This window comes from Pseudomonas sp. Irchel s3a18, assembly GCF_900187535.1.
In the GTDB taxonomy this organism is placed as follows: domain Bacteria; phylum Pseudomonadota; class Gammaproteobacteria; order Pseudomonadales; family Pseudomonadaceae; genus Aquipseudomonas.
The window spans coordinates 173,014-278,357 of sequence record NZ_FYDV01000006.1 but is presented as its reverse complement, the minus strand read 5'-3'; the positions used below and the strand labels follow the sequence as shown (position 1 = coordinate 278,357).

Annotated in this window: 104 protein-coding genes and 1 pseudogene (1 of these 105 running past the window's edge); 56 read left to right on the top strand and 49 right to left on the bottom strand. The window is 59.9% G+C overall.

All coding sequences use genetic code 11. From position 1 onward, the window contains the following. A partial coding sequence (locus CKW29_RS11735; protein ID WP_141234429.1) for an integrase core domain-containing protein occupies positions 1-413 on the top strand: 413 nt, incomplete at its 5' end. 60 nt (positions 414-473) lie between these two features. On the opposite strand, the gene CKW29_RS11730 is transcribed toward CKW29_RS11735, so the two are convergent. Further along, on the bottom strand, positions 474-2,264 hold the full coding sequence (locus tag CKW29_RS11730) for an acyl-CoA dehydrogenase C-terminal domain-containing protein (protein WP_095148526.1): 1,791 nt from the start codon (positions 2,262-2,264) through the stop codon (positions 474-476). Positions 2,265-2,404: 140 nt separating this feature from the next. Then, entirely contained in the window at positions 2,405-3,424 is a 1,020-nt protein-coding gene (locus tag CKW29_RS11725; RefSeq protein WP_095077742.1) for a Glu/Leu/Phe/Val dehydrogenase dimerization domain-containing protein, read from the bottom strand. A 184-nt stretch (positions 3,425-3,608) separates the two neighbouring features. Here CKW29_RS11725 and CKW29_RS11720 point away from each other — a divergent pair, with 184 nt between their 5' ends. After that, positions 3,609-4,412 carry a SirB1 family protein gene (locus CKW29_RS11720; RefSeq protein WP_095144946.1) on the top strand — a complete coding sequence of 268 codons (804 nt, stop codon included), beginning with the start codon at positions 3,609-3,611 and terminating at the stop codon, positions 4,410-4,412. 41 nt (positions 4,413-4,453) lie between these two features. On the opposite strand, the gene CKW29_RS11715 is transcribed toward CKW29_RS11720, so the two are convergent. The 4 genes from CKW29_RS11715 to hmgA all read right to left on the bottom strand — a co-directional run bounded on the left by CKW29_RS11715 (position 4,454) and on the right by hmgA (position 9,245). Then, on the bottom strand, positions 4,454-5,815 hold the full coding sequence (locus tag CKW29_RS11715; protein WP_095148525.1) for an aromatic acid/H+ symport family MFS transporter: 1,362 nt from the start codon (positions 5,813-5,815) through the stop codon (positions 4,454-4,456). 166 nt (positions 5,816-5,981) lie between these two features. Then, positions 5,982-6,620, bottom strand: coding sequence for a maleylacetoacetate isomerase (maiA, locus tag CKW29_RS11710; RefSeq protein ID WP_095148524.1), 639 nt, complete (start codon positions 6,618-6,620; stop codon positions 5,982-5,984). A gap of 12 nt (positions 6,621-6,632) precedes the next feature. Further along, a complete protein-coding gene (fahA, locus tag CKW29_RS11705) occupies positions 6,633-7,937 on the bottom strand; it encodes a fumarylacetoacetase (protein WP_095148523.1) in 1,305 nt (434 codons plus the stop codon). A gap of 3 nt (positions 7,938-7,940) precedes the next feature. Then, positions 7,941-9,245 carry a homogentisate 1,2-dioxygenase gene (hmgA, locus tag CKW29_RS11700; protein WP_095144950.1) on the bottom strand — a complete coding sequence of 435 codons (1,305 nt, stop codon included), beginning with the start codon at positions 9,243-9,245 and terminating at the stop codon, positions 7,941-7,943. A 162-nt stretch (positions 9,246-9,407) separates the two neighbouring features. Here hmgA and CKW29_RS11695 point away from each other — a divergent pair, with 162 nt between their 5' ends. From CKW29_RS11695 to CKW29_RS11670, 6 genes and pseudogenes are all read left to right on the top strand, one after another. Continuing rightward, positions 9,408-10,214: an IclR family transcriptional regulator gene (locus CKW29_RS11695; RefSeq protein ID WP_095148522.1), complete on the top strand. Its 807-nt coding sequence runs from the start codon at positions 9,408-9,410 to the stop codon at positions 10,212-10,214. Positions 10,215-10,848: 634 nt separating this feature from the next. Beyond that, positions 10,849-11,613: an N-acetylmuramoyl-L-alanine amidase gene (locus CKW29_RS11690; RefSeq protein WP_095148521.1), complete on the top strand. Its 765-nt coding sequence runs from the start codon at positions 10,849-10,851 to the stop codon at positions 11,611-11,613. Positions 11,614-11,957: 344 nt separating this feature from the next. Next, a complete protein-coding gene (locus CKW29_RS11685; RefSeq protein ID WP_256584878.1) occupies positions 11,958-14,012 on the top strand; it encodes an S-type pyocin domain-containing protein in 2,055 nt (684 codons plus the stop codon). 2 nt (positions 14,013-14,014) lie between these two features. Further along, positions 14,015-14,278: a bacteriocin immunity protein gene (locus tag CKW29_RS11680; protein ID WP_095144954.1), complete on the top strand. Its 264-nt coding sequence runs from the start codon at positions 14,015-14,017 to the stop codon at positions 14,276-14,278. Then, positions 14,233-14,691 (top strand): HNH endonuclease signature motif containing protein, encoded by a 459-nt coding sequence (locus tag CKW29_RS11675; protein ID WP_371850793.1) that lies wholly within the window; start codon positions 14,233-14,235, stop codon positions 14,689-14,691. The genes CKW29_RS11680 and CKW29_RS11675 overlap by 46 nt, the downstream gene beginning before the upstream one ends. Beyond that, a pseudogene (locus CKW29_RS11670) lies at positions 14,688-14,927 on the top strand (bacteriocin immunity protein); the annotation flags it as partial. The gene CKW29_RS11675 and the pseudogene CKW29_RS11670, both read left to right, overlap by 4 nt. 75 nt (positions 14,928-15,002) lie before the next feature. Here CKW29_RS11670 and CKW29_RS11665 read toward each other — a convergent pair. The 4 genes from CKW29_RS11665 to CKW29_RS11650 all read right to left on the bottom strand — a co-directional run bounded on the left by CKW29_RS11665 (position 15,003) and on the right by CKW29_RS11650 (position 18,412). Then, positions 15,003-15,914 carry an SDR family oxidoreductase gene (locus CKW29_RS11665; protein ID WP_095144957.1) on the bottom strand — a complete coding sequence of 304 codons (912 nt, stop codon included), beginning with the start codon at positions 15,912-15,914 and terminating at the stop codon, positions 15,003-15,005. Between the two features lie 139 nt (positions 15,915-16,053). After that, positions 16,054-16,956 carry an alpha/beta fold hydrolase gene (locus tag CKW29_RS11660; RefSeq protein WP_095144958.1) on the bottom strand — a complete coding sequence of 301 codons (903 nt, stop codon included), beginning with the start codon at positions 16,954-16,956 and terminating at the stop codon, positions 16,054-16,056. Beyond that, the gene (locus CKW29_RS11655) at positions 16,957-17,739 is read right to left on the bottom strand and encodes a class II aldolase/adducin family protein (protein WP_095144959.1); all 783 of its coding nucleotides are present in this window, start codon (positions 17,737-17,739) and stop codon (positions 16,957-16,959) included. Between the two features lie 217 nt (positions 17,740-17,956). Then, complete coding sequence (locus CKW29_RS11650; RefSeq protein ID WP_095144960.1) at positions 17,957-18,412, bottom strand: flavodoxin; 456 nt, start codon at positions 18,410-18,412, stop codon at positions 17,957-17,959. Positions 18,413-18,563: 151 nt separating this feature from the next. On the opposite strand from CKW29_RS11650, the gene CKW29_RS11645 reads away from it, so the two are divergent. After that, positions 18,564-19,028: a PAS domain-containing protein gene (locus CKW29_RS11645; protein ID WP_095148519.1), complete on the top strand. Its 465-nt coding sequence runs from the start codon at positions 18,564-18,566 to the stop codon at positions 19,026-19,028. Positions 19,029-19,091: 63 nt separating this feature from the next. Then, positions 19,092-19,697, top strand: a complete 606-nt coding sequence (locus tag CKW29_RS11640) for a hypothetical protein (protein ID WP_095148518.1) — start codon at positions 19,092-19,094, stop codon at positions 19,695-19,697. Positions 19,698-19,700: 3 nt separating this feature from the next. On the opposite strand, the gene CKW29_RS11635 is transcribed toward CKW29_RS11640, so the two are convergent. Further along, complete coding sequence (locus CKW29_RS11635; protein ID WP_095144963.1) at positions 19,701-20,657, bottom strand: MerR family transcriptional regulator; 957 nt, start codon at positions 20,655-20,657, stop codon at positions 19,701-19,703. 211 nt (positions 20,658-20,868) lie between these two features. Here CKW29_RS11635 and CKW29_RS11630 point away from each other — a divergent pair, with 211 nt between their 5' ends. From CKW29_RS11630 to CKW29_RS11605, 6 genes are all read left to right on the top strand, one after another. Next, the gene (locus CKW29_RS11630) at positions 20,869-21,438 is read left to right on the top strand and encodes an antibiotic biosynthesis monooxygenase (protein ID WP_095144964.1); all 570 of its coding nucleotides are present in this window, start codon (positions 20,869-20,871) and stop codon (positions 21,436-21,438) included. Between the two features lie 80 nt (positions 21,439-21,518). Then, positions 21,519-22,229 carry a dihydromonapterin reductase gene (folM, locus tag CKW29_RS11625; RefSeq protein ID WP_095148517.1) on the top strand — a complete coding sequence of 237 codons (711 nt, stop codon included), beginning with the start codon at positions 21,519-21,521 and terminating at the stop codon, positions 22,227-22,229. 21 nt (positions 22,230-22,250) lie between these two features. Then, on the top strand, positions 22,251-22,808 hold the full coding sequence (gene folE / locus CKW29_RS11620; RefSeq protein ID WP_095148516.1) for a GTP cyclohydrolase I FolE: 558 nt from the start codon (positions 22,251-22,253) through the stop codon (positions 22,806-22,808). A 2-nt stretch (positions 22,809-22,810) separates the two neighbouring features. Then, positions 22,811-23,182 (top strand): dihydroneopterin triphosphate 2'-epimerase, encoded by a 372-nt coding sequence (gene folX, locus CKW29_RS11615; protein WP_095077796.1) that lies wholly within the window; start codon positions 22,811-22,813, stop codon positions 23,180-23,182. 97 nt (positions 23,183-23,279) lie between these two features. Further along, a complete protein-coding gene (locus CKW29_RS11610) occupies positions 23,280-23,576 on the top strand; it encodes a DUF1244 domain-containing protein (RefSeq protein WP_095077800.1) in 297 nt (98 codons plus the stop codon). Then, positions 23,569-23,907, top strand: coding sequence for a HopJ type III effector protein (locus tag CKW29_RS11605; RefSeq protein ID WP_095144967.1), 339 nt, complete (start codon positions 23,569-23,571; stop codon positions 23,905-23,907). The genes CKW29_RS11610 and CKW29_RS11605 overlap by 8 nt, the downstream gene beginning before the upstream one ends. Positions 23,908-24,032: 125 nt before the next feature. Here CKW29_RS11605 and trxB read toward each other — a convergent pair whose 3' ends face one another. Beyond that, positions 24,033-24,980, bottom strand: a complete 948-nt coding sequence (gene trxB, locus CKW29_RS11600; RefSeq protein WP_095148515.1) for a thioredoxin-disulfide reductase — start codon at positions 24,978-24,980, stop codon at positions 24,033-24,035. A 312-nt stretch (positions 24,981-25,292) separates the two neighbouring features. Here trxB and cysZ point away from each other — a divergent pair, with 312 nt between their 5' ends. Together cysZ and CKW29_RS11590 are read left to right on the top strand one after the other, a co-directional pair. After that, positions 25,293-26,048 (top strand): sulfate transporter CysZ, encoded by a 756-nt coding sequence (cysZ, locus tag CKW29_RS11595; RefSeq protein ID WP_095144969.1) that lies wholly within the window; start codon positions 25,293-25,295, stop codon positions 26,046-26,048. Between the two features lie 63 nt (positions 26,049-26,111). Next, on the top strand, positions 26,112-27,287 hold the full coding sequence (locus tag CKW29_RS11590; RefSeq protein ID WP_095148514.1) for a glycosyltransferase family 1 protein: 1,176 nt from the start codon (positions 26,112-26,114) through the stop codon (positions 27,285-27,287). Positions 27,288-27,370: 83 nt separating this feature from the next. Here CKW29_RS11590 and CKW29_RS11585 read toward each other — a convergent pair whose 3' ends face one another. The 3 genes from CKW29_RS11585 to CKW29_RS11575 form a co-directional block, all read right to left on the bottom strand. Further along, positions 27,371-28,474, bottom strand: coding sequence for an NADH:flavin oxidoreductase (locus CKW29_RS11585; RefSeq protein ID WP_095148513.1), 1,104 nt, complete (start codon positions 28,472-28,474; stop codon positions 27,371-27,373). 199 nt (positions 28,475-28,673) lie between these two features. Continuing rightward, on the bottom strand, positions 28,674-29,156 hold the full coding sequence (locus tag CKW29_RS11580) for a glutathione peroxidase (protein ID WP_095077824.1): 483 nt from the start codon (positions 29,154-29,156) through the stop codon (positions 28,674-28,676). Positions 29,157-29,288: 132 nt separating this feature from the next. Beyond that, positions 29,289-29,774, bottom strand: a complete 486-nt coding sequence (locus CKW29_RS11575; RefSeq protein ID WP_095077829.1) for a peptidylprolyl isomerase — start codon at positions 29,772-29,774, stop codon at positions 29,289-29,291. Between CKW29_RS11575 and CKW29_RS11570 the strand changes: the two genes are divergently transcribed. Genes CKW29_RS11570 through CKW29_RS11560 form a run of 3 tightly spaced genes read left to right on the top strand, consistent with a single transcriptional unit; the run spans position 29,743 to position 33,143 of the window. Continuing rightward, positions 29,743-30,081 (top strand): DUF3565 domain-containing protein, encoded by a 339-nt coding sequence (locus tag CKW29_RS11570; RefSeq protein ID WP_095148535.1) that lies wholly within the window; start codon positions 29,743-29,745, stop codon positions 30,079-30,081. The two genes, CKW29_RS11575 and CKW29_RS11570, sit on opposite strands and share 32 nt — an antisense overlap. A gap of 59 nt (positions 30,082-30,140) precedes the next feature. Next, the gene (gene pta / locus CKW29_RS11565; RefSeq protein ID WP_095148534.1) at positions 30,141-32,240 is read left to right on the top strand and encodes a phosphate acetyltransferase; all 2,100 of its coding nucleotides are present in this window, start codon (positions 30,141-30,143) and stop codon (positions 32,238-32,240) included. Further along, entirely contained in the window at positions 32,241-33,143 is a 903-nt protein-coding gene (locus CKW29_RS11560) for an acyltransferase (RefSeq protein ID WP_095148512.1), read from the top strand. Positions 33,144-33,275: 132 nt separating this feature from the next. Here CKW29_RS11560 and cysN read toward each other — a convergent pair whose 3' ends face one another. The 4 genes from cysN to CKW29_RS11540 all read right to left on the bottom strand — a co-directional run bounded on the left by cysN (position 33,276) and on the right by CKW29_RS11540 (position 37,486). Next, entirely contained in the window at positions 33,276-35,174 is a 1,899-nt protein-coding gene (gene cysN, locus CKW29_RS11555; protein ID WP_095148511.1) for a sulfate adenylyltransferase subunit CysN, read from the bottom strand. Between the two features lie 53 nt (positions 35,175-35,227). Then, complete coding sequence (locus CKW29_RS11550; RefSeq protein WP_095148510.1) at positions 35,228-35,569, bottom strand: four helix bundle protein; 342 nt, start codon at positions 35,567-35,569, stop codon at positions 35,228-35,230. 52 nt (positions 35,570-35,621) lie between these two features. Continuing rightward, positions 35,622-36,539 (bottom strand): sulfate adenylyltransferase subunit CysD, encoded by a 918-nt coding sequence (gene cysD / locus CKW29_RS11545; protein ID WP_095144976.1) that lies wholly within the window; start codon positions 36,537-36,539, stop codon positions 35,622-35,624. Between the two features lie 188 nt (positions 36,540-36,727). Beyond that, complete coding sequence (locus CKW29_RS11540) at positions 36,728-37,486, bottom strand: Nif3-like dinuclear metal center hexameric protein (protein WP_095144977.1); 759 nt, start codon at positions 37,484-37,486, stop codon at positions 36,728-36,730. Between the two features lie 102 nt (positions 37,487-37,588). Between CKW29_RS11540 and algW the strand changes: the two genes are divergently transcribed. From algW to CKW29_RS11525, 3 genes are all read left to right on the top strand, one after another. Continuing rightward, entirely contained in the window at positions 37,589-38,743 is a 1,155-nt protein-coding gene (algW, locus tag CKW29_RS11535) for a Do family serine endopeptidase AlgW (RefSeq protein WP_095144978.1), read from the top strand. A gap of 85 nt (positions 38,744-38,828) precedes the next feature. Continuing rightward, positions 38,829-40,934 carry a TonB-dependent siderophore receptor gene (locus CKW29_RS11530; protein ID WP_095148509.1) on the top strand — a complete coding sequence of 702 codons (2,106 nt, stop codon included), beginning with the start codon at positions 38,829-38,831 and terminating at the stop codon, positions 40,932-40,934. Positions 40,935-40,946: 12 nt separating this feature from the next. Next, positions 40,947-41,675 carry a DUF4198 domain-containing protein gene (locus CKW29_RS11525; RefSeq protein WP_095148508.1) on the top strand — a complete coding sequence of 243 codons (729 nt, stop codon included), beginning with the start codon at positions 40,947-40,949 and terminating at the stop codon, positions 41,673-41,675. 148 nt (positions 41,676-41,823) lie between these two features. Here the strand turns inward: CKW29_RS11525 and hisC are convergent, their stop codons facing one another. From hisC to CKW29_RS11475, 10 genes are all read right to left on the bottom strand, one after another. After that, positions 41,824-42,876: a histidinol-phosphate transaminase gene (hisC, locus tag CKW29_RS11520; RefSeq protein ID WP_095148507.1), complete on the bottom strand. Its 1,053-nt coding sequence runs from the start codon at positions 42,874-42,876 to the stop codon at positions 41,824-41,826. A gap of 2 nt (positions 42,877-42,878) precedes the next feature. Further along, positions 42,879-44,204: a histidinol dehydrogenase gene (hisD, locus tag CKW29_RS11515; RefSeq protein ID WP_095144982.1), complete on the bottom strand. Its 1,326-nt coding sequence runs from the start codon at positions 44,202-44,204 to the stop codon at positions 42,879-42,881. 126 nt (positions 44,205-44,330) lie between these two features. After that, positions 44,331-44,966 carry an ATP phosphoribosyltransferase gene (hisG, locus tag CKW29_RS11510; protein ID WP_095144983.1) on the bottom strand — a complete coding sequence of 212 codons (636 nt, stop codon included), beginning with the start codon at positions 44,964-44,966 and terminating at the stop codon, positions 44,331-44,333. A 125-nt stretch (positions 44,967-45,091) separates the two neighbouring features. Continuing rightward, a complete protein-coding gene (gene murA, locus CKW29_RS11505; protein WP_095144984.1) occupies positions 45,092-46,357 on the bottom strand; it encodes a UDP-N-acetylglucosamine 1-carboxyvinyltransferase in 1,266 nt (421 codons plus the stop codon). A 22-nt stretch (positions 46,358-46,379) separates the two neighbouring features. Further along, a complete protein-coding gene (locus tag CKW29_RS11500) occupies positions 46,380-46,631 on the bottom strand; it encodes a BolA family protein (RefSeq protein ID WP_095077854.1) in 252 nt (83 codons plus the stop codon). Positions 46,632-46,745: 114 nt separating this feature from the next. Continuing rightward, on the bottom strand, positions 46,746-47,051 hold the full coding sequence (locus tag CKW29_RS11495) for a lipid asymmetry maintenance protein MlaB (RefSeq protein ID WP_095144985.1): 306 nt from the start codon (positions 47,049-47,051) through the stop codon (positions 46,746-46,748). Then, on the bottom strand, positions 47,048-47,701 hold the full coding sequence (locus CKW29_RS11490) for a phospholipid-binding protein MlaC (RefSeq protein ID WP_095144986.1): 654 nt from the start codon (positions 47,699-47,701) through the stop codon (positions 47,048-47,050). Before CKW29_RS11490 ends, CKW29_RS11495 begins: the two co-directional genes overlap by 4 nt. A gap of 11 nt (positions 47,702-47,712) precedes the next feature. Further along, complete coding sequence (mlaD, locus tag CKW29_RS11485) at positions 47,713-48,180, bottom strand: outer membrane lipid asymmetry maintenance protein MlaD (RefSeq protein WP_095144987.1); 468 nt, start codon at positions 48,178-48,180, stop codon at positions 47,713-47,715. Further along, positions 48,180-48,977 carry a lipid asymmetry maintenance ABC transporter permease subunit MlaE gene (gene mlaE / locus CKW29_RS11480; protein ID WP_095144988.1) on the bottom strand — a complete coding sequence of 266 codons (798 nt, stop codon included), beginning with the start codon at positions 48,975-48,977 and terminating at the stop codon, positions 48,180-48,182. Before mlaE ends, mlaD begins: the two co-directional genes overlap by 1 nt. Continuing rightward, the gene (locus tag CKW29_RS11475; protein ID WP_095144989.1) at positions 48,977-49,786 is read right to left on the bottom strand and encodes an ATP-binding cassette domain-containing protein; all 810 of its coding nucleotides are present in this window, start codon (positions 49,784-49,786) and stop codon (positions 48,977-48,979) included. Before CKW29_RS11475 ends, mlaE begins: the two co-directional genes overlap by 1 nt. 276 nt (positions 49,787-50,062) lie before the next feature. Between CKW29_RS11475 and CKW29_RS11470 the strand changes: the two genes are divergently transcribed. From CKW29_RS11470 to CKW29_RS11425, 10 genes are all read left to right on the top strand, one after another. After that, positions 50,063-51,037, top strand: coding sequence for a KpsF/GutQ family sugar-phosphate isomerase (locus tag CKW29_RS11470; RefSeq protein ID WP_095148506.1), 975 nt, complete (start codon positions 50,063-50,065; stop codon positions 51,035-51,037). Continuing rightward, a complete protein-coding gene (locus tag CKW29_RS11465; protein ID WP_095148505.1) occupies positions 51,037-51,561 on the top strand; it encodes an HAD family hydrolase in 525 nt (174 codons plus the stop codon). The genes CKW29_RS11470 and CKW29_RS11465 overlap by 1 nt, the downstream gene beginning before the upstream one ends. Before the next feature lie 7 nt (positions 51,562-51,568). After that, the gene (lptC, locus tag CKW29_RS11460; protein ID WP_095144992.1) at positions 51,569-52,141 is read left to right on the top strand and encodes an LPS export ABC transporter periplasmic protein LptC; all 573 of its coding nucleotides are present in this window, start codon (positions 51,569-51,571) and stop codon (positions 52,139-52,141) included. Next, a complete protein-coding gene (gene lptA / locus CKW29_RS11455; RefSeq protein WP_095148504.1) occupies positions 52,128-52,676 on the top strand; it encodes a lipopolysaccharide transport periplasmic protein LptA in 549 nt (182 codons plus the stop codon). Before lptC ends, lptA begins: the two co-directional genes overlap by 14 nt. Next, positions 52,677-53,402 carry an LPS export ABC transporter ATP-binding protein gene (lptB, locus tag CKW29_RS11450; RefSeq protein WP_095144994.1) on the top strand — a complete coding sequence of 242 codons (726 nt, stop codon included), beginning with the start codon at positions 52,677-52,679 and terminating at the stop codon, positions 53,400-53,402. Between the two features lie 181 nt (positions 53,403-53,583). Next, positions 53,584-55,077: an RNA polymerase factor sigma-54 gene (locus CKW29_RS11445; protein WP_095148503.1), complete on the top strand. Its 1,494-nt coding sequence runs from the start codon at positions 53,584-53,586 to the stop codon at positions 55,075-55,077. A 106-nt stretch (positions 55,078-55,183) separates the two neighbouring features. Next, positions 55,184-55,492, top strand: coding sequence for a ribosome hibernation-promoting factor, HPF/YfiA family (gene hpf / locus CKW29_RS11440; protein ID WP_003178005.1), 309 nt, complete (start codon positions 55,184-55,186; stop codon positions 55,490-55,492). Positions 55,493-55,504: 12 nt separating this feature from the next. Next, on the top strand, positions 55,505-55,969 hold the full coding sequence (ptsN, locus tag CKW29_RS11435; protein ID WP_095077879.1) for a PTS IIA-like nitrogen regulatory protein PtsN: 465 nt from the start codon (positions 55,505-55,507) through the stop codon (positions 55,967-55,969). A gap of 2 nt (positions 55,970-55,971) precedes the next feature. After that, a complete protein-coding gene (gene rapZ, locus CKW29_RS11430) occupies positions 55,972-56,829 on the top strand; it encodes an RNase adapter RapZ (RefSeq protein ID WP_095144996.1) in 858 nt (285 codons plus the stop codon). A gap of 15 nt (positions 56,830-56,844) precedes the next feature. Then, positions 56,845-57,117 (top strand): HPr family phosphocarrier protein, encoded by a 273-nt coding sequence (locus tag CKW29_RS11425; RefSeq protein ID WP_095148502.1) that lies wholly within the window; start codon positions 56,845-56,847, stop codon positions 57,115-57,117. 43 nt (positions 57,118-57,160) lie between these two features. Here the strand turns inward: CKW29_RS11425 and CKW29_RS11420 are convergent, their stop codons facing one another. The 6 genes from CKW29_RS11420 to pmbA all read right to left on the bottom strand — a co-directional run bounded on the left by CKW29_RS11420 (position 57,161) and on the right by pmbA (position 62,431). Next, a complete protein-coding gene (locus CKW29_RS11420; protein ID WP_095148501.1) occupies positions 57,161-58,054 on the bottom strand; it encodes a ZIP family metal transporter in 894 nt (297 codons plus the stop codon). Positions 58,055-58,085: 31 nt separating this feature from the next. Next, the gene (locus CKW29_RS11415) at positions 58,086-58,697 is read right to left on the bottom strand and encodes a superoxide dismutase (protein ID WP_095148500.1); all 612 of its coding nucleotides are present in this window, start codon (positions 58,695-58,697) and stop codon (positions 58,086-58,088) included. Between the two features lies 1 nt (position 58,698). Continuing rightward, positions 58,699-59,136: a hypothetical protein gene (locus tag CKW29_RS11410; RefSeq protein ID WP_095145000.1), complete on the bottom strand. Its 438-nt coding sequence runs from the start codon at positions 59,134-59,136 to the stop codon at positions 58,699-58,701. A gap of 27 nt (positions 59,137-59,163) precedes the next feature. After that, the gene (locus CKW29_RS11405) at positions 59,164-60,540 is read right to left on the bottom strand and encodes an aspartate ammonia-lyase (RefSeq protein ID WP_095148499.1); all 1,377 of its coding nucleotides are present in this window, start codon (positions 60,538-60,540) and stop codon (positions 59,164-59,166) included. Beyond that, a complete protein-coding gene (locus CKW29_RS11400; RefSeq protein WP_095148498.1) occupies positions 60,533-60,928 on the bottom strand; it encodes a FagA protein in 396 nt (131 codons plus the stop codon). Before CKW29_RS11400 ends, CKW29_RS11405 begins: the two co-directional genes overlap by 8 nt. 156 nt (positions 60,929-61,084) lie before the next feature. After that, positions 61,085-62,431 carry a metalloprotease PmbA gene (gene pmbA / locus CKW29_RS11395; protein ID WP_095148497.1) on the bottom strand — a complete coding sequence of 449 codons (1,347 nt, stop codon included), beginning with the start codon at positions 62,429-62,431 and terminating at the stop codon, positions 61,085-61,087. Between the two features lie 108 nt (positions 62,432-62,539). Here pmbA and yjgA point away from each other — a divergent pair, with 108 nt between their 5' ends. Continuing rightward, positions 62,540-63,064: a ribosome biogenesis factor YjgA gene (gene yjgA, locus CKW29_RS11390; protein WP_095148496.1), complete on the top strand. Its 525-nt coding sequence runs from the start codon at positions 62,540-62,542 to the stop codon at positions 63,062-63,064. A 48-nt stretch (positions 63,065-63,112) separates the two neighbouring features. Here yjgA and tldD read toward each other — a convergent pair whose 3' ends face one another. The 8 genes from tldD to mreB all read right to left on the bottom strand — a co-directional run bounded on the left by tldD (position 63,113) and on the right by mreB (position 74,293). Continuing rightward, positions 63,113-64,555 carry a metalloprotease TldD gene (gene tldD, locus CKW29_RS11385; protein ID WP_095145005.1) on the bottom strand — a complete coding sequence of 481 codons (1,443 nt, stop codon included), beginning with the start codon at positions 64,553-64,555 and terminating at the stop codon, positions 63,113-63,115. A gap of 16 nt (positions 64,556-64,571) precedes the next feature. Next, positions 64,572-65,420, bottom strand: coding sequence for a carbon-nitrogen hydrolase family protein (locus CKW29_RS11380; protein ID WP_095145006.1), 849 nt, complete (start codon positions 65,418-65,420; stop codon positions 64,572-64,574). A 58-nt stretch (positions 65,421-65,478) separates the two neighbouring features. Further along, positions 65,479-69,282 carry a YhdP family protein gene (locus CKW29_RS11375; RefSeq protein WP_095148495.1) on the bottom strand — a complete coding sequence of 1,268 codons (3,804 nt, stop codon included), beginning with the start codon at positions 69,280-69,282 and terminating at the stop codon, positions 65,479-65,481. Between the two features lie 69 nt (positions 69,283-69,351). Then, positions 69,352-70,809 carry a ribonuclease G gene (rng, locus tag CKW29_RS11370; RefSeq protein ID WP_095145008.1) on the bottom strand — a complete coding sequence of 486 codons (1,458 nt, stop codon included), beginning with the start codon at positions 70,807-70,809 and terminating at the stop codon, positions 69,352-69,354. A gap of 45 nt (positions 70,810-70,854) precedes the next feature. Then, on the bottom strand, positions 70,855-71,472 hold the full coding sequence (locus tag CKW29_RS11365; protein ID WP_095145009.1) for a nucleoside triphosphate pyrophosphatase: 618 nt from the start codon (positions 71,470-71,472) through the stop codon (positions 70,855-70,857). A 46-nt stretch (positions 71,473-71,518) separates the two neighbouring features. Beyond that, a complete protein-coding gene (gene mreD, locus CKW29_RS11360; RefSeq protein WP_095077894.1) occupies positions 71,519-72,001 on the bottom strand; it encodes a rod shape-determining protein MreD in 483 nt (160 codons plus the stop codon). Beyond that, complete coding sequence (gene mreC, locus CKW29_RS11355; protein WP_095145010.1) at positions 72,001-73,113, bottom strand: rod shape-determining protein MreC; 1,113 nt, start codon at positions 73,111-73,113, stop codon at positions 72,001-72,003. The genes mreD and mreC overlap by 1 nt, the downstream gene beginning before the upstream one ends. Before the next feature lie 142 nt (positions 73,114-73,255). Further along, complete coding sequence (mreB, locus tag CKW29_RS11350; RefSeq protein WP_002555108.1) at positions 73,256-74,293, bottom strand: rod shape-determining protein MreB; 1,038 nt, start codon at positions 74,291-74,293, stop codon at positions 73,256-73,258. A 210-nt stretch (positions 74,294-74,503) separates the two neighbouring features. Here mreB and gatC point away from each other — a divergent pair, with 210 nt between their 5' ends. From gatC to CKW29_RS11315, 7 genes are all read left to right on the top strand, one after another. Further along, entirely contained in the window at positions 74,504-74,791 is a 288-nt protein-coding gene (gene gatC, locus CKW29_RS11345; protein WP_019691880.1) for an Asp-tRNA(Asn)/Glu-tRNA(Gln) amidotransferase subunit GatC, read from the top strand. 16 nt (positions 74,792-74,807) lie between these two features. Next, the gene (gene gatA, locus CKW29_RS11340) at positions 74,808-76,259 is read left to right on the top strand and encodes an Asp-tRNA(Asn)/Glu-tRNA(Gln) amidotransferase subunit GatA (RefSeq protein WP_095145011.1); all 1,452 of its coding nucleotides are present in this window, start codon (positions 74,808-74,810) and stop codon (positions 76,257-76,259) included. Between the two features lie 10 nt (positions 76,260-76,269). Beyond that, the gene (gene gatB / locus CKW29_RS11335; protein WP_095145012.1) at positions 76,270-77,715 is read left to right on the top strand and encodes an Asp-tRNA(Asn)/Glu-tRNA(Gln) amidotransferase subunit GatB; all 1,446 of its coding nucleotides are present in this window, start codon (positions 76,270-76,272) and stop codon (positions 77,713-77,715) included. Between the two features lie 190 nt (positions 77,716-77,905). Next, the gene (locus tag CKW29_RS11330; RefSeq protein ID WP_095077899.1) at positions 77,906-78,277 is read left to right on the top strand and encodes a septal ring lytic transglycosylase RlpA family protein; all 372 of its coding nucleotides are present in this window, start codon (positions 77,906-77,908) and stop codon (positions 78,275-78,277) included. A gap of 48 nt (positions 78,278-78,325) precedes the next feature. Next, the gene (locus CKW29_RS11325) at positions 78,326-79,393 is read left to right on the top strand and encodes a calcium/sodium antiporter (protein ID WP_095148533.1); all 1,068 of its coding nucleotides are present in this window, start codon (positions 78,326-78,328) and stop codon (positions 79,391-79,393) included. Then, positions 79,390-79,782 (top strand): carboxymuconolactone decarboxylase family protein, encoded by a 393-nt coding sequence (locus CKW29_RS11320; RefSeq protein WP_095148494.1) that lies wholly within the window; start codon positions 79,390-79,392, stop codon positions 79,780-79,782. Before CKW29_RS11325 ends, CKW29_RS11320 begins: the two co-directional genes overlap by 4 nt. Positions 79,783-80,037: 255 nt before the next feature. After that, positions 80,038-81,525, top strand: coding sequence for a PhoPQ-activated pathogenicity-related family protein (locus CKW29_RS11315; protein ID WP_095148493.1), 1,488 nt, complete (start codon positions 80,038-80,040; stop codon positions 81,523-81,525). Here CKW29_RS11315 and CKW29_RS11310 read toward each other — a convergent pair. After that, positions 81,522-82,463: an AEC family transporter gene (locus CKW29_RS11310; protein ID WP_095145015.1), complete on the bottom strand. Its 942-nt coding sequence runs from the start codon at positions 82,461-82,463 to the stop codon at positions 81,522-81,524. The two genes, CKW29_RS11315 and CKW29_RS11310, sit on opposite strands and share 4 nt — an antisense overlap. A gap of 217 nt (positions 82,464-82,680) precedes the next feature. On the opposite strand from CKW29_RS11310, the gene CKW29_RS11305 reads away from it, so the two are divergent. Further along, on the top strand, positions 82,681-84,312 hold the full coding sequence (locus CKW29_RS11305; RefSeq protein WP_095148492.1) for a phospholipase: 1,632 nt from the start codon (positions 82,681-82,683) through the stop codon (positions 84,310-84,312). Positions 84,313-84,326: 14 nt separating this feature from the next. Beyond that, entirely contained in the window at positions 84,327-84,518 is a 192-nt protein-coding gene (locus tag CKW29_RS11300) for a hypothetical protein (protein ID WP_095145017.1), read from the top strand. A 180-nt stretch (positions 84,519-84,698) separates the two neighbouring features. Here CKW29_RS11300 and CKW29_RS11295 read toward each other — a convergent pair whose 3' ends face one another. The 3 genes from CKW29_RS11295 to CKW29_RS11285 all read right to left on the bottom strand — a co-directional run bounded on the left by CKW29_RS11295 (position 84,699) and on the right by CKW29_RS11285 (position 88,338). Continuing rightward, the gene (locus CKW29_RS11295) at positions 84,699-86,426 is read right to left on the bottom strand and encodes an ABC transporter ATP-binding protein/permease (protein WP_095148491.1); all 1,728 of its coding nucleotides are present in this window, start codon (positions 86,424-86,426) and stop codon (positions 84,699-84,701) included. Between the two features lie 96 nt (positions 86,427-86,522). After that, positions 86,523-87,083 (bottom strand): response regulator transcription factor, encoded by a 561-nt coding sequence (locus CKW29_RS11290; protein WP_095077905.1) that lies wholly within the window; start codon positions 87,081-87,083, stop codon positions 86,523-86,525. Beyond that, on the bottom strand, positions 87,076-88,338 hold the full coding sequence (locus CKW29_RS11285) for an ATP-binding protein (RefSeq protein WP_095145019.1): 1,263 nt from the start codon (positions 88,336-88,338) through the stop codon (positions 87,076-87,078). The genes CKW29_RS11290 and CKW29_RS11285 overlap by 8 nt, the downstream gene beginning before the upstream one ends. A 251-nt stretch (positions 88,339-88,589) precedes the next feature. Here CKW29_RS11285 and CKW29_RS11280 point away from each other — a divergent pair, with 251 nt between their 5' ends. The 9 genes from CKW29_RS11280 (at position 88,590) to CKW29_RS11240 (ending at position 100,453) form a co-directional block, all read left to right on the top strand. Next, positions 88,590-89,306 carry an SIMPL domain-containing protein gene (locus CKW29_RS11280; RefSeq protein WP_095145020.1) on the top strand — a complete coding sequence of 239 codons (717 nt, stop codon included), beginning with the start codon at positions 88,590-88,592 and terminating at the stop codon, positions 89,304-89,306. Between the two features lie 402 nt (positions 89,307-89,708). Beyond that, positions 89,709-91,334: an ABC transporter substrate-binding protein gene (locus tag CKW29_RS11275; protein ID WP_095145021.1), complete on the top strand. Its 1,626-nt coding sequence runs from the start codon at positions 89,709-89,711 to the stop codon at positions 91,332-91,334. A 287-nt stretch (positions 91,335-91,621) separates the two neighbouring features. After that, entirely contained in the window at positions 91,622-93,223 is a 1,602-nt protein-coding gene (locus CKW29_RS11270) for an ABC transporter substrate-binding protein (RefSeq protein ID WP_095148490.1), read from the top strand. A 172-nt stretch (positions 93,224-93,395) separates the two neighbouring features. Further along, a complete protein-coding gene (locus CKW29_RS11265) occupies positions 93,396-94,811 on the top strand; it encodes an OprD family porin (protein WP_095148489.1) in 1,416 nt (471 codons plus the stop codon). A gap of 77 nt (positions 94,812-94,888) precedes the next feature. After that, positions 94,889-96,484, top strand: a complete 1,596-nt coding sequence (locus CKW29_RS11260; protein WP_095148488.1) for an ABC transporter substrate-binding protein — start codon at positions 94,889-94,891, stop codon at positions 96,482-96,484. A 74-nt stretch (positions 96,485-96,558) separates the two neighbouring features. Further along, positions 96,559-97,569, top strand: coding sequence for an ABC transporter permease subunit (locus tag CKW29_RS11255; RefSeq protein WP_095077912.1), 1,011 nt, complete (start codon positions 96,559-96,561; stop codon positions 97,567-97,569). A 10-nt stretch (positions 97,570-97,579) separates the two neighbouring features. After that, a complete protein-coding gene (locus tag CKW29_RS11250) occupies positions 97,580-98,491 on the top strand; it encodes an ABC transporter permease subunit (protein ID WP_095145025.1) in 912 nt (303 codons plus the stop codon). 10 nt (positions 98,492-98,501) lie between these two features. After that, positions 98,502-99,470, top strand: coding sequence for an ABC transporter ATP-binding protein (locus CKW29_RS11245; RefSeq protein WP_095148487.1), 969 nt, complete (start codon positions 98,502-98,504; stop codon positions 99,468-99,470). Beyond that, positions 99,470-100,453 carry a peptide ABC transporter ATP-binding protein gene (locus CKW29_RS11240; protein WP_095145027.1) on the top strand — a complete coding sequence of 328 codons (984 nt, stop codon included), beginning with the start codon at positions 99,470-99,472 and terminating at the stop codon, positions 100,451-100,453. The genes CKW29_RS11245 and CKW29_RS11240 overlap by 1 nt, the downstream gene beginning before the upstream one ends. A gap of 277 nt (positions 100,454-100,730) precedes the next feature. Here the strand turns inward: CKW29_RS11240 and CKW29_RS11235 are convergent, their stop codons facing one another. Both CKW29_RS11235 and CKW29_RS11230 read right to left on the bottom strand, forming a co-directional pair. Further along, positions 100,731-100,979 (bottom strand): hypothetical protein, encoded by a 249-nt coding sequence (locus CKW29_RS11235; protein WP_095145028.1) that lies wholly within the window; start codon positions 100,977-100,979, stop codon positions 100,731-100,733. Between the two features lie 304 nt (positions 100,980-101,283). Then, positions 101,284-102,867 carry a peptide chain release factor 3 gene (locus CKW29_RS11230; protein WP_095145029.1) on the bottom strand — a complete coding sequence of 528 codons (1,584 nt, stop codon included), beginning with the start codon at positions 102,865-102,867 and terminating at the stop codon, positions 101,284-101,286. Positions 102,868-103,198: 331 nt separating this feature from the next. Between CKW29_RS11230 and CKW29_RS11225 the strand changes: the two genes are divergently transcribed. The 3 genes in view from CKW29_RS11225 to CKW29_RS11215 are tightly spaced (at most 20 nt apart) and all read left to right on the top strand, a layout consistent with a single transcriptional unit that may run on beyond the window. Continuing rightward, positions 103,199-103,915, top strand: coding sequence for an ABC transporter permease (locus CKW29_RS11225; RefSeq protein WP_095148486.1), 717 nt, complete (start codon positions 103,199-103,201; stop codon positions 103,913-103,915). 20 nt (positions 103,916-103,935) lie between these two features. Further along, on the top strand, positions 103,936-104,838 hold the full coding sequence (locus CKW29_RS11220) for a glycine betaine ABC transporter substrate-binding protein (RefSeq protein WP_095145031.1): 903 nt from the start codon (positions 103,936-103,938) through the stop codon (positions 104,836-104,838). A 15-nt stretch (positions 104,839-104,853) separates the two neighbouring features. After that, positions 104,854-105,344 carry the 5' portion of an ABC transporter permease gene (locus CKW29_RS11215; protein ID WP_095145032.1) on the top strand. It continues 163 nt past the right edge of the window, so the window shows 491 of its 654 coding nt (coding positions 1-491); the start codon lies at positions 104,854-104,856; its stop codon lies off the right edge, out of view.

Here is a 105,344-nt window from a genome sequence, read left to right as displayed (position 1 = left end):
TGATCACTGACGCCTACTCACGGAAAATCGTGGGTCATCATGTGCATGAGAGCCTGCACACCGCGTCAGTGATCAAGGCGCTCAAGAACGCCGTCGGACAGCGCCAAACCAAGCAGACGCTGATCCATCATTCAGACCGTGGCGCCCAGTACTGCTCCGATCTTTATCAGCGGCTGCACATCAAGCACGGCATCACCTGTTCAATGACGGATGGTTATGACTGCTATCAGAACGCTATGGCTGAGCGGGTAAACGGAATCCTGAAGACGGAATTCCTGCTGCATCGCCCAAAGGATCTGGAGGAAGCGAAGAGAATGGTGGACGAATCGGTGCTGATCTATAACCGGGAGCGACCGCATTTGTCCCTGAAATACAAAACGCCCGATGCGGTGCATCGGGCGTTTGGCGACTGAAACAGGTGTAAACCTATTTCAGGACTAGACACCGTTTTTGCAGGGCACCGGGGGCAATGGTTAAAACACGAAACTGGTTTCCGGCATTGCCATCAAGGAGTCCGCGCCCGCCAGAATGGCCTCACGATGCGCACTGGCCCGGGGTAGAACCCGATCCGTATAGAACGCGGCACTGTGCAGCTTGGCCTGGTAGAACCCGGCCTCGTCAGTGCCCGAAGCCAAGGCCGCCTCGGCCCGGGCCGCCGCCTGCAGCCAGAACCCGGCAATCAGCACATAGGCCGAATACTGCAGGAAGTCCACGGAGCAGGCTCCAATCTCCTGCACATTGCGATTGCTCGCTTCCAGGACATGGGTCGTCAGTTCCCGCCACTCCTGCAGGCGAGCCTGCAGCGGCATCACCAACTGACTCAACCGGCCCTCAAGCGACTGGAGGGTGCACCACTGGCTCAGTTCGTCTTGCAGGAGGCCGAGTTCCTTGCCGCCATCACCCAGCAGTTTTCGGCGAATGAAATCCAGTGCCTGGATGCCGTTAGTCCCTTCATAAATCTGCGTGATACGGCTGTCGCGCATCAACTGCTCCATGCCCCACTCACGGATAAACCCGTGACCGCCGTATATCTGCACACCGAGGCTGGCGACTTCCTGGCCCATGTCGGTAAAGAACGATTTGACGATCGGGATCAGTAATGCCGCGCGCTTACTCGCGCGCCCGCGAGCCTCCTGATCCGGGTGAGCATGTTCCAGATCCAGTTGTTGCGCCGTGTAGGCCGACACCATCCGGCAGCCTTCGATCAAGGTTTTCTGGGTCAGCAACATCCGTCGAACATCGGGGTGAACGATGATCGGGTCTGCGGCCTTTTCCGGCGCGGCAGCCCCCTGCAACGCCCGGGATTGCAGCCGTTCTCGGGCATAGCGCACAGAACCCTGGAATGAACATTCGGCAACGCCCAGCCCTTGCAGGCCGACTTGATAGCGCGCGTCGTTCATCATCGTGAACATACAGGCCAATCCCTGGTTCGCCGAGCCGATGATCCAGCCCGTGGCGCCATCAAAGTTCATCACACAGGTCGAGGCGCCCTTGATCCCCATTTTGTGTTCGATGGCACCGCAACCGAGGCTGTTTTTTCGCCCTGGACGGCCATCGGCATCGGCGATGAATTTGGGCACCAGCAGCAGGCTGATCCCTTTGACGCCGGGCGGGGCATCCGGCAGGCGGGCCAACACCAGGTGCACAATATTCTCGGAAAGGTCTTGCTCCCCCCCGCTGATGAAAATCTTGCTGCCGGTGACGGCATAACTACCGTCCGCTTGCGCGATGGCGCGGGTTCGCAACAGTGAAAGGTCAGTGCCGGCCTGGGGCTCTGTCAGGCACATGGTCCCAGTCCAGGTGCCGTGCACCATTTTTTCCAGGTAGCTGTTTTTCAGCGCCTCGTCACCGTGCTTGTACAACGCCAGCACCGCGCCTTCTGTCAGCCCCGAGTACACCCGGAACGACAAGCTGGCAGCCATCAGCATCTCGTGGAAGCTGGCCGAGACCATTTGCGGGAACGCCTGGCCACCGTACTCGGCAGGCCCGGTCATGCTGGCCCAGCCGTTATCGACGTATTGCCGATAGGCTTGCGCAAAGCCTTTGGGGGTCGTGACCTGTCCATTGACGAGGGTCACGCCTTCTTCGTCGCTATTACGGTTCAGCGGCGCGACCACTTCTGCGGCATAACGAGCCGCTTCATCCAGGACGCCATCAATCAATGAGCGATCAAGGCCGTGCCCCAGCAGCTCACAATGGGCACTGACATCAAACAGTTCATGGAGCACGAAACGCATGTCACGCAAAGGTGCTTGGAAGCTCATACACGGCCCTTCTACATCGGCAAGGATTGGGTTTCTCCCACCTTGCCGATGAAGTTGCGGACCACCACAAGCCAAGCCTGACAAAAAATGCTCACTTGATCTGCCATGCAGAAAAAAGACCCCACCTACAGCCTGGGCGCTTAGCGATACAGCAAGCGCTCCGCCAACTCGTCCGCCACCCGTGCCGGCGAGCGTTTTTCCGCCTGGGCGTGGGCAAAGACTTCCGTGAGGCGCGAGCTGATTTTCGAGAGGTGGGCGGTGATCGTCGGCAACTCCTCGCCCTGGTGTTTCAGTGCGACATAAATCAGCCCACCGGAGTTGATCACGTAGTCCGGCGCATACAGGATGCCGCGATTCTCCAGTTGGTCCGCCACCTGCAAATTGGTCAGTTGGTTATTGGCCGATCCCGCCACCGCCGCACAGCGCAACTGCGCCACGCTGTGGCTGTTGAGCACTCCGCCCAGGCCGCACGGTGCGAGGATGTCACAAGGCGTGCTGAGCAAGGCATCGTTGGCAATCGGATGGGCCCCCAACAGTTCCATCGCCAGCTGAACTTTTCCCGCATCGATGTCGCTCACCAGCAGTTCGGCGCCCGCCGCGTGCAGCTGCTCGGCGAGGGCAAAGCCGACATTGCCCAACCCCTGGATCGCCACTCGCAGGCCCTCCAGGTTGTCACTGCCCAGTCGGGCCATGGCGGTGGCACGAATACCGGTGAACACCCCCATGGCCGAATGCGGCGAAGGGTCGCCCGAGGCCGTGGTGCTGGTGACATGCTGGGTTTGCTGGGCAATGCAGTCCATGTCGGCCACCGAGGTGCCACTGTCGATGGCGGTGATGTAGCGTCCATCGAGCTGTTCGACGCAACGGCCGAAGGCCTCGAACAGGGCCGCACGGTTCTCGACATGGGGTTGGCGCATGATCACCGCCACACCGCCCCCCAGCGGCAACCCGGCCAGGGCGGCCTTGTAGCTCATGCCTTGCGCCAGGCGCACGGCATCGATCACGGCGCTTTCATCGTCGGGATAGGCAAGGTAGCGGCAACCGCCCAGAGCGGGGCCCAAACGGCTGCAATGAATGGCGATCACGGCCTTTAACCCAGTGGCCGGGTCAACGCTCAGGTGCAGCGATTCAAGGCGAGTGCTTTGCATGAGAGCGAACATCGTAGGGCTCCCGAATCACTTCCAGTAGTCGCCAGTATAGGCTTGCGGCTAAAAATTGCTGAAGCGCACCGGAATAAGCAGGGTGAGCCATAGAGGCTTTGGGACATATCCCGCGACACCCTGTGCAAGGCACTGGACGAATGCCCGCGACGGGGCTAAAACGAGGCATTCGCCGGAGACTTCGATGAAACCGCGCCAAGCTTTTTTCGCCTGTCTGCAACGCTCGCCACCGGCGCTTTTTGAAGCGGCGCTGTGGATCGCGGCCGAACATGATCCCGAGGTGAAACCCGAGTGGCTGCTGGAGCAGTTCAAGGACGTCGAGCAACGGGTCAGCGCCGGTTTACCAATGTTGCCGGTCAGCGAACTGGGCCAGCCGTTGTTACGGCGGCTCAACGACATGGGCTATCAACAGGACGAATCCTCCCCGCTGCGCCCACAGGCGGCATTGCTGAACAAAGTGCTGGAGCGGCGGCGTGGGCAACCACTGGCGTTGGGCTTGGTTGCCCTGGAACTGGCTCGGCGGCTGGAGATCCCGATGGTTGGCGTCAACTTCCCCGGGCATTTTCTGTTACGAGTGCCTGGCGCCGACCATCTGCTTGATCCATGCGGTGGTAGACGCCTGTACCCCAACGATTGCCGAGAGCTGCTACAACGTCAGTTCGGCCCGAACATGCCGCTCAACGCCGAGCACCTGCTGACCTGCGAACCGGTGCAGATGCTCCAGCGCCTGTCACGCAATCTGCGCCAGTTGCACTTGAGCAATGACGATAACCTTAACGCCCTGATCGACGCCGAGCGGGTGCTGGAACTGGGTAATGCCAGTGCCAGCGACTACCTGGCCCGCGCCAGCCTGTATCAACGCCTGGACTGCCCCAACGCCGAACGCTACGACCTGGAGCACGCCCTGCTGCTGTGCGAAGACCCGATCCAACGCATTCGCCTGACCGAACGGCTGGGGCATCTGCCGCCCAACGCTATCGTGCACTGATACCCGCGATCCTGGCACCCCAGTGTTACTGGCAGCGCGCGTTATCGTTCATCGAGAGCAAGCTCGCCCCTAATAGGACTCGGGGCTGTATCCACGGGTGAACGCACCTGAATGATCAACAGCGCGGCAATCACTGCCGGAATCGCACAGAAGAAGAAAATCTGCTCCACGGGAACATGCATCGCCAGCAACATGCTGCCAAACAGCGGGCCAAGAATCGACCCGAAACGCCCGACGCCCAATGCCCAACCGGTGCCAGTGGTTCGAACGTGTGCCGGATAGAAGTTACTGGCAAAGGCATTGAGGGTCAGTTGACCACCAATGATGCAGAAACCCGCCGCGAACACGAAGGCCACCAGGTAGCGTGGATTGTCATGGTTCAGGCCCAGCAGGATGGTGCACACCGCGGCTGCCGCCAGCACACCCGACAACAGACGCACTTTGCGCTTGAGACGGTCGGCGATCCAGGCCATGCAGATTGCACCGACCGTGCCGGCGAACAGGAACATCGACGTCACCAGATTAGCGTCCTTGAGCGTCAGGCCGCTTTCCAGCAGCAATGACGGCAACCAACTGATCATGAAATACAGCAGGATCAAGCTGACAAAGAATGTCGACCAGATCAGCAACGTAGGCCGTGCGTAACCGTTGCGAAAGAGTTCCACCACTGTCAGTTTGCTGCCCTGTTCCTGCTCATTCTGTTGCACCGAAGCCGCCGGAGGCTGCCAGTTCGGCAGCATCCGGGCGGTGACTTTGCGCAGTCGCGCATAAGGCGGCTGATCACGCAGCAAGCGCGGCAGGGATTCAGGGAGAAACCAGAACAGGAAAGGGAACAGCAGCAAAGGCGCGACACCTCCCGCCAGGAACACCGCCTGCCAACCGAAACTGTCGATGAAACCGGCCGCCACAAAGCCACCCGCAGCGCCGCCAAACGAAAAGCCGCATGCTGCAAGCGTGACCATCAGCGTGCGCAGGCGGGGGGGTGAGTACTCGGACATCAGCGCCATGGCACTGGGCATCGCCCCGCCCATGCCTATGCCGCAAATGAACCGTGCAACCATCAAGGTGTTCAAAGAGTCGACGAAGACCATCAACACCGTGAGGCTGGCGTAGATCAATACACAGCACAGCAGAATTCGCCGCACACCGAAGCGGTCAGCCAAGGGGGTGACCGCCAGCGAGCCCAGGGTAAGACCCAGCAGGTTGGCACTGAACACCGGGCCGAACGCCGCTTTTTCCAGCCCCCAATCCTGCGCGAGCGCAGGCACTACATAACCCAGGACCTGTGCGTCGTAGCCGTCAGTCACCAGCAACAACGCGAGAAGCAACAAGAGCAACCACTGATAACGCGACACCGGACGGGCGTCGAGCGCCGACCGAAAGCTGGCAATCTGATTATGCATCGCAAGGTACCTTTATTATTTTTTGGTTATGCCGGGGGGGGATTCCACATCTCTTGCAGGAGCGGGCTTGCCCGCGATGAATGATGAAGTGGTGCAAGCAACACACCGCGCTGTTCCTGTGGGGACGAATTGGGCACCGCCCGGCCCGCCCCCACAGGAGCTGGTGTTAAGCCGGGGTATCGGGTTGATTCGCCGGATGAGCCTTGATGAAGGCCGGGTGTTGCGCCGCCAGGGCCGCCACTCGACGAATCCGGGGGAAAGCCTCAAGGGCGATGTTGAAACGCTCCGCCGCATACAGCTGTGGAATCAGGTAGACATCCGCCACGCCCGGTGCACTGCCGAAACAGTAACCCTCATCGCCGATCAACTGCTCGACCGCCGCCAGTCCCTGAGTGATCCAGTGACCGATCCACTGCACCACCTGCGGCTCGTCATGCCCCAGTTGGCGCAGTTGATTGAGCACACTGACGTTGTGCAGCGGATGAATGTCGCAACCGATCAATGCCGCCACCGAGCGTTCGTGCGCACGCTTGGCCAGGTCGCTGGACAGCAGCGGCACCTGGGGGTAACGCTCCTCCAGGTACTCGATGATCGCCGGTGACTGGATCAGCAATTCACCTTCGTCCGTGCGCAAGGCCGGCACCCGGCCTTGCGGGTTGATCTGCAAGTAGGCCGGCTGCCGGTGTTCGCCCCCTTGCGGCGCGATCAGGTTGACCGGCAGTGCCTGGTAATCCAGCCCTTTGAGCGCCAGGGCAATGCGCACCCGAAAGGATGAGGTCGAACGGTAGTAAGTAAAGAGTTCCATGGCCTGAACCTCTTAGCGTGCCGGCAGGATCTTGCCACGGCATTCGCCGAAGCCGATGGACGCAAAGCCGTCACGGCTGCAACGGGCGCGCAGGATGATTTCGTCGCCGTCTTCAAGGAACTTGCGCACCTCGCCGGACGCCAGCTCGATCGGTTTTTTACCACCCTCGGTGATTTCCAGCAGGCTGCCGAACTGACCGTTTTCCGGGCCCGACAAGGTACCCGAGCCAAACAGGTCGCCGGCCTGCAACTGGCAGCCGTTGACGCTGTGGTGCGCAACCATTTGGGCGACGGTCCAGTACATGTGCTGGGTGTTGCTCAAGGTCAGGCGATGGGCCGGCAGATGCTGTTCACGCATGGTTTCGGTGAGCAGCAGCACCTCCAGCTCGATATCAAAGGCCCCGGCGGCCTGATCGCGCTTGTCGAACAGGTACGGCAGTGGCTGCGGATCACCCTCAGGGCGCGCCGGCTGGGCACGGCGGAATGGCTCCAGCGCTTCGGCGGTCACCACCCACGGCGAAATGCTGGTGATGAAGCTTTTCGACAGGAACGGACCCAGTGGCTGGTATTCCCAGGCCTGGATATCCCGGGCCGACCAGTCATTGAGCAGGCAGAAACCGGCGATGTGTTCGGCGGCGTCACCGATGGCAATCGAATCACCCATCTCGTTACCCTGGCCGATCCAGATCCCCAGTTCCAGTTCGTAGTCCAGGCGTGCGCACGGGCCGAAAGTCGGCTCGGTCTGGCCGGCTGGCAGGGTCTGGCCTTTCGGGCGACGGACGTCGGTGCCGGAAGGACGGATGGTCGAGGCGCGGCCGTGATAACCGATCGGCACATACTTGTAGTTCGGCAGCAGAGGATTGTCCGGGCGGAACAGTTTGCCAACGTTCTGTGCGTGCTCGATGCCGACATAAAAGTCGGTGTAGTCATTGATTTTCGCCGGCAGGTGCATCTGGCAATCGGCCGCCAGTGGCAGCAGTTTCGCGCCCTGGGCTTCGATCTTGCCGTGCAGGGTGCTGCCTTCGGCAAACAGTTCCAGCAGGCGCTCACGCAGGGCAACCCGCGCACCGCGACCGAGGTCGAAGAATGCGTTCAACTGGCCGCCACGGGTGGCTTCGACGGCCGTGCGTGCAGCACCGTCAAACAGGCCCGCCTCGAGTGCCGCTTCCAGGTCAAAAATGTGCTCACCGATGGCCACGCCGCTGCGCGGCGCCGAACCCTGAGTGCTGAACACGCCCAGTGGCAGGTTCTGCAACGGGAAATCAGCGTGGCCATTGGCGGAGGCAACCCAGCTACGAGTGGGGGTGGTCTGGGTCATGGGTTATCTCCGATTCGGGTTGAAAGTGACGGGCAGCGAAGCCCAGCAAGCATCATAGGTGTTTTGCAGTTGCGGGCAGTCGAGTGCGAAACGGCTTGGACGCAATACCTGGCTGGTCTCGAACATGAACGCCATGGTGTTGTCGATCTTGCTCGGTGTCAGATCGACATTGATCGCCTTGGTGCAGGTCTCGCCATCCGGTCCGTGAGCGCTCATGCAACTGTGCAACGACGCGCCGCCAGGCAGAAAGCCTTCAGCCTTGGCGTCGTAGGCCCCCTGGATCAGGCCCATGAATTCGTTCATCAGGTTGCGATGGAACCAAGGCGGACGGAAGGTGTTCTCGGCGACCATCCAGCGTGGCGGGAAGATCACGAAGTCGAGGTTGGCCAGGCCATGAACGCTGGTGGGCGACGTCAGAACGGTGAAGATCGATGGGTCCGGATGGTCGAAGCTCACGGTGCCGATGGTGTTGAAACGACGCAGGTCGTATTTGTACGGGACGTTGTTACCGTGCCAGGCCACGACGTTGAGCGGCGAATGGTCCAGCTCGCACCCCCACAGTTCACCGAGGAATTTCTGTACCAGGGTGGTCGGCTGCCTGAGATCTTCGTAGTGCGCGACCGGGGTCAGGAAGTCCCGAGGGTTGGCCAGGCCGTTGCTGCCAATCGGCCCCAGGTCCGGCAGACGCAGCGGCGCGCCATGGTTCTCGGCCAGGTAGCCACGTGCTTGCGGGTCGAGCAGTTCGATACGGAATTTCAGGCCACGCGGCAGTACCGCTATTTCCAGCGGCTCCAGTTCCAGCACGCCCAGCTCGGTGACAATACGCAAACGGCCCAGCTCCGGCACCAGCAACCATTCGCCATCGGCATTGAAGAACACCCGCTCCATGGAGCGATTGGCGCGGTAATGGTAAATGCTGATGCCAGACGGCTTTTCCGAACCCGAGTTGGCGGCCATGCTCACCAGGCCGTCGATGAAATCAGTCGGCTCGGTGGGGATGTCCAACGGGTTCCAGCGCAGGCGGTTGGGCGTCACTTCGCCCAGCGGACCACCGGCCAGTTGCCGCTCCAGCTTGACGAACGCCGGGTGGTTGGCCGACGGCTGAATACGGTACATCCAAGTGCGCCGCGCTTCGCTGCGAACCATGGTGAATGCGGTGCCGGAGAACAGTTCGGTGTAGAGGCCGTAAGGGGCTTTTTGCGGAGAGTTCTGGCCGACAGGCAATGCGCCTGGCAGCGCTTCACTGCTGAATTCGTTGCCGAAGCCTGACTGATAAGCCAGCGCCGGCGCCGTTGAATCGAGGTTCATGGAGCCTCCTGAACAGGGAGTAGGCCGTGGCCATGGCTCCTTCTCAGAGTCTCGGCACGCCCAGGTTATTTTTATCGTAATTCGATTACGCATAACGTAATTTGATTGGTATTGACCGTCAAGCTATAAAGACGCCCATTCATCTCCAGATATGACTGAACCATGGAAAAGCCGCGCGCAACCAGCGACAGCAACGGTAAACAGAAAGTCCGCTCGGCCGAGGTCGGCACCGATATCCTCAAGGCATTGGCCGAGTTGTCGCCGTCGACGTCGTTGTCGCGCCTGGCCGAACATGTGCAGATGCCGGCAAGCAAGGTTCACCGCTATCTGCAGGCGCTGATCGCCAGCGGTTTTGCCGAGCAGAACACGACGACCAACCACTACGGTCTGGGCCGAGAAGCCTTGCGCGTTGGCCTGGCGGCCCTGAACAGTATGGACGTGCTGAAAGTCGCCGCCCTGCCTCTCAGCGAGTTACGCGACGAGCTGAATGAAACCTGTTTCCTGGCGGTGTGGGGCAATCAGGGGGCAACCGTGGTGCACATCGAGCCTGCGGTGCGTGCAGTGACGGTGGTGACCCAGTTGGGCTCGGTGTTGCCGCTGCTCAGTTCGTCCACCGGCCTGGTGTTCGGCGCGTACTTGCCGCATCGGGAAACCGCCGAGTTGCGAGAGCAGGAAGTCCAGGCCGCAGAGGCTCACCCCTTGGCCGATGAACAGGCCTACCGCAACTTGTGCGAACAAATTCGCCAACGCGGCCTGCACCATGTGCATGGTTTGCTGATGCCAGGCGTCGATGCGCTCTCGGCACCGGTGTTCAATGCAGTTGGGCAGATTGCCGCCGTGCTGACCATCGTCGGCCCGACGTCCTTGTTCCACGCCGACGAAAACGGTCCGGCGGCGCAGCGCCTGTTGGCGGCAACCCGGGCCGTGAGCTGGCGCATGGGGCATGAACCAGCCACTGCCTGGACCTGAGCACTGCACTGCGGGGAAAAAACATCGACTTGGTCTTGGCCGCCGCCTGGGTTCGACGTTCAGCCGTACGCTTTCCGAGAATGAGCCCCCTTGAGAGACAGGGACTTTGCGCCAGCCACGGACGGGCTGGATGACGGGGTATCAGCCACGCTCACGATACAAGCGAACCAGGGTCAAGATCGTGACTGTTGCCAAAGACGTAACAGTGCATGTCCCGAATAGCTATTTTTCCGATGCGAAGATAAACTTATTATTGTCTGGCTTTCACGACAAACACCCTGACTATGCAAAGGCACTCAAGTGTGGATCGTCCACTTGCCCTGCCAAAAAGTTCAGATGAGTTGAAACCTCCCCTTCAATTCATCGCCCGCTGTTCACTGACGTAGATTTGTAGCTCCTTGATCTAACGTCTTACCTTGGCCGCTGCGCTTGCAGCGGCCTTTTTTATGTGTCAGGTTTTTACTCGCTACGAACTTGCACTACAAAACCAACGATACAAAGCCAGACAACACTGGCGCCCTCTCCTACACGAGCATCAGATAAGCGCCACACAACTACCAACACCTCGCTGATAGGCTGATTTTAACTGGCGGTAAACGCCAACCAAAATACGTCTATCGCAGAGTTATCAATCATGTTCCCCATCAATACCCAATACCGTTCAACCAAAGGTTACAACAGTCGAATTCGCTTTCTGATTCTTCACTACACTGCCGGTAACTTCTCAAGTTCGATCGCAGCACTGACCGGTCCCAACGTCAGCGCTCATTACCTGATCCCCGACGTGACCGACCCCTCCTACGCCAAGGCCGGGTTCACGGATCAGCGGGTTTTCAGTCTTGTCGATGAACAGCAGCGGGCATGGCACGCCGGAGTCAGCCAGTGGGACAATCGCAGCAATCTCAATGACACCTCGATCGCTATCGAGGTGGTCAACCTGGCGAGTGACAACCAGGGACGATTCGACTTTCCGCCTTACCACCCTCTGCAAGTCGCCGCGATTGAGCAACTGGCACTGGACATACTCAAGCGCTACCCGGACATCAGTGCGCGTAATGTCCTGGGCCACTCTGACATCTCCATTGGCCGCAAGAGCGACCCTGGCCCGGCTTTTCCATGGCATGCGCTGTACTTGAAGGGTATTGGTGCCTGGTTTGACAATGGCTGCCGCGATAGCTATCTACGGCAATACAAGGAATCGGGCGTGCCGGATCGAGCAGCGCTGCTCAAACTGTTCAAGACCTACGGCTATGACACCTCGGGGGCTTCGAGTGAGTCCGGATACAGGCAACTGGTGCGGGCGTTTCAGCTGCACTTTCGTCCCGAGAGTTACGACGGGGTAATGGATGCGCAGACGGCGGCGAATTTGGCGGCACTGGTAAATAAATACGTCCCTTAAAGACCGTACGCTACACCTTGTATATTTTATCTTCCTATTCAGCCGCTGCATTTACAGCGGCTTTTTTATGCTTCGCTCTCAGACTCCAGAAAAAAAGCCGGAAACTTCCTATGTGCAACAGGGAGAACACACCACCAAAAACCAGATACTTGCTAACAACAGAACACCTACAGCATTCAACTTAAAATAATAGAGAATTTTCGCACACATTTCTCGGCTCCAGCCCCTCCAATACTCCGTTAGCATTCCAAACAAACCAGAGCGTTGAACTTAGAAAAAACGCCATCTTACGATAACCGTGCTTCAGCCTCGCCCGATACAAACACCAAGAGAGAATTACAAATATGAGTTATCAACAAGGACAAGTAACTCTGCCTGCAATTTATGTCGGTCGACAACCTTCCGCCGGGAAAGATGAAATCGGTGGAGGTTTTGGCAACCATCTCGGCAAAGGTTTTTCACCAGCACCCGGTGCTATGGAGCCTATTTTCCAACACCTGACACAGCAGACTGTCACCAAACTGGATACCACAGTCGAAGCATTAAACAATGAATACTGGGTAAACATCCAGACACTGCCGCAAGCGATTGAAGATGAACTCGCCGCCGTACGTGCTGAAGGGGCGAACCATCCCTTACCGCCAGTGGAGGCTATTCAACGGGAGTTGCACGTTCGTAACACCCTGCTCTTGCGTAAGACTGCCGAGTTTCATATCCAGACCGCTCTCGCTAACGCTTTTTATGGTGCGGATCCGATCAACCGAAGCACTATGGATTTCTTCGCCAGAGCGAGAAGATTCGCCCCCGTACAAACTCCCGATGGAAAAGCTGTCGAGCAATGGACTCGCTCCTATAAAGCCGCGTGGTCCGCACGACTTCTGAACGAAAAAATCCAGCTTTTGAATCAACAGCATGCTGGGGTACAAAACTTTCTTGCTGCCGTGCAAAACGACGAACACACACGTCAGGTTGCGCAACAAGAAGCTCAGCGTGTGGCTGCAGAATTAGCGCGTCTGGCAGCAGAAGCAGAAGCTCGCCGAATTGTTGCCGAACAAGAACGCATTGCTGCATTGGCACAGGAGCAACGCCTGGCCAACGAACAAGCACAGCTTGCCGCCTTGGCAGAAGCTCAGCGATTGGCCAATGAGCAAGCCAAGGCTGCTGCCGAAGCTGCAGCGCAGCATGCCGCTGCCGAGCAGGCTCGCCTTGAGGCACTGGCTGAAGTTCAACGTCAAGCTGAGCAGCAGCGTCTTGAAAGGGAACAACAAGAGGCGCAAAAGCGCGCACAAGAAAAAGCCAACAGACAGCCCCCCACGCTCACCCACTCCGGTTCAATGGCTGCAATCGGTCCGGTTTTTACCGCGACGGCCGGAAGCGTCGTCACCAATCCCGCCACATCGTTAGCCCTGAAGAACACACTGCGCACGGCGGTATCCGCCGCTATCGCAGCCCTAGCCACCTCGGCAACCCCGATCGTCGTTGGGTTCGCGGCACTGCTTACGCCTTCGAAGCTGAACAACGGTGACCTTTATACAGTGAGTGTTCCACTGTCGGAACTCGCCCCGGAAATGCCCGACAATCTATACGAGCTCGCAGCCGTTCAGGGAGAAGTCAATCTGAAGGTGACGCTGGCTTCGCGCGCGGCTGGCAATCAAACACAGGTCGTTGTCGCCACCACAGACGGTGTTTCGGTACCAGCCACCGTACCTGTCCGGCTCGCACGGTTTGACTCACAAAGGAACGTCTACGTTTCCACCAGTGCAGGTCCGCACACCATCACGACGACCTGGACGCCAGTAGTCGAACTCCCCCCTATATTGACCGAACTTCCAGTCAGCGAAATAGCTGTGCCGATTTATGCGGGCGCTACCGTCACGCCTGGTGAAGGACGAATCGATGCATTTCCACAACTGGATCAGTATAGCTTTGGTGGGTTCATCACTGTCTTCCCGATCGACTCCGGGATCCCTCCGATCTACACGATGTTCAGGGACAGACGGGACGAACCTGGCGTTGCCAGCGGATACGGACAAGCGGTTTCAGGGGCATGGCTAGGGGCAGCATCACAAGGAGAAGGAGCGGCGATCCCGCCACAGATTGCGGATAAACTGCGAGGACGGGAGTTTTCAAACTTTAACGCGTTTAGAAAAGCTTTTTGGAAGACAGTGGCTGCGGATCAACAACTGAGTGCAGAGCTCAGCCATATTAGTAAAATTGAGACATTACAGGGTCTAGCTGCGAGAGCGCCACAAGCAGGTCATGTCGGTAAGCGCCAAAAATTTGAGCTCCACCATGTGATACCCATCAATGAAGGAGGCGCCGTCTTCGATGCAGATAATCTTCGTATTTTGACACCAAAACAACATATTGAGACTCACTCTTACAAAGGAGAAAAGTAAAAATGATCCTAAAAAATAAATTAGAAGAATACACAGAGTCCGAGTATACGAGTCTCATATGTCGCTTATTTGATGGAAGTTACTCCACCGAAGAAGAGCTAGATTCAATTGTTGACAACATTGTAATCACGTCTGAACATCCAAACGGCTCCGACATTTTGTATTACCCAGCAGAAGGTGTTGAAGATAGCCCTGCTGGTGTACTGAAAACCATCAAAACCTGGCGAGCAGCCAATGGCAAACCTGGCTTCAAGGCCGAGGATTAATCAGCAACATCGAGCGTAAGCAACTGTTCTTACGCTCAACTCCTTCTCGCCTTTCATGGCTAGGGGCAGCATCACAAGGAGAAGGAGTGGCGATCCCGTCACAGATTGCGGATAAACTGCGAGGACGGGAGTTTTCAAGCTTCAATGCGTTTAGAAGAGCTTTTTGGGAGGCGATGGGCAACGATGCCTCTTTGAGTAGTCAATTTACAAAAATTAGGCAAATGGACATGAAGCGCAAACTTTCACCCATGGCGCCGCCAGAAGACCAAGTAGGCCTGCGAAAGAAATATGAAATTCATCATATCAAGCCCATCAGCGAAGGAGGCGAGGTTTACAGTTTAGATAACCTTAGGGTAATGACACCAAAACTACACATCAAATCCCACTCCAAAAACAAGGGAGGAGTAAAATGAATCTTCGAAATGAGTTTTCAGAATACACTGAGAAAGAATACCTAAACCTTATTAAGAGATTATTCGAAGGACACTACTCATCTGAATATGAACATGATGCGATTGTAGAAAATATTGTCCTTACCTCAGAGCACCCCGACGGAACAGGTGTCCTGTATGACCCTCGGGAAGGTATAGAGGACAGCCCCTCTGGCGTGTTGAACGCTATAAAAACCTGGCGAGCTGCCAACGGTAAACCCGGCTTCAAAGTCAAAAACCAGTCAGTAAAATCGAGCGCAGCCGTCATCCTTGCGCTCGATTCCTCTTCCCCCTTACAGCGAATATTTCTGCAAATTCCCCATCATTTCCTTCAACGCTTCAATGTTGTCCTTCGGATGCACCGCGCCTTCGAAGTCGCAGATCTGCTGCCAATGCGCCGCTACCTCCTCTGGCGAGAAACCCTCGCGCGGGTCAAACCCGGCACCGAGGCTGCGCTCCCAGCGCACTTTGCCCATCCAGCCGCCACCCACCTCGAACAGGCCGGAGGTTTCCTGGCAGTTTTCACTGGCCAGGTACACCACCAGCGGGCTGACCAGTTCCGGTTTCAGCTGCTCGAATACGTGTGGCGGGATCAGGCCTTCGGTCATGCGCGTGCCACCGGTCGGGGCGATGGCATTGACCAGAATGTTGTTTTTGCGGCCCTCGATGGCCAGGGTGCGGGTCAGGCCATAGAGGCCGAGCTTGGCCATGCCGTAGTTGGACTGGCCGAAGTTGCCGTAGATGCCCGACGTCGACGCGGTGAAGATCACCCGACCGTAGTTTTGCTCGCGCATGTGCGGCCAGGCGGCACGGGTGACTTTGTAGGCACCCTCGACGTGGACGCGGTAAACCAGGTCCCAGTCGCTATCGTCCAGTTTATGGAACGTCTTGTCCCGCAGGATCCCGGCATTGTTCACCACCACATCGATCCGGCCAAAGGTGTCGAGTGCGTGCTGAACGATTCTCTCGCCGTCGGTCACCGAGTCATGGTTGGCGATTGCGGTGCCGCCGGCCTCGCGAATCTCGGCTACCACGCGGTCAGCCGCGCTGGCGTTGGCCCCCTCGCCTTGCGCCGAGCCGCCAAGATCGTTGACCAGCACGTTGGCCCCCTGCCTGGCGAACAGCAACGCATGGGCCCGTCCCAGGCCGCCGCCCGCCCCCGTCACGATCACGACTTTATCTTCGAAGCGCACAGACTCATTCATTACCCAACTCCAGCAGGCCCAAGGACAGTGAGCCCGAGTGTCAGCCACACGGCATGCACTCACAATCAAGTGGGCTGGAGCTGAATGGTGGACGATAAGGCAGGGGGATGATCGAACGGTGTGCCAGGCGATCAGGGGATCAGGAACAGGCGACTTTCAACGCCAGGGAATTCAGATGCTCACGAAAGGCCAGGTAGTGCTTGAGCACCTGCACCGGCGCTTCAATCTGCGGGTAATGACCAATGCCTTGCAGCAACACGGTGTCCGGATTGGCAATCAGCGCCCGGTAGCGTTCGACCATGTGTCCGCCCGACACCGGGTCGGCTTCACCGTCAATCACCCGTAGCGCAACCTCTCCCGTCTGCATGGCGCGTACCCAGCGATTGCGCAGTGCACGGCGTTGCGGCACATAGGCGATCAGCTTATGCAGGATACGCGGCCCATTGTTGCTGTTGATCAAACTCCAGAAATCGTCCAGCTCGCTTTCACTGAGGCGGGACCGGGGACCGAAGATCTGCCGAAAACTCTTGACCAGGGTATCTCGCGTAAAGGCCCGCCCGATCATCCAGCCCAAGGGGCTGAGCAACAATTTCTGCATGAGCACCGGCCGATGAGTCTCGGGAAACAGCCCGCCGTTGAGGAACACGCAACTGGCAATCTCAGCTCGATCCTCTTCGTGCCGGGCCAGTAACTCCTGCGCCACGCTGTCCCCATAATCGTGGGCCAGTAGATGCACGGGTTGATCGATGCCTAAATGAATCAGTAGTGCCTGCTGCAGGTCTGTCTGCTCCAGCAGACAGTATTCATGGCCGAGGGGTTTCGCCGAGTCGCCAAAACCGAGCATGTCACAAGCAATCACCCGATAGCGCTGGGCCAAGGGCTGCCACAGGTAGTGCCAATCCCAACTGGCGGTGGGAAAGCCGTGGATCAGCAGCAAGGGTTCACCCTGTCCGGCCACCCAATAGCGGATGGTCTGGCCACGGAACACAAAGCTCTGGCTACGTTTGCGCCAGACGCATAACGGGATTTCGGCGAGAGACATTTAGAGTCTGTAGCCCGGGTATTGTTGATCGAGTTTGCGCAGCAACGCAGGCCAGGCCAGCGCGCCGCCCATTCCTTGAGCACTTTTGGTCACGCCGGCAATCATCGCGCGGGCGCCGGCGAGAATCTGCGGTTCGATGGCAATCAACTCGGCCCCGCCATTCTGCGCAAGCACCTGGATATCGCAGGCACGCTGAAAGGTGAACATCATCAAAAACGTATCGGCGATCGTGCTGCCACAGGTCAGCAGGCCGTGGTTGTGCAGCATCAGGAAATGGTTTTGTCCAAGGTCCGCTTGCAGTCGCGTCTTCTCCTCATGGTTGAGCGCGACACCTTCATAGGCGTGATACGCCAGGCTGGAGAGGACAAACAACGATTGCTGACTGATCGGCAGCACGCCTTGCTTTTGCGCAGAAACCGCTACGCCTGCCGCGGTGTGGGTATGCAGCACGCACGCCACGTCGTGACGCACTTCGTGCACCGCGCTATGGATGGTGTAGCCGGCGGGGTTGATCTCGTACGGACTGTCCATCTGCTTGTTGCCGGCCTGATCGACCTTGACCAGGCTCGAAGCGGTGATTTCGTGGAACATCATCCCGAACGGATTGATCAGAAAATCTTCGGTGCCCGGTACCTTGGCCGAAATGTGGGTGAAGATCAGATCATCCCAGCCATGCAGGGCCACTAGCCGATAACAGGCGGCCAGATCCACTCGCGTCTGCCACTCGGTGGCGCTGACCTGATCTTTGACATTCGGGGTTGATGCTGCGGGGGCTGCGCTCACGGCAAGACCTCAGTTCTTATTATTCTCAACATGTGAAAACAGTCTAGTCAGCTATCGGCATTCGGGTAGTTGCATTGGCAGCCAGCTTAATGACCTAACGAGTCAGTACATTTTCCAGTCGACTGGGTCGTGATCCATGTCACGACACCCACTTGAGCAGGGCCCCCGGCGAACGGCGTCTGGTCGCGCTGCCCTGCATAGTCGCGCGAGCGTCCGGTCAACCGCGCAGTGCGCTGATCAGCTCACTCAGCCAAGGTTCGGCATCCGTTTCGGGGGTCACACTTTCACTGGCGTCCAGGCGCAACATGGGCAGCACTTCACGCCCCCCGAGTTCGCCGAACAGCTCGCGCATCTGTTCACCGCCACCGCAGAAGGTATCACCGTAACTGGCATCGCCCAGACCGATCACCGCGCCCGGCAAACCGCGCCAGGCCGCTGGCAACGTATCGCGAATCATCGAGTACAAAGGTTGCAGGTTGTCTGGCAGCTCGCCCATGCCGGTGGTCGAGGTCACCGCCAGAAACGCTTCAGGACCAAATGCCTGAATATCCGCCAAGGTCGCGCGCGGGTTATGCCAGGTCTCGAACCCCGCCGCATTGAGTAGCTTGGCCGCATGTCGGGCGACTTCTTCAGCCGTGCCGTACACCGAGCCGGAAAGGATGGCGACTTTCATCAATCTGATCCTGAATCTGAGTGAAAACCGGAATACTAACAGCTGACACAAAAAAACTACGATTGACTCTCAATCAGCGATGATAGCCAGTGGACAGTTTCCCAGCCTGTCATAGAATGCAACGCACACTCAACGCAGAAAGGACTCTTCGATGATCAATGCTCAATTGCTGCAATTGGTGATCAACGCTTCAAACGATGGAATCGTGATTGCCGAAAGGGAAGGCGAAGACAACATCCTGATCTACGCGAATCCGGCCTTCGAAAAGCTTACCGGTTACAGCGCTGAAGAAATCCTCTATCAGGACTGTCGTTTTCTCCAGTCTGGAGATCGCGATCAGTGCGCCTTGGGCAGTATCCGTGAAACGCTGAAAAACGGCGGCTCCTGTCGCGAGGTCCTGCGCAACTACCGCAAGGATGGCACACCGTTCTGGAATGAACTGTCGCTTTCAACGGTGTACAACGAAAGCGACAAGCAGACATATTTCGTCGGTGTACAAAAAAACGTCACGACCCAAGTCAAGGCCCAACTGCGGGTCGAACAACTGGAAGCCGAGTTGAGCACATTGAAAGCCCAATTGCGGGCGCTCAATACGACCAACGGTCAAAACAAGTGAACGAATCAATGGTCACTAACTACAATCACCAATGACTTTGTAATTATATCTTTCGAGTAAACCATGCACCGCGATGCCCTTCTGACTCAGGATGAACTCGATTTCATCCAGATGATGCAACACAACCCGCAACTCAACGTGCGTGATGCGACGTCGAGCCTGCTGGTGAATGGGGGCGCCCAAATTCGCGACCTGCTGACTCGCCTGGCAGCGCACGAGCAAGTGACCATCCAGGCACAGTTTGAAAACCAGCAGATGACCTTCCCCCTGCACCTGGTCGAAGACGAGTTTCATGCGCTGCATTTGCGCCTGGGCGTACCGAGCATCTATGAAGACGGCCCCATGGTTCGCCCGTGGCGCCTGGCGCTTGAAGAGCCGGTTGCGCTGGAAAACGCCAAAGGTCAGCCAGGCCCGCTGTGGGTGCATGAAGTGTCGTTCAAGGGGATCTTGCTGGAAGTGCGCAACCGCACCAAGCCACCAAAAAGCTTCGCGCTGTGGTTCAGCCCTTCAGGTTATGAGCGTATCGCCCTGCGCGGCACCTTCGAGCGGGAAACCGAACACGGTTACTACGCCTATCGGCTCAACCAGGGCGACAAGGACGAAACCGAACGGTTGCGTCAGTACATCCTTCAGCAACACCGCCTGACCCACCCCGCCCTGCACACCTGAGCATCAGGTATCGAGCGTTCCCACCAGGAACCGCTGCAGACGCTGTTGCATCAGCCCGCCTTCGCTACCCAGGCAACCAATGGACGACCCGGCCAGACTGTCCTGTGCCAGGTCCGACGCATCGCCGGCCAATAGCAGACGGCAATCCAGGCTCATTGCCAGGCGATTCAGACGACGAGCAAAGTCCGGTGTCGGCGCCCGATTGGAAACCAGCACCAGTGCCTGGGGCTGGATTTTTTCACAGACCAGGGTCAGTTCATCGAAGGGTTTGCCCAACGCCAGCACCCTGACGCCCATGCGCTCGCAGCTCAGGTACAACGCTGCCAACAGCAACTCAACCTCATGGCAATGCCCTTCGATTGCAGCCACAGCAACCCGCACCGGCCGCGAACCGCGCAACATAACCAGACGCTGGAGCAGCCTGGAGCGCAGGAACTCGTCGAGCATCACCCACTCGCTGGTTTGTCCGAAGACGTCTTTCTGTTGCAGTGACTGCCTCCAGAGAGGCATGAAGATGTCCTGAAACACCACAATCAGTGAGTAGGTGGAAAAGACCTGACCGTAGATACGCCCCAGTTCGACATCATCGAAATGACTCAGCGCAGCCTTGATCTGGGTTTGCCACTGGGCATAATCGGCCTGGACCAGTTCATCCGGGATGAACTTCGACACAACCCGGGTTGCACGATTTTGGGTCAGAATCCGCCCTACCTTGCTGACCGCCACACCCCGGCCGATCCAGCCAAGAATGCTGCGAATCTGCTCGATATCGGTCATTGAGTACAGTCGATGCCCGCTTTCGGTGCGAGTCGGCTGAATCAAACCATAGCGCCGCTCCCAGGCACGCAGGGTTACCGGGTTGACGCCTGTCAGGCGCGCCACTTCACGAATAGGGAACAATTGCTCCTGACTGACGGCAAGAGCAGCCAATAAAGGCTCGGGAGGCTCTGTATCTACCATGGGCGCGCAGACATCCTTGTCAAGTTGAGTCTTACCTTATCTCTCAGTGCCCTCGACATTCAAGCCTGTGGCATTCGACGACTATCGTTGGTGTTTTCCGCACAATCAGGAATAATTCTTGCACATTTGTAAGCGCAGCCCTCTACCCCCGGTGCTGCGTTTTGCACACCTCCTACCCGGAGTCGCGTGCGCGTCATTATGGAGATACAAAATGTCTACCTCACCGGTCACCCTGATGGTGGCGCGTCGCGTTGCCAATGGGCGCTATCAGGACCTGATCGCCTGGTTGCGCGAAGGCGAACAACTGGCCACCGACTTCCCCGGCTATCTGGGCTCTGGCGTGCTCGCTCCGCCGCCCGACGATGACGAATTCCAGATCATCTTCCGCTTTGCCGACGAGAAAACCCTGCACGCCTGGGAACATTCCGTCTCGCGCACCACGTGGCTGGGGCGCGGCAGCGACCTGTTTGCCCACCCATCCGAGCATCGCGTCAGTGGCATCGACGGTTGGTTCGGTGCCATCGGGCAACGTCCCCCGCGCTGGAAACAGGCCGTGGCGATCTGGCTGGCGTTTTTCCCGGTCTCGCTGCTGTTCAACGTTGTCCTCGGCCCATTGCTCAACGACATGAGCATGCTGCCCCGCGTGCTCGTCAGCACCCTGGCCCTGACTCCGCTGATGGTCTACCTCTTCATTCCATTGTCGACCCGCCTGCTGGCCGGCTGGTTGAACAGCACGCCTGTGCGGTCGTTGCCCACCGAGCCCTCCACGCAGAATCGCTGATCCCCCACCGATGCGCTTGGCATAGGTTTGCAAGGCTCGTCGCTGGTATAGTTTTGCCATACCCGCCATGCGAGCCGCCCATGCCCCCCTCCCTTGCCCCGATCCTCATCACCGGCGCCAGCCAGCGTGTCGGGCTGCATTGCGCCAAACGGCTGCTCGAAGACGGTCAACCGGTGATCGTCAGCTACCGCAGTGAACGCCCCGGCGTGCAAACCCTGCGCGACTTGGGGGCGATCACGCTGTTCGCGGACTTCTCCAGCGAGTCCGGGATCCTGGCCTTTATCAGCGAACTGAAACAGCACACCCACTGTTTGCGCGCCATCGTGCATAACGCCTCCGCCTGGCTGGCGGAAACGCCTGACACCGAAGCGAGCGCATTTACCCGGATGTTCAGCGTGCACATGCTGGCGCCTTATCTGATCAACCTGCACTGTGCAGACCTGCTGGAGCGTTCCACCCCGGCGGACATCGTTCACATCAGCGACGATGTCACGCGCAAGGGCAGCAGCAAGCACATCGCCTACTGCGCCAGCAAAGCGGGGCTCGACAGCCTGACCCTTTCGTTCGCGGCAAAATACGCCCCGAAGATCAAGGTCAACGGCATCGCCCCCGCCCTGCTACTGTTCAACCCCGACGACGATGCTGCCTACCGCGCCAAGGCACTGGCCAAGTCCGCGCTGGGCATCGAGCCCGGTGCCGAAGTGATCTACCAGAGCCTGCGCTATTTGCTGGACAACCCTTATGTCACCGGCACGACCCTGACCGTCAACGGCGGACGGCACGTCAAGTAAGCCGCCCCGCGAGGATGTTCCATGACGTTATTGCCCCAGCACTACCGTGAGATCCTGATCGGCCTGGGTGAAGACCCCGACCGTGAAGGCCTGCTCGACACCCCGCTGCGCGCGGCCAAGTCCATGCAATACCTGTGTCACGGTTATGTGCAAAGTGTCGAAGAGATCGTCAACGGTGCGCTGTTCGCCTCTGACAATGATGAAATGATCATCGTCGACAACATCGAGCTCTACTCACTCTGCGAACATCACCTGCTGCCCTTCATCGGCAAGGCCCATGTCGCTTATATTCCTACCGGCAAAGTGCTGGGCCTGTCGAAGATCGCGCGCATCGTCGACATGTTCGCCCGGCGCTTGCAGATCCAGGAAAACCTCACCCGGGAAATCGCCGAGGCGGTGCAGCGTGTGACCGGCGCCGCCGGTGTTGCGGTGGTGATCGAGGCCCAGCACATGTGCATGATGATGCGCGGCGTCGAGAAACAGAATTCGATCATGAATACCTCGGTGATGCTCGGCGCCTTTCGCGAGTCGAGCACCACCCGCCAAGAATTCCTGCAATTGATTGGACGGAGCAAGTAGCAATGCCACAACTTCAACCAGGAATGGCCCGCATCCGGGTCAAGGACCTGTGTCTGCGGACCTTCATCGGGATCAATGAGGATGAAATCCTCAACAAGCAGGACATCCTGATCAACCTGACGATCCTGTATGCCGCCCAAGACGCGGTACGCGATAACGACATCGATCACGCGCTCAACTACCGCACCATCACCAAAGCGATCATCGCCCACGTGGAAGGTAACCGGTTTGCGCTGCTCGAACGCCTGACCCAGGAGTTGCTGGACCTGGTCATGGCCAACCAGAGCGTGCTCTACGCCGAGGTCGAAGTCGACAAACCCCACGCCCTGCGCTTTGCCGAGTCGGTGTCGATCACCCTCGCGGCAAGCCGCTGAGCTTTGAGCTACAAGCCGTAAGCTTTAAGCTAGAAGCCAACGTAATCCATATCTTGCAGCTTGAAGCTTGCCGCTTGAAGCTGTCTCAGAGAGACCTATGACCGACCAACAACGCCTGGAACTTGAAGCCGCCGCTTTCCGCCGGCTGGTTGCCCACCTGGACAGCCGCAAGGACGTGCAGAACATCGACCTGATGAACCTCTCGGGATTCTGCCGCAACTGCCTGTCCAAGTGGTACAAGGCCGCCGCTGACGAACGCCAGATCGAGGTCAGCCTCGACGATGCCCGTGAAGTGGTCTACGGCATGCCCTATGCCGAGTGGAAAGCCCAATACCAGCAAGAAGCCAGCGCCGAGCAACAAGCGGCGTTCGCCAAAGGAAAAACCCATGACTGACCTGAACACCCTGCGCGCCAGCCTGAACAGCGGCGAACACGCTTTCGCCGATACCCTGGCGTTCATTGCCGAAGGCTACGACTACCAGCCACAGGCCTTCAACAACGGTGGCGTGGAAAACGCCGCCGGGCAGAACGAAGGTTCGTGCAAGACCCTGGGCCTGGCCCTGCTGGAAGGCTTGAGCGATAAAGAGGCACTGCTGGCATTTGGCGAACACTACCGCTCGGTGGTGGCGACGCCTGAAGGCAGTGATCACGGCAACATCCGGGCACTGATTGCCCATGGCCTGGCGGGTGTGAAGTTCACGCAGCAGCCACTGGCGCGCCGCTGATTCTCCCTATGGAAGCGGGCTTTCCCGCTCCCATAGCAAGCGCTTCATTGCCCGTGCAATCGCGGGCATGAAAAAACCGGCCTTGGCCGGTTTTTTTCATTTCAACGCTCGCGCAATCAAGCGTTCTACAGATCGTCCAGGTAACGCTCTGCGTCCAGTGCAGCCATGCAGCCGGCGCCCGCCGAGGTGATCGCCTGACGGTAAACGTGGTCAGCCACGTCGCCGGCGGCGAAGATACCTTCGAGACTGGTAGCAGTCGCATTGCCTTCACGACCGCCCTGCACCACCAGATAACCGTCCTTGAGGGTCAACTGGCCTTCGAACAGCGATGTGTTCGGGGTATGGCCGATGGCGATGAACACACCGTCGACTTTCACTTCGTCGAAGCTGCCGTCGTTGTTTTTCAGGCGGGCACCGGTCACGCCCATGTTGTCGCCCAGCACTTCGTCCAGGGTCGCGTTCAGCTTCAGCTCGATCTTGCCTTCGGCAACCCGGGCATTGAGCTTGTCGATCAGGATCTTCTCGGCGCGGAAGGTTTCGCGTCGGTGGATCAGGGTCACCTTGCTGGCGATGTTGGCCAGGTACAGGGCTTCTTCAACAGCGGTGTTGCCGCCGCCGACCACGGCCACTGGCTTGTTGCGATAGAAGAAACCGTCGCAGGTCGCGCAGGCCGAAACGCCTTTGCCCATGAAGGTCTCTTCCGACGGCAGGCCCAGGTAGCGAGCGCTGGCGCCGGTGGCGATGATCAGGGCGTCACAGGTGTAAGTACCGCTGTCGCCGGTCAGGGTGTACGGCTTGGCAGCAAAGTCGACGGCATTGATGTGATCGAAAACGATTTCGGTCTCAAAACGCTCGGCGTGCTCTTTCATCCGCTCCATCAGCGCCGGGCCGGTCAGGCCGTGAACGTCGCCCGGCCAGTTGTCGACTTCGGTGGTGGTGGTCAACTGACCACCCGCCTGCATGCCAGTGATCAGCAACGGCTTGAGGTTAGCGCGGGCAGCATAGACCGCAGCGCTGTAACCGGCAGGGCCGGAACCGAGAATAATCACTCGCGAATGACGTACATCAGACATGACTCACTCCTATCGACCGGCCGGTACTACCTGGCGCGGATGCCGGATTGCCGGCTGGAATAAAAAAGGACCGTGCCGACGCTTGGGGAAGCGCCATAGTGGGACAGCCCTGAAAAATAATGGGTGCAGCGTATCGAGGAGGCGAAGATTAAGGAAATACGGTTTAACAATCCAGCTCATAGGCGGTCTCTATATGCTGGAGCTGCATCTATAGGCGCCTTTGTTACAGTTAATGTCGATACCGTTACCGTGCTTTCGCCTGCCGGGCAAAGCCGGTAAGGTCGGCGCGTTTCTCATTGCTCGGAGCACACTATGCCCGCCCCCGTTCTGTCCGGCCCGCAATACCTGCGCGAAGGCCTCAAGCTGATCCTGAGTCCTGGCCTGCGCTTGTTTGTGCTGTTGCCACTGGCCATCAACCTGGTGCTGTTCGTCGGATTGATCTACCTGGCCAGCCATCAGTTCAGTCTGTGGGTCGACACCTTGATGCCCTCCCTACCCGACTGGCTGAGTTTCCTCAGTTATGTGCTCTGGCCACTGTTCGTGGTGCTGGTGGTGTTGATGGTGTTTTTCAGCTTCACCATGCTGGCCAATGTGATCGCCGCCCCCTTCAACGGATTTCTCGCGGAGAAGGTTGAAGTGGTAGTGCGTGGTACCGACGATTTCCCGGCCTTCAGCTGGGGCGAACTGGTCGCCATGATCCCGCGTACCCTCGCCCGCGAGATGCGCAAACTAGGCTACTTCCTGCCTCGGGCGCTGGCGCTGTTCATCCTGTCGTTCATCCCGGTGCTCAACCTGATTGCCGCACCGCTGTGGCTGATCTTCGGCGTGTGGATGATGGCGATCCAGTACATCGACTACCCGGCGGACAACCACAAGCTGGGCTGGAACGAGATGCTCGCCTGGCTGCGCGAGAAACGCTGGCAGAGCATGGGCTTTGGCGGCAGCGTTTACCTGGTGCTGCTGATTCCCGTGGTCAATATCCTGATGATGCCCGCGGCCGTAGCCGGAGCGACACTGTTCTGGGTACGCGAGCGCGGCGCGGAAAATCTGGTGGCCAAGCAAGGCTGACCCTTCATGAATTCGTCATCGCGCTGACACAATGACGACACGGCCTCAGCCGACACTGAGGCCATGACGACAGCCCTGCATATCACCCTGATCACCGAAACCTTTCCACCCGAAATCAACGGCGTGGCCAACACCCTTGGCCGCTTGTGCGACGGATTGCGCGCGCGCGGCCACCAGGTCGAACTGGTGCGACCGCGCCAGGCTGACGATCAGGCCCGAGCCAGTGATGACGAGCTGTTGCTCTGCCGAGGCTGGCCGCTGCCCGGATACCCTGGACTGCAATGGGGCCAATCGTCGATGCACAAGCTGCTCAGGCGCTGGAAGCGCCAGCGCCCGGACGTGCTCTACATCGCCACCGAGGGGCCATTGGGCTTGTCTGCCTTGCGGGCAGCACGGCGATTGGGCATTGCCGCGGTGAGCGGTTTCCACACCAATTTCCAGCAGTACTCCAGCCAGTACGGCCTCGGGCTGTTGACCCGGCTGCTGACGCACTACCTGCGCTGGTTCCATAACCGCTCCCAACTGACGCTGGTGCCCAGCGCCAGCCAGCGACTGGAACTGGAGCGTCGGCACTTCGAGCGCCTGGCGCTGTTGTCCCGGGGAGTCGACAGCCAGTTGTTCCACCCGACCAAACGCCTGGGCTCCCTACGGGAAAGCTGGGGGCTGGCCAATGACGATATCGCGGTGATTCACGTGGGCCGGTTGGCCCCGGAAAAAAACCTGGGGTTGCTCAAGCGCTGCTACCAACACCTGCAATCGACTTATCCACAGCGCCGGATGAAATTGATCGTGGTCGGTGACGGACCACAGCGCGCCGCCCTGGAAAAGGACATGCCAGAAGCGATCTTCTGCGGCTCACAACGCGGTGAAGTCTTGGCCTGCCACTATGCATCCGGGGACATTTTCGTGTTCCCGAGCCTGACCGAAACCTTCGGCAATGTCGTACTGGAAGCACTGGCCTCGGGCCTTGGGGTGGTGGCCTACGATCAGGCCGCCGCAGCCCAGCACATTCGTCATGGCTATAACGGTGTCGTGGCGATGCCAGGGGATGAAGACGCTTTTTGCGATGCCGCTGGCTGGCTGTTGGAGGAAGCGGAAGCCCTGCGCTGCATACGCCTGAATGCACGTCAGCACGCGAGCCGCCAGGGGTGGACGGCGATCATCGAGCAGTTTGAAAGTCAGTTGCGCGGCGCGTGTGTGGGGGAGATGGCGGTACCGAATGCACCGACCTTGCCTTAACGCCATGGCGAGCCTGCTCCCACACAGGACCTTGTTGTCCTGCAGGAGCGGGCTTGCCCGTGAGGGTGTTAGCGGGTCGCCGCTTAAACCAGCGTCATCAATGCTTCGCGACTGAACGGCAGGATGTCCTCTTCACGGCCATCACGCACTTTCCGCGCCCAGTCCGGATCGACCAGCAAGGCGCGGCCCACGGCCACCAGGTCGAACTCATCGTTGTTCAGACGCTCCAGCAGTTTCTCCAGGCTGGCAGGCTGCGCGACTTTGTCGGTATTGACCATGAACTGCAGGAACTCGCCGTCCAGGCCAACGCTGCCGACCGTGATGGTCGGCTTGCCGGTCAGCTTGCGGGTCCAACCGGCCAGGTTCAGTTCAGAGCCTTCGAACTCCGGCTCCCAGAAACGGCGAGTCGAGCAGTGGAAAATATCCACACCGGCATCCGACAACGGTTGCAGGAATTCACCCAGCGCCTCAGGGGTGTGCACCAGTCGCGCGGTGTAATCCTGCTGTTTCCACTGGGAAAAGCGGAAGATGATCGGGAAGTCTTCACCGACCTCGGCACGCACGGCCTGGACCAGTTCAATAGCAAAACGCGAACGGTTGGCCAGGCTGCCACCGTATTCGTCGGTGCGCTGGTTGCTGCCTTCCCAGAAGAACTGGTCGACCAGGTAGCCGTGGGCACCATGAATTTCCACGCCGTCCATGCCGACGCTCTGTGCATCCCTGGCCGCCTGGGCAAATGCCGCGATCACCTCCTGAATGTCCTGTCGGGTCATGCCATGCACCACGACCTGACCTTCCTTGATTTTTTCCGACGGGCCGTAGCCCGGGACACTGACGTCCGGCTCGGTGCCGATGCGCCGAACGCTGCCCACATGCCACAGTTGCGGAACAATCTTGCCGCCTTCAGCGTGCACGGCATCGACCACTTTCTTCCAGCCGGCCAGCGCGGCCTGGCCATAAAAATGCGGGACGTTGGGGTAGCCGTTGGATGCCTTGTGACCCACCGTGGTGCCCTCGGTGATGATCAGGCCCACGCCAGCCGCCGCGCGACGGCGGTAGTACTCGATCACTTTTGAGTTCGGCACACCGCCCGGAGAGAACGAACGGGTCATCGGTGCCATGACCACGCGGGTCGGCAGTTCCAGCGCGCCGAGGTTGAACGGTTTGAACAAGGCTTTGACGGGCATGCGGCACTCCACAGGGACGCGAGGTTTATGACGGCGATAATATGGAGACCGAAAGGTGCTGAACAGCACTATTGATTGCAGTGATTAAGCTAAAAAGACAGAACGGATTGACAGGAGCTGGAGGGCCGAAGCGGCCCTGGCGTCTTGCGGCGATCAACAGGGACGTGATCGCAGGCAAGTCAGCTCCTGCAAAAAGAGATCACGCGAGGGCTTTTTCGATGGCCTGGATGACCGTCGGATCATCCGGCGCAGTGCGTGGCGAGAACCGCGCCAGCACGCGACCGTCCTTGCCCATCAGGAATTTTTCGAAGTTCCAGGTGATATCACCGGGAAACTCGGCCCCCTCGCCTGCCAGCAGACGATACAGCTGATGACGTTCATGGCCGTTGACTTCCAGCTTGCTGGACAACGGAAAACTCACGCCATAATTGAGGCTGCAGAACGTCTTGATCTCGTCTTCCGTGCCCGGTTCCTGCCCGGCAAACTGGTTGCACGGCAAGCCCAGCACGCTGAAGCCTTGGGCCTTGTACTGCTGATAAAGGTTTTCCAGCGCAGCGTACTGTGGCGTCAGACCACACTTGGAGGCGACGTTGACCACCAGCACGACGTGCCCCTTGAAGGGCGCCAGAGGCAACGCCTGGCCATCCAACGCTTTTAATGTAAGGTCGTGAAAAGCACTCATGACGTACTCCAGATATCCCGTGTTTTTCTCGAAACAGCCCAGCAACCGCGCAAACACCGATGGCCGGTAACGGCCACCGACTAAAAAGGCGCCCTCGGGCGCCTCTCCAGTTATCTGAGCTTAGCGCAGAAATTAGTGGTGATGACCACCTTCGCCATGGATGTGACCATGGGCGATTTCTTCCTGGCTGGCGTCACGGATGTCGATGATCTTGACCTGGAAGTTCAGGCGCTGGCCGGCCAACGGGTGGTTGCCGTCAACGGTCACGTCGTCGCCGTCCAGATCACGGATGGTGACGATCTGCATTTGGCCGTCTGGCGCGGAAGCGTGGAACTGCATGCCCACTTCCAGTTCGTCAACGCCTTCGAACATGCTGCGGCTCAGGGTGCTGACCAGTTCGGCCGCGTATTCGCCGTAGGCGTCTTCCGGTTCTACGGCAACAGTCAGTTCGTCACCGACCGCTTTGCCTTCCAGGGCTTTTTCCAGGCCTGGAATGATGTTGCCTGCGCCTTGCAGGTAAACCAGCGGTGCGCCGCCGGCAGAGCTGTCGATGACCTCACCAGCGTCGTTGGTCAGGGTATAGTCGATGGAGACAGCCTTATTGGCGGCGATCAGCATGGGGCGAGACCTTTTGCATAAGAATAAAGAATGGGTAAGTTTAGCGAAGCAAACGCCCGAAAGCGAACAGAACCCGGATAAACGGCCCGCTTCGAATGCATCGACGATTACCGGCTTCCATCAGGACGAGCAAGGACACTGGGTGGCCGAGCTGTCCTGTGGGCACACCCAGCACCTGCGCCATCAACCCCCCTGGCAAACCAGGGCCTGGGTGCTCGACCCCGTGCAACGTATTGAAAAAATAGGTCAGCCCTTTGCCTGCGGTTGGTGCGCTCAAGGCCCGGTTAGCGATAACCTTGGCGTTTGATTCAGGCAGATCGTCAGGCTTGGATGATCGCCATTGCCATGCACCTTCAGAGAATCCGCATGCAAACTTTTTTTATCGCACCCACCGATTTCGGTGTGGGCCTGACCTCCATCAGCCTCGGTCTGGTGCGCACCCTTGAGCGAGCGGGACTTAAAGTCGGCTTCTTCAAGCCGATTGCCCAGCCCCACCCCGGCGACACCGGACCGGAACGCTCCACCGAACTGGTAGCCCGCACCCACGGCCTCAAGCCACCCCAACCGCTGGGCCTGGCCCATGTCGAGCGGATGCTCGGTGACGGTCAGCTCGATGAGCTGCTGGAAGAAATCATCACCCTGTACCAGCAGGCCGCTGTCGGCAAGGACGTCCTGATCGTCGAAGGCATGGTACCGACCCGCAGCGCCAGCTATGCCGCACGGGTCAACCTGCATTTGGCCAAGAGTCTGGATGCCGAGGTGATTCTGGTGTCGGCGCCAGAAAACGAAGTGCTTACCGAGCTGTCTGGCCGGGTCGAGTTGCAGGCGCAATTGTTCGGTGGCCCGAAAGACCCGAAAGTCCTGGGTGTGATCCTCAACAAGGTCAAAACCGAAGAAAGCATGGAGGCATTCGCCGCGCGCCTGAAAGAACACTCGCCGTTACTGCGCAGTGGCGATTTCCGCTTGCTCGGCTGCATTCCGTTCCAGCCGGAGCTCAACGCGCCACGCACTCGCGACGTCGCCGACCTGATGGGCGCCCAGGTGCTCAACGCCGGCGACTACGAAACCCGGCGCATGACCAAAATCATCATTTGCGCGCGCACCATGCGCAATACGGTGGAACTGCTCAAGCCCGGCGTACTGGTGGTGACGCCCGGCGACCGTGACGACATCATCCTGGCCGTCAGCCTGGCCGCCATCAACGGCGTGCCGCTGGCCGGCTTGCTGCTGACCAGTGACACCCTGCCCGACCCTCGGATCATGGACCTGTGCCGCGGCGCCTTGCAGGCAGGCTTGCCCGTACTGTCGGTCAGCACCGGCTCCTACGACACCGCCAATCAGTTGAACGGCCTGAACAAGGAAATCCCGATCGACGACCGCGAGCGCGCGGAGATCATCACCGATTTCGTCGCCAGCCACCTGGACGCTGACTGGCTGCACCAACGCTGTGGCACCCCGCGGGAAATGCGCCTGTCGCCCGCGGTGTTCCGCTATCAATTGATCCAGCGCGCCCAGACCGCCAACAAGCGCATCGTCCTGCCCGAAGGCAGCGAGCCGCTGACCGTGCAGGCGGCAGCCATTTGCCAGGCGCGCGGTATCGCTCGCTGCGTCTTGCTGGCCAAGCCTGAAGATGTACAGGCCGTCGCCCGTGCCCAGGGCATCGAGCTGCCTGAAGGCCTGGAGATTCTCGATCCGGACCTGATCCGCCAGCGCTACGTCGAACCGATGGTCGCACTGCGCAAGACCAAGAGCCTCAACGCGCCCATGGCCGAGCAGCAACTGGAAGACACCGTGGTGATCGGCACCATGATGCTGGCGCTCGATGAAGTCGACGGGCTGGTGTCCGGGGTCATTCACTCCACCGCCAATACCATTCGCCCGGCCCTGCAGCTGATTAAAACGGCGCCGGGCTGCACCCTGGTGTCGTCGGTGTTTTTCATGCTGTTCCCGGAGGAAGTACTGGTCTACGGCGACTGCATCATGAACCCTCATCCGAGCGCCAGCGAACTGGCCGAGATCGCCTTGCAAAGCGCCGACTCCGCCGCCGCCTTCGGCATCACGCCGCGGGTGGCCATGCTCAGCTATTCCAGCGGTGAGTCGGCCAGCGGCGAAGAGGTGGAAAAAGTCCGTGAAGCCACCTTGCTGGCCCATGAAGCGCAGAACTCGCTGTTGATCGACGGGCCCCTGCAATACGACGCCGCGGCCAACGAAACAGTGGCGCGGCAATTGGCGCCGAACAGCCAGGTGGCAGGCCGGGCAACAGTGTTCATTTTCCCGGACCTGAACACCGGCAACACCACCCACAAAGCCGTGCAACGCAGCGCCGACTGCGTCAGCCTTGGCCCCATGCTGCAAGGCCTGCGCAAACCGGTGAATGACTTGCCGCGCGGCGCCCAGGTCGACGACATCGTCTACACCATCGCCTTGACGGCGATTCAAGCCGCCAACCGACCTATGGATCTCTGAATGCTGGATTTTCTACCCGCAGCCGTACGGGGCGTGATCGCCTCGTTGCTACTGGCGCTGAACACCCTGTTGTTGTGCTCGTTTCTGTTCGGCGTCGCGCTCTTCAAGGTGTTGCCATTCGCCCTCACCCAACGCTTCAGCCACTGGCTGATGAACCATACCCACGAGGCCTGGATCAGCAACAACAAAGCCTGGATGAACCTGATCGGCCGTACCCGCTGGCATCTCAGCGGGCTTGAGGGCCTGGACTATCAGCATTCCTACCTGGTCACCAGCAACCACCAGAGCTGGGTCGATATCCTGGTGCTGCAGTACGTACTCAACCGCCGTATTCGCCCACTGAAATTCTTCCTCAAGCAGGAACTGATCTGGGTACCCGTGATTGGGGTGGCCTGGTGGGCGCTGGACTTCCCGTTCATGAAGCGTTATTCCAAGGCTTACCTGGACAAGCACCCGGAGAAGAAAGGCAAGGACCTGGAAACCACCCGCAAGACCTGCGCGAAATTTCGCAACAACCCGGTGGGCATATTCAACTTCGCCGAAGGCACACGCTTTACCCTGGGCAAGCACGCACAGCAGCAGTCACCGTTTCGCCACCTGCTCAAGCCAAAGGCCGGCGGCATTGCGTTTGTACTGGACGCCATGGGCGAACAGTTGGAGTCCATCGTCAACGTGACCATCCATTACCCGGCCGGTCGTCCTGGCTTCTGGGGCCTGTTATGCGGCAATGTGAAAGACGTGGTGGTGCATTTTCAGGAACTGCAGATCCCGGCGTCATTCATCGGCAAGAACTACGAGCAGGATGGTGAGTACCGCCTGCAGTTCCAGGGTTGGATCAACCAGTTGTGGCAGGACAAGGACGCGTTGCTTGAGCAAATGCACCGCGAGTATCCCGCGAAGTAAACAGGCGCCTGTACCGGCCTCTTCGCGGGCAAGCGAATGCGTCCGACCAGACACCAAAAAGCCCGCAGACGATCACTCGCCTGCGGGCTTTTACTTGCCGCTTGAAGCTGAAAGCTTATCGCGGCTCCTGCCTCAGATCGCGCCACGCTTGCGCAGCAGATCCAGCACCTGCTTGACGCTTTCTTCCAGCGACAGCGACTGGGTGTCGACCACAAGGTCGGCGTCCAGCGGCACGTCATACGGGAAAGAGTCGCCCGGAATGTTGTCGCCAGCGGCGGCATACAGACCTTGTGGATCGCGTTCGGCACAAACGGTCGGCGAAGCCTGTACATACACCGTCAGTAAACGATCACTGCCGATCAATGCCCTGGCCTGCTCGCGCCCTTCAGCATCGGGCGCAACGAACGCTGCCAGGGTCAGCAAACCAGCCTCGTTGAACTGACGCGCGACGTGAGCCGCTCGACGCCAGTTCTCGGTGCGTCCGGCGCGGTCCTGTGGCAGGCCTTTGTTCAGGTCATGGCGCAGGTTCTGGCCATCGAGCACAAACACTGCGCGCCCCATGTCGAACAGCTTGCGTTCAACTGCATAGGCCAAGGTACTTTTGCCGGCTCCCGACAAGCCGCTGAACAGGACGGTGGCCGGTTGTTGGCCGAAGCGCTGGGCACGCTCTTCGGTCGCTACATGAGCCAACTTGCCATGGTGCGTGCTACTGCCGTGAGCCAGAGGCTGGGCGACGATCATGCCGGCGCCCACCGTGCCATTGGTCAAGCGGTCGATGATGATGAACGCGCCGGTCGTGCGGTTGCTCTCGTAACCGTCGAGGGCAATCGGCGCGTCGAGCGCGATCTTGACCTTGCCGATTTCGTTCAGCTGCAACGCGCTGGCCGGGCCTTCTTCCAGGGTGTTCACGTCGACCTTGTTGACGATGCTGGCAATGGAACCTGGCACATAACTGGTGGCGCGCTTGATGTCGTACTTCTTGCCCGGCAGCATCGGCTCTTCAGCCATCCACACCAGCATCGCTTCGAAGTGGTCGGTGACCGGAGGCACACTGTCGGCATGCACCAACAGGTCACCACGGGAGATATCGATCTCGTCTTCCATGGTCAGGGTGACGGCCTGACCGGGACCGGCGTGCTCCAGCTCACCTTCGAAGGTGACGATGGATTTCACGCGGCTGCTCTTGCCCGAAGGCAGCACCACGACGTCGTCGCCCTTCTTGACGATGCCGCTGGCCAGGGTGCCGGCAAAACCACGGAAGTTCAGGTTCGGACGGTTGACGTACTGCACCGGGAAACGCAGGTCGGTGAAGTTACGATCACCCGCCACTTCCACGGTCTCGAGGATCTCCATCAGCGACTGGCCGGTGTACCACGGCGAGCGCTCGGACTTGTTCACCACGTTGTCGCCCTTGAGGGCCGACATCGGCACGAAGTGCATGGTGGCGGGCTTCATCTTCAGGCCTTCGGCAAACGCCAGGTAATCGGCCTTGATCGACTCGAACACACCTTGGTCGAAGTCCTTGAGGTCCATCTTGTTGATGGCCACGACGATGTGCTTGATGCCCAGCAGGGAGGCGATGAAGCTGTGGCGACGGGTCTGGGTCTGCACGCCATAACGGGCATCGACCAGGATGATCGCCAGGTCACAGGTGGAAGCACCGGTCGCCATGTTACGGGTGTACTGCTCATGGCCGGGGGTGTCGGCGATGATGAATTTGCGTTTGGCGGTGGAGAAATAGCGGTAGGCAACATCGATGGTGATGCCTTGCTCGCGCTCGGCCTGCAGGCCGTCGACCAGCAATGCCAGGTCGATATCATCGCCCGTAGTACCGACTTTTTTCGAGTCGCGGGTAATGGCTTCCAGATGGTCTTCGTAGATCATCTTGGAGTCGTGCAGCAGGCGCCCGATCAGGGTGCTCTTGCCGTCGTCGACGTTACCGCAGGTCAGAAAGCGCAGCAGCTCTTTGCGTTCGTGCTGGCCCAGGTAGGCGAGGATGTCCTCGCTGATCAAATCAGATTGATGGCTCATTGGGTTTAAGCTCCAAGCTGTAAGCTTCAAGCGGCAAGCTTGTCGGCGTACAGCTAGTCAGAAATTCTATTGATCAACCCGTTCAGCATTTTTGAAAGCTCACGGGTTTCTATAATCCAAACTGCTGCCAGAGGCTCAGCGACATACGCGATCTCACTGCCGATCATCAGCTGGGTTCGCAGCTCCCCACAGGAAGCCTTGGCGATCCTCAGAAAACGACATTTATCTCTAGCAGTGAAACGCTCCATACCTTCTGCAATATTGCTCGGGATAGAGAGCGCAGAGCGCGTAATCTGACTTTTGAATACAAGGTCAGGGCATGCAGCCATTTCCTTGTACACACTCACCGTCAACGCTTTTGCTCTTTGCCAAACCAAGAGTTTCTCGAAATCCATTTCGATCACCTGCTTTTGATTTGCTTGCAGCTTCTAACTTGCCGCTTGCAGCTTAAAAGTATCCTTGCCGTTTTTTGTCTTCCATGGAGCCGGCGCCATCGTGATCGATGACCCGGCCCTGGCGCTCGGAAGTTCGCGTCAGGAGCATTTCCTGAATGATGTCCGTAAGGCTTTCGGCCTCGGACTCCACCGCGCCCGTCAACGGGTAGCAACCAAGGGTACGGAAACGGACTTTCTTCTTGACGATGCGCGCTTTGTCTTCGTCGCTCAGGTGTTCGAGGATGCGCTCGTCGTCGATCATGATCAGTGTGCCGTTCTTCTCGATGACGTTACGCTCGGCGGCGAAGTACAGCGGGACGATCGGGATGCCTTCCAGGTAGATGTACTGCCAGATGTCCAGCTCGGTCCAGTTCGACAACGGGAATACGCGGATCGACTCGCCTTTGTTGACCTTGCCGTTGTAGACGTTCCAGAGTTCCGGACGCTGGTTTTTCGGGTCCCAGCGGTGCTTGCTGTCGCGGAACGAGTACACACGCTCTTTGGCGCGGGATTTCTCTTCATCGCGACGGGCGCCGCCAAAGGCTGCGTCGAAACCATGCTTGTCCAGGGCCTGCTTCAGGCCTTCGGTCTTCATGATATCGGTGTGCTTGGCACTGCCGTGGGTGAAGGGGTTGATGCCTTGCGCCACGCCTTCCGGGTTGACGTGGGTAATCAGGTCCAGGCCCAGCTCTTCGACCATCTTGTCGCGAAAGCTGTACATCTCCTGGAACTTCCATTGGGTGTCGACGTGCATCACCGGAAACGGCAGCTTGCCCGGGAAGAATGCCTTGCGTGCCAGGTGCAGCATCACGGCGGAGTCTTTACCGATGGAGTACAGCATCACCGGGTTGTCGAACTCGGCGGCCACCTCGCGGATGATGTGGATGCTTTCCGCCTCCAGCTGTTTCAGATGCGTCAGTTTGTCGACCATGGCTACTCACGAAAGCTTTCTTATGAACGGCCAGCGGGCCGTGTTCGAGCGAGGATCCTAGCACAGCGTCATCGTCTAATCAGGACGCCAACTAGATCGAAAGGGCATATGAATATGCCTGCGCGTTCTGGCGTCCGAGGCTCGCCCTCATCGTTGAATCGTGGTGTTCAGTGAAGCGCTGAACACCCTCAAATCGGATTCGGGCAATCAATGAAAATATGCTCCAGGGCGAACCGCCGCGCCAGGTATTCCCCCAGTGCCTGCACGCCATAGCGCTCGGTGGCGTGATGGCCGGCCGCGATAAAGCTGATGCCATTCTCGCGAGCGCTGTGGAAGGTTTGCTCGGACGCCTCGCCACTGAGGTACAAATCGACGCCGGCTTGCACCGCCTGGTCGATGTAGCCCTGGCCGCCGCCGGTGCACCAGCCCACACGCCGAATCATCTCGCGACCTTCGATCAGCAAGGGTTCACGGCCCATGACGTCCCGCACATGACGGGCGAAGTCGCGCGCGGTCATGGGTTCGGCCAGCGAGCCCACCAACCCGACCACCTTGAGGTTATCCGGGTCCAGCGGACCTTCCACGGTGATATCCAGTTGGCGAGCCAGTTGCACGTTGTTGCCCACATCCGGGTGCAAATCCAGCGGCAAGTGATAGGCCAACAGGCTGATATCGTGCTTGAGCAGGGTCTTGAGCCGGCGCTGCTTCATGCCGGTGATGCAGGGGTTCTCGCCCTTCCAGAAATAACCGTGGTGGACCAGCACCAGGTCGGCCTTGGCCTCGACTGCGGCATCGAGCAAGGCCTGGCTGGCCGTGACGCCGCTGACGATGCGCATGACCTGCGGCCGACCTTCGACTTGCAGGCCGTTGGGGCAATAATCGGAAATCTTCGAACTGCTGAGGTAGCGATCCGCTTCTTCTACCAGGGTGCTCAGGGCAACGGCCATAAAAGACTCCTAAATATCCCGTTCAGAGGCGCGCGCGGCCTCGTATAATGCGCAACATTATGGGCCGTGGTTGGCCCGTCGTAACCTCCCAGGATTTGTTCAATGCTCAAGGGTCTGCGTTTTTTTGGCTGGCCGCTGTTGGCCGGCGTGCTGATTGCGTTGCTGATTATCCAGCGTTACCCGCAATGGGTCGGGCTACCGAGCCAGGATGTGAATCTTCAGCAGGCCCCGCAAACGACTCTGAACCAACATGGACAGGTGTCCTACGCCGATGCGGTGGTCATCGCGGCACCCGCGGTGGTCAACCTCTACACCACCAAAGTGGTCAACAAGACCACTCACCCTCTGTTTGAAGACCCACAGTTCCGACGCTTCTTCGGTGACAACGCGCCCAAACAGAAACGCATGGAGTCGAGCCTCGGTTCCGGCGTGATCATGAGCCCGGAAGGCTATTTGCTGACCAACAACCACGTCACCTCCGGCGCCGACCAGATCGTGGTCGCACTCAAGGATGGTCGTGAAACCCTGGCTCGCGTCATCGGCAGCGATCCGGAAACCGACCTCGCGGTGCTGAAAATCGACTTGAAGCACCTGCCATCGATCACGGTCGGCCGCTCGGAAAGCATCCGGGTCGGCGACGTTGCGCTGGCCATCGGCAACCCGTTCGGCGTCGGCCAGACCGTGACCATGGGCATCATCAGCGCCACCGGGCGCAATCAGTTGGGCCTGAACAACTACGAAGACTTCATCCAGACCGATGCCGCGATCAACCCGGGCAACTCCGGCGGCGCGCTGGTGGATGCCAACGGCAACCTGACCGGCATCAACACGGCGATTTTCTCCAAGTCCGGCGGCTCACAAGGTATCGGCTTTGCGATTCCGATCAAGCTGGCCATGGAAGTGATGAAGTCGATCATCGAGCACGGCCAGGTGATTCGCGGCTGGCTGGGCATTGAAGTGCAACCCCTGAGCCAGGAATTGGCGGAGTCGTTTGGCCTGTCGGGGCGACCGGGCATTGTCGTTGCCGGGATTTTCCGTGATGGCCCGGCACAAAAAGCCGGCCTGCAATTGGGCGACGTGATCCTCAGCATCGATGGCGAACCCGCCGGTGATGGCCGTCGTTCGATGAACCAGGTGGCACGGATCAAGCCGACCGACAAGGTCAGTATCCAGGTCATCCGCAATGGCAAGGAACTTGAGCTGACTGCGGAAATCGGCCTGCGGCCCCCCCCAGCCCCGATCGCCAAAGAAGAGTAAGCATTGACCCGGCCATGCCGGGTTAAAAGCATGCACTCTCATCGGCAATGTTATATTGTTCCAATATCACTATTGGAACGATCTCATGCCGTCTCGAAAAACCGCTTCCCTGGCAGGCCTTGCACTCGGCCTGCTGGGGAATCCGGCACTTGCCGAAGAACCCCGCCCTCTGGAACTGGACGCCATCAGCGTCAGCTCCGAGTACGAGTCCGCCACAGGACCGGTCAAGGGCTATCGCGCGACTCGCTCTGCCAGTGCGACCAAAACCGACACGGCCATTCGTGATATCCCCCAGTCCATCAGCGTGATCCCCGCCAGCGTCCTCCAGGACCTGGGCAGCAACGACATCGAGCGGGCGCTGGAGTTTGCCGGCGGCGTCTCGAAACAGAACGATTTCGGCGGCCTGACGCTTTATGAGTACAGTGTGCGCGGCTTCACCACCTCGGAGTTCTACAAGGACGGTTTCGCCGCCAACCGCGGCTACCCAAGCACTCCAGATGCCGCCAATGTCGAACGCATCGAGGTACTCAAGGGGCCTGCCGCCAGCCTTTACGGGCGCGGCGATCCCGGCGGCACGGTCAACATCGTCACCAAGAAACCCCAGCCAGAAGCCTTCAGCACCTTGCAGACCCGCGCCGGCAGCTGGGATCGCTATCGCACTGCTCTGGACGTCAATACCCCCCTCGACCCTCAGGGCGAGGTGCTGTCGCGGATCAACCTGGCCGTCGAGGACAACCACAGCTTCCGCGATCACGTGGATAGCCAGCGTGTGTTCCTCGCGCCTTCGCTCAGTTGGCAGCTCAATCCCGACACCAACCTGCTGCTGGAAAGCGAAATCGTCCGCCACAGTTCAACCTTCGACCGCGGCATCGTGGCGCCGAACAACCGCTGGAGCGGGGTCAAGCGTTCGACCTTCCTCGGCGAACCCAATGACGGCAACATCGACAACCACAACAACCTGCTGCAGGCGACCCTCGACCATCACCTCAACGACACCTGGAAGCTACGCCTGGCCAGCCACTACAAGGACGGCAAGCTCTGGGGACATGCCTCGGAAACACGCCCCCTGAACGCCGACCTGCACACCGTCAACCGCCGCTACCGTGAGCGCGATACCCGGTGGCACGACAGCATCACCCAGCTCGAATTGCGGGGTCTGTTCGACATCGGCAGTTGGCAACACGAACTGTTGATCGGCAGCGAATACGAGAACCTGCGCAAGAACGAACGAGTGACCACCCTCGCTGGCGGCCCCTATGCGATCGACATCTACAACCCGGTTTATGGTCAGCCAAAACCAGACGGCAAACGCACGGGTCCGGACTTCTTCGAGCAGGTCGAAAGCCGAGCCCTCAACCTTCAGGACCAGATCGTATTCAGCGAACGCCTGCGCGGCATTCTGGGGGTGCGCCTGGAGCATTTCGAGCAAACCATCGACGATCAGGTACTCGGCAACCGCAGCCGGCAAGACCACGACGCCCTGACCCAACGCGCCGGCCTGCTCTATCAGCTGACACCACAGCACGGCCTGTTCGCCAACGCCTCGACCTCGTTCAAGCCGAACAACGGCCTGGACGCCGCGGGCAAGTCCTTTGCTCCGCAGGAAGGCGTCGGCTACGAGGTCGGCCTCAAGAGTGAGCTGTTCGAGGATCGCCTGAGCAGCACCCTCGCCGCCTTCCACATCGAAAAAGAAAACGTCCTGGCCCTCGATCCGGCCACCGATACCTACCGGGCAATGGGCAAGGCCCGCAGCCAGGGTTTCGATCTGCAGGTGAGCGGACAACTCTCGGAGGCCGTACGGCTGATCGGTGCCCTGGCGTACATCGATGCCGAGGTGACCCAAGGCGATCCGGTCATTCCCACTGGCAGCCGGATTCTCGGGGTGGCCAAGCGCAGCGGTAGCCTGTTGGCTGTCTACCAGTTTCAAGACGGCGCATTGCGTGGCTCGGACATCGGTGCCGCCTACACCTATGTCGGTGATCGCTCGGGCGAAGCCGGTAGCGACTTCGAACTGCCGGCTTACCAGACCGTCGACCTGCTGGCCCATTACCAGGCCAGCGACCGCGTCACGTTGGGGCTGAACCTGAACAACCTCTTTGATGAACGGTACTACGAGCGCTCTTACAGCAACTACTGGGTCAACCCCGGCGAGCCGCGCAACTTCACCGTCAGCCTGACACTCAATCTGTAAAAGGGAATCACCATGCAACACGCTAAATCACTGGTCCTGCTGGGGCTGATCGGCGCACTGCTCAGCGCTCAGGTCTCGGCTCATGGCCTGTGGACCGAACAACGCCGTGGCAACATCGAAGTCATCTACGGTCACGGTGCCGAGGACAATGCTTTCAAGGCCCTGAAAGTCAGCGGCGCCTGGGCGTATGACATCACCGGAAAAATGATTCCCGTCACCGTACAGCGCCTGGTGGATCACGCCCGCCTGCAGCCGCTCAAACCGCCGGCGGTGTTGGCCGTGGCGCTGGACAACGGCATGTGGTCGCAGACGGCGGACAAAAAGTGGGTCAACGAAGGACGCAGCAAAGTGCCGGGGGCGGTCGAGTCGACCCAGACGTTCAAGTACAGCCTGGCGATCTATCAGCCGGGGGCGAAGTTGCCCGCGCTTGATCAACTGAAGCTGCTGATCTTGCCAGAGGTTGATCCGCTGACGGTGGGGCCTGGTCGATCATTACCGGTGCGCGTGCTACTGGACGGCAAACCGGCCGCTGGGGTGAAGCTGATCGGCGACTACCGCAATGCACCGAACACCCTGAGTACCGAAACCGACAAGGATGGCCGGGCACAGGTGCTGGTGCGAAATGAAGGGTTGAATGTGATAGCGGCGCAGGTGGAAGTCCAGCTCAAAGACAATCCGGATGTGGCGACGCGCGGCGTGTTCAGCTCACTGACGTTCCTGGGCGAACCGCATCACGAGTAGCACACCCGCCCTTGCTCGCGATGAGGTCACTCATGATTGTTCCACGCCCTGCGTGGGAATGCCGCCATGGACGCTGCGCGCCCATTGTGACGTGGAGCGTCACGGGAAGCTCCCACGCAAGCGCGCGGGAACGATCCGTCATAGCGATCTACAGGTCCTCGAGCGCGTCGATCAACGCCTGGTTCTGCTCTGGCGTGCCGATGGTAATGCGCAGGAACTGGGCGATCCGCTCTTGCTTGAAGTGACGAACGATCACGCCCTGCTCGCGCAACTTCGCCGCCAGGCCAGCAGCGTCGTGCCGAGGATGGCGGGCGAAAATGAAGTTCGCCGCCGACGGCAGCACGTCAAAGCCCTTCTCCTGCAGTTGCGCAACCACCTGCTCGCGACTGTCGATCACCCGTCGACAGGTCTTGTCGAAGTACTCGCGATCATCAAAGGCAGCGGCCGCGCCGACGATCGCCAGGCGATCCAGCGGATACGAGTTGAAGCTGTTCTTGATCCGCTCCAGCGCCTCGATCAGGTCCGGATGCCCCACCGCCAGGCCCACACGCAAACCCGCCAGCGAGCGTGATTTGGACAGGGTCTGGGTCACCAGCAGGTTCGGGTAGCGATCGACCAGACTGATCGCGGTTTCACCGCCGAAGTCGATGTAGGCTTCATCGACCACGACCACCGAATCCGGGCTGACCTTGAGAATCTGCTCCACGGCGTCCAGCGCCAGCAGGCAACCGGTCGGTGCATTCGGGTTGGGGAAGATGATCCCGCCGTTGGGCCTGGCGTAGTCCGCCGGATTGATCTGGAACTGCTCGTCCAACGGCACCGCGTCGAATTTGATGCCGTACAACCCACAGTAGACCGGGTAGAAGCTGTAGCTGATGTCCGGGAACAGCAGCGGCTGATCGTGTTGCAGCAACCCGTGGAAGATGTGCGCCAGGACTTCATCGGAACCGTTGCCGAGGAATACCTGATTGCCCTGCACGCCGTAGTACCTGGCCACGGCCTGCTTGAGCAGGTCGCTGTTGGGGTCCGGGTACAGGCGCAGCGTGTCGTTGAGCTCGGTCTGCATCGCCGCCAGTGCCTTGGGGGATGGACCGTAGGGGTTTTCGTTGGTGTTGAGCTTGACCAGTTTCGCCAGCTTCGGCTGTTCGCCCGGCACATAGGGCACCAGATCCTTGACGAACGAACTCCAGAATTTACTCATGTTCAGTTTCCTTCTTTGTCGTCAACGATGCGGTATTCGGCGCTGCGGGCGTGGGCCGTCAGCGATTCGCCACGGGCCAGCACGGAAGCCGTCTTGCCCAGTTCCGAAGCGCCTGCCTCGGAGCAGAAGATGATCGACGAACGCTTCTGGAAGTCATACACCCCCAGCGGCGAAGAGAAACGCGCGGTGCCAGAGGTCGGCAACACGTGGTTGGGGCCGGCGCAGTAGTCGCCCAAGGCTTCGCTGGTGTGGCGCCCCATGAAGATCGCCCCGGCGTGGCGAATCTGCGGCAGCCAGGCTTGAGGATCGGCGACCGACAGTTCGAGGTGCTCCGGCGCAATGCGATTGGCCACCTCGATGGCTTGCTGCATGTCACGCACCTGGATCAGCGCACCACGGCCATTGATCGAGGTTTCGATGATCTGGGCACGCTCCATGGTCGGCAACAGCCTGGCGATGCTCGCCGCCACCTGGTCGAGGAACCCGGCATCGGGGCTGACCAGAATCGCCTGGGCGTCTTCGTCGTGCTCGGCCTGGGAGAACAGGTCCATCGCAATCCAGTCAGGATCGGTCTGGCCGTCGCATACCACGAGGATTTCAGACGGACCGGCAATCATGTCGATGCCCACCTGGCCAAACACATGACGCTTGGCAGTGGCCACATAGATGTTGCCAGGGCCGACGACCTTGTCGACCTTCGGCACGCTTTCGGTGCCGTAGGCCAGCGCCGCCACGGCTTGCGCGCCGCCAATGGTGAACACCCGGTCGACGCCCGCGATGCACGCCGCCGCCAGCACCAGTTCGTTGACCTCACCACGCGGTGTCGGCACCACCATGACCACTTCGGTCACGCCGGCCACCTTGGCCGGAATCGCGTTCATCAGCACCGAGGACGGATAGGACGCCTTGCCGCCAGGCACGTACAGGCCGGCGCGGTCCAGTGGCGTGACCTTCTGGCCCAGTACCGTGCCGTCGGCTTCGGTGTAGGTCCAGGAGTCCTGCTTTTGTTTTTCGTGGTAGCTGCGCACCCGGGCGGCGGCTTTTTCCAGGGCTTCGCGCTGGGGCACGGTAATGCGGGTCAGTGCCAGCTCCAGACGTTCGCGTGGCAGGATCAGGTCCGCCATCGAGGCAACCTGCAGGCCATCGAACTTCTGGGTGAACTCAACCAGCGCGGCATCGCCACGCTCACGCACCGCCTTGATGATGTCCAGCACTCGCTGATTGACCGAGTCGTCAGACACACTTTCCCAGCTCAGCAGATGATCCAGATGATGCGCGAAATCCGGGTCAGCAGCGTTGAGTCGGCGAATTGCAGTCGGTGCGGTCATAGCGAGAGCCTCATAGGATTGGCAAAAACTCAGGCGCCCTAACTTAGCCGTCGTTTCCGCTTGGGCACCTGAGAATTCTGGCTATGAGGCGGATAGACGGGCGCAACTTAACGTCGCGCAGGTGAATCAGCCGCGGTGTCGAGACTCCACTGCCTTGCGCAGGGTGTCGATCAACGCCTGGATTCGGGCGTGCTGCATTTTCATCGAAGCTTTGTTGACGATCAGCCGGGAGCTGATGGCCGCAATGAAATCCTGTGGCTCCAGGCCATTGGCCCGCAGCGTGTTACCGGTATCGACCACGTCGATGATCTTGTCCGCCAGACCAATCAACGGCGCCAGCTCCATCGAGCCGTAAAGCTTGATGATGTCGACCTGACGGCCCTGCTCGGCATAGTAACGCTTGGCAACATTGACGAATTTGGTGGCAATACGCAGACGGCCCTTGGGCTCGATCGCGCCAACTTTACCGGCAGTCATCAACTTGCACTGGGCGATCTGCAGGTCCAGTGGCTCGTACAGGCCCTGGCCGCCGTATTCCATCAGCACATCTTTACCGGCGACGCCCAGGTCAGCGGCACCATGCTCGACGTAGGTCGGCACATCGGTGGCACGCACGATCAACAAGCGCACGTCGGCCTGGGTCGTGGGGATGATCAGCTTGCGGCTCTTGTCCGGATTCTCGGTCGGCACAATGCCCGCTTCAGCCAGAAGCGGCAGGGTGTCGTCGAGGATGCGGCCCTTGGACAGTGCGATGGTCAACATGGGAAACGTCAGTCCTTATCAGGCAACGATGCCCGGTCGCAAACGGCGCCGGACACAGGCCGAGCCTGAAACAGGCTCGACTTCAATCAATCTGTGGGCACTTCCCTGTGCCCTTGACGCAGGGACTAGCCCGGTACGCGGCGGATCTTCGCGCCGAGCATCTGCAACTTCTCTTCGATGCACTCGTAGCCACGGTCAATGTGGTAGATGCGATCGATCAGGGTGTCGCCTTCGGCGATCAGTGCCGAAATCACCAGGCTGGCCGAAGCCCGCAGGTCGGTAGCCATTACTGGCGCGCCCTTGAGTTTTTCGATACCGGTGACAATGGCGGTGTTGCCTTCGACCTGGATGTGAGCACCCATGCGATGCAGTTCGTAGACGTGCATGAAGCGGTTTTCGAAGATCGTCTCGATCACCGCGCCAGTGCCTTCGGCAATCGCGTTGAGGGAGATGAACTGCGCCTGCATGTCAGTCGGGAATGCCGGGTAGGGAGCCGTACGCACGTTAACAGCTTTTGGCCGCTTGCCGTGCATGTTCAGCTCGATCCAGTCTTCGCCGGTGGTGACTTCAGCACCCGACTCACGAAGCTTTTCCAGAACGGCTTCCAGAATGGTCGGATCCGTGTCCTTGACCTTCACGCGACCGCCAGTCACGGCAGCGGCGACCAGGTACGTACCGGTTTCAATACGGTCCGGCATGACTTTGTAGACCGCCGAGTGCAAGCGCGGTACGCCGTCGATGGTGATGGTGTCGGTGCCGGCACCCTGGACCTTGGCGCCCATGGCGTTGAGGAAGTTCGCCAGGTCGACGACTTCAGGCTCGCGAGCGGCGTTTGCCAGAACGCTGCGACCGTTGGCCAGAGCGGCCGCCATCATGATGTTCTCGGTACCGGTCACGCTGACGGTATCGAAGAAGAAGTGTGCACCACGCAAGCCGCCTTCCGGTGCCTTGGCCTTGATGTAGCCGCCTTCGACGTCGATGGTCGCGCCCATGGCTTCAAGGCCACGGATGTGCAGGTCGACCGGACGCGAACCGATGGCGCAACCGCCAGGCAGGGCAACTTCGGCTTCACCGAAACGCGCAACCATAGGGCCCAGCACCAGGATCGAGGCACGCATGGTTTTCACCAGTTCGTACGGTGCGATCAGGGTCTTGATGGTGCGCGGGTCGATTTCGACGCTGAGCTTCTCGTCGATCACAGGCTCAATGCCCATGCGACCGAACAGTTCGATCATGGTGGTGATGTCGTGCAGGTGCGGCAGGTTGGCGACCGTCACCGGGCCGTCACACAGCAGCGTTGCCGCCAGAATCGGCAGGGCAGAGTTCTTTGCCCCGGAGATGCGGATTTCGCCATCAAGACGAACGCCGCCGGTAATAATCAATTTATCCATAAGAATCTCGACGCCCTTGGGCTCAGGTGCGCTCGGCCCAGGCCGCGCTGCTGAAAAATTTCATAGTGACCGCGTGGATGCTGCCATCAGCGATCCATGGGTTCAAATGGGCATAGATGCTCTGTTGACGCTTGACCGGGCTCAAAGCCACCAGTTCATCGCTAATCACGTTCAGCTGAAAGTTGCAGCCTTCGCCCTCAACTTCTACCTGTACGGATAAAAGAGTCTCGGACAGCTTTCCCTCAAGGAAGCTCTTCACTTCGTTGGCCTGCATGCTCAACCTCAATCGGCGCCCTGTGCGCACGGGTCGGACATCATACAAAAAAGCCCCGCGCCTGCGAACCCCGCATGGCAGGACTCTGACGGGGGGCCTTTTTATAGATGTTAGTTAAGGGTGCGCCAAAATCCCGGTCAAACCAGAGACCTGAGCGATTTCACGCATGTCATCCGGCAATGCACGGACACTCACTGCCTTGCCACCGGCTGCCGCGTCGCGCATGAAAGCCATCAGCAACGACAAACCGACGCTGCTGGACTTCTCCACGCCCGAGCAATCCAGCACCACGGCTGGCGAGGTACTGGACTTGATCAAGGCCTGGCCCTGCTTGCGCAGTTCCGGGCCGGTGCGGTAATCGAGTACGCCACTGAGCATCAGCTCACCGGCGTCCCCCATACGGACGGCCGACTCACTCATTGCGCTTGCTTCTCGGCGGTCTGTTCAGTGTTTGCCTTGGCTTTGGCGACTTCACCGGCCCAACCATTGATGGTCTTGTCCAGGTCGTTGCCATTGCGCTGCATCGCGTCGGCGAACTGGTCACGGAACAGTTTGCCAATATTGATGCCGTTGATGATCACGTTGCGCAGCTTCCACTCGCCATTGATCTTCTCGAGTGTGTAGGACACAGGATAGATCGAGCCATTGCTACCCTTGACGGTCATGCCAACGCTGGTGCGGTTACCCGACTCATCCTTGGCTGGCTCGACGACGATGCCCTGGTTGTTGTACTCGAGCAAAGCGTTGCCATAGAACTGGAACAGGCCGGTCTTGAAGTTCTCTTCAAAGGTCTTCATCTGCGCAGGCGTGGCCTTGCGCGAGTACTTGACCGTCATGATGCTCTTGGAAATGCCCTCGGCATCCACCACGGGCCCGACAATGCTGTTCAACGCAGCATAAAAGTCCTTCGGATCCTGCCTGTACTTCTCTTTGTTGGTCGCAAGGTCTGCGAGCAACCGGTTGGTCGTATCCTGTACCAGCTCGTGCGCCGAAGGCGCAGCCACGGCGTTAGCCATCAGCGGCAAGGCCGCGAGCAAGACAAACAGGCTACGTCGCAAAGTAGAGATCATGGAAAAACTCCTCATTTGGCGTCTTTACTAACGGTATTGAGCAAGAATTTACCGATCAGGTCCTCGAGCACCAGCGCCGACTGCGTGTCATGGATGGTCTGGCCATCCTTGAGCAGACTCTCTTCACCGCCAACGCTGATACCGATGTACTTCTCGCCCAGCAAACCGGCGGTGAGGATGGATGCCGTGGAGTCAGACGGCAGATTATCTACACGTTTCTCCAGCTCCAACGTCACTCGACCGGTGAAGCTGTCGCGGTCCAGATCGATTGCCGTGACCTTGCCGATGGTCACACCGGCCATGGTCACTTTGGATCTGACCGTCAAACCGGCGATATTGTCGAAATAGGCATAAAGTTTATAGCTGTCGGTGCTCGAAACAGGGGACAGTCCACTGACCCGCAGGGCAAGCAGCAGTAAAGCCAGGATGCCAGCCAGCAAGAAAAGGCCGACACCGATTTCCAGGGTGCGGTTTTGCATCAGAAATCTCCAAACATCAAGGCGGTCAAAATAAAGTCCAGGCCGAGGATAGCCAATGAGGCATACACCACGGTCTTGGTGGTGGCACGACTGATCCCTTCCGAGGTGGGGTCACAGTCATAGCCTTGGAATACGGCGATCCAGGTCACGACAAAGGCAAAGACCATGCTTTTGATAATGCCGTTGAGCACGTCACCATTGAACGTCACGCTGTTTTGCATGTTCGACCAGTAGGAGCCTTCATACACACCCAGCCAGTCTACCGCCACCCAGGAGCCGCCCCAGATTCCGACCACGCTGAAAATCATCGCCAGCAGTGGCAGGGAGATGAAGCCCGCCCACAGGCGGGGGGCAATGATGTACTTGAGCGGATCGACACCGATCATTTCCAGGCTGGACAGTTGCTCGGTGGACTTCATGTTGCCGATTTCCGCGGTCAACGCGGAGCCCGCGCGCCCAGCGAACAGCAATGCCGTGACCACCGGCCCCAACTCGCGCAGCAGGGTCAGCGCCACCATCTGCCCGACCGCCTGCTCCGAGCCGTAGCTGGACAGAATGTTGAAGCCCTGCAGCGCCAGCACCATGCCGATGAAAATCCCGGAGACCACGATGATCACCAGGGACATGACGCCGACCGAATGCAACTGCTTGACCAGCAGGCTGAAACCGCTGCCCACGCTGCCGCGCCCGAGCAATGCGTGAAACAGGAACAGCGATGAACGACCCAGGACCGCGACGCTGTCGATGCCGGCCTGGCCGAATCGACGAACTCTTTCTATTAGTGAAATCTTGCGCATCAGCGCTTCCCCAGAAGATCTGCGCGGTAATCCGTCGCTGGAAAGTGGAACGGTACCGGCCCGTCCGGATCACCTTTCATGAATTGGCGAATTCTCGGATTATCGGAATCCATCAGCTCGGCGGGAGTGCCCTGCCCCAGCACTTGCCCATCACCGACGACATACAGATAGTCGGCAATGCTCGCGGTTTCGGCCAGGTCATGGGAAACCACGATGCTGGTAATACCCAGGGCGTCGTTGAGCAGACGGATCAGGCGTACCAGTACGCCCATGGCGATAGGGTCCTGGCCGACAAACGGTTCGTCGTACATGAGAATGCGCGGATCCAGGGCAATGGCGCGGGCGAGCGCCACACGACGCTTCATGCCACCGGACAGCTCATCGGGCATCAACTCGATTGCGCCACGCAAGCCCACTGCCTCCAGCTTCATCAATACGATGTCGCGGATCATTTCTTCCGGCAGTTGGGTATGAATACGCAACGGGAATGCGACGTTCTCGAACACATCAAGGTCGGTGAACAGCGCACCGCTCTGGAACAGCACGCCCATGTGCTTGCGCGCATCGAACAGATCGCTGCGCGACAGCTGGGGCAAATTCTGCCCGTTGACCCACACTTCGCCACCGGAAGGACGCAACTGCGCGCCCATCAGGCGCAACAGCGTGGTTTTCCCGCAGCCGGAAGGTCCCATGATGCCGGTAACCTTGCCGCGTGGAATGCGAATATCGACATTGTTGAAAATGCTACGCGCGCCGCGCTTGAAGGACACTCCCTTCAGCTCGACCGCGTAGGCGTTATCGGCACTCATCTAAACTCCTTGCGATGCAAGCCTCTCACTCGGACGCTGCGATCTCTGGCGAGAGCACATACTGCCCGGGCAGGCCGAACTGGCGACGAACTATATCACTGCCCGCCCTTGGCGCCCAAGGACGAAGACCGCTGCATTCAGCTCCAATTAAGGTTGATAGCCGCTAATCAGAGAGTTCCCGTGACTCAGACCGCAGAAAGCATGACGAACTAACGTGAGCGAATGGCCCATTACCGCTATAATCGCCACCTTTTCACCAGCTAAACGAATTCAGACATGAGCCAGTCCAGCGACCTGATTCAATCGGCACAACGTACCATCCGCCTCGAGCTTGAAGCCGTAAAAGGCTTGCTGCCCCATATCGACGCTGATTTCGTACGCGCGTGCGAGTTGATTCTGGCCGGCAAGGGGCGCGTGGTAGTGGTCGGCATGGGTAAATCCGGGCATATCGGCAGTAAAATTGCCGCGACCCTGGCCAGCACCGGCACCACGGCATTCTTCGTACACCCGGCCGAAGCCAGTCACGGCGACATGGGCATGATCACGCGCGACGACATCATTCTCGCGCTGTCCAACTCCGGCTCCACCAACGAAATCATCACGTTGCTGCCACTGATCAAGCGCCTGGGCATACAGCTGATCAGCCTGACCGGCAATCCTGACTCGCCCTTGGCCAAGGCCGCCGAGGTCAACCTCAATGTCCACGTCGAACATGAGGCCTGCCCGCTGAACCTGGCGCCAACCTCATCGACGACTGCCGCCCTGGTCATGGGCGACGCGCTGGCGGTTGCCCTGCTGGAAGCCCGCGGCTTTACGGCGGAAGACTTCGCTTTTTCGCACCCCGGTGGAGCATTGGGCCGCCGCCTGCTGCTCAAGGTGGAAAGTGTCATGCACGCCGGGGACGATTTGCCCTGCGTCGTGCGCGGCACCCCGCTCAAAGACGCATTGATGGAAATGACCCGCAAAGGCCTGGGCATGACCGCGGTACTGGAAGATGACGGAAAACTGGCCGGGATATTCACCGACGGCGACCTGCGCCGCACCCTGGATCGCAACATCGACATCCACAACACCACCATCGACGCCGTCATGACCCCTCACGGCAAGACTGCCCGCGCCGACATGCTGGCCGCCCAAGCCCTGAAAATCATGGAAGACAACAGAATCAACGCACTGGTAGTGGTGGACAAGGAGGATCGCCCCGTCGGCGCCTTCAACCTGTCCGACCTGCTGCGCGCGGGAGTCATGTAATGAACAACGACCTGCTGCAACGCGGCAAAAACATCAAACTGGCCGTGTTCGACGTCGATGGCGTCCTGACCGATGGCCGCCTGTACTTCCTCGAAGACGGCAGCGAATTCAAGTCGTTCAATACCCTCGACGGCCAGGGCATCAAAATGTTGATGGCCACGGGTGTAACAACGGCCATAATCAGTGGTCGTAAGACCCCGGTCGTCGAGAAGCGCGCAAAAAACCTCGGGATTCCCCACCTGTATCAGGGGCGCGAGGACAAACTGGTCGTACTCGACAGCCTTCTCGCGCAGCTGGGCCTAAGCTATGAGCAGGTTGCCTATCTGGGTGACGACCTGCCGGACCTGCCAGTGATTCGCCGTGTCGGCCTGGGCATGGCCGTCGCCAACGCTGCAAGTTTCGTTCGTGAGCACGCCCACGGCACTACCCTTGCCCGCGGAGGCGAAGGTGCAGCACGCGAATTTTGCGAATTGATTCTACGCGCCCAAGGCAACCTTGAAGCCGCCAACGCCGCGTACCTGTGAGCTACTTATGCTGAGCAAAAAGTTTCGCAACATATTATTTTTCGGGGCCATTGCCGCACTGCTCGCGGCTGTTGGCTATTGGAACATCAGTCCAGAACGTTTTCTCGACAAGCCCGTGACGGTGGTCAACGAGAGCGAGATCGACTTCTATGCAACCAACGCCCATAGCGTGCAGTACCTGCCCGACGGCAAGTTGCAGTACGAAATGACGTCCGACAAGGTTGAGCACGTCAAGGCCAGCGATGTGACCCTGGTGACCAAGCCGGACCTGCAGCTGTATCGCGGCACCGAGTTCCCCTGGCACGTCCAGAGTGAGCGTGGCGAGGTCAACCCTGGCGGCACCGAAGTCGAACTGATCGACTCGGTACGCATTGCGCGCACCGACGAAAAGGACCGCGCGATGATCATTACCAGCAGCCGCATGACCGTATTCCCGCAGCAGCAATATGCGCAGACCCAGCAAGCCGTTAGAATCGACGGTGCTGGCGGTGTATCGACGGGGACCGGCATGAAAGCGTATTTGAAAGAAAGCAGGATACACCTGCTATCGAACGTAAGAGGACAGTATGAGGCTCGTTAAAACCCTCCCTATTTTGCTCAGTCTGGGCGCAGCACTGGGAAGCGTGAGCGCCTGGGCTCTGCCGAACGATAGAGATCAACCTATCCGCATTCAGGCCGACGACGCACAGCTGGACGACAAGAATGGCATCGCCACCTACAAAGGTGACGTGATCATCACCCAGGGCACGATGAAGGTCACCGGCAACACCGTGACCATCACTCGCACAGCGGCTGGCGATATCGACGTCGTGACCTCGGTGGGCAACCTGGCCTACTTCGAGCAGATGCAAACTGCCGGCGACACCAAGCCTGTCCAAGGCTATGGGGTGACTATCCAGTACCACGCTTCGCAAGACCGCGTAGTACTGATCGATCGCGCCAAAGTCGTCGATAAGGATGGCAACATCACCCAAGGCGAGAAAATCGTCTACGACACCAACAAAAAGCTCGCCAGCGCCGGTCGCGCGACGGGTAGCAAGGTCACCGAACAACGCCCGCGCATCGACATGGTGATTCAGCCTAAAAAGAAAACCGACGAGCAAAAGGCCCCTTAAATGGCAACTCTGAAAGCCCAGCATCTGGCCAAGAGCTACAAGAGCCGCCAGGTCGTGCGTGACGTCAGCCTGTCCATCGACAGCGGCCAGATTGTCGGTTTGCTAGGCCCGAACGGCGCTGGCAAGACCACCTGTTTCTACATGATCGTGGGCCTGGTCCAGGCCGACCAGGGACGCGTGCTGATCGATGACCTGGACGTCAGCCACCAACCCATGCACGGTCGTGCACGGGCAGGTATCGGCTATCTTCCGCAAGAAGCGTCGATCTTCCGCAAACTGTCAGTCGCCGACAACATCATGGCCATTCTCGAAACCCGCAAGGAACTCGACAAGGCCGGTCGCCGCAAAGAGCTGGAAAGCCTGCTTCAGGAATTCCACATCAACCATATCCGTGAAAACCTGGGCATGAGCCTTTCCGGCGGTGAACGTCGCCGCGTGGAAATCGCGCGCGCGCTGGCCACGGCACCGAAATTCATCCTGCTCGACGAACCCTTCGCCGGCGTGGACCCGATCTCGGTAGGTGACATCAAGCAGATCATCCACCACCTCAAGGCCAAGGGCATTGGTGTACTGATCACGGACCACAACGTCCGCGAAACCCTCGACATCTGCGAAACCGCCTACATCGTCAACGACGGCCAACTGATCGCCGAAGGCGACGCCGAAACCATCCTGGCCAACGAATTGGTCAAGGAAGTGTATCTGGGCCATGAGTTCCGCCTCTAAGCGCTGAGGCGCCTGAGAGTTGCCGGGGCGTAATGTCAATGCGGCCGTGAATGTTTTTATTGTCTCGACACTCTAGGCAAACACTTCAGTTTCAGGCATATAATTTGCTTATGTTTGGCGCTTCGGCGCCCTGTAGTGGATGGCGCATGTGCGCCGGCGAATAAGGTGTTAAGCCCCTGCCATGAAACCATCGCTAGTCTTGAGAATGGGCCAGCAGCTGACGATGACACCGCAGCTGCAACAGGCCATCCGCCTGCTCCAATTGTCGACCCTGGACCTGCAACAGGAAATCCAGGAAGCATTGGAATCCAATCCAATGCTCGAACGTCAGGAAGACGGCGACGACTTCGATAACGCCGATCCAATGGCGGACAACATCGAGCAGAAACCCAACACCGAGATCCAGGAACCCTCCTACCAGGAAACCGCCCCCACGGTGGACAACCTTGAAGAGGGTGAATGGAACGAACGCATTCCCAACGAACTCCCCGTCGACACCGCCTGGGAAGACGTTTACCAGACCAGCGCCAGCAGCCTGCCCAGCAACGATGACGACGAGTGGGACTTCACCACCCGTACATCAGCTGGCGAGAGCCTGCAGAGCCACCTGCTCTGGCAGTTGAACCTGGCACCGATGTCCGACACCGATCGTCTGATCGCCGTCACGCTGATCGACTGCATCAACAATCAGGGCTACCTGGACGAAAGCCTCGAAGAGATTCTCGAGGCCTTCGACCCGGAACTGGACATCGAACTGGACGAAATCGAAGCCGTCCTGCACCGCATCCAGCAATTCGAACCTGCCGGCATCGGCGCCCGCAACCTGGGCGAGTGCCTGCTGCTGCAATTGCGCCAGTTGCCGGTCAAGACCCCTTGGCTGGCCGAAGCCAAACGCCTGGTCACCGACTACATCGACTTGCTCGGCAGCCGCGACTACAGCCAGCTGATGCGCCGCATGAAGCTCAAGGAAGACGAACTGCGCCAGGTCATCGAACTGGTACAGAGCCTCAATCCGCGCCCGGGCTCGCAAATCGAGTCCAGCGAAGCCGAGTACGTGGTGCCCGACGTCATCGTACGCAAGGACAACGAACGCTGGCTGGTGGAGCTCAACCAGGAATCGGTGCCGCGCCTGCGCGTCAACCCACAGTACGCCGGCTTCGTCCGCCGTGCCGACACCAGCGCCGACAACACCTTCATGCGCAACCAGTTGCAGGAGGCCCGCTGGTTCATCAAGAGCCTGCAAAGCCGCAACGAAACCCTGATGAAAGTTGCCACCCAGATCGTCGAGCACCAGCGCGGTTTTCTCGAGTATGGCGACGAGGCGATGAAGCCGCTGGTCCTGCACGACATCGCGGAAGCCGTCGGCATGCACGAGTCGACCATTTCACGGGTGACCACGCAAAAATTCATGCATACCCCACGCGGTATTTATGAACTGAAATACTTTTTCTCCAGTCACGTCAGCACCTCCGAAGGCGGTGAATGCTCGTCCACAGCGATTCGCGCGATCATCAAAAAACTGGTTGCCGCGGAAAATCAGAAAAAGCCGTTGAGTGACAGCAAGATCGCTGGTTTACTGGAGGCACAAGGCATTCAGGTAGCCCGCCGCACCGTCGCCAAGTACCGCGAGTCCCTCGGGATCGCGCCTTCGAGCGAACGCAAGCGATTGATGTAACGGGCCACGCCACCGCGTTCCAGGGTGTATTCGATTTTTCGGAAACATCCTAGTGGCAGGCAACTCAGCCTGCCACCTTATGCACTGGCAACGAAGGAGAAGCTGTATGCAAGTCAACATCAGTGGACACCAACTGGAAGTGACCGAACCTCTGCGCACCTACATCGGCGAAAAACTCGACCGATTGGAGCGGCATTTCGACAAGATCACCAACGTGCAGGTCACGATGAATGTCGAGAAGCTGTTGCAGAAAATCGAAGCCACGCTGCATATTCCCGGCGGAGAAGTGGTTGCCAATGCCGAGCACACGGACATGTATGCCGCCATCGACCTGCTGACCGACAAGCTGGATCGCCAACTCAAAAAGCATAAGGAAAAGACCCAGAGCCTCCTTCAGGGCGCGACCGGTCGTTAACACCCCAAACCCATGATCCGACTTGAAAGCATCCTGACCCCCGGCCGTTCCCTGGTGAACGTGCCGGGCGGCAGTAAAAAACGCGCCCTTGAACAGATTGCCAACCTGATCGCCCGGGAAGTCCCGGAGCTGGAGATGCAGGATGTCTTCGAGAGCCTGATTGCCCGTGAAAAACTCGGCTCGACCGGTTTTGGCAACGGCATCGCTATTCCCCACTGCCGTCTCAAAGGTTGCGAGTCGCCCATCAGCGCCTTGATGCACCTGGACGCGCCTATTGATTTCGACGCTATCGACGGCGCACCGGTCGACCTGCTGTTTGTCCTGCTGGTCCCCCAGGCAGCTACCGATGCGCACCTGGAACTGCTACGCCAGATCGCCAGCATGCTCGACCGCAAGGAAGTCCGCGACCGTTTGCGCAGCGCCACCAGCAGCGAAGCCTTGTATCAGGTTGTCCTGGACGAGCAGAACGGTCACTAACCATGCGCCTGATCATCGTCAGCGGCCGCTCCGGCTCCGGTAAAAGCACAGCCCTCGATGTACTGGAGGACAACGGCTATTACTGCATTGACAACCTGCCAGCCGGCCTGCTGCCGGAACTGGCCGAACGTGCCCTGATCCACAACGAATTGACCCAGCCACTGGTGGCGGTGTCCATCGACGCGCGTAACTTGCCCAGCCACTTGACGCGCTTCCCCGAGCTGTTGGAAGAAGTCCGCGCCCGGCACATAAAATGCGACGTACTGTATCTGGACGCCGACGAAGAGACCCTGCTCAAGCGCTTCTCGGAAACCCGCCGTCGCCATCCGCTGAGCAGCGCCAATCGCTCGCTGGCCGAAGCCATTCAGGATGAGACCACCCTGCTGGGGCCGATAGCCGATCTGGCGGACCTCAAGGTCAATACGACCAACCTGAACCTCTACCAGCTTCGTGACACCATCAAGCTGCGCCTGCTGAACCAGCCCGAGCCAGGCACCGCCTTCCTGGTGGAGTCTTTCGGGTTCAAGCGTGGCATGCCGGTCGATGCCGACCTGGTATTCGATGTGCGCTGCCTGCCCAACCCTTACTGGAAACCAGAACTGCGCGAACAATCCGGGCTGGATCAACCGGTCGCCGAATACCTGGCTGCCCAGCCGGATGTTGAGGAAATGTTCCAGGACATTTCCAGCTACCTGCTCAAATGGCTACCCCGCTTTGCGGCAAGTAATCGCGCCTACGTCACTATTGGCATTGGCTGTACCGGTGGGCATCACCGCTCCGTCTACCTGACCGAGCGCCTGGGTCAACTCCTGCAAAAAACCTTGAAGAACGTCCAGGTTCGCCACCGCGACCTTAGCTAAAGGATTCACACCGCGATGCCTGCTCTGGAAATTGAAATCATCAACAAACTGGGTCTGCATGCCCGCGCTTCCGCTAAATTCGTGGGTATTGCAGGTCAGTATCCCTGCCAGATCAGGGCCGGTCGCAGCCCCGAAAGCATGGTCGACGGTAAAAGCATCATGGCGATGATGATGCTGGCGGCTGGCAAAGGCACCAGAATCCATCTGAAAACCGAAGGTGAGCAAGAGCAGGAAGCACTGGACGCGCTGGTGGCATTGATCAACAACTTCTTCGACGAAGGCGAGTAAGCGCACGCCTTTTTGACGAACAAGCTTGCTCCCTCGCCACACCTCAACCCAACGCCGTATCCATCACCATCATCAGGCAGAACCCTACCAGCAACCCAAGGCTGGCCAGTTTGTCGTGACCATTACGACGCGATTCAGGGATAACGTCGTGAGTCACCACCAACAGCATTGCGCCGGCCGCCAGCGCCAGGCCTAACGGCAAGATGACCTCGGCCAGGCTCACCAACCAGGCACACAGCAACGCAAAAACCGGCTCGACCAGGCCTGATGCTGCGCCGATCAGGAATGACCTGGCCCGTGACATCCCGGCCCCGGCCAACACCAAGGCAATCACCAGCCCTTCCGGCACGTCCTGCAGCGCGATGCCCATGGCGAGGCTGTCGGCATCCGGCATACCGCCACCGGCCGAGACACCCACCGCCATGCCTTCAGGGATGTTGTGAGCAATGATTGCAAACACGAACAGCCAGATACGCGGAGGGACGACCGGGTGCTCCAGGGTACCGACCAGCATCTGCGGTGTCGCACCGGACACCTTGCGATCCACCACAAACAGTCCAAACGCCCCCAGCATGATGCCGAGACAGATCAGGCCGCTGGACGCCCAGGGTGTCAGCCCCAGGCTTTCAGCCGCCGCGATACCGGGCACGATCAGCGAAAACGCCGTGGCGGCCAGCATGACCCCGGCGCCAAAGCCCAGCAAAGTATCACTGAGCGCCACCGGCATCCGGCGGATGACCAGTACCGGCACCGCCCCCAAGGCCGTACCCAGCGTACAGATAGCCCCGCCTTGCAGTGCCCGCATCAACTTTGGATCAAGGCTCAGCCACGCCAGGCCGTGGGCAACCAGCAAAGTAGAGCCCGCCAACAACAAGAGCGCCCCCACTGCATAACGAAACATTCGCCCACTGCTGATCGCCAGTATTTCAGTGCCCATAGTCGGCCTTATTTCTTTTTATTGTGAGGACTCAAACCAGCGCTGCCTGGTAGCGCCGGGCAACCTCCGGCCAATGGATCACGTTATAGAACGCATTGATGTATTCAGGGCGACGGTTCTGATAACACAAGTAATAGGCGTGCTCCCAGACGTCCAGGCCGAGGATCGGCGTATTACCGCTCATCAACGGACTGTCCTGGTTACCACTGCTTTCCACTACCAGGGTCTTGTGCGGGGTGACGCTCAACCACGCCCAACCGCTACCGAACCGCGTCAGCGCTGCCTTGGTGAACGCGTCCTTGAAGCTGTCGAAACCACCCAGTTGCTTGTCGATGGCCTTGGCCAGTTCGCCTTCTGGCTTGCCGCCGCCATTGGGTACCATGACCGCCCAGAACAGCGAATGGTTAGCGTGCCCGCCGCCTTGATTGATCACGGCAGCCCGAAGGTTTTCCGGCAACTGTGCAACGCCGGCCACCAGGCGCTCCACCGGCCACTCGGCAAATTCAGTGCCTTCAACGGCTGCATTGAGGTTGTTGATGTAGGCCTGATGGTGCTTGGAGTAATGGATTTCCATGGTTTGCGCATCGATATGCGGTTCCAGTGCATCGTAGGCGTATGGCAGGGCCGGCAAGGTAAAAGCCATTTCAATGAACTCCATGATGAGCGCGCGCCCTGGTTGGCTGCGCTGCGGTATCGATATGCAGCAAACGGTGGGTGCGCGGGTATTCGCCGTGCTCGCTAATGAAATTGAGCAACTCGACGTAGGTCTTGCTGCTTTGGCGGAGCGCGGCTTCGCGCAGGGCGGGCACCAGCCGCGAGTCCTGCATGGTCTGTAACAGCCGTTGATGGATGGCGCACAAGTATTCGGCGCTCTCCTCCGGCTGGTTCAGACGTAAATGCAGGTCGGCGAGGTTGTGATGGGAAATCACGCAGGCAGCGACCGCTTCGTCGGCATCCGGCCACCGCTCGTACAACACCTGGGCCAGCGCCAGTGCCTGCAGATAGTGCTCGCGGGCATCCACCAACTCGCCCAGCATGAAGCAGCGGTTGGCCCTTTCGATCGTGCGTTTCCAATGCTCCATGGTGAATCTCCAAAGCGATAGCGGTGATTACACGCCGCCTGCGGTGAGCTTCTCGGGATTGAGTAACTCTTCCAGTTGGCGGAGCGTGAGATCGGTGTGCTCTAGCGCCACATCGATCACCGGGCGACCTTGCTGATAGGCCGTCTTGGCAATTTCCGCAGCCTTCTGATAGCCAATGATCGGATTGAGCGCCGTGACCAGGATCGGATTGCGTGACAGCGCTTCCTTGAGCTTGGCCTCGTTGACCTTGAAACTGGCAATGGCCTTGTCAGCGAGCAGGCGACTGGAATTGGCCAGCAGTTCAATGCTGCTCAACAGGTTCTGGGCAATGATCGGCAGCATGACGTTCAGCTCGAAGTTGCCCGACTGACCCGCCACCGTGATGACCGTGTCATTGCCGATCACTTGGGCGGCAACCATCGCCGTCGCCTCCGGAATCACCGGATTGACCTTGCCCGGCATGATCGACGATCCCGGCTGCAAGCCTTCAAGTTCGATTTCACCCAGGCCTGCCAAGGGGCCAGAGTTCATCCAGCGCAGGTCATTGGCGATTTTCATCAGTGACACGGCCGTGGTCTTGAGTTGGCCCGAAACCGCAACCGCCGTGTCCTGGGAGCCGATCAGCGCGAACAGATCCTTGCCCGGCGTGAACTGCACCTGGGTCAGCGCGCTCAACTGCTGACTGAACAGCGCTGCAAACTGCGGGTGAGCGTTGATCCCGGTACCGACTGCCGTGCCACCCTGAGCCAGGGATTGCAGGGCGGGCATCAGACTCTGCAAATGGCCGATGTTCGCCTTGAGTTGTTGTGCCCAACCGTTGAGCACCTGACTCATGCGCACCGGCATGGCGTCCATCAAATGCGTACGGCCAGTCTTGATGAAGGGGTGAACCTGTTCAGCCTTGCGCTCGATCACCTGGACCAGATGCACCAGTGCAGGCAGCAATTGCTCGTGAAGCGAAAGCGCCGCGCTGACGTGGATGGTGGTCGGGATGATGTCGTTGCTGCTCTGGCCGCAATTGACATGATCGTTCGGATTGACCGGTTCGCCGAGTAATCGGCTGGCCAGGGTGGCGATCACCTCGTTGGCGTTCATATTGGAGCTGGTGCCGGAGCCGGTCTGGAAGATATCCACCGGGAAGTGTCGCATGTAGTCGCCTTCGAGCAGGCCTTGGGCGGCATCGACAATGGCCTTGCCCTGAGCTTCGCTCAGCTGCTTGAGCTCGACGTTGGCTTTGGCGGCGGCGGCCTTGGCGAGGATCAGGGCACGAATGAACTGGGCCGGCATCCGCTGCCCACTGACGGGAAAGTTATCCACGGCGCGCTGGGTCTGGGCACCATACAAGGCGTCTGCCGGGACTTGCAGTTCGCCCATGCTGTCACGTTCGATACGAGTGTTACTCATCAGGAAATCCTTGCACCAGTTCAGTCAGAGAAATCGAAGGCTGCAACTCGCAGGTCGCCAGTTGCCAGGTGTAGCGTTGCCAGCGTTTGAGCCGGCAGTTGCACAACGAGAGGCGCTCCAGCTCACGCAGCGGGCGCCAGGCCTGGTCCAGGCACAGGTTGCGCCAGTGCCAGGGCAGCGCCGTATCTGCCGCCGTGTCGAGCAGCAAGCGAAATGAGGTTTCAGCAATGGTCCAGGGCGAAGTCACTGTGCAACAGCCCAGATAGCGGCCTTCGGCCAGGTAGTGTTCGATCAGGCGCGGTTCGTCAGGATCCAGCGCGCAACGGATCTGGCGGCTCATCCAGCGCCAGCTTTCGAGATAGGGCTGCTCGTGCAAGGCGGAACTCATGATCCGGGCTCATTCGATAATGAGATTCATTATTATATGATAATAAAACCCAACACAAGAGCGCCGATGCAAGCTCCCACAGCGGACCCGCCTAGCGCCCATAAAAAAGGCGCATTACCCAATGGGTAACGCGCCCTTGTGTGTAACGGCAAGGAGTTAACTGCCCGCCACTGTCATCCGCTCGATCAACACCGAACCGGTGCGAATGTTGCTGCGCAGTTCCAGGTCATTACCCACCGCCAGGATTTGCTTGAACATGTCGCGCATGTTGCCGGCGATGGTCACTTCCTGGACGGCGAACTGGATCTCACCATTTTCCACCCAGAAGCCCGCTGCACCGCGCGAGTAATCGCCAGTCACCATGTTCAGGCCCTGACCCATCAGTTCGGTCACCAGCAAGCCGCGTCCCATGCGTCGCAGCAGGGCCGCCTGGTCTTCGTCGCCATGGGTGACGAACAGGTTGTGCACGCCACCGGAGTTGGCCGTGCTCGGCATGCCGAGTTTGCGCCCGGAATAGGTGCCCAGCACATAGGACACCAACTCACCGTTCTCGACGAACGGCTTGGCATAGGTCGCCAGGCCATCACCGTCGAACGCCGAGCTGCCCATGGCACGCATCAGGTGTGGCCGCTCATCAATGGTCAGCCACTCCGGGAACAGCTTCTGCCCCAAGGCGCCTTCAAGGAACGATGACTTGCGGTACAGATTGCCACCGGAAATCGCCCCCAGGAAACTGCCGAACAAACCACCCGCCAGCTCAGCGGAAAACAGCACCGGCACTTCGCAGGTCGGTACCGGGCGCGCACCGAGACGGCTGGCCGCCCGTTGCGCCGCGCGCTGGCCGATGCTCACCGGATCGGCCAGCAAATGGCCCAGGCGATTGACGTCGTACCAGTAGTCACGCTGCATCTGACCATCAGCTTCGGCGATCATCACGCAACTCAAGCTGTGGCGCGTCGAGGCATAACCACCGATAAAGCCGTGGCTGTTGCCGTAGACACGGCAGCCCTGATGGGTGCTCAGGGTGGTGCCATCGGCGTTCTTGATCCGGCTGTCGGTGGCAAACGCTGCCGCTTCGCAGGCCAGCGCCTTCTCGATCGCCTGCTCAGGGGTAATGTCCCATTCGTGGAACAGATCAAAGTCCGACAAGTCCCTGGCCATCAGGGCAGCATCGGCCAGGCCCGAGTGTTCGTCTTCGGAAGTGTGTTTGGCGATGGCCAGCGCCGCGGCGACGGTTTCGCGAATCGCTTCGGGGCCACTGGCCGAGGTACTGGCCGAGCCTTTGCGCTGACCGGCATACAGGGTGATGCCAAAGCCCTGGTCACGGTTGAACTCGACCGTTTCGACTTCGCGCTGACGCACTGAAGTCGACAGGCCTTGCTCCAGAGACACAGCTACTTCGCAGGCACTGGCACCCTGACGCCTGGCTTCGGCGATGATCTGCTCGACTTGCTCTTGCAGTGCCGGCAATGCTTGTGGGCCGACGCTTTCAACTGCACTCATGCTGTTCTCCACTCAAATTCTGCTTTCGGTTAAGGCCATCGAGCGACCGGGCCGGACAAGCGGCCCCCGACTGGTTATCATGGCGGCGTTTCTTTGCGGACTGCCACCATGGTTGATTCTTACGACGACTCCCTCGACGGGGGAGAAAAAAGCAAAACCCAGGTCAAACGCGAGCTGCATGCTCTGGTTGACCTCGGCGAGCGCCTTACAACACTCAAGCCTGACTTGCTGGCAAAACTGCCCCTGACCGACGCTCTGCGCCGGGCCCTGGGTGATGCGCCCAAGCACACCGCGAACATCGCGCGTAAACGGCACCTGCAGTTCATCGGCAAACTGATGCGCGATCAGGACACTGACGCCATTCTGGTCTTGCTTGATCAACTCGATGCCTCCACTCGCCAGTACAACGAACGCTTCCATAACCTGGAGCGCTGGCGCGATCGCCTGATCGCCGGCGACGATGCCGTTCTGGAAAAATTCGTCGTCGACTACCCGGACGCGGACCGCCAGCAATTGCGCTCCCTGATCCGTCAGGCCCAGCATGAGGTTGCGCAAAGCAAGCCGCCTGCCTCCAGCCGAAAAATCTTCAAGTACATCCGTGAGCTGGACGAGACGCAACGCGGTCTGCGTTAAACCTCGTCCCGGGTGGGTTGCCTGGCAATCCACCCGAAGCTCCATCCCTTACGCGCCCGTGCCACCCACGGTGATCGCGTCGATTTTCAAGGTTGGCTGACCGACACCCACCGGCACCGACTGACCATCCTTGCCGCACGTCCCCACACCGCTGTCCAGCGACAGGTCGTTACCGACCATCGACACTCGACTCATGGCTTCCGGCCCGTTACCGATCAGGGTGGCGCCTTTGACCGGCGCGGTAATCTTGCCGTCCTCGATCAGGTACGCTTCGCTGGTGGAGAACACGAACTTGCCACTGGTGATGTCGACCTGACCGCCGCCCAGGTTGGCGCAGTAGATCCCCTTCTTCACCGACGCGATGATTTCCGCCGGATCGCTTTCGCCACCCAGCATGTAGGTGTTGGTCATGCGCGGCATCGGCAGGTGTGCGTAAGACTCGCGACGACCGTTGCCGGTACGCGCCACGCCCATCAGGCGGGCGTTGAGCTTGTCCTGCATGTAGCCCTTGAGCACGCCGTTTTCGATCAGCGTGGTGCACTCGGTCGGGGTGCCCTCGTCATCGATGCTCAGCGAGCCTCGGCGACCGGCTAGCGTGCCGTCATCGACAATGGTGCAGAGTTTCGAGGCGACCATCTCGCCCATGCGCCCGCTATAGGCGGAACTGCCCTTGCGGTTGAAATCGCCTTCCAGGCCGTGACCCACCGCCTCGTGCAGCAAGACCCCGGACCAACCAGAACCCAACACCACCGGCAAGGTGCCCGCCGGCGCCGGAATCGCTTCCAGGTTCACCAACGCCTGGCGCAACGCCTCGCAGGCATAGCCCATGGCACGATCTTCCGCGAGGAAGTAGCGGTAGTCGGTACGCCCGCCACCGCCATGACCACCGCGTTCTCGGCGACCGTTCTGCTCGACAATCACGCTGACATTGAAGCGCACCAAGGGGCGCACATCCGCCGCCAGGCCGCCGTCGGTGGAGGCCACCAGAATGCGCTCCCAGACCCCGGCCATGCTCACGGTCACTTGCTGGATACGCGGATCCAGAGCGCGAGTCGCCACGTCGATACGCTTGAGCAGCTCGACTTTTTCAGCACGTGTCATCACTTCCAGCGGATTATCGGGCGCGTACAGCTGGGCGACATCCTGGGTGGTAAATGCCTGCACCGTACCGTTTTGCCCGGCACGGGAGATCGAACGGGCCGCACGCGCCGCCAGCCCCAAGGCTTCAAGGGTGATGGCATTGCTGTAGGCAAAACCGGTTTTTTCACCCGATTGCGCCCGCACGCCCACACCTTGGTCCAGGTTGAAGCTGCCTTCCTTGACGATTCCGTCTTCCAGCGCCCACGACTCGGAAATCTGCCCCTGGAAATACAGGTCGGCGGCATCGATCCCCGGCCCGGCCAGATCTCCCAGCACGCTTTGCAGGTTCTCGATCGTCACGCCGCCCGGCGCTAGCAGATGTTCACTGACTGAGGACAACAACTCGCTCATGGTTTTACGCCTTAATTCAACGTTCTGAGGCAGGTCGCTGGGCGCCCTGCGAGAAAAAGCGCCGGTGACTGGACACCGGCATCCGCGCCCTGATGGACGCCTGTTCATTGCTGTCGCGGTCGGCCAGCAGCACGGCCTCGCCTTGGTCCTGCTGCGCCAGCACGCGGCCCCAGGGGTCGACAATGGCCGCATGGCCAAAGGTCTCGCGTGGCCCCGGGTGTATGCCGCCCTGAGCCGCCGCCAGCACATAACACTGGGTCTCGATGGCCCGCGCACGGATCAGTACATCCCAATGGGCGGCACCGGTCACGGCCGTAAACGCCGAGGGCGCGGTAATCAGTTCGGCCCCCGCTTGCCGCAACTCGCTGTAGAGTTCGGGGAAGCGCAAGTCATAACACACGGTAAGACCAACCCGGCCCACCGGTGTGTCGGCCACCACGACCTGATTGCCATGAGCATAGTCATCGGACTCACGGTAGCGTCCGCGATTGTCCGCGACATCGACATCAAACAAATGCAGCTTGTCATAACGCGCTACGGTCTCGCCGTGTTCATCGACCAGCAATGAGCAGGCATTGGATTTGGCCCGGGGTTGATCGACCGGCGGTAGCGGCAGAGTGCCGGCCACTATCCATAACTTGAGGTCGCGAGCCGTCTGTTTCAACCAGGGAAGAATCGGGCCTGTGCCCTCGGCCTCGGCGCGGCCGATATCCGCGACGTCACCACGGCCCATGGCCGCAAAGTTTTCCGGCAACACCGCCAGCCGTGCGCCGCCCGCGGCCGCCTGTGCAAGCAAGCGCCGAGCCTGGGCCAGATTGGCCAGCACGTCGCTCTGGCTGACCATTTGAATCACCGCAAGAGACATGACGCACTCCGTTTCGGGTATGCGCTCATGCTACTCCATCGACCTTGAGAACGGCGTCTCAAAAAGGTTTTTCAAAAGTGATTTTCGGCTCTTTCCATGGACCCTTGACGGTGTATTTGACGCTGGCGAAACGCGCCACGCGATCACCGATCAGTTTGTCGATCAGGAACAAGGCGCCGCCTACGGCCGGGGCACCGACGAGCAGGGCGGCAATCGGCAGGTTGTTGGTCAGCGGCAAGGTCAGCAGCAACTTGGCATCGATCCTGTCATTCATCATGTCCAGGGTACCGTTGAGCTCCAGGTTGCTCGACGGGCCGGTCAAGGTGATCGGCTCACGCGTGACATAGACGCCATTGCTGGCCACCAGCAACCCTTTGACCCGGTCGTAACTCAAGCCCTTGTCGAACAGATCGGAGAAGTCCAGCTGCAAGCGTCGGCCAATCGAGTTGAAGTTGAGCAGGCCAAACACGCGCAATGCCTGGGCGCCGCCCTCGACTTGCGCAAACTGCCCTTTGTGCAGCGATGCATCAAGGCTGCCGGAGTATCGTTTGACGCCAACCCAGGCCGGCGATCCTGGCCAGCGCCCGTCGACATCCAGGTGAAATTTTTCGCTGGTCACGGTAGGCGCAAAGCCCCAGCCCTTGAGCACATCCGCCAGGTTCTTGCCCTCGATACGCCCTTTGAACCAGCTGCTGGTGGCGCCCGGCACACCTTCCCAGCCGCCCGCCCCTTGCAGTTGCATGCCTTTGAGCCCCAGGCTCAGGCTGTTGAAAGCCAGCCCCTTGGCAATCGGCCGCACTTTCAGCGACCAGGCACCGACCAGGTCCTGACCTTGAAACAGCTGGGCAATGGCGATATCCAGTGCCGGGACCTTGGTCGGGTCGACGGACGCCAGCGGGTCAGGCGCATTTTCGTCAGCCTGCACCGCAGGATCGGCCGCCGGCAGGCGCACGTATTGCAGGTTGACCGCAATGGGCGCGGCCTTGGCGTCGGGAAGTCCCACCGTGCCTTTGGCCTGCTGGCTATCGAGTTGCAAAGCCCAGGCAGCCGGTTTGCGATCGAGTTGCACGCGAGCCTGATCCAGGGTGGTGCCAAAACCGGTGAGCTTGCCCACTCTGAAGTCGGCGCCACTGAGCAATTGCTTGGCGCTGCCGCTCGGGTCTTTCCCGGCATAGCGATCGACCAGGACCTTCCACGGTTCGACATCCAGTTCCGAAAGCACGCCGCGAATGCGCAAGCCCTTGTTTCCTGGCAACACTGCGTTGCCGCTGCCCAGGAACAACTCGCCCCGGCCGTCGGCGAAGTTGGCGCTTGGCGCGGCGAAGGTGAAGTCCGCCAGGTCGCCGTAGTCGAACCAGTAACGTCGTTCAGACCCTTGCAGGGTCATGCGGAACACCGTGTCGCGACCTTGTTCGGCGGGCATGCCGAACGGCGCTGGCAAGTCGACCGCCACGCCCTTGAGGTTGGAGCTGACCATCAACTGGCTGTCGGGGCCGTCAAGGCTCAGTTGCAACTGGTACGGAATATCCCCCGAGACCGGCAACGGCTGAGTGACTTTCAGCCACTCGGTGAGCTTCTTCACCGTGACCTTCCCGTCGGCGGTGACCCGGGTATTGAGCTTACCCGGGCTCCCTTCGGCAACTATCCGCGCACTGACCGGCCGATCGAAGGCGCGCGCGGTAATCCCCTGCCCGCTCAGCCCCTTGGCACTGTCAAAACGGAAATCGCCTTTGAGCTGAGACAGCTCAAGCTCGGGCTCGCTGAGTTTGAGGCGTGCCTTGGCGGTCTTGAAATCCACCTGGATCTTCGGTTCTTCCCCCTTGTCCAGAGGGATATCGAGCTTCAACTTGCCCTGCAGATCACCCTCGCCCTGCCAGCCGGCAAAGGTCGATCCCGTGCCGATCGGCGCCTCCTGAAGGATCTTCAGGCCATCGCCCAGCCCACCGGCGAAGGCGCCGTCGATGAACATATGGGTGTTCTGCCCGGCGGGCACATGGGGAATATTGACGGTGACATCCCGCACCTGGGTATCGAGCAACTGGCCCTGGCTGGCCAGAATCCGCACGCCGCTGTCCTCGACGAACACATCGCCACTGATCTTGCTCAGGTGCGGCCAACCTGGCTGAAAGGCCAGCTCGGCATCGTGGACCTTGAAGAACAGGCTGATGCTGCGCGCCGTGTCGGTAGCTTCATGACTCAACGACCCTTGGTACTGGAAGAATCCTTCGTCCACCGCGCCCTTGAGAATCGCCGTGCGCAACCACTCGTCCAGTGCCGGGCTCAAGACCTTCGGCAGGTACTTGCCGGTATAGCGCCCGTCCCCCTCCAGCAGTCCGACCCGCAAGTCCATATAGTCTTCCCGGGCGGGATCGAAATACAGCCGGATCAGGAAGTCGCCGGCAATCTTGCCCTCCTCGCCCAGCACCTTCAGGTACGGAGCGATCAGGGTGAAGCCTTGCTTGTCGAGTTTCCAGGTCAGCCGCGCATTGGCCTGTATGTACTGCCACGGCTTGGCGAAGATCGGGTCCAGGTGCAGGGAAAAGTCCTTGCTGTCCATGCGCAGCTCGCCCTGACCGAGGTCGCCACTGATACTCCCGGAAACGTTGCGGGCCGCCGGAGCCCCGTAGTAGGCATCAAAACCAACGCGCTCCAGGTTAGCCGCGAAGCTGAACTTACTGTCATCGGTCGCCTCGGGCCGCACGTCGATCAATACATTACGCAAGGCGCCGGTGAATTTGAGCCGTTCGACCGCCGTTGCAACACCCTCGGGCAATGGGCCCAAGGCATTGAGCAGCGGGGTGAGCGGTGTCAGGTCAAGGCGATCAGCCTCCAGGTGCCAGAGCTCCCGAATCTGTTCCGTCGGCCTCGTCTGTCGCACCTGCAGGCGGGTTTCCCAGCGGGTCTCGCCCAGGCTCATGGCCAGAGAATCCAGGGTGATCTGCGCCCCTTCGGCACTGCGCTGGTAATACCCATTGAGCGCCAGGTTGTTGATCTGGATCGGCTTGCGCTCGGCGTATGCGCCTTTGAGTTGAGGGGCATTGAGACGCACCGCTGCGCTTTGCAGCACCCCTTGGCCCCAGTTCACCCAGAGCTCGCCACCGGCCTTGATTTCGGAAAAATTCCATTGCTGGGTCACCCGCTCAGGCAACCACTTCGACCAATCGCTTTGCGGCAGGCTCAGGTAGGCATCGATTTGCGCGTCTTTCCAGTGACTGGCGCGAATCCGGCTGCGCAGGCTCATGGCCAGTGGCTGGCCATCGGGCAAGGTCAACCGTGCGTCGAGACGCTGGCGGCTGACACCGGTTTTAAGCGTCAGGCCAACGTACGTCAGGGTCAGCGGCTTGTGGTCGAGCGGTTGCAAAGTGACCTGGCTGTCGAGCACCGAGAGTCGGGACACCATTTGCATCTGATTGAGCAGTCGCTCGGGGTCCAGGGGCTGGTTCTGCTGTACCGGAAGGCCTTCCAGCGCCCATTGACCGTCCGCGCCTTCCTTGAGGCTGAGCTTCAGGCCATTGAGCTCCAGGTGTTCGATCCGTACCGCGCGTGACAACAAGCTGGTCCAGACATCCGGCACGACCCGGACCTGATCCAGGTACAGAGCGTTGGCACCCTCGCCAACCACCACGTCATGGACCATCAGGACCGGCCCCATGCCACTCCAGCCGCCCTTGAGGCTGCCAATGCGCAAGGGTATGCCCAGCGTGTCACGGGCTTTGGTCTCGACCTCGGCGCGGTACTCGGCGACCAACGGAACCAGCTCGCGACCGAGGTTGACGTAGAGTGCGACCAACACCAGCAGCAACGCACTGAGCCCCAGGCCCCAGCGAGTCAGCGCGCCTAAAATGCGGATCAGACGCTCCATGTCAGTGGGCTCCCATAGCGAACGCGTGCGGCGAGCGCAGGCCAGCCGTCATTAGTGATACACCCCGACTCAGAGCAACACCACGTCGTATTGTTCCTGGGAGTACATGGTTTCCACTTGAAAACGAATGGTTCGACCAATGAAGCTTTCAAGTTCGGCCACGTTACCCGACTCTTCATCCAGGAGCCGGTCCACCACTTTCTGGTTGGCCAGTACACGGTAGCCTTCGGCCTGATAGGCGCGCGCCTCGCGCAGGATCTCTCGGAAGATCTCATAGCACACGGTTTCCGGGGTCTTGAGCTTGCCCCGCCCCTGGCAACTGTTGCAGGGCTCGCACAACACCTGTTCCAGGCTTTCGCGCGTGCGCTTGCGGGTCATCTGCACCAGGCCCAGCTCGGTAATCCCTATGATGTTGGTCTTGGCGTGATCACGCTCCAGTTGCTTCTCCAGAGTGCGCAGTACCTGGCGCTGGTGTTCTTCATCTTCCATGTCGATGAAGTCGATGATGATGATCCCGCCCAGGTTGCGCAGGCGCAGTTGCCGGGCGATGGCCGTCGCTGCTTCCAGATTAGTCTTGAAGATAGTCTCTTCGAGGTTCCGGTGCCCGACGAACGCACCGGTGTTGACGTCAATGGTACTCATCGCCTCGGCCGGATCGACCACCAGATAACCGCCGGACTTGAGTGGAACCTTGCGCTCCAGCGCCTTTTGAATCTCGTCTTCGACGCCATACAGGTCAAAAATCGGTCGCTCGCCCGGATAGTGTTCCAGGCGATCGGCGATTTCCGGCATCAGTTCGGCGACAAACTGCGTCGTTCTCTGAAAGGTTTCCCTGGAGTCGATGCGAATCTTCTCGATCTTCGGGCTGACGAGGTCGCGCAAGGTGCGCAGGGCCAGGCCGAGGTCTTCGTAGATCACGCTGGGGGCACCCACCGTCTTGATCTGTGCCCCGATCTGGTCCCAGAGACGGCGCAGGTAGCGGATGTCCATCAGGATTTCATCGGCACCCGCCCCTTCGGCCGCGGTGCGCAGAATGAAGCCGCCCGCTTCCTTGATGCCTTCTTTGGCTACGCAATCGGTGACCACCTGCTTGAGGCGCTCGCGCTCGGCTTCGTCTTCGATCTTCAGCGAAATACCGACGTGCGCCGTGCGCGGCATGTACACCAGGTAGCGTGAAGGAATCGACAACTGGGTAGTCAGACGGGCGCCCTTGGAGCCGATCGGATCCTTGGTGACCTGCACCACCAGGCTCTGGCCTTCGTGGACCAGGGCACTGATGCTTTCGACCGCCGGGCCTTCGCGCAGGGAGATCTCCGAAGCGTGGATGAACGCGGCGCGGTCCAGGCCGATATCGACGAACGCCGCCTGCATGCCCGGCAACACCCGCACGACCTTGCCTTTGTAGATATTACCGACGATCCCGCGCTTTTGTGTGCGCTCGACATGCACTTCTTGCAGGACACCGTTTTCGACCACCGCCACACGCGATTCCATCGGCGTGATGTTGATCAGAATCTCTTCACTCATGGCAAGGTCTCGTTCAGGCATGTTCACGATTATGGCCGCATCAGATCAGTACGGCGCAGAGCGCGCGATAAGGTTTTGCCAACAGGGTATGCCGAAATGGCCAAGCAATTCTGCGGTTTCGCATAGAGGCAGGCCGACCACGGCGGAGTAACTGCCGTCGAGCCCAGCCACAAACACGGCGCCAAGCCCCTGAATACCGTAGCCACCGGCCTTGTCCTGCGGCTCGCCGCTGGCCCAATAGGCCCCAGCTTCGTCACTGTCGATGGCGCGAAAACGCACCAGGCTGCGCACCACTCGTGACTCGCAACGCCGGGCATCAAGCACGGCAATCGCCGTCAGGACTTCATGCTCACGCCCCGCAAGGCTCATCAACATGGCCCGCGCGCCTGCTTCGTCCTGCGGCTTGCCAAGAATCTGCCCATCCAGCACGACAGCCGTGTCGGCGCCCAGGACGCACGCAGCGGTGCCAGGCTCGACAGCGGCCAGCGACTGGAACCCGGCCAGTGCCTTGCCGCGCGCCAGGCGCTCGACATAGGCCGCAGGGGATTCATCTGTCAGAGGGGTTTCATCGATATCCGCGCTGATGGCGGTGAACGGCACGCCGATCTGCGTGAGCAGTTCACGCCGGCGTGGCGAACCTGAGGCGAGGTAAAGCGGATTCATCAAGACATCTCCCTGTCGAGGTGCGGGCTAATGCCTGACCGAATGATTAATTGATTTTGTAGCGGCGACTCAACCCACGCAATCCAAAGCTGACCCAGGGCCAGAGCAACGCGCTGATCAGCGCAGGCAAGAGCACCGCCAGCGTTTGACGATTGCCGGTCAGGGCACTGAGCCACAGTTGCAACAGCTGGGCGAGCCCCAGTACCACCATGATCACCAGGCTTTGCTGCCACATGGGGAACATCCGCAAACGCTGTTGCAGCGACAGGATCAGAAAGGTGATCAGGGTCAGGATCAGCGCGTTGTGCCCCAGCAGAGTGCCGAACAGCACGTCTTGTGCAAGCCCCAGGCAAAAGGCACTGGCCATCCCGACTTTCTGCGGCAGTTCCAGTGCCCAGTACGCCAAGGGCAGTGCCAGGAACATCGGACGCAAGATTTCGACATGGGGAAAGGGCACGACGCTGAGCAGCAAGCCGATCGCGAACGTCAGCCAGATGATCCAGCCATTACGGGAACGGGTGCTGGCCATTATTCTCTTCCCCGGGTGATAGCTTCAGGCGTCGTGACAGGCGGCTTGGTGGCCGGTGGCTTGACGACAGGCGCAGGTGCTGCGGGAGGCTTGGCCGGGGTCACGGGCTTGGGTGCGACCGCGGGCACCGCGACTGGCACAGTGGCCGCCGGCGCTGCCGCAGGACCTGGTGCAGGCGCAGTAGTGGCAGCAGGATTGGTCGCGGTTGCAGGCACTGTCACGGCACTACCGGCGTGCTGGTCCTGTGCATCCTGGGCTTGAGCGGCTGCATTCGCGCGCTCTTCCGGGGTGCGGCTGTCACTGAACACCAGCAACATGTAGCGACTGCGATTGAGCGCTGCGGTCGGAACCGCACGGACGATCGCGAACGGCTGGCCCGAGTCATGGATCACTTCCTTGACGGTGGCCACCGGGTAGCCTGCCGGAAAACGCTGACCGAGGCCGGAGCTGACCAACAGATCGCCTTCCTTGATGTCCGCCGTATCCGCGACATGACGCAACTCCAGGCGCTCCGGGTTACCCGTGCCGCTGGCAATCGCCCGCAGGCCATTGCGGTTCACTTGCACCGGAATGCTGTGGGTGGAGTCCGTCAGCAGCAACACCCGCGAGGTGTACGGCATCAACTCGACCACCTGGCCCATCAGCCCACGGGCATCGAGCACCGGCTGGCCGAGCACCACGCCGTCGCGCTCACCCTTGTTGATGATGATGCGGTGCGTGAAGGGGTTGGGGTCGACGCCAATCAGCTCGGCCACTTCGACCTTTTCGTTCACCAGCGCCGACGAGTTGAGCAACTCGCGCAGCCGAACGTTCTGCTCGGTGAGGGCCGCCAGCTTTTGCATGCGCCCCTGCAGCAGCAGGTTTTCAGTCTTGAGTTTTTCGTTTTCGGCGACAAGCTCGGTGCGGCTGCCAAACTGGCTGCTCACACCCTGCCACAACCGTTCAGGCAGGTCGGTCACCCAATAGGCGTCCATCAAGACCCGTGACATCTGACTGCGCGCCGGTTTGAGCACTTCAAAGCGGGCATCAACCACCATCAGTGCGACCGATAGCGCGGCCAGCACCAGAAAGCGCACGCCCAATGAGGGGCCTTTAGTGAAAAGCGGTTTAATAAGCCGCTCCTCCCAGGCAAATGTTCTGTTTATTCATACGGCATCAAACCGGCCTGGATGCAGACTGACAGAAGATAAACGCAGGCAGGCAGCACTGCAAAGTGCTGCCTGTGCGCGAACAGCATAGTTGCCACCCAACGACTTATTCGCTGGAGAGCAGGTCCATGGTGTGCTTATCCATCATTTCCAATGCACGGCCACCGCCGCGAGCCACACAGGTCAACGGATCTTCGGCAACAATAACCGGCAGGCCGGTTTCCTGGGCCAGCAACTTGTCGAGGTCACGCAGCAAGGCGCCACCACCGGTCAGGACCAGGCCACGCTCGGCGATATCCGACGCCAGTTCCGGCGGCGATTGCTCCAGCGCGCTTTTTACCGCCTGAACGATGGTTGCCAGCGACTCTTGCAGCGCTTCCAGCACTTCATTGGAGTTCAGGGTAAAGGCACGTGGAACGCCTTCGGCCAGGTTACGGCCGCGAACATCCACTTCGCGAACTTCACCGCCCGGGTAGGCCGTACCGATTTCCTGCTTGATGCGCTCGGCCGTGGACTCGCCGATCAGGCTGCCATAGTTGCGACGCACATAGGTGATGATCGCTTCGTCGAAGCGGTCGCCGCCAACCCGTACGGATTCGGCGTAAACCACGCCATTGAGGGAGATCAGCGCGATTTCAGTGGTACCACCACCGATATCCACAACCATCGAGCCGCGCGCCTCTTCAACCGGCAGGCCGGCACCGATCGCGGCCGCCATTGGCTCTTCGATCAGGAACACTTCGCGGGCACCGGCCCCCAGGGCCGACTCACGGATCGCACGACGCTCGACCTGGGTGGATTTGCAGGGAACGCAGATCAACACACGAGGGCTAGGCTGCAGAAAGCTGTTTTCGTGAACTTTGTTGATAAAATACTGCAGCATCTTTTCGCAAACGCTGAAGTCGGCGATGACACCGTCCTTCATCGGACGAATGGCAGCAATGTTGCCCGGCGTACGACCGAGCATGCGCTTGGCCTCGGTGCCGACAGCAACGACACTTTTCTGGTTACCGTGCGTCCGAATGGCCACAACCGATGGTTCATTCAGGACGATACCGCGCTCGCGCACGTAAATAAGGGTGTTGGCAGTGCCCAGGTCAATGGAAAGATCGCTGGAAAACATGCCACGCAGTTTCTTGAACATGGGAAAGGGACCCTAGGCAACGCGTGGGTAAAAAAGTGCGGCAAACTCTAACAACGACAGGGATTTTGGGCAAGGCGCCAATATGTTAAATTGGACGCTTTTCTGTGCACCAACCCCCACAATCGCGGCCTTATGACCGTAGAAATGCGGTAGTGTTCCGACAATCTAACACACGGACGACGTCCGTTTTGTTTTCCACTGGAGAATCCCATGGCGCTTGAACGCTCCGACGTGGAAAAAATCGCTCATCTGGCCTCTCTGGGCCTCAATGATGCCGATCTTCCACACATCACTTCGGCCCTGAACAGCATTCTCGGTCTGGTCGACGAAATGCAGGCGGTCAATACCGACGGCATCGAACCCCTGGCCCACCCACTGGAAGCCAGCCAGCGCCTGCGCGCAGACGTTGTGACCGAGTCCAATCACCGCGAGGCCTATCAGTCCATCGCACCAGCGGTCGAAAACGGCCTGTATCTGGTTCCGAAAGTCATCGACTAAAGGGAAAGAGCCTGCAATGCATCAATTGACTCTGGCCGAGATCGCCCGCGGACTCGCCGACAAGAAGTTTTCCTCCGAAGAGCTGACCAAGGTTCTGCTGGCGCGTATCGCCCAGCTCGACCCACAGCTCAACAGTTTCATCAGCCTCACCGAAGACCTGGCGCTTCAGCAGGCAAAAGCCGCTGACGCACGCCGTGCCAAGGGTGAGAGCGGCGCCCTGCTCGGCGCGCCGATCGCCCACAAGGACCTGTTCTGCACCCAGGGCATTCGCACCAGCTGCGGCTCGAAGATGCTCGACAACTTCAAGGCACCGTATGACGCCACCGTGGTCGCCAAGCTGGCCGAGGCCGGCGCCGTGACCCTGGGCAAGACCAACATGGACGAATTCGCCATGGGGTCGGCCAACGAGTCGAGCTACTACGGCGCCGTGAAGAACCCGTGGAACCTGGAACACGTACCCGGAGGTTCGTCCGGTGGTTCGGCCGCGGCCGTGGCCGCGCGCCTGTTGCCCGCCGCCACCGCCACCGACACCGGCGGCTCCATTCGCCAACCGGCCGCGTTCACCAACCTCACCGGCTTGAAGCCGACGTACGGTCGTGTTTCGCGCTGGGGCATGATCGCCTACGCCTCCAGCCTCGACCAGGGTGGCCCGCTGGCACGCACCGCCGAAGACTGCGCCATCTTGTTGCAAGGCATGGCCGGTTTCGACCCGAAGGACTCCACCAGCATCGACGAGCCCGTGCCGGACTACAGCGCCAGCCTCAATGGCTCGCTGCAAGGCCTGCGCATCGGCGTGCCGAAGGAATACTTCAGCGCCGGCCTGGACCCGCGTATCGCCGAGCTGATCCATAACAGCGTCAAGGAGCTGGAAAAGCTCGGTGCCGTGGTCAAGGAAATCAGCCTGCCGAACATGCAGCACGCGATCCCTGCGTACTACGTGATCGCGCCCGCCGAAGCCTCTTCCAACCTGTCGCGGTTCGACGGCGTGCGCTTTGGCTATCGCTGTGAAGACCCCAAAGACCTGACCGACCTGTACAAGCGTTCGCGCGGTGAAGGTTTCGGTCCGGAAGTGCAGCGCCGGATCATGGTCGGCGCCTATGCCCTGTCGGCCGGTTACTACGACGCCTACTACCTCAAGGCGCAAAAGATCCGCCGCCTGGTCAAGAACGACTTCATGGCCGCCTTCAATGAGGTCGACATCATCCTCGGCCCAACCACGCCGAACCCGGCCTGGAAGCTTGGCGCCAAGAACAGCGACCCGGTCGCGGCCTACCTGGAAGACGTCTACACCATCACCGCCAACCTCGCGGGCCTGCCAGGCCTGTCGATGCCAGCCGGTTTTGTCGATGGCTTGCCGGTCGGCGTGCAACTGCTCGCCCCGTATTTCCAGGAAGGCCGCCTGTTGAACGTCGCCCACCAGTATCAGCTCAACACTGACTGGCACACCCGCACCCCGACAGGCTTCTGAGGAGAAACACATGCAATGGGAAGTCGTGATCGGGCTGGAGATTCATACCCAGCTCGCCACCCAATCGAAGATTTTCTCCGGTAGCGCCACCACGTTCGGTTCCGAACCGAACACCCAGGCCAGCCTGATCGACCTGGGCATGCCCGGCGTCCTGCCAGTGCTGAACCAGGAAGCGGTGCGCATGGCGGTGATGTTCGGCCTGGCGATTGACGCCGAAATCGGCCAGCACAACGTGTTCGCCCGCAAGAACTACTTCTACCCCGACCTGCCCAAGGGCTACCAGATCAGCCAGATGGAATTGCCGATCGTCGGCAAGGGCCACCTGGATATCCCCCTGGAGGACGGCACGGTCAAGCGCGTGGGCATCACCCGTGCGCACCTGGAAGAAGACGCCGGCAAGAGCCTGCACGAAGAATTCAGCGGCGCCACCGGCATCGACCTGAACCGTGCCGGCACCCCGCTGCTGGAAATCGTCTCCGAGCCGGACATGCGCAGCGCCAAGGAAGCCGTGGCCTACGTCAAGTCGATCCACGCCCTGGTACGCTACCTGGGGATCTGCGACGGCAACATGGCCGAAGGCTCCCTGCGTTGCGACTGCAACGTCTCGGTCCGCCCCAAGGGCCAGGTTGAGTACGGTACGCGCTGCGAGATCAAGAACGTCAACTCGTTCCGTTTCATCGAGAAGGCGATCAACACCGAAGTGCGTCGCCAGATCGAACTGATCGAGGACGGCGGCAAGGTGATCCAGCAGACACGCCTGTACGATCCGAACAAAGACGAAACCCGCGCCATGCGCAGCAAAGAGGAAGCCAACGACTACCGTTACTTCCCGGACCCGGACCTGTTGCCGGTGGTCATCGAGGATTCGTTCCTCAATGACATCCGCGGCACCCTGCCGGAATTGCCACCGCAAAAACGCGAGCGCTTCCAGGAGCAGTTCGGCCTGTCGGTCTACGATGCCAGCGTCTTGGCGTCGAGCCGTGAACAAGCCGACTACTTCGAAAAAGTCGTGAGCATTGCCGGCGACGCCAAGCTGGCGGCCAACTGGGTCATGGTCGAACTGGGCAGCCTGCTGAACAAGCAAGGCCTGGAAATCGACGAAGCCCCAGTCTCGGCCGAGCAGTTGGGCGGCATGCTGCTGCGCATCAAGGACAACACCATCTCCGGCAAAATCGCCAAGACGGTGTTCGAGGCCATGGCCAGCGGCGAAGGCAGCGCTGACGAGATCATCGACAAGCGCGGTCTCAAGCAAGTCACCGACACCGGTGCGATCTCGGCCGTTCTCGATGAAATGCTGGCAGCCAACGCCGAACAGGTTGAACAGTACCGCGCGGCCGATGAAGCCAAGCGCGGCAAGATGTTCGGCTTCTTTGTCGGCCAGGCGATGAAGGCCTCCAAGGGCAAAGCCAACCCGCAGCAAGTGAACGAATTGCTCAAAAGCAAGCTCGAAGGCTAACGGAGTGGAGCCAGCGTTGAAAACTGGCCCCATTCCCCGTGGCGAGGGCGCATGCTCGCGCTGGTCTGCAAAGCAGGCCCAGATCGGCCAATGCATTCTTTCAGAAGGAATGCATCAGCCGATTTTGCGACCACTACGCGGTCGAGCGGGAGCAAGCTCCCTCGCCACATTCGTTTTTGGGAGCCTTTGAATGAAACGCCTGCTTGGCGCTTGCGCCCTCTTCTCTCTACTGGCCGGTTGCGCCAGTTACGACGTCGATCCCCGCGGTTATGACAAAACCGGAGTCGCCTCCTATTACGGCGCCAAACATCATGGCAAACGCACCGCCAGCGGCGAACCGTTTGACCAGTACGCAATGACCGCCGCCCACCGGCAGCTGCCGTTCGGCACCCGGGTCAAGGTCACCAACCTGAAAAACGACAAGACCGTCGTGGTCCGCATCAATGATCGCGGTCCGCACACCCGTGGTCGCTTGATTGACTTGTCACGCGCGGCGGCCGACAAGTTGGGTATGCTGCGCAGCGGCACTGCGCGTGTTCGCGTGCAAGCCTTGAACGACTGACCTGGAGTTGTCACCATTTTTGCACTAACCGACTTGCCACTGCTCAGCGTGCTGCAACTGCTCGGTGGGCTGGTATTGCTGATCGCCGGCGCCGAGTTGCTGGTGCGCGCCGCCGTACGCCTGGTCGCACACCTGAAGGTCCGTCCGCTGATCTTCGGCCTGACCATCGTCGCCTTCGGCAGCAGCGCGCCGCAGATGACCGTGAGCCTGCAAGCGACCCTCGCCAACAATGCCGACATCGCCGTTGGCAGCGTGATTGGCAGCAGCATCTTCAACATCCTCGTCACCCTGGGCCTGTCGGCACTGATCATTCCGCTGCGGGTGTCCCGGCAACTGGTGCGCCTGGACATCCCGCTGATGATCGGGGCCAGCCTGCTGGTGTTCGCCCTGGCCTGGGATGAAACGCTGACGCCGCTGGACGGCGCCGTGCTACTGGCCGCACTGGTGCTGTATCTCGCGTTGCTGCTACGCCAGTCGCGGCACAGCGCTCGCCCCCATGGCGCCACGGTACACAGCCATCACCCACGCACCCCCTGGGTCAGCAGTGCGCTGCTCATGCTGGCGGGCCTGACGTTGCTGATATTCGCCGGCCATCTGTTACTCGATGCGGTGGTTGAGGTCGCCAGCGAACTGGGCCTGTCGGAGCGAATCATCGGCCTGACCATCGTGGCCGTCAGCACTTCGCTGCCGCAACTGGCCACCTCGCTGCTCGCCGCCGTGCGTGGCCAGCGCGACATCGCCGTGGGCAACGTGATCGGCAGCAACCTGTTCAACCTGCTGGGTGTCCTCGGGTTCACCGCGCTCGTGGCGCCCTCTGCGCTCTCGGTGTCGCCCAACGCCCTGGCCTTTGACCTGCCAGTGCTGCTCGGCGTAACCGCCCTGTGCCTGCCGGTGTTCTATTCCGGCTACCGGATTACCCGCGCCGAAGGCTTACTGTTCCTGGCCTTGTACCTGGCCTACGGGCTGCACGTGGTGTCGTTTACCACGGGCATGCCACTGGCCGGCAAGCTTGAACAGCTGATGCTGGTGTTCGTCCTGCCGGCGCTGCTGGCCTTCTTGCTGTTCACATCACTGCGCGCCTGGCGCCACCAACACAATAAAAAGGAATCGCCATGACCGACACGCCCTCCACTCGCAAACCGACCGGCATCGAAGTGCGTCGCCAGGTCATGGGCGACGCCTTCGTCGACCGCTCCATGGGCAATGCCACCGAACTGACCCGGCCGTTCCAGGAGTTCGTCAATGAACACGCCTGGGGCGCCGTCTGGAACCGCGGCGGCCTTGAGCTGAAGACCCGCAGCCTGATCACCCTCGCCGCCCTCACATCACTCAAGTGCCCGCTGGAACTCAAAGGCCATGTGCGCGGTGCGCTGAACAACGGTTGCACAGTGGATGAGATCCGCGAAACCCTGATGCACTGCGCGGTGTACGCCGGTGTACCCGCTGCAATGGAAGCGTTTCGCGCGGCGCAGGAAGTGATCGACAGCTATCAGCAAGCGCAATAGTGGCATACAGCGGAAAAGTCCCGACTCAATTTAGCCTGCCACGGGGAGCCACTGGTGGCCTCCCCGCCAGCGCTTGCTGACAGGCGACTGCCCCGACTCGTACACATATTTCGATAATAAATGGCACCCCGCCCCCTCCTCACACCCCCATTCTTTTAAGACAGACTGCGCGGCCACACACTCACAAGAGGTGATGGTCGCTGAAGGGTACTGCCCTCGTTAATCGCACCATCGCTGCCTGACAAGGAGGTTTTCATGGTGCGACCCAAGGGTGCTGTCAGCCTGTCAAAACTGGTGCTCTTTGGTCTGTTCATCAATGGCACGGCACACGCCTCGGCCCAGGCCTGTTTCGAAGCCAACGGTCAGGATTTCAGCGAGGTTCTGGCCTGCTACAAAAAAGCCGAAGCCGCCAAGCCATTGGTCTACACCGCCAAAGGAACACAAACCTTTCCCGGTGTGGAAAAACGCAGCTTTGACCTGGTTTCCGGGCAATGGTCGCCAGAAGGCCTGGTCAGCCCTGAACATTGGCGGCACGACGTCGATATTTACATCCCGGACAATGCCCTGCAGGGTCGCGCCTTGCTGGTGGCCAACAATGGCACTCTTATCGCCCGAGAGGGCAAGGAACCAAGTGGCCCCACTGATTTCACGCAAGCCATGGCTCTCGAAGTGGCCCACCAGACCCGCACCATCGTGATCTCTGTCAGCAACATCCCCAATCAGCACTTGACCTATGCCGACGACGGCATTGCACGCCACGAAGATGCAAGCGTCGCCCACAGCTGGAAGCTATTTCTCGACGATCCACACAAGCGTCCGTTCATGTCACTGCGCCTGCCGATGGTGGTGTCGCTGGTCAAGGCCATGGATCTGGCACAGCAGGAGTTACAGCCCTGGCAAATCAACCAGTTCATCGCCAGCGGAGCCTCAAAACGCGGCTGGACTGCCTGGCTGGCAACCATCGCCGATGAACGGATCAATGGGGTCGTGCCCTTCGTCATCGACATCCTAGGCATGGACAAGGTGCTCGAACACACCTATCAAAGCTATGGCAAGAATTGGCCCTTGGCGTTTTATGACTATCATCACGAAGGCATTACCCGACAAATCAAGACGGAAAACTTTGCCCGACTCCAGAAAATCGAGGACCCACTGAGCTACCTGAATACGCCATACGCTGCACGCCTGTCGATTCCCAAATATATCGTCAACGCCAGCAGCGACGACTTCTTCCTACCGGACAATACGAATTACTTTTACGACTCGCTGCCCGGCCCGAAAGCCTTACGAGTCACACCCAACGCCAGCCACTACGGCGTGAAGGCATTCGTCGAAAACTCGCTGATTTCAGTCATCAACCGCTGGCAGCAAGACCGCGCCCTGCCCGTCATTTCAACACGCTCGCATCTGGAGGGGGCCCGGAAAACACTGGAGCTGGATTTTTCAGAAGTCCCGGTCCGGGTCACGCAGTGGACCGCAGTCAACCCGCAGGCTCGAGACTTTCGTCACCCCTGTGGCGTTCGTTATGAATCCAGCGACATCACCCCCTCGGGCCCGCTCAATGCGCAGGTGCTGATCGATACGCCGGATAAAGGGTGGAAGGCAACCTTTGTCGAGGCCGTCTTTGCCGACGGCTTCGTTACCACGACACCGGTGCAAGTGACACCCAGAGACTATCCGAACGCTGCGCCCCCGATCATCGAACCGACCTGCAAAACCCTGAGCGATGAAGAGCAGCGCTAGATCCACCCGCTCCATTGCAACAAAAAGATCCCGATGTTGGTGGTGACCGCCGCCATCACTGTGGTGATGACGATGATCGCTGCCGCCAGCTCATGATTGCCATTGGCCGCCCGGGCCATGACAAAACTGGCCGCGGCGGTCGGGCTGCCGAAGTACAGGAACAGAATCCCCAGTTCCGCCCCACGAAAGCCCCAGAGCCAGGCACCGAGGGTTGCCAGGATCGGCAGGCCGATCATCTTTACCAGGCTCGAACTCAAGGCCATGCCGCCGCTCTTGCGCAATGCCGCCAGCGATAACGTACCGCCGATACAGATCAACGCCAACGGCAAGGTCATCTGCGCCAGGTAGCCGCCGGACGTCTCCAGCCAGCCAGGCAAACCAATCTGGAAATAAGCAAAAGGCGCCGCCGCGACCACGCTGATGATCAACGGGTTGCGGAGCACGCTCTTGCAGATACTCCACGGATCGGACTTGATCACCGGGCTGTACACCGCCAGCACGATGGTCGACAGCGTGTTGTAGAGCAGAATCACCAGGCCCGCGAGAATCGCCCCGAGGGAAATTCCGTAGTCGCCGTACATGCTCGCCGCCAACGCCAGGCCAATCACGCCGTTATTGCCACGAAACGCGCCCTGGGTGTAGACCCCCCGGTCTTCGCGCGGACAACGAACAATCGCCCAGACCCAGGCAATGGCGAAACACACCAGGGTCGCGATGGAAAAATAGATCAGCAGTGACGGCTTCAGCGCGGCATGCAGGTCGGCGTGGAAAATCCCGAGAAACAACAAGGCCGGCATGGTGACGTTGAACACCAGGGACGATGCGCTGTGGATAAAGTTATCGTCGATCCAGTTGATGCGCTTGAGCAGCACGCCCAGAAACAGCATGGCAAAGACTGGCGCCGTGATGTTCAGGGTTTCGAGAAAGATTGCCAGCATGCCGGGAGAGCCTTGAGGGACGTCGTTAGGGGGCTAATGATAAGCCAGTCATCGCCCAACCTGAAAAGTAACGGTCACGGCACTTCCTCCGCTTGCGGATAATCAGACCAAGAAAATTACTTCCTTGACGTAGGAAACTTCCCTGCTACGCTCGACAACTACTGTATATCCATACAGCAAACAAAGAAACAACCTACGGCATATCAAGGAGCAAGAAATGTCAGGTCTACACAGTCAATCCCAAGAAAACCTTAAACATGATGGTCGAATCATTGCCGACCTGGATCAGCTGTTCTCCGAACGCGGGATTGCCATCGCCGCCAACGGTGATCACCTCACGCTGGTCAGCGACAGGTCCCACAACCGCAAACACCCTACGCCCGGCATGCTGCCCCCCGCACCTGAAAACCCACGCCAGGCCCAGCCTGCGCTGAGGTTCGAGGGCGGCGAACACACCGCCATTGGGGACTCCGCGTTGCTGCGCTTCACCAAGGACGCACCCGCCGTTCCCGCCTGGCAAGTGCAATTGCACCTGCCCAATGGCCTGGCACTGACCTATGGGCAGATCGTTTCATTGGGGGGGGATTTCTACGGGATTCCCGACCAGCCCATCTGCGACGGCGCAACTCCGGCCGATCGCCTTCAGCGCTTTATCAATGCCTTCAACTCGCTGGCCGCACTGCCAGCGTCCAAGGCAGAAGCCATGTTGATTCTCGGCGTCATGCAAAAGGAAGTCAGTGCAGCCAACCAAGCGATCAGAGACGGCAAACAACCTCACGAAGTCTACGATGCCCTTGGTGATACGCTGTCTGAAGAGTGGAACAAAATCACGGGCGGCGGCAGCTTCGTCTCGGCGTTGTTTCCTCTAGGCCGCTACCTGAAACTGGCCGCGAACAACACCGACCACTTTGGCGAGTGGGCACTGCTGGCGTACATCGCCGGACACACTGCCGCCCTCCAACAGGCGGTTATCGCACGCACCAGCGGCGACGAAAAACAGCTGGAACTGGCCTACGCAATGAACGCGTTTGCCGATCACTACCTGACCGACCTGTTTTCCGCGGGGCATTTGCGCATCCCGCGCAAGCAGTTGGCAGCCGTGGTCACCCCCAGCGATCTGGGGTCGTTGGTTACCCGATTCATGCATGATGAAGACAGCAAATACGGTCTCAACGTGAGCAATGCCAACGGCGATCAGTGGCATATCTACGGTGACAAACGCTATTTCGACTCAGTCGACAGTGCGAACCGCAAACAGGTCAAACTCGCGGTCCAGCGCTCGGTCGACGAAGTCTTCGACACCTTCCAAAGCGGCGTTGTCCCCACCCCTTCCAGCTACTTGGCTTTGAAACACGTACCAGACCTGAACGCGGTGAAAAAACCGGAGGGCAATTTTTCCGGACTCTTTGTGCTCGACGGCAACCAGGTGCTGCGCCGCAGCGACGTCAACAATCTCAACGACACGCAGCGGATCGACAACTGGTGGGGCTGGAGCACTTACCTGCTGCTCAAGGACTACACACCCAACAAGCCGGCTGGTTATCTCGAGCCCCCCACTGCCGCCCCGACGCTTCAGGCCGATGGATGGCAGAGCCAGACACCCAGCGAACCCAACTGGTTGCCGGGCAATGCCGTGCGTTACGCCTTCAGCTACACCAGCGGCTTGAACGAATCCTACATCGGGCCCTGGTCGACTTACACCGAACTGAGCGAATGGTTCCAGCCAACACTGAACGTGCCGGGCAACGGCAGCACTCGCAACATCTTCCGCCAGTTCCGTGGCGGATCACCGGAGCTGATCGACTCGATCAACGCCCAGGCCACCACCTTCATTGACCGTAACGCGTGATAAGGAAATCACTGATGACTATCAAACTGACACTCGAACTGGCCTCAGGGCAATCCCTCAAAAGTGCACCGCTGGAACTGTTGGCCGACGGTGTACCGATTGCTCGAGCAATTGTGGATAACCAGGGGCAAGCAGTATTCGACGCCAACCCCAAAGCCGCGCAACTGTCGGTCAGGGTAGATCGCTCGATCCTCAAAACCTGTTAAGCCCCCACCACTCCCGCGCACCGCGTGGGAGTGTTCAAACAACTCTCGTAGTTACCCCCTGGCGGTTGTCGACGACCGCCGGGAGGGGCGATCATTGAACCTTCACCCGCGCTGCGCCTGCGCCTTCTTGTGGGCGCAGCGCAGCCGTTCGCGGCTGTTTCAAGTGCAGGGAAATGACGTTCAGGCAGTCACGGTCTGCTCCATCAGATGACCGTTGTCGATCCGCACATGTCGTGGGTGGAAGCGTTTCAGGCTGCTGCGATGGCCGACGCTGACAATGCTCAACCCCGGCAGTTGATCGATCAACGCCTGATAGAGCGACGCCTCGTCTTCCTCATCCATCGCCGAGGTGGCTTCGTCCATGTACAGCCATTGCGGTGCATACAGCAGCGCCCGCGCAAACGCCAAGCGTTGCTGCTCGCCCGGTGACAACAGGCGCTGCCAGTGATTGGCTTCGTCGAGACGGCTGACCAGATGGGGCAATCGGCAGGTTTCCAGCACCTGCACATAGCGGTCATGGGAATAGATGTCGCCAGATTGTGGATAACTCAGGGCGTCACGCAGCGTGCCAATCGGCAGATAAGGCTTTTGTGGCAGGAACAGATAACGCGCGGCTGGCAGGCGGATCGCGCCATGGCCCGCCGGCCAGAGGCCACCCATTGCCCGCAACAAGGTACTTTTGCCACTGCCGGAGCGACCACTGAGCATCAATCGGTCACCCTGCTCCACCGTCATATCGGCGCTGGTCAGCAGATGACGACCATCCGCCAGGTCCAGGCCCACATGCTGCACCTTCAGGTCATCGCCCTGCTGCTGTACATCGATGGCTGGCAGGCGGTCTTCGTTGTCGCTCATGGCCTGGCGGAAACTCAGCAGTCGGTCGCAGGTGGCACGCCACGAGGCCAGGTCCGAATACGCGCTGATGAACCAGCTGAAGTTCTCCTGGACGTTGCCGAATGCCGAGTTGATTTGCATCAGCTCGCCCAGTTCGATCTTGCCGGCGAAGTAGCGCGGTGCGGCAACGATGAATGGAAAGATAATCGCGATCTGGCCATAACCGGCTGTGAAGAAAGTCAGGCGCTTGGACACCTTCATGATCTCCCAGAAGTTGTGCCAGACCATGCTGAAGCGGGAACTCAGGCGCTGATTCTCACTCTGTTCGCCGTTGTACAAGGCAATACTTTCGGCATTCTCGCGGACCCTGACCATGGAGAAACGCAAGTCTGCTTCAAAGCGCTGTTGCTGGTTGTTCAGGCCGATCAGGCGCCGACCGATCAGGTGCGTGATCCAGCTGCCGACCAGTGCGTAAACCAGCGCACACCAGAACATGTAACCGGGGATGGTGTAACCGAACACCTCGATACTGCCGGACACGCCCCACAAAATGATCGAGAACGACACCAGGCTGACCACGGTGCGAATCAGCCCCAGGCCCAGACTCAAGGTGTTGTTGGTGAAGTTGTTGAGGTCTTCGGAAATCCGCTGGTCCGGGTTATCGGTGTATCCGCCCTGCTCCAGCTGGTAGTAGTTCTTGTGCCCGAGCCAGCGGGCAAAGTGTTTCTCGGTGAGCCACGCCCGCCAGCGGATGGTCAGCATCTGGGTCAGGTACAACCGATACACCGCTCCCAGAATCGCTATGGCGGCAATCCCGCAGAAATACAGGATCAGGCTCCAGAATGCCGCGTCATCTTTCTTTTGCAGGGCGTTGTAGAAGTCCTTGTACCAACTGTTGATCCACACCGAAATCGCTACGCTGAACAGCGACAAGCCGATCACCGCAATCAGCAGCAACCAGGCCTTGCCCTTCTCTTCACTGCGCCAATAGGGCGTGATCATCTGCCAGACACGGCGGAAAAACTGCCCGCGCACCGCATCGTTGACCGCGGAATATTCAGCGTTCTGAGTCATGGTTAAGGCTCGATAAAGAAAGAAACAGACACGAACCGATCATAAATGATCGGTCCGGATTGTTGCGAGGGTCGGCGATGATCGTTCAGCGCTGGGTCAGCGACGAACAGGCCGCTTCTGCAACTTGCGCTGCAGGGTGCGCCGGTGCATGCCCAGGGCACGGGCAGTGGCGGAGATGTTGCCTTCGTGCTCGGTGAGTACGCGCTGGATATGCTCCCACTGCAGGCGGTCGACCGACATCGGGTTTTCCGGCACCAGGCTGTCCAGATCGGCGTGCTCGGACAGCAAGGCCGCCAGCACATCGTCGGCGTCGGCCGGTTTGCACAGGTAGTTGCAGGCGCCACGCTTGATCGCTTCGACCGCGGTGGCGATGCTCGAATAACCGGTCAGGATCACGACGCGCATTTCCGGATCGAGTTCGAGCAGCTTGGGCAACAGCACCAGCCCCGAATCGCCGTCCATTTTCAGGTCCAGGGCCGCGTAGTCCGGCAGGTCCTGCTGAGCGATGACCAGGCCCTCTTCGGCGGAGCCTGCGGTGCTGACGCGAAAGCCGCGTCGGCTCATGGCGCGGGCCATGACGCGGGTGAAGGTAGCGTCATCGTCTACCAGCAATAGATGCGGCAGGTCTTCGCCTTCGACTTGGATCTCGTCACTCATGTTCGTCTCCTCGTGCGGCACGGGGCAGGCGCAGCTCGGTGAGCGTGCCGCCTTCCTCATGACTATAGAGTTTCACTGAGCCGCCAGCGCGTGTCACGCTGGCCTTGCTCAAAAACAGGCCCAGGCCGAAACCTTTGCCCTTGGTGGTAAAAAATGGCTTGCCGATCTGTTCGGCAATCGCCAGCGGCACGCCGGCACCGTGGTCGCGAATACTGATGGTCAGCTCCTCGGCATCCCAGTCCAGTGTCACTTCCAGCCCTTCCGGGCAGGCATCGGCGGCGTTGTTGAGTAAATTGAGCAAGGCCTGGGTCAGGTCCGGCGGCGGCGCCAGGCGCGGCTCCGGACCCGTCCCCAAACGTTGCAGACGATAGGTCGCTTCAGGGCGCATCAGGTGCCAGCGGTCGAGGGCTTCGTTGAGCCAGGCGCTGACGTCCTGCATTTCCACCGCCAGACGACGATTGGCCTCGGCGGCGCGCACCAGTTGCTGCAAGGTCTGCTTGCACAGCTTCACCTGGTCCTGCAGCACGCTCAAGTCTTCGCGCAGCATCGGATCAGGGTGGTCTTGCTGCATCTCGTTGAGCAGCACGCTCATGGTCGCCAGAGGCGTGCCCAGTTCATGGGCAGCGCCCGCCGCCTGGGTCGCCACGGCCAGCAGTTGCTGATCGCGCAGGCCCTCTTCGCGACGGATCGCGCGCAGTTCTTCCTGGCGGCGCAACTCTTCAGCCATGCGCGCGGCAAAGAAGGTGATCACCGCCGCGGCCAGGGCGAAGCTCAGCCACATGCCGTAGATCTGCATTTTTTCCCGGTACATCGGGAAGGTTTCCAGCGGATAAAACTGCGCCAGCAGCATGGTGTACAGCGCCAGCGCAATACCCGACAGGATCACCGAGTAGCGCCACGGCAGCGTGACAGCGGCGATGGTCAGTGGCACCAGATAATAGGAAACGAACGGGTTGGTCGAGCCGCCCGAGAAATACAGCAGTGCACTGTGGATAAACAGGTCACAAGCCAACTGCACCGCGTATTCAAGCTCGGTCACCGGCCATGACGTGCGCAACCGGACGGCGGTGAACACACACAGCAGCATCGAGCAGCCAAGGGTCATCGCCAGCTCGACCCAGGGCAGTGGCAACAGATCGAACCAGTAGGCAAGCCCCACCGAACCGGCCTGGGCGGCCAGCACCAGGGTGCGGATGAATGTCAGTCGCCACAGGTTCTGGCGAGTGGCGGAAAGCAGTTGTACGGGGGCGAGCATGAGCTCTCCTGATGAGCGCTCCAGGCGGATCGCGCCAAGTATAACCAGGCGGGGGCCCTGACAGGCAAAAGTGCGGCAAAGCGTCACATAGAAGCGGTTGCAAGTTTCAAGCGGCAAGCTACAAGTAAAAGCTTGAAGCGCGCCGTTTAAAACTTGCAGCTTACAGCTTGAAACTTGCAGCTGCTCCATTGAGTCTGATGGTTTCACGCAGGTTCGCATTTTTATCCCTGCGCACCACCCAAGGAGCTTTCATGACTACATTGCGCCGCAGTGCCGCCCTTCTCGCCCTCAGTGCCGGCACCCTCGCCAGCCTCCCGGCCCTGGCCGCGGACGAGCTGCATTACAACCAGATTTCCCTGCGCGCCGAAGTCAGCCAGGAAGTGGCTCGCGACCTGATGATCGTGACCCTTTACACCGAAGCGCAGAACACCGACCCGGCCAAACTCGCCGCCGAGGTCAGCACCACCATGAACAAGGCACTGGGCCAGGCCAAACAGGTCAAGGACATTTCCCTGCGTCAAGGCAGCCGCAACAGCTACCCGATCTACGACGCCAAGGGCCAGAAGATCACCGGCTGGCGTGAACGCGCCGAACTGCGCCTGGAAAGCTCGGACTTTGCGGCGCTGTCCAAACTCACCGGCGAACTGCTGACCGACCTGAAAATGGGCGGTATGGATTTCGCCATCGCCACGCCGACCCGCAAGGCCAGCGAAGACGCACTGCTCAAGGAAGCCGTGAACGCCTTCAAGGCCCGCGCTCAACTGACCACCGAGGCGCTGGGTGGCAAGGGCTACAAGATCGTCAACCTGAACCTCCATACCAGTGGCTATCCACAGCCTTACCTGCGTGCGCCGATGATGATGAAAGCTGCCGCCATGGATGCCGCTCCGGTCACCCCGGACGTCGAGGCCGGTACCAGCCAGGTCGGCATGACCGCCGATGGCTCGATCGAAGTGCTGATGCCGTAACCCGCCCCATGATCCTTCCCGCGCCCGGGAAGGATCCCCCCATCAGCCTGTAAGGCTGGCGCGGTAAAAAACCGCTTCACACCCTTCGATACACTTCCCCGCTACCGAGCCGAAACCCGTCTAGGCTGAGGTCTGGATAAGTAACAACATGCTCCGGCGAGGTGCGAAAAACCCGCCTTGCGCACCGATTCAGGGCGCCATTTGCACCGAAAACACCCCGCGCAAACGGTCAAATGCGTCAGGACTTACACAAATGCGACATTAAGGTACGTTCGTGCCACTGTTTAAGGCTTGTAGCCGCTCTGGATCTTGCATTGGGTACAGGCCCTGCATAAGTATCCGCAGGTCGACTCACGAGGTCGTCCTCTAATTCCAAAAATGACAACAAATCATGAGGCCACCATGCTTAAACACGCGGTCATTCCGTTTTTAGTCGGCGCAAGCCTGTTGGCTAGCGCACCTTTCGCCTCCGCTGCGACTAACCTGGTGTTTTGCTCCGAAGGGAGTCCGGCCGGTTTCGACCCTGGTCAGTACACCACCGGAACCGACTTCGACGCCTCAGCAGAAACCATGTTCAACCGCTTGAGTCAGTTCGAACGTGGCGGCACCGCCGTTATTCCAGGCCTGGCCACCAGCTGGGACGTTTCCCCGGATGGCCTGACTTACACCTTCCATCTGCGCGAAGGGGTGAAGTTCCATACCACGCCGTATTTCAAGCCGACTCGTGAGTTCAACGCCGACGACGTGCTGTTCACCTTCAACCGCATGATCGACAAGGACATGCCGTTCCGCAAAGCCTACCCCACCGAGTTCCCGTACTTCACGGACATGGGGATGGACACCAACATCAAGAACATCGAAAAGATCGACGACCATACCGTCAAGTTCACGCTGGGCACGGTCGACGCCGCGTTCATCCAGAACATGGCCATGAGCTTCGCCTCCATCCAGTCCGCCGAATACGCCGACAAACTGTTGAAGGAAGGCAAGCCGGGCGACATCAACCAGAAGCCGATCGGCACCGGTCCGTTCGTGTTCAAGAGCTACCAGAAAGACTCCAACATCCGTTACACGGGTAACAAGGAGTACTGGAAGCCGGAAGACGTGAAGATCGACAACCTGATCTTCGCCATCACCACCGACCCGTCGGTACGTATCCAGAAGCTGAAGAAAAACGAATGCCAGGTCACCCTCTTCCCGCGTCCGGCCGATCTCAAGGCCCTGGGTGAAGACAAAAACCTGAAACTGCCAAGCCAGGCCGGCTTCAACCTGGGCTACATCGCCTATAACGTCATGCCGGTCCTCAAGGGCCGCACCGACGCCAACCCACTGGCCAAGCTCGAAGTACGCCAGGCGCTGGACATGGCGGTGAACAAGCAGCAGATCATCGACTCGGTGTACCAGGGTGCCGGCCAGCTGGCGGTCAACGCCATGCCACCGACCCAGTGGTCCTACGACGACACCATCAAGGATGCCAAGTACGATCCGGAGAAGGCCAAGGAGCTGCTCAAGAAAGCCGACATCAAGCCAGGCACCGAGATCACCCTGTGGGCCATGCCGGTTCAACGTCCGTACAACCCGAACGCCAAGTTGATGGCTGAAATGCTGCAGTCGGACTGGGCGAAGATCGGCTTGAAGGTCAACATCGTCAGCTACGAATGGGGCGAGTACATCAAGCGCTCCAAAGGTGGCGAGAACCAGGCCATGATCATTGGCTGGAGCGGTGACAACGGTGACCCGGACAACTGGTTGAACGTACTGTTCGGCTGCGACTCCCTGAGCGGCAACAACTTCTCGAAATGGTGCGACAAGCCTTACGACGCCATCATCAAGCAAGCCAAGGCCACCACCGACGTCGCCGAACGCACCAAGCTGTACAAGCAGGCGCAACACCTCCTCAAAGATGCAGTCCCGATGACACCTATCGCGCACTCGACGGTGTATCAACCCATGCGCAACTCCGTACAGGACTACAAGATCAGCCCGTTTGGGTTGAACTCCTTCTACGGCGTCAGCGTCAGCAAATAAGGTTTTGTCGTGGCGACGTCCCTGACGTCGCCACGGCTCAATCTGCCAAGACAGCGGAAATCGCCTACATCCCAAACCACTGTGGACTACCGCTGCAGGTTTAGGACCCGTCGCATTTTCCTACCTGTTTTTCAGACCTTATGCATTTACTGCCTGGTCTTCGACTCCTACCGTCGGAGTCCGACCGTATTGCACCTGCTGAATCCATGGCTTTGGACCAGTGATACCTGCACGCCCTCGGACGGGGCGACGACTCACTGCTTAACATCTAAAAAAGAGGGAGCGTCATGCGCCATACCTTGGTTTTATCCGCATTGTTGGGCACCGGCCTGCTGGCCGCCACATCCATCAGCCACGCCGCCAACAACAGCCTGGTGTTTTGCTCCGAAGGCAGCCCGGCGGGCTTCGACACGGCGCAATACACCACCGCTACCGACAACGATGCCGCCGAGCCGCTGTACAACCGGCTGGCCGAGTTTGAAAAGGGTGCCACCACTGTCGTACCCGGCCTGGCTACCCGCTGGGATGTTTCCGAAGATGGCCTCACGTACACTTTCCACCTGCGCGAAGGGGTGAAATTCCACACCACCAAGTACTTCACACCGAGCCGGGATTTCAATGCCGATGACGTGCTGTTCACCTTCAACCGCATGCTCAACCCCGAGCACCCCTTCCGTAAGGCTTACCCGACCGAGTTCCCATACTTCAACGGGATGAGCCTGAACAAGAACATCGCCAAGGTCGAAAAGACCGGGCCGCTGACCGTGGTCATGACCCTGAACTCGGTCGACGCCGCGTTCATCCAGAACATCGCCATGAGCTTCGCCTCGATCCTCTCCGCCGAATACGCCGACCAGTTGCTCGCCGCCGGCAAGCCCAGCGAGATCAACCAGAAGCCGGTCGGCACCGGTCCGTTCGTGTTCCAGCGCTACCAGAAAGACTCGCAGATCCGCTACGCGGGCAACAAACAGTACTGGGACCCGAGCCGCGTCAAGCTCGACCAGCTGATTTTCGCCATCAACACCGACGCCTCGGTACGTGTGCAGAAGCTCAAGGCTGGCGAATGCCAGATCACCCTGCACCCTCGCCCGGCCGATGTCGACGCGCTGAAAAAAGACCCCAAGCTGCAACTGATCGAGAAGCCGGGCTTCAACCTCGGCTACATCGCCTACAACGTGCGGCATAAACCCTTCGACCAGCTCGAAGTGCGTCAGGCGCTGGACATGGCGGTGAACAAGCAAGGCATCCTCAACGCCGTGTACCAGGGCGCCGGGCAACTGGCCGTCAACGCCATGCCACCGACCCAGTGGTCCTACGACGAGACGATCAAGGACGCCGCCTACAACCCGGAAAAAGCCAAGGAGTTGCTCAAGGCCGCCGGGGTCAAGGAAGGCACCGAAATCACCTTGTGGGCCATGCCGGTACAGCGCCCCTACAACCCGAACGCCAAGCTGATGGCTGAAATGCTCCAGGCGGACTGGGCGAAAATCGGCCTGAACGTGAAGATCGTCAGCTACGAATGGGGCGAGTACATCAAGCGCACCAAAAATGGCGAGCACGACATCAGCCTGATCGGCTGGACCGGTGACAACGGGGACCCGGACAACTGGCTGGGCACCCTGTACAGCTGCGATGCGATTGGCGGCAACAACTACTCCATGTGGTGTGACCCGCAATACGACAAGCTGATCAAGCAGGCCAAGATTGTCACCGATCGTGACCAGCGCACGGTGCTCTACAAACAGGCTCAGCAATTGCTCAAGCAGCAAGTGCCGATCACCCCAGTGGCCCACTCGACGGTCAACCAGCCGTTGAACGCCAAAGTCGAAGGTTTCAAGGTCAGCCCCTTCGGCCGTAACGTGTTCTCGGGCGTCAGCATCGACCAATAACTGATTAGCCAGAACCCTGAGGGCGATTTTCGCCCTCACGCAAAGCTGTTGCCTGAATTCGGCGATCACGCCATAAGCAAACGTTTGCGATGCCTTGAATGAGTTCGAAACCAAATAGCCGGATCACCGAAAAAGACCGGCATTAAAAAAAAGAAAGAAAGGAGCTTCACTGATGAAACTGAGCAACACAGCACTGTTGGCATTGGCCATCAGCAGCATTACGGCTACCGCTTATGCCGAACCCCAGAGCCAGGCGTTCAACCCGGTGACCGTGAACACCAACAATGCGCAGTCCGAGGCCACCGGTTTCATCGAAGGCCAGAAGATCGACGGCAGTACCCGTAACTGGTACGCCAACGAACAGCTCAAGCGTGGGGGCAAGTTCAAGTACAAAAAAGACGGTCAGTCGGTCGACACTGATCGTCGTATCAACTGGGTGCAGGGCACCATCATCAAGTACAACTCGGGCTTCACCGAGGGTCCCGTCGGCTTCAGCACTGAGCTGGCGGCCTACAACGCCGTCGCGCTGGAACGCGACCGCGAGAACCTGGCGTCCAACAACGGTGGCGCACCGGGTACTCGTCCAGGCGCGGGCAACAACCGTACGCTGACCAAAGAAGGCGGCGACGCCCAGGGCCAGTGGAGCAAGCTGGGCCTGGCCAACGTCAAGGCACGCCTCTCCAACACTACCCTGACCGCCGGCCGCATGAACTTCAGCAGCCCGCAAGTCGACGTCATCGGCAACCGTGCCCTGCCGTCCAGCTTCCAGGGTGTGGCCCTGCACAGCGAAGAACTGAACAACCTGGCCTTCGACGTGGCCACCTTCGACCGCAACTCACCGCGTACCGAAGAAAGCCTGAGCAAATTCCGCTCCGAGTACGGTGACATCAATGCCGAAGCCGATCACGTCCACACCGCCGGTATCAGCTACTCGCCATTCGCCAGCCTGACCACCAGCTTCTGGGGCACCCAGGCTGAAGATCTCTGGAACCAGTACTACTTCGGCGCCACCCACGTGCTGGGCGACAGCTCGGTGCTGAGCCTGACCACCGGCCTGAACTACTACAAGACCCAGGATGAAGGCCAGGCCAAGCTCGGCAACATCGACAACGACACCTACTCGCTGTCGTTCGGCCTGACCCACCAGGCCCACACCCTGACCCTGTCCTATCAGGAGATCAACGGTAACGAGTACTTCGACTACCTGCATGAAACCAACGGCATCTACCTGGCCAACTCCCTGCTCTCGGACTTCAACGGCCCGAACGAGAAATCCTTCCAGGTGGCCTACGGCCTGAACATGGCCGAATACGGCGTGCCAGGCCTGAAGTTCAACATCTACCAGGCTCGCGGCTGGGGCATCGACGGCACCCACTACACCGGCGGCGGTTACGACGGCGTGCAGTCGATGGATGGCGAACACCACTATGAATACGGCATCGGCTCCACCTACGCCATTCAAAGCGGTCCTCTGAAAGCCACCACCGTGCGTGCGACCTACACCGCGCACCGTGCGAGCGAAAACCAGGCTGACGGCAGCATCAACGAGTTCCGTCTGGTCACCACCATTCCATTCAACATTCTCTAAGCACCCGTCGAACGGCTGACTCAATGACGAGCGGCCGTTCTGCGACGTTGATCCAACTGATTGCAGAGGGGTTATTGATGAACAAGCTTCCTTTACGAGCGGCCATCGCCGCCGCGCTGCTGAGTGTCGCTGTCGGCGCCTCGGCCAAGCCCTTGGTGGTCTGTACCGAAGCCAGCCCGGAAGGCTTCGATATGGTCCAGTACACGACTGCAGTCACAGGCGATGCGGTGTCCGAAACCATCTTCAATCGTCTGGTGGGCTTCAAGCCCGGCACCACCGACATCGAACCGGCACTGGCCGAGAGCTGGGAAATCAGCCCTGACGCCCTGACCTACACCTTCCACCTGCGCAAAGGTGTGAAGTTCCACACCACAGATTATTTCAAGCCGACCCGCGACATGAATGCCGACGACGTGGTCTGGAGCTTCCAGCGTCAGCTGGACCCGAAACACCCGTGGCATGACAAATCGAGCGTGGGCTTCCCGTACTTTGAGAGCATGGGCTTCAAGGAACTGCTCAAGAGCGTCGAGAAAGTCGACGACTACACCGTCAAGTTCACCCTGACCCGCCCGGAAGCCCCCTTCCTGCCGGACGTGGCCATGGCATTCGCCTCGATCTACCCGGCCGAATACGCCGACCAGTTGCTCAAGGCCAACAAGACGGGCGACCTCAATAACAAGCCGATCGGCACCGGCCCCTTCGTGTTCCAGCGCTATGCCAAGGATGCACAGGTTCGCTTCAAGGCCAACACCGAGTACTTCCGCGGTGCGCCACCCAGCGAAGCCTTGATCCTGGCGATTGCCACCGACAACAACGTTCGCCTGCAAAAGCTCAAGGCCAACGAGTGCCAGATCGCGCTGTATCCCAAGCCCGATGACATCCCCAGCATCAAGAAAGACCCGAACCTGCAGGTCGCCGAGCTCGAGGCCATGACCACCTCGTACATCGCGCTGAACACCACACGCCCGTACATGAACGACGTGCGCGTGCGCCGGGCCATTGAAATCGCGTTCGACAAGCAGGCCTACGTCAGCGCCCTGTTCGGCAAGGGCAACGCCACGGTCGGGGTCAACCCGTACCCACAAACCCTGCTGGGCTTCAACCACGCACTTCAGAACCCGCCGCACGACCTGGACAAGGCTCGCGCCCTGCTCAAGGAAGCCGGCGTGCCCGAAGGCACCGTGTTCACCCTGTTCACCCGTAACGGCGGTGGCCCGACCAACCCGAACCCGATGCTCGGGGCACAGATGATGCAGTCGGACCTGGACAAGGTCGGCATCAAGGTCGACATTCGAGTCATGGAGTGGGGCGAAATGCTCAAGCGCGCCAAAAATGGCGAGCACGACATGGTGTCCGCTGGATGGGCGGGCGATAACGGCGACCCGGATAATTTTCTGACGCCTATGCTCAGTTGCGAGGCCGCCAAAAACGGAGAAAACTACGCTCGCTGGTGCAACGCCAAGTTCCAGGCCTTGATCGACCAGGCCCGTGAGAAGACCGACCCGGCAGCACGCGCGGCGCTCTACGAACAGGCCCAGGAGATCTTCCACCAGGACCAGCCATGGATCAGCATGGCGCACACTCGAATGTTCACGGCTATGCGCAACAACGTCGAGGGCTATCACATCAGCCCCCTGACCACTAACAACTTCGCTACTACCCGAGTGAAGTAGATAAGAAAACACCCGGCAACGTTGCTCTCGACGCTGCCGGGAACGCCGAACCGGCTGATGAGGTACACCAGAAGATGTTTAGTTTTATTGCCCGCCGATTGGGGCTGTTGATCCCCACGTTCTTCGGCATCACCCTGCTGACATTCGCATTGATTCGCATGATTCCCGGCGACCCCGTGGAAGTGATGATGGGCGAACGTCGGGTCGATCCCGAAATGCATGCTCAGGCAATGGAACGCCTTGGTCTGAACAAACCGCTGTATGCCCAGTACCTGGACTACATCGGTAAGCTGGCCCAGGGTGACCTGGGTGAATCCCTGCGTACCCGTGAAAGTGTATGGAGCGAGTTCACCTCACTGTTCCCGGCAACACTGGAATTGTCCATGGCTGCGCTGCTGTTCGCCGGCATCCTGGGGCTCCTGGCGGGCGTCATCGCGGCACTCAAGCGAGGATCGCTGTTCGACCACGGGGTCATGGGTATTTCCCTGGCCGGGTATTCGATGCCGATCTTCTGGTGGGGCCTGATCCTGATCATGTTCTTCTCGGTGTCCCTGGGCTGGACTCCGGTTTCCGGGCGGATCGACCTGCTTTACGACATTGAGCCACGCACCGGCTTCATGCTCATCGACACCTTGCTGGCCGATGACACCGGGGCGTTCTTCGATGCCCTGCACCACCTGATTCTGCCGGCCATCGTGCTGGGCACCATCCCGCTGGCGGTGATCGCCCGGATGACCCGCTCCTCGATGCTCGAAGTACTGCGTGAAGACTACATCCGTACCGCACGGGCCAAAGGCCTGTCGCCGGCACGCGTGGTCTTCGTGCATGGCCTGCGCAACGCCCTGATCCCGGTACTGACCGTGGTCGGCCTGCAGGTCGGCACATTGCTGGCCGGTGCGGTACTGACCGAAACCATCTTCTCCTGGCCCGGCATCGGCAAATGGCTGATCGAAGCCATCGGCGCCCGGGACTACCCGGTGGTGCAAAACGGCATTCTGTTAATCGCCTGCCTGGTGATTCTGGTCAACTTTGTAGTGGATATTCTTTATGGCTTCGCAAACCCACGCATCCGCCACCAGCGCTGAGACCCTACGAATGAGTACTCCAACACCCTCCGTAGCAGTCGACACCAGCCTGCTCTATCCGTCCCCGTACAAAGAATTCTGGCAAGCGTTCTCCAAGAACAAGGGCGCCGTTGCCGGCCTGATGTTCATGCTGCTGGTGATCTTCTGCGCGATCTTCGCCCCCTGGGTTGCCCCTCATAACCCGAGCGAGCAATACCGCGATTTCCTGCTGACTCCTCCGGCCTGGCTGGAAGGCGGGCAAATGCAGTTCCTGCTCGGTACCGACGAGCTGGGTCGCGACCTGTTGTCGCGCCTGATCGCGGGCTCGCGCCTGTCGCTGCTGATCGGCCTGTCATCGGTGGTCATGTCGCTGATTCCAGGGATCCTGCTGGGTCTGTTCGCCGGGTTCTTCCCGCGCATGCTTGGCCCGACCATCATGCGCCTGATGGACATCATGCTGGCCCTGCCCTCCTTGCTGCTGGCCGTGGCGATCGTCGCCATCCTCGGCCCAGGCCTGATCAACACCGTCATCGCCATCGCCATCGTGTCCCTGCCGTCCTACGTCCGCCTGACCCGCGCCGCGGTGATGGGCGAGCTGAACCGCGACTACGTGACCGCCGCGCGCCTGGCCGGTGCCGGCCTGCCACGCCTGATGTTCATCACCGTGCTGCCCAACTGCATGGCGCCGCTGATCGTCCAGGCGACCCTGAGCTTCTCCTCGGCGATTCTCGATGCCGCCGCACTGGGCTTCCTCGGCCTCGGCGTACAACCGCCAACCCCCGAGTGGGGCACCATGCTGGCTTCGGCTCGCGACTACATCGAACGCGCCTGGTGGGTCGTCAGCCTGCCTGGCTTGACCATTTTGCTCAGCGTGCTGGCAATCAACCTGATGGGCGACGGCCTGCGCGATGCGCTGGACCCGAAACTCAAGAACGCCGCCTGAGGGGATTCACATGTCATTGTTGGAAATCAAGAATCTCAACGTTCGCTTCGGCGACAAGAACGCCGTTCCCGTGGTCGATGGTCTGGACCTGACCGTGGACAAGGGCGAAGTGCTGGCCATCGTGGGCGAGTCGGGGTCCGGCAAGTCCGTGACCATGATGGCGCTGATGGGCCTGATCGAACATCCCGGCATCGTCACCGCCGACGCCCTCAGCTTCGACGGCAAGGACATGCTCAAGCTGAGCAATCGCCAGCGCCGGCAGATCGTCGGCAAAGACCTGGCGATGGTCTTCCAGGACCCGATGACCGCGCTGAACCCGAGCTACACCGTGGGCTTCCAGATTGAAGAAGTGCTGCGCCTGCACCTGAAAATGTCCGGCAAGGCCGCCCGCAAGCGCGCCATCGAACTGCTGGAAAAAGTGGAAATCCCGGGCGCCGCGAGCCGCATGGACGCCTACCCGCACCAACTCTCCGGCGGGATGAGCCAACGCGTGGCAATCGCCATGGCCATTGCCGGCGAGCCCAAGCTGCTGATCGCGGATGAGCCGACCACGGCCCTGGACGTGACCATCCAGGCGCAGATCATGGACCTGCTGCTGGCCCTGCAAAAAGAGCAGAACATGGGCCTGGTGCTGATCACCCACGACCTCGCGGTCGTCGCCGAAACCGCCCAGCGCGTGTGCGTGATGTACGCAGGACAGGCGGTGGAAGTCGGTCAGGTGCCACAACTGTTCGACATCCCGGCACACCCTTACAGCGAAGCGCTGCTCAAGGCGATTCCCGAACACAGCCTGGGTTCTTCCCGCCTGGCCACGCTGCCGGGTATCGTTCCTGGCCGCTATGACCGTCCGCAGGGCTGCCTGCTGTCGCCACGCTGCCCCTACGTGCAGGACAACTGCCGTCAACAACGTCCAACCCTGGACCCGAAAAGCAACAGCCTCGCCCGCTGCTTCTATCCTTTGAATCAGGAGGTGGCGTAATGGCCGTCGTTCTCACCGCCCGTGACCTGACCCGTCACTACGAAGTTTCCCGCGGCCTGTTCAAAGGCCATGCGACGGTTCGCGCACTGAACGGCGTATCGTTCGAGCTGGAAGCCGGCAAGACCCTGGCCGTCGTGGGCGAATCCGGTTGCGGCAAATCCACCCTGGCCCGTGCCCTGACGCTGATCGAAGAGCCGTCCTCCGGCTCCTTGCAAATCGCCGGGCAGGAAGTGGCCGGCGCCAACAAGGCCCAGCGCAAGCAACTGCGCAAAGACGTGCAGATGGTGTTCCAGAGCCCTTACGCGTCACTCAACCCACGGCAGAAGATCGGCGACCAACTGGCCGAGCCGTTGTTGATCAACACCAACCTCTCGGCCAGCGAACGTCGCGAAAAAGTCCAGGCGATGATGAAGCAGGTCGGCTTGCGTCCCGAGCACTACCAGCGTTATCCGCACATGTTCTCCGGCGGCCAGCGCCAGCGGATCGCCCTGGCCCGCGCCATGATGCTGCAACCCAAGGTGCTGGTGGCGGACGAACCGACCTCGGCGCTGGACGTGTCGATCCAGGCCCAGGTGCTGAACCTGTTCATGGACCTGCAGCAAGAGTTCAACACCGCCTACGTGTTCATCTCCCACAACCTAGCCGTGGTGCGTCACGTCGCCGATCACGTGATGGTGATGTACCTCGGCCGGCCGGTGGAAATGGGCCCGAAGGAAGACATCTACACCCGTCCGCTGCACCCGTACACCCAGGCCCTGCTGTCGGCGACACCCACCATCCACCCGGATCCGAACAAGCCGAAGATCAAGATCGTCGGCGAACTGCCCAACCCGCTGAACCCGCCGTCCGGCTGCGCTTTCCACAAGCGCTGCCCGTACGCGACCGAACGTTGCAGCAAAGAAGAGCCGGCCTTGCGCCCGCTCGACAACCGTCAGGTGGCCTGCCATTACGCCGAGCAATTCATCGTAATAAGCCGGGCATGAACAAGCGCCCTATCGGGGCAATGCCAGTCAGTTAGGTGAACGCAGACCTTTGTAGGAGCGAGCAGGCTCGCGATGGACGTTAACGATAACGCGTGTTTTCTGATTGAACGCGTTGTTCTTGAGTTCATCGCGAGCCCGCTCGCTCCTACACATTCGACCTCATCTCCTTAACTGATCGGCATTACCCTATCGGGGCGCTTCCTGAACCGCGTTAACCAAACCCCTCCTCCAGGACTGCGCATCAGTCCGCCGGGAGGGGTTTTCTTTTGCCCGCGATCTACGTCTGGCTATCACCTTCATCGGTGTCCGGCTCTTCAGTGGTCGAATCGTCATCACCCTTGCTGCCACCCTGATCCTGGTCACCCGGCTCGGATTCGGACTTGGCGAGCATCAGCTCACCCTGTGCCCCATGCCCACTCGACACCTGCTCACCATGATCCGGGCACTCGGCCCACGCCATCGAGGTCCCCAGGGACCAGATCACCAGCACCTTCAATAGCAACACCATGCGTAGAAACTTGCTCATCGTCGATTCCATCCTTTTTTTGTGTGAAGCAGGAGTGCCCGTCTGGCGCTGAGTGAAATCTAGTTCCGATTGAGTCGGTTCTCCAGATAGGACGCTAATGAATGGGCGGAAATACCATTGATCAACAGACTGGTTTTGCATAACCGCCATAGCGAATGGTTATTTCAGACTTGATAAGGGCTCCTGTGAAAGAGAGTCGGGCGACGCTCCCACCGTGGATTTTCGGCAGCCCATAGGATTTTCGGCAGCCCATAAAAAACCCCGCGGCTTTCGCGGCGGGGCTTGGGATGTGACGTGTCAGCGCTTAATGATGCTCACGGGTCGCGCGGAACTTCACATCTGGCCAGCGCTCTTCCATCAGCGCCAGGTTGACCCGGGTCGGGGCCAGGTAGGTCAGGTGACCGCCGCCATCCAGGGCGAGGTTTTCCACCGCCTTGATGCTGAACTCTTCGAGCTTCTTCTTATCGCTGCAATCGATCCAGCGCGCGGACCACACGGTGATCGGCTCGTAGGCGCACTCAACCTTGTATTCCTCTTTAAGGCGGCTGGCGACCACATCGAACTGCAGCACACCGACGGCGCCGAGGATGATGTCGTTGCTGCGTTCCGGGAAGAACACCTGGGTGGCGCCCTCTTCGGCCAGCTGCTGCAAGCCCTGGCGCAGTTGCTTGGATTTCAGCGGGTCCTTCAGGCGTACGCGACGGAACAGTTCCGGGGCGAAGTGCGGGATGCCGGTGAAGCCCAGGGTTTCGCCTTCGCTGAAGGTGTCGCCGATCTGGATGGTGCCGTGGTTGTGCAGGCCGATGATGTCGCCGGCAAAAGCTTCTTCCAGTTGCTCACGCTCGGACGAGAAGAAGGTCAGCGCATCGCCGATCCGCACGTCCTTGCCCGTACGCACGTGGCGCATCTTCATGCCTTTTTCGTACTTGCCGGAGCAGATACGCATGAAGGCGATACGGTCGCGGTGCTTGGGGTCCATGTTCGCCTGGATCTTGAACACGAAGCCGGTGAACTTCTCTTCCACCGGTTCCACGGTGCGCTCGTTGGCAACCCGGGCCAATGGCTTCGGTGCCCAGTTGACCACGGCGTCGAGCACGTGATCGACCCCAAAGTTACCCAGTGCGGTACCGAAGAACACCGGCGTCAGCTGGCCGTCCATGAACTCCTGCTGGTTGAACTCGTGGCAGGCGCCCTGCACCAGTTCCAGCTGCTCGATGAAGCGTTCGTACTCATCGCCCAGGTGGGCGCGGGCTTCATCGGAGTCGAGCTTCTCGATGATCTTCACCTCGGTCCGCTCGTGGCCGTGGCCGGCGGTGTAGACAATGATGTAGTCGTCGGCGAGGTGGTAGACACCCTTGAAGTCACGGTAGCAACCGATCGGCCAGGTGATCGGCGCGGCCTTGATCTTCAGGACTGCTTCGATTTCGTCGAGCAGTTCGATCGGGTCGCGAATGTCACGGTCGAGTTTGTTGATGAAGCTGACAATCGGCGTATCGCGCAGACGGCAGACGTCCATCAGGGCAATGGTCCGTGGCTCTACACCCTTACCGCCGTCGAGGACCATCAGTGCCGAGTCGACCGCCGTCAGGGTGCGGTAGGTGTCTTCGGAGAAGTCTTCGTGGCCCGGGGTGTCGAGCAGGTTGATCATGTGATCGCGATACGGGAACTGCATGACCGACGTGGTAATGGAGATACCCCGCTGCTTTTCCATTTCCATCCAGTCGGAGGTGGCATGGCGGTCGGATTTGCGAGATTTCACCGTGCCGGCAACCGCAATCGCCTTGCCCATCAGCAAGAGCTTCTCGGTGATGGTGGTTTTACCCGCATCGGGGTGGGAAATAATGGCGAAAGTGCGGCGTTTCGCGACTTCGGCGGCCTGTTTGGTCATGGGAAATCGCCTGGCAGGTGATTCAAAAAAGGGCGGCGATTATAGCCCAAGTTGATCCCAGAACCGAACCGTTGAGCACATTAGGGGTGGCCAAATGCTGCCTGAGATGGGAACCTTTGAGGCCGTGGAGGCGTCCACTCCCCTGTTACGACCCATCGTCAGGGGCTGAAATACCTGCAAGTCAGCCTGACGAGGCTGTGCTCATGGCTCGATTTCACGCCGCATTTGCCGGCATCGATAGAGCTGCTTTTCGCGAACGCTCCTCCCGGCAGCCAGGTATGGCATGCCACACGGGAAAGCGTGCGCCGACTAAAAAAATAGGAGTCCGCCTGTGGCTATCCGCTATGGCAAAGGGCTGACAGGAGGTGCGGTTGTCATCGCGCTTCTGGCCCTGCTGATTCACTGGATCGGCATCAACACGATCGAACTGTACCGCGACGATTTGTTGTTTTACCTGCAAGCTCACCTGATTCTCGTCCTCGCTTCCATGCTGGCCGCCCTTGTCGTGGGCATCCCCGCCGGTATCCTGCTCAGCCGCCCGACCCTGGTCGGACGTGCCGAACGCTTCATGCAACTCTTCAACATCGCCAACACCGTCCCGCCTCTCGCGGTCCTCGCCATCGCCCTGGGGATCCTCGGCATCGGCAGCGGCCCTGCAATCTTCGCCCTGTTCCTCGCCTCCCTGCTGCCCATCGTGCGCAACACCTACGAAGGCCTGAAAAACGTTCAGGGTTCACTCAAGGAAGCCGCCGTCGGTATCGGCATGACCCCACGCCAGGTGCTGTGGCGGGTCGAGCTACCCAATGCCATACCGATCATCATCGGTGGCGTGCGCGTAGCCCTGGCGATCAACGTCGGCACCGCACCGCTGGCATTCCTGATCGGCGCCAACAGCCTGGGCAGCCTGATTTTTCCCGGCATTGCCTTGAACAATCAGCCGCAACTGATCCTCGGCGCAGCCTGCACCGCCCTGCTGGCCTTGTTGCTCGACGGCCTGGTGACCCTGGCCAGCCGCCTCTGGCTGGAACGCGGCCTCCGCCCGTCTTAAGCCCCGGTAAAGGAAGACTCATGAAAACCATTCGCTTTTTACTAGGCTGCGTCCTGCTGTGCGCAGGAATTGCCCACGCCGCGGAAAAACCGCTGATTCGCATTGGCGCGCGCGTATTCACCGAACAAACCCTACTGGCCGAAATCACCGCTCAATACTTGCGCACCCAGGGCTATGACGCTCAGGTTACTGGCGGCCTGGGCAGCAACCTGGCCCGCAGCGCCCAGGAAACCGGACAACTGGATCTGGTCTGGGAATACACCGGTGTGTCACTGGTGTCCTACAACCATGTCACGGAAAAACTCGACAGCCAGCAGTCACTGGCACGGGTCACTGAGCTGGACGCGAAGAAGGGCCTGACCTGGCTTTCACCGTCGAAATTCAGCAACACCTACGCCTTGGCGTTGCCGGAAAACGTCGCCGCCCGCTACCCGCAGATCAATACGATCAGTGAGCTCGACACCGCGTTGCGCAATGCGGCCAACGACCAACCGCTGGTGGCGCTGGACACCGAGTTTGCCAACCGTTCCGACGGCCTGGCCGGCATGCTCAAGCGCTACGACATGGACCTGACCCGGCGTAACATCCGCCAGATGGATGCCGGCCTGGTCTACACCGCGCTGCGCAATGGCCAGGTGTTTGCCGGGTTGGTCTACACCACGGACGGCCGCCTCAACGCCTTCAAACTCAAGTTGCTGGCAGACGACAAACACTACTTCCCCGACTACACCGCCGCCCCCGTGGTACGCCAGGCCTACCTCGACACCCACCCGCAACTGGCCGCGCAGCTCAAACCGCTGGCCGATCTGTTCGACGACGAAACCATGCGCCAGCTCAACGCCCGGGTCGACGTCAACCATGAAAGCCCGTCGGCCGTGGCCGCTGATTTCCTGCGCCAGCACCCACTGCTTTCTGTTAATTGAACCGGAGGAAAAGCCATGGAGTTTTTCAACGCCTTTTCCCACCTGGACTGGCCGCTCGTCCTGCACTTGACCTGGCAACACATCACCCTGGTCGGGATTGCCGTCACCCTGGCGATCCTGGTCGGCGTGCCACTGGGTATTCTGATGACGCGCTTCCCGTCACTCGCCGGCCCCCTGCAAGCCAGCGCCACGGTGCTGCTGACCATTCCGTCGATTGCCCTGTTCGGCTTGCTGCTGCCGGTGTACTCGACATTCGGCCAGGGCCTGGGACCGATGCCGGCGATTACCGCGGTGTTCCTGTACTCCCTGCTGCCGATCATGCGTAACACCTACCTGGCACTGACCAGTGTGGAACCCGGCATTCGCGAAGCCGCACGCGGCATCGGCATGACCTTCGGCCAGCGCTTGCGCATGGTCGAGTTGCCGATTGCGGTGCCGGTGATCCTCGCTGGCGTGCGCACCGCCGTGGTCATGAACATCGGGGTGATGACCATCGCCGCCACCAT

Excerpts from the sequence above, each read along its gene's own strand:
- CKW29_RS11730 (WP_095148526.1), bottom strand. The coding sequence starts at position 2,264 with ATGAGCTTCCAAGCACCTTTGCGTGACATGCGTTTCGTGCTCCATGAA.
- CKW29_RS11725 (WP_095077742.1), bottom strand. The coding sequence starts at position 3,424 with ATGTTCGCTCTCATGCAAAGCACTCGCCTTGAATCGCTGCACCTGAGC.
- CKW29_RS11720 (WP_095144946.1), top strand. The coding sequence starts at position 3,609 with ATGAAACCGCGCCAAGCTTTTTTCGCCTGTCTGCAACGCTCGCCACCG.
- CKW29_RS11715 (WP_095148525.1), bottom strand. The coding sequence starts at position 5,815 with ATGCATAATCAGATTGCCAGCTTTCGGTCGGCGCTCGACGCCCGTCCG.
- maiA (WP_095148524.1), bottom strand. The coding sequence starts at position 6,620 with ATGGAACTCTTTACTTACTACCGTTCGACCTCATCCTTTCGGGTGCGC.
- fahA (WP_095148523.1), bottom strand. The coding sequence starts at position 7,937 with ATGACCCAGACCACCCCCACTCGTAGCTGGGTTGCCTCCGCCAATGGC.
- hmgA (WP_095144950.1), bottom strand. The coding sequence starts at position 9,245 with ATGAACCTCGATTCAACGGCGCCGGCGCTGGCTTATCAGTCAGGCTTC.
- CKW29_RS11695 (WP_095148522.1), top strand. The coding sequence starts at position 9,408 with ATGGAAAAGCCGCGCGCAACCAGCGACAGCAACGGTAAACAGAAAGTC.
- CKW29_RS11690 (WP_095148521.1), top strand. The coding sequence starts at position 10,849 with ATGTTCCCCATCAATACCCAATACCGTTCAACCAAAGGTTACAACAGT.
- CKW29_RS11685 (WP_256584878.1), top strand. The coding sequence starts at position 11,958 with ATGAGTTATCAACAAGGACAAGTAACTCTGCCTGCAATTTATGTCGGT.
- CKW29_RS11680 (WP_095144954.1), top strand. The coding sequence starts at position 14,015 with ATGATCCTAAAAAATAAATTAGAAGAATACACAGAGTCCGAGTATACG.
- CKW29_RS11665 (WP_095144957.1), bottom strand. The coding sequence starts at position 15,914 with ATGAATGAGTCTGTGCGCTTCGAAGATAAAGTCGTGATCGTGACGGGG.
- CKW29_RS11660 (WP_095144958.1), bottom strand. The coding sequence starts at position 16,956 with ATGTCTCTCGCCGAAATCCCGTTATGCGTCTGGCGCAAACGTAGCCAG.
- CKW29_RS11650 (WP_095144960.1), bottom strand. The coding sequence starts at position 18,412 with ATGAAAGTCGCCATCCTTTCCGGCTCGGTGTACGGCACGGCTGAAGAA.
- CKW29_RS11645 (WP_095148519.1), top strand. The coding sequence starts at position 18,564 with ATGATCAATGCTCAATTGCTGCAATTGGTGATCAACGCTTCAAACGAT.
- CKW29_RS11640 (WP_095148518.1), top strand. The coding sequence starts at position 19,092 with ATGCACCGCGATGCCCTTCTGACTCAGGATGAACTCGATTTCATCCAG.
- CKW29_RS11635 (WP_095144963.1), bottom strand. The coding sequence starts at position 20,657 with ATGGTAGATACAGAGCCTCCCGAGCCTTTATTGGCTGCTCTTGCCGTC.
- CKW29_RS11630 (WP_095144964.1), top strand. The coding sequence starts at position 20,869 with ATGTCTACCTCACCGGTCACCCTGATGGTGGCGCGTCGCGTTGCCAAT.
- folM (WP_095148517.1), top strand. The coding sequence starts at position 21,519 with ATGCCCCCCTCCCTTGCCCCGATCCTCATCACCGGCGCCAGCCAGCGT.
- folE (WP_095148516.1), top strand. The coding sequence starts at position 22,251 with ATGACGTTATTGCCCCAGCACTACCGTGAGATCCTGATCGGCCTGGGT.
- folX (WP_095077796.1), top strand. The coding sequence starts at position 22,811 with ATGCCACAACTTCAACCAGGAATGGCCCGCATCCGGGTCAAGGACCTG.
- CKW29_RS11610 (WP_095077800.1), top strand. The coding sequence starts at position 23,280 with ATGACCGACCAACAACGCCTGGAACTTGAAGCCGCCGCTTTCCGCCGG.
- CKW29_RS11605 (WP_095144967.1), top strand. The coding sequence starts at position 23,569 with ATGACTGACCTGAACACCCTGCGCGCCAGCCTGAACAGCGGCGAACAC.
- trxB (WP_095148515.1), bottom strand. The coding sequence starts at position 24,980 with ATGTCTGATGTACGTCATTCGCGAGTGATTATTCTCGGTTCCGGCCCT.
- cysZ (WP_095144969.1), top strand. The coding sequence starts at position 25,293 with ATGCCCGCCCCCGTTCTGTCCGGCCCGCAATACCTGCGCGAAGGCCTC.
- CKW29_RS11590 (WP_095148514.1), top strand. The coding sequence starts at position 26,112 with ATGACGACAGCCCTGCATATCACCCTGATCACCGAAACCTTTCCACCC.
- CKW29_RS11585 (WP_095148513.1), bottom strand. The coding sequence starts at position 28,474 with ATGCCCGTCAAAGCCTTGTTCAAACCGTTCAACCTCGGCGCGCTGGAA.
- CKW29_RS11580 (WP_095077824.1), bottom strand. The coding sequence starts at position 29,156 with ATGAGTGCTTTTCACGACCTTACATTAAAAGCGTTGGATGGCCAGGCG.
- CKW29_RS11570 (WP_095148535.1), top strand. The coding sequence starts at position 29,743 with ATGGAGACAGCCTTATTGGCGGCGATCAGCATGGGGCGAGACCTTTTG.
- CKW29_RS11575 (WP_095077829.1), bottom strand. The coding sequence starts at position 29,774 with ATGCTGATCGCCGCCAATAAGGCTGTCTCCATCGACTATACCCTGACC.
- pta (WP_095148534.1), top strand. The coding sequence starts at position 30,141 with ATGCAAACTTTTTTTATCGCACCCACCGATTTCGGTGTGGGCCTGACC.
- CKW29_RS11560 (WP_095148512.1), top strand. The coding sequence starts at position 32,241 with ATGCTGGATTTTCTACCCGCAGCCGTACGGGGCGTGATCGCCTCGTTG.
- cysN (WP_095148511.1), bottom strand. The coding sequence starts at position 35,174 with ATGAGCCATCAATCTGATTTGATCAGCGAGGACATCCTCGCCTACCTG.
- CKW29_RS11550 (WP_095148510.1), bottom strand. The coding sequence starts at position 35,569 with ATGGATTTCGAGAAACTCTTGGTTTGGCAAAGAGCAAAAGCGTTGACG.
- cysD (WP_095144976.1), bottom strand. The coding sequence starts at position 36,539 with ATGGTCGACAAACTGACGCATCTGAAACAGCTGGAGGCGGAAAGCATC.
- CKW29_RS11540 (WP_095144977.1), bottom strand. The coding sequence starts at position 37,486 with ATGGCCGTTGCCCTGAGCACCCTGGTAGAAGAAGCGGATCGCTACCTC.
- algW (WP_095144978.1), top strand. The coding sequence starts at position 37,589 with ATGCTCAAGGGTCTGCGTTTTTTTGGCTGGCCGCTGTTGGCCGGCGTG.
- CKW29_RS11530 (WP_095148509.1), top strand. The coding sequence starts at position 38,829 with ATGCCGTCTCGAAAAACCGCTTCCCTGGCAGGCCTTGCACTCGGCCTG.
- CKW29_RS11525 (WP_095148508.1), top strand. The coding sequence starts at position 40,947 with ATGCAACACGCTAAATCACTGGTCCTGCTGGGGCTGATCGGCGCACTG.
- hisC (WP_095148507.1), bottom strand. The coding sequence starts at position 42,876 with ATGAGTAAATTCTGGAGTTCGTTCGTCAAGGATCTGGTGCCCTATGTG.
- hisD (WP_095144982.1), bottom strand. The coding sequence starts at position 44,204 with ATGACCGCACCGACTGCAATTCGCCGACTCAACGCTGCTGACCCGGAT.
- hisG (WP_095144983.1), bottom strand. The coding sequence starts at position 44,966 with ATGTTGACCATCGCACTGTCCAAGGGCCGCATCCTCGACGACACCCTG.
- murA (WP_095144984.1), bottom strand. The coding sequence starts at position 46,357 with ATGGATAAATTGATTATTACCGGCGGCGTTCGTCTTGATGGCGAAATC.
- CKW29_RS11500 (WP_095077854.1), bottom strand. The coding sequence starts at position 46,631 with ATGCAGGCCAACGAAGTGAAGAGCTTCCTTGAGGGAAAGCTGTCCGAG.
- CKW29_RS11495 (WP_095144985.1), bottom strand. The coding sequence starts at position 47,051 with ATGAGTGAGTCGGCCGTCCGTATGGGGGACGCCGGTGAGCTGATGCTC.
- CKW29_RS11490 (WP_095144986.1), bottom strand. The coding sequence starts at position 47,701 with ATGATCTCTACTTTGCGACGTAGCCTGTTTGTCTTGCTCGCGGCCTTG.
- mlaD (WP_095144987.1), bottom strand. The coding sequence starts at position 48,180 with ATGCAAAACCGCACCCTGGAAATCGGTGTCGGCCTTTTCTTGCTGGCT.
- mlaE (WP_095144988.1), bottom strand. The coding sequence starts at position 48,977 with ATGCGCAAGATTTCACTAATAGAAAGAGTTCGTCGATTCGGCCAGGCC.
- CKW29_RS11475 (WP_095144989.1), bottom strand. The coding sequence starts at position 49,786 with ATGAGTGCCGATAACGCCTACGCGGTCGAGCTGAAGGGAGTGTCCTTC.
- CKW29_RS11470 (WP_095148506.1), top strand. The coding sequence starts at position 50,063 with ATGAGCCAGTCCAGCGACCTGATTCAATCGGCACAACGTACCATCCGC.
- CKW29_RS11465 (WP_095148505.1), top strand. The coding sequence starts at position 51,037 with ATGAACAACGACCTGCTGCAACGCGGCAAAAACATCAAACTGGCCGTG.
- lptC (WP_095144992.1), top strand. The coding sequence starts at position 51,569 with ATGCTGAGCAAAAAGTTTCGCAACATATTATTTTTCGGGGCCATTGCC.
- lptA (WP_095148504.1), top strand. The coding sequence starts at position 52,128 with ATGAGGCTCGTTAAAACCCTCCCTATTTTGCTCAGTCTGGGCGCAGCA.
- lptB (WP_095144994.1), top strand. The coding sequence starts at position 52,677 with ATGGCAACTCTGAAAGCCCAGCATCTGGCCAAGAGCTACAAGAGCCGC.
- CKW29_RS11445 (WP_095148503.1), top strand. The coding sequence starts at position 53,584 with ATGAAACCATCGCTAGTCTTGAGAATGGGCCAGCAGCTGACGATGACA.
- hpf (WP_003178005.1), top strand. The coding sequence starts at position 55,184 with ATGCAAGTCAACATCAGTGGACACCAACTGGAAGTGACCGAACCTCTG.
- ptsN (WP_095077879.1), top strand. The coding sequence starts at position 55,505 with ATGATCCGACTTGAAAGCATCCTGACCCCCGGCCGTTCCCTGGTGAAC.
- rapZ (WP_095144996.1), top strand. The coding sequence starts at position 55,972 with ATGCGCCTGATCATCGTCAGCGGCCGCTCCGGCTCCGGTAAAAGCACA.
- CKW29_RS11425 (WP_095148502.1), top strand. The coding sequence starts at position 56,845 with ATGCCTGCTCTGGAAATTGAAATCATCAACAAACTGGGTCTGCATGCC.
- CKW29_RS11420 (WP_095148501.1), bottom strand. The coding sequence starts at position 58,054 with ATGGGCACTGAAATACTGGCGATCAGCAGTGGGCGAATGTTTCGTTAT.
- CKW29_RS11415 (WP_095148500.1), bottom strand. The coding sequence starts at position 58,697 with ATGGCTTTTACCTTGCCGGCCCTGCCATACGCCTACGATGCACTGGAA.
- CKW29_RS11410 (WP_095145000.1), bottom strand. The coding sequence starts at position 59,136 with ATGGAGCATTGGAAACGCACGATCGAAAGGGCCAACCGCTGCTTCATG.
- CKW29_RS11405 (WP_095148499.1), bottom strand. The coding sequence starts at position 60,540 with ATGAGTAACACTCGTATCGAACGTGACAGCATGGGCGAACTGCAAGTC.
- CKW29_RS11400 (WP_095148498.1), bottom strand. The coding sequence starts at position 60,928 with ATGAGTTCCGCCTTGCACGAGCAGCCCTATCTCGAAAGCTGGCGCTGG.
- pmbA (WP_095148497.1), bottom strand. The coding sequence starts at position 62,431 with ATGAGTGCAGTTGAAAGCGTCGGCCCACAAGCATTGCCGGCACTGCAA.
- yjgA (WP_095148496.1), top strand. The coding sequence starts at position 62,540 with ATGGTTGATTCTTACGACGACTCCCTCGACGGGGGAGAAAAAAGCAAA.
- tldD (WP_095145005.1), bottom strand. The coding sequence starts at position 64,555 with ATGAGCGAGTTGTTGTCCTCAGTCAGTGAACATCTGCTAGCGCCGGGC.
- CKW29_RS11380 (WP_095145006.1), bottom strand. The coding sequence starts at position 65,420 with ATGTCTCTTGCGGTGATTCAAATGGTCAGCCAGAGCGACGTGCTGGCC.
- CKW29_RS11375 (WP_095148495.1), bottom strand. The coding sequence starts at position 69,282 with ATGGAGCGTCTGATCCGCATTTTAGGCGCGCTGACTCGCTGGGGCCTG.
- rng (WP_095145008.1), bottom strand. The coding sequence starts at position 70,809 with ATGAGTGAAGAGATTCTGATCAACATCACGCCGATGGAATCGCGTGTG.
- CKW29_RS11365 (WP_095145009.1), bottom strand. The coding sequence starts at position 71,472 with ATGAATCCGCTTTACCTCGCCTCAGGTTCGCCACGCCGGCGTGAACTG.
- mreD (WP_095077894.1), bottom strand. The coding sequence starts at position 72,001 with ATGGCCAGCACCCGTTCCCGTAATGGCTGGATCATCTGGCTGACGTTC.
- mreB (WP_002555108.1), bottom strand. The coding sequence starts at position 74,293 with ATGTTCAAGAAACTGCGTGGCATGTTTTCCAGCGATCTTTCCATTGAC.
- gatC (WP_019691880.1), top strand. The coding sequence starts at position 74,504 with ATGGCGCTTGAACGCTCCGACGTGGAAAAAATCGCTCATCTGGCCTCT.
- gatA (WP_095145011.1), top strand. The coding sequence starts at position 74,808 with ATGCATCAATTGACTCTGGCCGAGATCGCCCGCGGACTCGCCGACAAG.
- gatB (WP_095145012.1), top strand. The coding sequence starts at position 76,270 with ATGCAATGGGAAGTCGTGATCGGGCTGGAGATTCATACCCAGCTCGCC.
- CKW29_RS11330 (WP_095077899.1), top strand. The coding sequence starts at position 77,906 with ATGAAACGCCTGCTTGGCGCTTGCGCCCTCTTCTCTCTACTGGCCGGT.
- CKW29_RS11320 (WP_095148494.1), top strand. The coding sequence starts at position 79,390 with ATGACCGACACGCCCTCCACTCGCAAACCGACCGGCATCGAAGTGCGT.
- CKW29_RS11315 (WP_095148493.1), top strand. The coding sequence starts at position 80,038 with ATGGTGCGACCCAAGGGTGCTGTCAGCCTGTCAAAACTGGTGCTCTTT.
- CKW29_RS11310 (WP_095145015.1), bottom strand. The coding sequence starts at position 82,463 with ATGCTGGCAATCTTTCTCGAAACCCTGAACATCACGGCGCCAGTCTTT.
- CKW29_RS11305 (WP_095148492.1), top strand. The coding sequence starts at position 82,681 with ATGTCAGGTCTACACAGTCAATCCCAAGAAAACCTTAAACATGATGGT.
- CKW29_RS11300 (WP_095145017.1), top strand. The coding sequence starts at position 84,327 with ATGACTATCAAACTGACACTCGAACTGGCCTCAGGGCAATCCCTCAAA.
- CKW29_RS11295 (WP_095148491.1), bottom strand. The coding sequence starts at position 86,426 with ATGACTCAGAACGCTGAATATTCCGCGGTCAACGATGCGGTGCGCGGG.
- CKW29_RS11290 (WP_095077905.1), bottom strand. The coding sequence starts at position 87,083 with ATGAGTGACGAGATCCAAGTCGAAGGCGAAGACCTGCCGCATCTATTG.
- CKW29_RS11285 (WP_095145019.1), bottom strand. The coding sequence starts at position 88,338 with ATGCTCGCCCCCGTACAACTGCTTTCCGCCACTCGCCAGAACCTGTGG.
- CKW29_RS11280 (WP_095145020.1), top strand. The coding sequence starts at position 88,590 with ATGACTACATTGCGCCGCAGTGCCGCCCTTCTCGCCCTCAGTGCCGGC.
- CKW29_RS11275 (WP_095145021.1), top strand. The coding sequence starts at position 89,709 with ATGCTTAAACACGCGGTCATTCCGTTTTTAGTCGGCGCAAGCCTGTTG.
- CKW29_RS11270 (WP_095148490.1), top strand. The coding sequence starts at position 91,622 with ATGCGCCATACCTTGGTTTTATCCGCATTGTTGGGCACCGGCCTGCTG.
- CKW29_RS11265 (WP_095148489.1), top strand. The coding sequence starts at position 93,396 with ATGAAACTGAGCAACACAGCACTGTTGGCATTGGCCATCAGCAGCATT.
- CKW29_RS11260 (WP_095148488.1), top strand. The coding sequence starts at position 94,889 with ATGAACAAGCTTCCTTTACGAGCGGCCATCGCCGCCGCGCTGCTGAGT.
- CKW29_RS11255 (WP_095077912.1), top strand. The coding sequence starts at position 96,559 with ATGTTTAGTTTTATTGCCCGCCGATTGGGGCTGTTGATCCCCACGTTC.
- CKW29_RS11250 (WP_095145025.1), top strand. The coding sequence starts at position 97,580 with ATGAGTACTCCAACACCCTCCGTAGCAGTCGACACCAGCCTGCTCTAT.
- CKW29_RS11245 (WP_095148487.1), top strand. The coding sequence starts at position 98,502 with ATGTCATTGTTGGAAATCAAGAATCTCAACGTTCGCTTCGGCGACAAG.
- CKW29_RS11240 (WP_095145027.1), top strand. The coding sequence starts at position 99,470 with ATGGCCGTCGTTCTCACCGCCCGTGACCTGACCCGTCACTACGAAGTT.
- CKW29_RS11235 (WP_095145028.1), bottom strand. The coding sequence starts at position 100,979 with ATGAGCAAGTTTCTACGCATGGTGTTGCTATTGAAGGTGCTGGTGATC.
- CKW29_RS11230 (WP_095145029.1), bottom strand. The coding sequence starts at position 102,867 with ATGACCAAACAGGCCGCCGAAGTCGCGAAACGCCGCACTTTCGCCATT.
- CKW29_RS11220 (WP_095145031.1), top strand. The coding sequence starts at position 103,936 with ATGAAAACCATTCGCTTTTTACTAGGCTGCGTCCTGCTGTGCGCAGGA.